Source organism: Agrobacterium sp. YIC 4121 (genome assembly GCF_002008205.1).
Classification (GTDB): Bacteria; Pseudomonadota; Alphaproteobacteria; order Rhizobiales; family Rhizobiaceae; genus Agrobacterium; species Agrobacterium leguminum.
This window is the reverse complement of the sequence record NZ_MRDI01000004.1, coordinates 169,835-285,177: the sequence shown is the minus strand read 5'-3', so window position 1 is coordinate 285,177 and position 115,343 is coordinate 169,835. Positions and strand designations below refer to the sequence as shown.

Below are 115,343 nucleotides of genomic sequence, written 5' to 3'. Positions count from 1 at the left end.
TTGAAACGGCAGGAGATGTTCCGCATCGAGAAGCTTCGCTGAAAGCCAGAGAACCGACATCCACATTTCCGTGCCCTGCAGCCCGGCCGGATGTCCCTCGGCGAAGGCAAATCCCCTGTTTCTTTGCCAGCGTCCCTCATTTTGGCGCAGAATTTCGCGGGCGATTTCCTTCGCCTCGTCCTGCCGGTGATCCGTCTGTTTCAGGCACAGAAGAAGCGGATGGATCGTATCGAGCAGGTTGCAGGCATTAAAATCCTCGCCATGGAAACCGCCATAGGCACGATAATTGGCGATAACGGAGTCAATTGCTGCTTCCGGATGGGGAAGGGGCAGGCCGAACTGTGCGTAAGAGCCGCGGGTAAGCCGGTAAAAGCCGTTGACCGGTTGCAGCAGGCCCTGTGCGGCAGTCGGCTCACCCCAAAGCCCGGTGGTTTTATCCACATTCATCGCCAGCCAGCCGAAGAGAACGGTGAGGTTGTCGCCGGATGTGAAATAGCGCCTGTTGAAATAAAGCGCGGTGGCAATGGCGTCTATGGTGGCGCCGCAATGCCATGCACGGCTTTGCCACGGCAACTCTTCCAGCAGGAGGATGAGTTCGTCGGCGCGCAGACGCTCCACAAAAGCGATCGGCTGTTTTGGCGCAGCACCGAAACATTCAAGCGCATATCCGACAGCCAGAATATTATAGAGGACGGCAGGGTCCTTCTCGGGAGGCGTCGAGGGGCGGTGGTGACGGTTAAGAAACAGCCCCGTTTCCTGGTCCTGCAGGGCCTGAAGACTGGCGACGGTTTTTCCGGCATCGAAAGCGATCTTTTCCTGTCCGAAGGCTGCCGCAATCTCGACGGCATCGCACAGATGCCTGATGCTTTCGACCTCATGTCCGGATGCATCGGCGGAACGATGGATGCCATCCTCGCCATAGGAGCGGATGGCGGCAAGCCAGTCGTCGGCAATCTCCTTGCCGAGTTCTTGCAGCAGGCCATCAGGTTCCGTCAGCTTCGGCGCGGCCGCTTTTTCTCCGCGATATCGCAGAACCCGGGCGGGAACGCCGCCTGCAATGGCCATGGCGGGAATGTCCTTCGCCACCACCGCGCCTGCGGCAATAATTGCGCCGCGCCCTATCTTCACGCCATCCAGCACAACCGCATTGGCGCCGATCCAGACGTCGTCGCCGATCTCTATCCCCAGCGAGGTCAGCGGCTGGCGATAGATCGGAGTTTCAATGTCGTCGAAGCCATGGTTGAAGCCGACGATGCTGACATGTGAGGCGATGCGTACGCCATTGCCGATTGTCACCTTACCGGAAAGACAGGCATAGGGGTTGATCGAGACATTTTCGCCCAGTTCGATATCGCCGCGCACGATTGCGTAACCGGCGATCCACGACTGCGCACCCATTAATAGCCTGTCCGTATGCACCTCGGCCCTAGCGGCGATGTAGACGCCCTGCCCGAAAACGGCGTTTCCAGAGCGCTCAAGGTCATGCAGCCGCGCCTGATGGTCGGGGCTGTTGATATCCTCCCGTCTCCGCTCCCAGGTCAGGATGTTCAGCCGATCCGATCTTTGGGAAACACCCGGTGTGTCGTCGGTCATCTCCGTCAGCCTGCGCGGTTTTCATCGAGAGCATAGGCGGGAACGCGTCGCCCCTCCCGCCTGAACATCTCTTCCAGCCTCGGGAGATCGGGACTTTCGGGGAGGGCAGCCAATGCGGCCTCTGCCTCTTTGCCGGCCGGCAGTGCCAGGGCCGCCGTCACCAGCAGCGTTTCGCCGGAGGCGATGGCGCCGCGCAATTGCGGAACAAGGGTTCTGGCGCGAATGAGGTTGGTATTGGCGATTGCCTGATGGCACACGCCTTCGCGCCTTATATCTCCCGTAAGATCGACGATGAGGCTGGTGTCAGTCTGTCCGTAACAGACGGCGCGACCTTCAATCGCCTCGGTGCGGTCGCGGTTGAAGTCGGCGCGTTCTATGGCAAATCCGCCTTCTGATGTTTGCAAGGGGCGTGGGGTGCGGATGCGGTGCAGCCTTATGTGCCACGGGTTTTGCGGCACGAGCCAGGTCTCGATCTCGACATCTACCCATGGCCGCCAGCGGGAATAGAGGTAATCCTCGGCGATCAACGCCTCTTCCATCGTCTCGCGGGTGCGGAAGTGCACACCGTCGTCGGAAAGGCCGAGCATGCCATCGAAGCTCGCGGCGGCGAAATGCCGGTCATCCGCTTCGATATTGAAGGCATAGCGGGTGGAATAGACGAATTTCGAATATTTTTCCTGCGCGCCACGCATCCTGTCGTGCTGCTGCCCGGAGGACAGGACCACGATATTGCCCGGCGTATGAAAGGCCACCATGCCAGGCTCCGCGAGGGGAACCGGTTCGGCAAATTCCTGCGGTTCGGCCTCTTCCGCAGTCCAGAACGGGTGATCGGCGGGCAGCGCCAGCGGCAGGAAAAATTTGAGCGCCCAATAGGGAGAGCAGGGAGAATTGTAGCTCTCGCTCATCAGAAGGTTTGGATAGGCGTATCCGACCGACAGGACGCCGTCGCGGTCCGCGATCGGCCGCTTCGACCACCAGCGGATATGGCGCATGTAATAGCCCTTGATTTCCGGCCACGGCAGCGCTTCCAGACCGGAAAAGGCAAGAGCGCCCCAGAAACCGCCCGCCGCAAAACGGTAGGTCTGGCTGCGCCCGAAGGCGAGCGACGCCCCGTCAGGCCCGAACCAGTGGCGTATGTCACGCGCGAAAATGCGGGAGCGTTCGAGCAAGCGTGTCTTTCGCGTGTCGTCGCCTTTCGCCAGCACCGTATAGATCAGGCCGTAAAAATGCATGGCGAAGGGAATATAATGGTCGACCCGGCGCACCGGCCCGTCGCGATACCAGCCGTTGCCGATATCGAAAGCCTCGAGTTCATCGAGATAGGTTTGGGTCTTGGTCCGGTCGAATTCCACACCGACCCGCTCCAGCCCGAGATCGATCAGAACGCGGAAGAATTTCCAGTTATTGTCGACGAATTCCCGCTCGCGGGCGGCGAGAAGATAGGCGGCGACAACCTGCCTGTCCGTTTCGGCAAGCGGCTCCCAGATATGTTCGGGAACCATGGCAAGCGCAAATCCTATCGCCGCCAGTTCGACCAGCCGCTGGTGCCGATCAGCCGTATCGCCCCAATATTCGGGATGGGCGGGGTTGGCGCCATTGGCCAGTCCACGCCTGTAGAGATCCCAATGGGGAAAGTCATAACCGCCAGCGGCAAGCGGAACGATGCCCCATAATGGCCGGGCAAAACCCTCCAGCTCCGCCGCAGGAAAATCGAAAATTGCCCCCGTTGCTCCGAGCCGGACGCGCGCGCCGCCCGGTGTAAAACAGGCAAGCAGCGGGTTGAAGAGATCGATCACCGCCTTTGCGAGATCGTCCCTGCCGAGAAGCGGATTGTGAAAGAGCGGATTGGCTGTGGCGGTCTCGTGAGGCACGGTTACGAATGTCCGGATTCATGATCAAAGGAAAGGGCCGCAGGCTCATCGCCCGCGGCCCTGTGGCAATTATTTGATGGCCTTGACGCCGTCATTCATGTCCTTGATGCCGTCATCAATGGAGATATTGTCGGTCATCAGCGCGTCATGCACGCGGTTAAGAACGACTTCGATCTTGGCCGCATTCGGGTTGACCGCCATTTCCAGATAGGCCTTGCCGGCCTGCAGCGCGTCCTTGCTGTTCTGGTCCTGCGGGAAGCCCGGCAGCGCTGCGATCTTCTCGGCCACATCATCGGTTCTGAGTGCAGGGAAAGTGCCGGTGGAGGCGATGATCGCCGCACCTTCAGGTCCGGTAACGAAGTGGATGAAGTCCAGCGCCGCTTCCTTGTGGCCGGAATTGGCATTGACCGACAATCCGGCAATCTGCGCGGCCGTCGCGCCTGCCGCCACACCATCCGGATGGGGGAACTTCACGATGCCCCAGTTGACGCTTTTCGACTCGCCGGATTTCACCTTGGCGATCTGGGTGCCGACAAACCATGTGCCCATGGGCAGCATGCCGATCGTTCCGTTGAAAAACAGAGCGGAATAATGGGTGTTCGATGTTTTCAGCGAGGCATAGGACGGTATCGCGCCGCTTTTCTGCAGGGCAAGCGCACGCTCATACCAGGGTTTCAGGAATTCATAATTACCGTCCACCAGCGTGTGCTTGCCATCCTGAATACCGGGCAGCTGCACGGTCGAACGCCAGGTGTGCAGCAGTGCGCCATAGGTGCGGTTGGCGCCCATGCCGCCCTTCAGCTTGCCGGCGATCTCATCGAACTGCGCCCAGCTCATGTCATTGGTGGGGTAAGGCACGCCCGCCTTGTCGAAAATATCCTTGTTGTAATAGACCACCCAGAAATCCGAGCGGAACGGCAGGGCGTAAATCTTGCCGTCAATGGTCAGCTCCTCGATCAGGCCGCCATAGGGGGCCGTCTCGATCTTCTGGTCCTTGATGAAGCCGCTGAGATCGGTGATGTTGCCGGCGCGCACCAGATTGGCGTAGCCGGGCACATCCTTGATGGTGACGACATCGATATCCTTGGAGCCGCCGGTGAGCTGCGTGGATATCATCTGCGTATAATCCTGCGAGCCGAGGTCGACCACCTCGAACGTCACATTCGGATGCTTCTGCTTGTAGGCCTCCATCAAGGGCTTGAAATATGCGCCCTTGTCCAGATCCCACAGCGCCCATTTCAGCGTAACGGGCGCATCGCCCGCAGCGAACGCCGTTCCTCCCATGCTCATGGCAATGCCGAGACCGGCGGTTGCGAGAGCGAATGCACGTCTGGTTGTCTTAAACTCCATAGCCCGTTTCTCCTTCCCTGACTGATGTCGTTTTGATTCTGGTCTGCTTTAAGTGCCGCTCCCCGCCGGTTCGGGCATCCGCGCGCGTGTTTTTGCGGCGGCGTTTCTCGCTGCGAAACAGAGGGCGAACATGCCGAGCGAAAAATTGATGGTGGCCGGCATGAAAACCGACACCGGATAAAAGAGGATATGGGCGAGCCAGAGCGCTGCGACGAAGCCGAGCGCCGCAAGCATTGGCAATGGCCTGGTGAGCGCCAGAAACGCCGCCTGCCGCAGGGTCTCAGAAAGCGGCAGGTCCCGCTTGGCCAGAACAACACTGGCATAGGCGCTGAGGAGGATGAGAAACATCGTGACCGCCAGGCTGATCGCAAAAGGCAGGCTATAGACGAGCTGAAGCCGGGCGGCACCGGCATAGCTGACAGTCGCATAAGCACCGGCGCTCACCAGCAGCGCGCTTAAAACCACAAGCGCGGTGCTGCGCAGGGCGAATTTCCGCAAGGCCTCGAGAAAGTCGCGCAGCAGATAGGTATTCTCGTCATTTGCGATGGAAACAGAGATGCGGGCCATGGCCAGCATCGCCGCCGGCATCGTCACCACCGGCAGGCTGGCGATGATGAAGAGGAGGTTGAGCTTCACCATCTCCCACCATTCGCGCTTGATGATATCGAGGAAAAGGGCAAGGCCGGTCAGCGGCGGGGCGTTCTTGTCGATCCCGGCCCCTTCCTTCGTCCATAACCCTTCCAGCCATTGCATCGCGTTTCTCCCCGTCGCCTCAATAAAGGATCGATCGCTCGGTGGCGGGATCGAAAAGCTGTGCATTCGTCAGATCGGCCACCAGTTCGACGGGATCGCCGATCTTCGCCCTGAAACGCGGTGAGACGCGCGCAACAAGGTTTCTGCCGCCGGAGACGAGGTTGAGATGCACTTCCGATCCCATCGGCTCCGCCAGTTCCACCGTCGCCCGGAAGGGTGCGATATTGGCGGCATCGATATCCGCCGGGGCGAATTCGTGGAAATTTTCCGGGCGGATGCCGAGAACGATGTCCTTTCCTTCGTGGGGGAGCAGGCGTGTGGTATCGATGCCCGCCGGCAGAGGCAGCGGATTGCCGTCGAACAGGGCGATGAAGCGGTCGCCTTCGCGGCGCAGCGTCACGGGCAGCATGTTCATCTGCGGCGCGCCGATGAAACCCGCAACGAACATGTTTATCGGCCGGTCGTAAAGATTTTGGGGCGTATCCACCTGCTGGATATGGCCGTCCTTCATCACCACGATGCGGTCCGCCATGGTCATGGCTTCCACCTGATCGTGGGTAACGTAAATGAAGGTGGCGTCCAGCCGCTTGTGCAGCTTGGAGATTTCCGAACGCATGGTGCCGCGCAGCTTGGCGTCGAGATTGGAAAGTGGCTCATCGAGCAGGAAGACTTCCGGATTGCGCACCATGGCCCGGCCGAGCGCGACACGCTGGCGCTGGCCGCCGGAGAGCGCTTTCGGCTTGCGGTTCAAGAGATGGGTGATGTCGAGAATTTTCGCCGCATCCTTGACCTTGGTGTCGATGAGATCGCGCGGCGCCTTTCTGAGTTCCAGACCGAAGGCCATGTTCTTGTAGACCGTCATGTGCGGGTAAAGCGCATAGTTCTGGAACACCATGGCGATGTCGCGATCCTTCGAGGGGACATCGTTCATCACGTCCTCGCCGATGCGCAACTCGCCGCCGGAGATTTCCTCCAGCCCGGCGATCATCCTGAGCGTCGTGGATTTTCCGCATCCGGAAGGGCCGACCAGAATGATGAATTCCTTGTCGGCAATATCCAGATCGATATCGTGAACGACCTTGAGCGCGCCGAAGGTCTTGTTGAGTTTTTTCAGGGAAATGCTAGCCATCTGTTCCTCGCGCTCACCAATAGGAAGACCAGTTGCGCGAAAGCCGGATCAGCGCTTCCAGATAATAATAATCGCCCCAGGAGACGCACTCATCGACGCCTTCGCCCCGGCAGGTATTATGGGGCGTCTTCTTGGAATAGGTGCCGTGCAGAAGCTGCCCGTTGGAGATCGCGGGATCGCGAACCGAATAGATATCGGCGAGGCTTTTCACCATGCGCCTTGCCAGATCGCGATATTCCGCCGCCTTCTCCGGCGTCTCCAGTTCCGCCATTTCCAAGAGGCCGCAGGCGACGATGGCCGCTGCCGAGCTGTCGCGCGGTTCGCCATCGCCATCCGCAAAAATCAGATCCCAATAGGGTACGAGATCGTCGGGAAGGCGTTTGAGATAGAAGGCGAGAAGCCGCTCAAAGGTGTCGCGATAGGCGGGCAGGCGTTCATATCGATAGGAAATGGCCATGCCAGCAATGCCCCAGGCCTGTCCGCGGGCCCAGTAGCTCTCATCGCTGTAACCCTGTTTTGTGACGCCGCGCACCGGCGCGCCGGTCTCCGGGTCCATGTAAAATGTATGATAGGTGGAATCGTCCGGCCGGACGGAGTGGGCAAGCGTGGTGCGGGCATGGGCAAGCGCCACGGTGCGGTAGTCTTCCCGGCCTGTTTCGCGGCTCGCCCAATAAAGCAGCGGCAGGTTCAAGAGGCAGTCGATGATGTAGCGATATTCGTTGGGATTATCCCTGCGGCCCCAGGCCTGGATGAATTGCCCGACCGGCTGGAACCGCTCCATCAACTGGTCCGCTGCCATCAGCGCCGCACGTCTTCCATCCTCATCGCCCACCAGTTTCCATGCGGCGATGCAGGAGGGCGAGTAGAGAAAGCCCATATCGTGATGATCGGTCTCGATGCGGTTTTCGATACGATGCAGGAAACTCTGCACCTGAATTTGCGCCGCATGCTGAAAGGTCCTGTCGCCGGTATGTTCGAAGGCGAGCCATATCTGGCCCGGCCAAAAACCGGCGGTCCATTGGTCGTTGGCGACTGCCGGGTAAAAATTCTTCACGCTCGAATGGTTCTGCGCCGCATAGGTAAATTGCGGCAGGTTGCGCCTGACCTGCGCGACGGCCACGGCCAGCGCCGCATCGATTTCGGCGGCGGTGATCGGGGTTGTGAGGGACGTGGTCAAATCGAGCATGAAATCAACCCTTGAGGCCGGTGGAGGCGACGCCTTCGACGAAGAAGCGCTGCAATGCCAGGAAAACGACGAGAACCGGGACAAGCGCCACGACCGAGGCGGCCATGATCAATCCGTATTCCGCCGAATATTGCGAAATGAACATGCGCAGGCCGATCTGGATGGTCTTCAGCTCGGTCTTGGTGAGATAGATCATCGGACCCATGAAGTCGTTCCAGGTTGTGACGAAGGTGAAGATCGTCAAGGTGGAAAGCGCAGGTTTGGAAAGCGGCAGCATGATCTTCGCCCAGATCTGGTATTCGTTCATGCCGTCGATGCGCGCCGCCTCGCAGAGTTCGTTCGGGATCGACATGTAAAACTGCCGCATCAGGAAAACGCCGAAGGCGGTAAAGGCCTGCAGGAAAATCAGGGCGAGATGGGTGTTGTTGAGCCCGAATTCGCGCATCAACAGAAACTGCGGCACCATATAAACCTGCCAGGGCATGGCGATGGTGGCGATATAGCCGAGAAACAGCGTGTTCTTGTAGGGAAAATGCAGCTTGGCGAAGGCGTAGGCTGCAAAGCTTGAGGTCAGCAATTGCAGCAATGTGACGATGATCGTCAGCTTCGACGTGTTGTAGATGAACAGCGCCAGCGGGATTTTCGTCCAGATTTCCACATAGTTTTCCCACCGCGGCTGCGAGGGGATCCATTCGATCGGGAACGCGAAAACATCGCGGCTGAGCTTCAGCGACGCCGACAGCATCCATGCGAAGGGCAGAAGCATGACGATGGTGACGACGATCACCGTCAGATAGATGCCAACCGTGGCGGCGGGGATTTTGCGGCCCATGATGCGCATGGATCAATCCTCCCGCTGCCGTTTGAACTGGACGATGGTGACCATCAGGACGAGGAAGAAAAGGACGAGGGCGATCATGCTGGAATAGCCGAGATCCCAGGAGATGAAGGCTTCATTGTAGATGTGATAGACGAGAACCAGCGTCGAAGTGCCGGGACCGCCCTGCGTGATCATATAGACCTGATCGAAAACCTTGAAGGACTGGATCGTCAGCATGACGGTGACGAAAAAGGTCGTTGGAGCAAGCTGTGGCAGGGTGACGTGGATGAATTTCTGCCAGGCATTGGCGCCATCCAGCCCCGCGGCTTCGTAAAGCTCCGAATTGATGCCCTGCAGCCCGGCGAGATAGATGACCATGTAATAACCCATGCTCTTCCACACGCCGAAGAGAATGACCGTGACCATGGCCCAGTGCCGGTCCGCCGCCCATCCCGGCATGTCGGCGGGATCGAGGCCGAGCGTATAGAGCAGCATGTTGACCGGACCCATCTCCGGATTGAAAATCATATTCCAGACGACGGCCACGGCGACCAGCGATGCGACATAGGGAAAGAACATGGCCGTGCGGAAGAAATCGCGGCCGAGGATTTTCTGGTTGAGCAGGATCGCAAGCCCGAGTGCGCAGGCGAGCGTGGCCGGCACCGACGCGACGGTGTAGATGACCGTGTTCCAGAAGGCCGCGATGAAGGCCCTGTCCTCGAAAAGCCGCCAGAAATTATCGAGACCGGCAAAACGCATGGCATTGGAACCATCCCAATGCATGAAGGCCAGCGCAAAGGCAAAGAGGATCGGTCCGAGCGTGAAAATCGCAAAGCCGAGAAAATTGGGCGCAATGAAGGAATAGGCAACGAGCGCATTTTCTATTCTGCGCCGCCGTTTAGAGACGATGCGGAGTTTTTTCCTGCGATACGGAGTCGCCTGCTTGTCGGACATGGTCGCGGTTGCGATTGCCACAGCATATCTCCCATTGCCGCCGTTTCACTGTTTCATCGTGCCGGCTGCCTGCATTTTCCATTGCGGTCCGGGTCTTCGCCCCGCCGCCTCCCGCGCTCTGGATAACACAATATCAATATTGGTCAAACAACTTTGCATAAAGTCAGACAAATTTTCTGGTTTTTCAAGAATACGTATGATAGGAGGCCCATATCGGATTGCGGAACGCGCGGGAGGTTTGAGGGCGTGTTTGTCGAAATGGGGCGGCTTCTGCCAGAACGGTTCGCCGATTTCGGCGCGGAACTGACGGCGCAGAAAATACGGTCTTCAGCACCGGGCGCGGTTTCCCGTAGTCTCATCGAGGCGGCGGAGCAGACCCTTGACGAGCCCTGGTCCGTCATTCTGGCGGGCGACTACCGGGAATATAGCCGCACCGGCAATCGCGATCGTTTCGAGGCGCTTTATTTTTCCCGACGACTGAAGCTGAACGCGCTGGTTCTGGGAGAATGCGCCGAGGGGCAGGGCCGCTTTCTCCATGCCATCATCGATGGTCTTTGGCTGATATGCGAAGAGAGCGGCTGGCAATTGCCCGCCCATAATTCCCATATTCGCGGCGGCCCGCGAGATCCTCTGCCCGATCCGCAAAACCCGGTGATCGACCTGTTCGCTGCCGAAACGGGCGCCAATCTCGCTTTGTGCCTGCATTTGCTGGCACCGGAACTGGAAAGGGCAAATGCAAACCTCGTTTCCCGCGTCCGCGCCGAGATCGACCGGCGCATTACCACGCCTTATCTCACCCGGCATTTCTGGTGGATGGGGAATGGCGACGAGCGGATGAACAACTGGACGGCCTGGATTACCCAGAATGTCCTTCTCTCGACCCTGCTATTGCCCATAGACCAGTCGACGAGGCGTTCGGTCGTGGAAAAGGCGCTCAAGAGTCTCGATGCGTTTCAGAAGGATTATGCGGAAGACGGCGCCTGCGAAGAGGGCGTTCTTTATTATGGCCATGCGGCACTTTGCCTGTTCGGGGCGATGAGCATTCTCGAAGTCTCTGCGCCCGGCTCCATGGCGCCGCTCTTTCATGCGGCGAAGCTGCGCAGCATGGCCGAATTCATTCTCAACATGCACGTGGCGGAGGACCGGTTCTTCAACTTCGCCGATGCGCCGGCGAAGGTCGAGACATCCGGCGTGCGGGAATATCTTTTCGGCAAGGCCGTTTCTTCGCCACGGCTTCAGGCTTTCGCTGCCGCCTGCTGGAACCGCTCACCGGACCGGCTGATGTGCAAGGAGTGGAACCTCTGGTATCGGGTCCAGGCAGTGCTTGCCGTCCCGGAATTTTCCGCGCTTATTCCAGCGGAACCGGCAAAGACCGATATCGCCTATCCCGGTATCGGTCTTGCGATTGCCCGCGACGGGGTTTTCGATCTTGCCGTGAAGGCGGGCAATAATGGCGAGAGCCACAACCACAACGATGTCGGCAGTTTCACGCTTTATAAGAACGGCCGGCCGTTCATCATCGATGTCGGGGTGGAAACCTACACCGCAAAAACCTTCTCGCCGCAACGCTACGACATCTGGACGATGCAATCGGCCTTTCACAATCTGCCGACTTTCGGCGGCGTCATGCAGGCAGCCGGGGCAGAGTTTGCGGCGAGAGATCTTGTGACCGAATTCTCTGAAGATCAGGCGGAAGTCTCTTTCGATATAGCCGGGGCCTATCCCGCCGTGGCGCGTGTTGAGTACTATCGCCGCCGAGTCCGACTGCTGCGTGGCAGCCACGTGGAAGTCCTGGACGACTATCAGGGCGGGCAGGAGGCGGTTCTGTTGCTGATGGTCGCCGAGAAGCCCGCTGTCATGTCGGGTCGGCTGAACTTTGCGGGGCTGGGAGAGATAGCCTGCGAAGGGGCAGGAGAACCCGCCATCGAAGCCATAACAATCAACGATGCCCGCCTTCGCCAGTCCTGGCCACCCGTGATCTATCGCATTCTCATCCCCATCGCAGCCCAGCGTCTGTGCCTGACGATCAGTTAAGGAAGTGCCGATGAAACTTACACTCAAGGTCGTCAATGCGGCGGGTGATGTTCTGGCGGAGGCCGGAGCGGAGGACGAAGCTTTGCTCGTCTATCGCGCAGAATATTGCGAGGGTGACAGGCTTGTCGTCGAGGTTTCACAGCCCGGTCATATCTGGCTTGCGCTCGATGCTGGCATGCCGCCGACGCTGGTTTTCCTGCACGGAAACCAATTCATCCTGCCCGTTCCTTCTGCGGCAAAACGCAAATCCTATCCGCCGCAGGCTTTCAGCGGTAACCTTCACCGGATCGCCGCGCGCCGCACACTCGCCGGTGAAATTGGGGTTCGCAGGAATCTGGCCCTCAACCCGTTTGACGATCATGAAAACACCTCGCTGTTTCCGCACGTTTATGCGAGCACGGAAACGCGTGGGGAGGCGGCCTTCGCAGCCCGCAATGTCATCGATGGTGAAAAGGCGAGCGCGGGCCACGGCTTCTGGCCCTACACAAGCTGGGGCATCAACCGCGATCCCGAAGCTTCGCTGACCCTCGTATTCGGCCGCGCAGTCCTCATCGACCAGCTGACTTTTTACCTGCGGGCGGACTTTCCCCATGATGCCTGGTGGGAAAAAGCGAGCGTCACTTTTTCCGACGGCGAAAGCGCGAGCTTTTTCCTGCAAAAAACCGGGGCTGCCCAGAGTTTCCCGGTCGCGCCGCGCCAGGTGGAATGGATCCGTCTGCATGATCTTAAAAAAGCCGACGATCCTTCGCCCTTTCCCGCGCTGACGCAGATCGAGGTCTGGGGAGCGGATCTGCGGGAAGCGCCGTAGCGCCTGATCGCGGCTTTCTGAGCACAAAACGACGACCCGGTTTTACTGAAAACCCTTTAGCTGTGCGCGATGCCGCGCATGTCGCGCATCATGTCGCGGTAGCGGTGCTGGCTACCGCGCAGATGCGCCTGCATCGCCAGCTTCGCGGCCTGTTCGTTCCGGTCCGATATGGCGATGACGATGGCTTCATGTTCCTTGTGGATCAATCGCCGGTAAGCTGTCTGGTCGTTCTCGCCGGTTTCGGAAACCACGCGCGATTGTGGAATCACGGCCTGACCGTGCAGCTCCAGGAACTGTGTGAAAAGCGGATTGTTGGTGGCGGCCGCAATGGCAAGATGCAGCGCCAGATCCGCCTCGCGAATGGAGCGGTTCTCTTCGATACATTGCAGAAGCCGGGCGTGACAGTCGAAAATCGCTTCCTCCTGCGAAGGTGAACGGCGGAGGGCGGCGAGCCCTGCCGCTTCGATTTCGAGCGGTGTCCTGATTTCCAGTACCTCCAGATCGGAAGAGAGCCGGGCGCGGTCGATACCGGGTGTGGGTGACGCGTCTTTTTCACGTTTCAGCACGAAAATGCCCGCCCCCTGACGCACCTCCACCAGCCCGTCGCAGCGTAGCGCCGTCACCGCCTCGCGCACCACGGTGCGGCTGACGCCATGGGTTTCCGTCATCTCGATTTCGCTGGGCAGGCGGTCGCCGGGTCCATATTGCCCGGAGGCAATCGCTTTTCTCAGGCTGAGGCTAACTCTGCTGACCAGAGAACCGGAGGATTTGCTGCGCTGTTTTTCCTGTTCAGGCACGTCGGTCACCATGCATTGAAATCGAGGCAGGCGTGAAGCCTGTCAAATATGTATGATGAATTTCAGTAAAACTCAATGATCATACCAATTTTACCCGCTTTCATATAAAGGACGCGCGGAATGGTATTAAAAATCGTCCCGGAGACACTAGACCGGGCCGGCAAACTGTTCCGTGGAAACGGCATATAGCGCCCTGCCGGTCCCGAAAAAGCTCTCGATATTGCCGATCGTGGTGTCCGCAATGTTTCTAAGGGCCTCCTGCGTGAAGAAGCCCTGATGGCCGGTGACCAGAACATTGGGGAAGGTCAGCAGCCGCGCGAAAACATCGTCGCGCAGCACGTCGTTGGAAAGATCCTCGAAAAAGAGATCGGCCTCTTCTTCATAGACATCGATGCCGAGACTGCCGATTGTGCCGTCTTTCAGACCCGCAATTGCCGCCTGCGTGTCGATGATGGCGCCGCGGCTGGTATTGACGAGCATAACGCCCTTTTTCAAAAGCGGCAGCGTCTCCCGGCGAATGAGGTGACGGGTCTCCGGTGTAAGCGGGCACATCAGCGCCAGAATGTCCGATGTTCGAAACAGTTCCTCGCGCGTGACGTAGACCATGCCCAGTGCTTCGCAATCCGGATTTGGCCGTACGTCATGGCCAACGAGACGGCAGCCGAAGCCGGCCGCAATGCGCGCGAAAATCGCTCCGATCTTACCCGTGCCGACAATGCCGACCGTCTTGCCGTGAAGATCAAAGCCGAGAAGGCCATCGAGGGCGAAGTTTCCTTCGCGGACACGGTTATAGGCGCGATGGATCTTGCGGTTGAGCGACAGGATGAGCGCCATGGTGTGTTCGGCGACCGCATAGGGCGAATAGGCCGGCACGCGCGCAACGGTCAGGCCGAGCTTTTCGGCCGTGGCTAGATCGACCTGATTGAAACCGGCGCAGCGCAGGGCGATGAGCCGGATACCCATTTCCGCCAGCTTTTCGAGTACTGGCCGCGACAGGTCGTCATTAACGAAGGCGCAGATGGCCGCCGCTCCCTCCGCCAGCGCCACTGTCTCGAGAGACAGGCGTGCTTCGCAATATTGCATCCGCATGCCAGCGTGGGCGGCAGCGTCAAGGAACTGCCTGTCATAGGGTTTGGCGCTGTAGACCACGATCCGCATCTGTTTCTCCAGTCTCCAAACAAAAGCTGCCGTTACAGGGCGGTGCGTCCGGCAGGTGGCTTAGCTGCGAAGGCCCGGCGCTTCCTGTCCCGTGCTTTCCACATATTCGGTATAGCCGCCGCCATATTGGTGGATGCCATCGGGCGTCAGTTCCAGCACCCGGTTGGAAAGCGCGGCGAGGAAATGGCGGTCGTGCGAAACGAACAGCATCGTGCCCTCATAATCCGACAGGGCCTTGATCAGCATTTCCTTGGTGTCGAGATCGAGATGGTTGGTCGGCTCGTCCAGCACGAGGAAGTTCGGCGGATCGAACAGCATGGCGGCCATGACGAGACGGGCCTTTTCGCCGCCGGAAAGAACACGGCAGCGTTTTTCCACGTCGTCGCCGGAAAAGCCGAAACAGCCGGCAAGGGCGCGCAACGGCGCCTGCCCCGCCTTCGGAAAACGCTCCTCCAGCCATTCGAGAATGGTGCTGTCGCCATCCAGAACATCCATGGCGTGCTGGGCGAAATAGCCGAGCTTGACGCTGGCGCCGAGCGTGACATTGCCGGAATCCGGTTCCGTCGTGCCGGTCACCAGCTTCAGCAGCGTCGATTTTCCAGCGCCGTTGACGCCCATGATGCACCAGCGTTCCTTGCGCCGCACCATGAAATCGAGCTCGCCATAGATCGTGCGGCTGCCATAGGCCTTGTTCACCTTCTTTAGCGCCACGACATCCTCGCCTGACCGGGGCGCCGGCGCGAATTCGAAAGCCACCGTCTGACGCCGTTTTGGCGGCTCGACGCGGTCGATCTTCTCGAGTTTCTTCACGCGGCTCTGCACCTGCGAGGCGTGCGAAGCGCGGGCCTTGAAGCGTTCGATGAACTTGATTTCCTTGGCAAGCATGGCCTGCTGGCGTTCGAACTGCGCCTGCTGCTGCTTTTCGTTCTGCGCGCGCTGCTGTTCGTAAAAGCCGTAATCGCCGGAATAGGTGGTGAGATTGCCGGCATCGATTTCGATGATCTTGGTGACGATGCGGTTCATGAATTCGCGGTCATGCGACGTCATCAGCAAAGCGCCGTCGTAGTTTTTCAGGAAATCCTCGAGCCAGATCAGGCTTTCGAGATCGAGATGGTTCGACGGTTCGTCGAGGAGCATCACGTCCGGGCGCATCAACAGGATACGGGCGAGCGCCACGCGCATCTTCCAGCCGCCGGAAAGCTTGGAAACATCGCCATCCATCATCTCCTGGCTGAAGCTCAACCCGTCCAGCACTTCGCGCGCACGGCCTTCCAGCGCGTAGCCGTCCAGTTCCTCATAACGCGCCTGCACTTCGCCGTAACGTTCAATGATGGTGTCCATCTCGTCCATCCGGTCGGGATCGGACATGGCGGCTTCCAGTTCCCGAAGCTCCGCCGCCACTTCGCTGACGGGGCCTGCGCCTTCCATGACTTCCGCGACGGCCGAGCGGCCGGACATTTCACCGACATCCTGATCGAAATAACCGACCGTCATGCCTTTTTCGACGACGACCTGGCCCTCGTCGGGCTGCTCTTCGCCGGTGATCATCCGGAACAGCGTGGTCTTGCCGGCACCGTTCGGGCCGACAAGGCCGATCTTCTCGCCGCGATTGAGCGCGGCGGAGGCCTCGATATAGAGAATGCGGTGACTGTTCGACTTGCTGATGTTTTCGATGCGGATCATGACAGGGCCTGTGAATGGGAGCGGCCCTCCTATGCCACGGGCCGCCGCCGCTGTCACCTGCCGCGCATGTCTTGTCAGCCATGCAGCCGACAAGACGCTCCAGAAACAGATCAGTTGGTGAGCGTGGCTATGCTGCCGGCAGCCTTGCGGGCGATTTCGCCAAAGGCTGTGACGATCTGCTCCATATTTTCCGGCGCATAATAATTGTCGAGGCTGGATGCGCAATATTGCAACAGCGACTTGCCCTTGTCCGGCGCCATGAAGGCGACGCTGAAAATCTTGATCCCGTCTTTCTTGGCGGTCTCGCAGGTGGTGCGCACGGACTGGTCGATGCTGGAATTCCACGAGGCGCTGTTGCCCGTCATTTCACCGTCGGTCATGAGAACAATGTAGCGCTCGAAGGATTCACTGCCTTTGTCCTTGTGTGCTTTCGCTTCGTCAGTGTTGGATTTTTTAAGGGCGTTATAGGCGGCGGTCAGGCTGCTGCGGGCATCCGTGCCGCCGGAGGGAAATTCCGGGATTTGCTTGTCCACGTAGCTGACAACGCTACCAGTACCCCAGCTGATGGGCTGGGCAGCATATGTCTCGTGCGTATAAACCGAGGCACCCGTGCGGACGAGTTCTGAACCACCGTTAGCCGTATAGGTCGGATCAGCCTTGTTCAATGTTGCGACGAGGAACCCTACGGCAGTTTTGAGAGATATGGCTTTGTTGACATAGCAGGGCGATGTCTTGGCCAGATTGGGATATTTGTTCCAATTATCAGAGGTGTAGTTCTGGCACGATGTCTTTTTTGTATCGACCGTGTCCGTCTTGAATGACATCGAACCGGAGCGATCAAGCGCCAGATACATGGAGATCGGTGCGCCCTTGTTGACGGTGCTCTTTGCGGTGCCGGTTACCGAAAGATCGAGTGTTTTTGCGCCAATGAACCCGAGCAGCGGATTGAGCTGTACGCGGTGGTTGATCGTGGTCTCGACGGTGTAGGTTTTGCCGCGGGCATTTTCCGTCTTTGTGATATTGGTCGGAGAATTCTGCTCCAGTTCCTTTTTCTCTTCCTCGGTCAGGTTCTTTTCCATCTGGGCCGCGATGAAGTTCTTGGCGATTTCCTTGATCTGCTCGTCCGTCAGGTCGCCCATTTTCAAACGGGCTTCGGTGGCCGCCGCAAGGGCTGCCGAATCCGCGGTATTCTGCATATCCGCTTTCACCTGCATCACATTCGCCAACTCCATGCCGGCGCCGGCAAAACCCAGCAACACCGGCAGCAGAATGGCCGTCATCATGCCGAAATTCCCGCTGGTATCGGCAAGAAAACGGCGCTTCGGTTTTTGATGTGCAGAGGCGGTCATGACGGGCTCACGGATTAGAATATTCGACTGAGCACAGAGAAGCCGCAAACGATGTAAAATCCGCTAACGTGATCGGTTCAATTTTACGCAGCGATCAAATTGGAGCAGTTTTCGAAGTATTTTCAAGAATTGTTGGCGCGATGGCCGCAATAATACACATCGTGTCATTATTGGACGGGGATGACATCGACGGCCTGTTTTATCTGCTGGTTGCCATAGCTCTTCAAGACACCGATCACAGGGGCGACATCGGAATAATCCCGGCCGTAACCGACGACGATATGGTCGCTTCCGGCGATGATATCATTGGTGGGATCGAGTTCCAGATAACCGGCGGCTTCTCCGCACCAGACCCGAACCCAGGCATGCATTGCATCGGCGCCTTCAAGCCGTTCCTTGCCCGGTGGCGGAATGGTGCGCAGGAAACCGCTGACATAACCGGCGGGAATGCCGAGGCTGCGCAGCGCCATGATCATGATATGCGAAAAATCCTGGCACACGCCGCGCTTCAGCTTGAAGGCTTCCGATGGCGTCGTGTCGACGGTCGTCGCTTCGCCGTCATAGGTAAAGTCCTTATGGATGCGTTTGCACAGAGAGCGCGCGATTTCGCGAATGGTCATTCCCGGTTTCAGCAATTCCCGGGCATAGGCGGATATCGCCGCATCCATTCCGATCCTGGGGCTCGCGCCGATGAAGTGGTGCGGCGACTGGAAATCGAGCGACCAGACATCGGCCAGGTCCTGCGGCAGGCGGGAAAGCTCGGGGGAAAAATCTGCCGTCAGCGCCGGTGCCTCCACCATCACGCGGGCCTGCATGCGGATATCCAGCTTTTCATGCGGCGCGCGCAGATGCACTGATGTGGCCGATTGATGAAAGAAGTCCTCGAAGGTGGCACGTTCTTCCGGCACCGGCGAAACATCGATGGAGCCGGCGACAAGCCGCTGCCGGCCGGGGATGGAGAGCGGCAGGACACGGATGATGTGGCGCGCGCCGTGGGCCAGCGTGTCGTAGGTGTAACCCATATGCAGGGAAAGATCGTAAAGCATAGGATTATCCGAGATAGGTCCGGGCCAGAACATCGGAGAGATGTTCCATATCGGTTTCGAGCTGGCGATAGATCGCGCCGTTCATGTTTTCCGGCGTCATCACCGCAAGCCCGGAATGCAGGCGCATCGCCTCGCGGTAGAAGGGCGACATCTGGCCGTTCACGAAGGCGTTCGGAAGCTGCTCCACCTCTGTGCGGATTTCGTTCAGCTGAAACAGGATCGAGCGGGGATTGAGCGGGTCGAGCGCCAGAAGATCGGTCACGGTCAGGCCGGCCGTATTGACGTTGTAGCGGCGGCGATGGGTCATGACACTGTCGCCTATTTCGAGCAGCATGTCATAGGAGCCGTCAGGTGCGTCCGGGCCGGTCATATGGCCGAGAAGACGCGTCATATGCAGGCCGCGCTCCAGGTAGCGGCCGATCGACAGGAAACGCCAGCCGGTGAAGCGATACATGTTTTCGTGCACGAGACCGGCAAAGCCCGCAAGCTTGCGCAGCAGGATCGTCATGGCATGGGTAGCGTCGTCGCCGGGGGCCACTTTCGCGTGGAAACGGCGGGCGGTCTTGGCAAGGTCGTTCAGCGCCAGCCACCCGTCAGGCGAAAAGCGGTCGCGGATATTGCTGGCGGAATAAAGCGCGCTGTTGATGTTGTTCAGCAGGCTTTCCGGCACGGCATCGTTCATCTCCACATCGAGCGCTTCGAGATAGCGTGTCACATGCGCGAGCAGAGGCTGGCGCGGATCAGCGGATTCGGCATAACGCCCGTGCCAGGCGCGCAGGATGCGCAGGGCGCCTTCCGAACGCTCGATATAACGGCCGAGCCAGAAGAGATTGTCGGCTGCGCGGCTCGGCAGGCTGCCCGGCATATTGCGGGTAAAGCTTTCTTCCGCCGGCAGTAGCGTGGTGCGTTCCACCGGCTTGTCGCTGACGATCCATACATCCGCAGCGCTTCCGCCCGATTGCATGGCGATGGCGGAGACATCGTTGCTGCTGCCGATACGGGCAAAGCCGCCGGGCATGATCTGCCAGCCATCCTGGGTGCGCGCGGCAAAAACGCGAAGGCTCATCGGGCGCGGCACGAGCTTGTTGTCGATATAGGCCGGGGTTGTCGAAAGCGTCACCACTTCCTGTCCCACCAGCCTGTGGCCGTCGGAGGCAAGCCAGTCGCTGATCGATTCCTTCGCCGTTTCGCGCAGCGACGAGCCGAGCACGGATTGACCGTTATCGTCGAAGAAGGGAAGCCGGGAATAAGCCGGGCCGATGACCATGCCTTCGATATTGCCGGCGACATGGCGGCGTTCCGATTCCTGCCCGCACCACCAGGTGGCAATCGATGGCAGTTTCAGCTCCTCGCCCAGAATGTGGCGGCAGATGCGCGGCATGAAGGCGAGCAGCGCCCGCGTCTCGAGAATGCCGCTGCCGAGCGCATTGACGACGGTGAGCGCCTCATTGCGCAGCGCCTGCACCATGCCCGGCGTGCCGATATGGGATTGCTGGTTCAGTTCCAGCGGATCGGAATAGGAGGCGTCGAGACGCCGCCAGAGAACGCCAACCGGTTTCAGCCCCGCTACGGTTCTGACCATGACGCGGCCGTTGACGACAGTGAGGTCTTCGCCTTCCAGCAGCATGAAGCCGAGATAACGTGCGATATAGGCGTGTTCGAAATAGGTTTCGTTGGCGGGGCCGGGCGTCAACACGGCGATCCGGTCGTCGGGGTGCTTTCTTTGCGCCTGCAGCGTGTCGCGGAAAGCGCCGAAGAACGAGGCCAGACGGTGCACATGGGTTTCGGCATAGATATCGGAAAGTGCACGGGTGGTGGCCACCCGGTTTTCGAGTGCGAAACCCGCACCGGAAGGCGCCTGCGTCCGGTCGGCCAGCACCCACCAGTTGCCGTCAGGTCCGCGCCCGATCTCGAAGGAACAGAAATGCAGATAATGGCCGCTTGCCGGTTTCACGCCGACCATGGGCCGCAGATATTCCGGATTGGAGGCGATCAGGGCCGGGGGTACGAAACCTTCCTTGACCAGCCGGTTTTCGCCGTAAAAATCGGCGACCATGGCTTCCAGAAGATTGGCGCGCTGTTTCAGCCCCTCGGAAAGAACCGCCCACTCCCTGTCGTCGATCAGGACCGGAATATGGGAGATTGGCCAGTTTCTTTCACTGCTGCCCTTGCCGTAATCGCGGTAGAACACGCCGGCATCGCGCAGGTAGCGGTCGGTGCGGGCAAAGCGCTCGTGCAATTCCCGTTCCGACATGCGCGACAGGGCGTCGAGCAGGGTCTTCCAGACCGGCCTGACCTTGCCGTTGGTATCGAGCATTTCGTCGGCAACACCCGGCAAGGGGGAATATTCAAGCCCGCGCGGTTGCGCGCTCGTTTCCGTCTTGCGTTCCGTTGCCGGGGCTTTGGACAATTTACACTCCGTAAGGCCGACGCAGATCGAGCGTCAGCGGAAATTCTGGCGACATGGTTTCCGCCTGTAGCGGATATTGCCCTGCCGTATGTCCCCATGGTTCGAAACGGGCGAGGCGGCGTGCCTCGGCCTCATTGCCGTTGACGGGAAAGGTCTCGTAATTGCGCCCGCCCGGATGAGCAACATGGTAGATGCATCCGCCGATCGATCGCCTCGACCATGTATCATAAATGTCAAAGGTCAAGGGTGAATTGACGGGCAGAACGGGATGCAGGCCGGAAGCGGGCTGCCATGCCTTGAAGCGAACGCCGGCGACTGCGACGCTGCGGTTTTCGGTCGGGGTCAGCGGAACGGCGCGGCCGTTGCATGCCACCGCGTAACGGGCGGGGTTGGAGGTTTCCAGCCGCACCTGCAGGCGCTCGACGGAGCTGTCGACATAACGCACGGTTCCGCCGATGGCGCCCTGTTCGCCCATCACATGCCAGGGCTCCAGCGCCTGGCGCAATTCCAGCTTCGCGCCCTCATATTCCACTTCCCCGAAGAAGGGGAAACGGAATTCCTGCTGGGCGGTGAACCATTCTGGCTTGAGGTCGAAACCGTTTTCCCTGAGGTCGGCAAGCACGTCGAGGAAATCCGCCCAGATATAATGCGGCAGCATGAAGCGGTCGGCGAGCGCCGTACCCCAGCGCACGAATTTGCCGGCGGCCGGATTTTTCCAGAAGCGGGCGATGAGGGCGCGCACCAGCAATTGCTGGGCGAGCGACATGCGCGCATTTGGCGGCATTTCAAAGCCCCGGAACTCCACCAGCCCGAGGCGGCCGGTCGGCCCGTCAGGGGAAAACAGCTTGTCGATGCAGATTTCGGCGCGATGGGTATTGCCCGTCACATCCGTCAGAAGATTGCGGAACAGCCGGTCGACCAGCCATGGCAGGGGCGGCACGCCTTCTCCGGGGGCAGGCACCTGCGCAAGCGCGATCTCCAGCTCGTAGAGACTGTCGTGGCGGGCTTCGTCGATACGCGGCGCCTGGCTCGTCGGGCCGATGAAAAGGCCTGAGAAAAGGTAGGAGAGCGAGGGATGCCGCTGCCAGTGCAGAACGAGGCTTTTGAGAAGATCGGGCCGGCGCAGGAAGGGGCTGTCATTGGGGTTGGCGCCGCCCACGACCACATGGTTTCCGCCGCCGGTGCCGGTGTGGCGGCCGTCGATCATGAACTTGTCGGCGCCGAGACGCGACTGACGCGCTTCCTCATAAACAGCCGTGGTGATGTCGACGCAATCCTTCCAGCCCGCGGCGGGATGGATGTTGACCTCGATGACGCCGGGATCGGGTGCGACGCGGATGACATTGACGCGCTCGTCATGCGGCGGCGCATAACCCTCGATATGGACGGGCAAGCCAAGATCGGCGGCTGCCGCTTCCGCTGCTGCAATCAGTTCGAGATAGTCCTCGATGCGCTCGACCGGCGGCATGAAGACGCAGAGCCTTCCGTCACGCGGTTCTACCGACATGGCGGTGCGCACCGCGCCGCCGATTTCGCTGAGCGTCTGTTCGATGCGCTCCTGCCCTGCGGCCTCGCTGGCGTGGAAGGAGGCTTCGGGCATGGCGCGGCCCGATGGCGTCAGAACATCGGGAAGCGGACCGCGGGGGATCGAAGGATCGGCTTCATGAATATAGGGATAGGCGGATGATGGCACATAGGGAAGGGTGCCGAGCGGCAGGCGGTAACCCACCGGGCTGTCACCCGGAACCAGGAATATTTTACCGCGCCGCGTCTTCCATTTTTCGCTGATCCAGCGTTTGCCGGCGGCGCGCGCATTCCACGCCTGAACGGGAAGAATGTAACCGGTCGGTGTCGTCAGTCCCCGTTCGAAGACGCGGGCCATGCGGTTTCGCTCCTCCGGGTCTTTCAGCTTGGAATTGGACGGGTCGACATTGTCGGGAAGGCTGCCTTCCTTGATGATCCATTCGGCCGGATCCTCATAGGCCGGCAGCACCAGTTCCGGCTCGATGCCGAGATGGGAGGCTATACCGCCCAGCAGCTTTTGCGCATCTTCCGCCTTGACGCTTGTATTTGCGCCCTCGTCGGCGATCAGCGCCGGGTTCTGCCAGATCGGCAGGCCGTCCTTGCGCCAATAGAGCGAGAAGGTCCAGCGCGGCAGGCTTTCGCCCGGATACCATTTTCCCTGCCCGTAATGTAGAAAGCCGCCCGGTGCGAAACGTTCACGCAGGCGGCGGATCAGGGCATCGGCCTTTTCACGCTTTGTCGGTCCGACCGCGCCGGTGTTCCATTCGTCGGATTCGAAATCGTCGATGGAAACGAAGGTCGGTTCTCCGCCCATGGTCAGCCGGACATCATGGCTGTTCAGAACGTCATCGACCTCCTGACCGAGCGCGTTGAGTTCCTCCCAGCTTTCATCCGAAAAGGGTTTGGTGATGCGCGGCGTTTCGGCAACCCGCCGGACCTGCATGTCGAAGGCGAATTCCGTGTTGGCATGGCCGTAATAACCGCCTGAAATCGGCGCCGCATTGCGGTAATGCGGCGTTGCCGCCAGCGGAATATGGCTCTCTCCCGTCAGAAGTCCCGAGGTGGGGTCAAGGCCGATCCAGCCCGCGCCGGGCATATAGACTTCGGCCCAGGCATGCAGATCGGTAAAATCCACTTCGGTGCCGGATGGGCCATCCAGCGCTTTGAGATCGGGGGTGAGCTGAATGAGATATCCCGACACGAAACGGGCGGCGAGGCCAAGATGCCGCAGAACCTGCACGAGCAGCCAGCTGGTATCACGGCAGGACCCCTTGCCGGAAGCAAGCGTCTCCTCCGGCGTCTGGACGCCCGGTTCCATGCGGATGACGTAACCGATCTCCTGTTGCAGGCGGGCATTGAGGCCAACGACCATATCCACCGTCTGCTGCCCCGGCGTGCGGTCGACGGTGGCCATAAAGGCGGCAAGCAGCGGGCCTGTCGGCTCCGGCTTCATGTAGATGGAGAGATCGTCGCGCAATTCCTGCGGATAGTCGAAGGGCCACTTTGTCGCCTCTTCCTCCACAAAGAAATCGAACGGATTGTAAACCGTCATATCGGCGACAAGATCGACCTCGATCTTAAATTCCGTCGCGGGCTCGGGAAAAACGAAGCGGGCGAGGTAATTGCCGTAGGGATCCTGCTGAAGGTTCACGAAGTGATTGGAGGGCGAAACCTTGAGCGAATGGCTGATAACACGGGTTCTGGAGTGCGAGGCGGGCTTTAATCTTATGATCTGTGGTCCAAGGCGAACCGGATTGTCGTATTTATAATGCGTCAGATGATAGATGCTCGCTTTGATCGCCATTAATCTGCCTTGCCCGGTTTTCCGGCTTATGCGGTTTGTCCGCCCCTCTGAAATTATTCGGATTTTGTGCAATGCAGGAAAAGAAAGCAAGGATCATTTCCGGGGGCAACCGCATTGTTGGTCGAGGTCGCGATATTTGCCCGCGGTAAGAATTGTCCGGGCTTTTCAATCATCGCCGCTGAGATTTCGCCGGGATTGTGGACAAGGTCGAACGGCGTGTTATTGCTTGGCAACGAAAGGCGCAGAATCGCGACCCGCTTTCTTTGCCGACTGACGTTTCGGAATGGAATGAATGGCAACAACGGTGACCGACGATCAGCGCAAAAGCGCGGCTAATCTTTCGGGTTTCGATCTCGATTTCCCGGCGCAGCTGCGCATGATGGGGCGTGCCTTCTGGACCTCGCCGGTGCGCACCCGGCTGATCTTGCTGTCGATAGCGCTGCTCACGGTGATATTGCTCACCGCCTATGGGCAGATCAGGCTCAATGAATGGAACGCGCCGTTTTACAACGCGCTGGAGCGGCGCGATCTTGCCGCCTTCATTCACCAGCTGGAGGTCTTCGCCATCATCGCGGGGCTGTTGCTTCTCCTCAACGTCATCCAGACCTGGCTGAACCAGATGACGGCGCTGAACATGCGCGAGGGCCTTGCCAAGGATATGGTGGATCAATGGCTGAAACCGGGACGGGCCGCGCGTCTTGCCGGTTTCGGCACGATTGCGATCAACCCCGACCAGCGCCTGCATGACGATGTCCGCAATCTGGCTGAAAGCAGCACGGCGCTTTCCATCGGTCTCGTCAATGCGACGATCCTGCTCGTCAGCTTTATCGGCGTCCTCTGGTCTCTCTCGGCCGGCTTCGCCATCACCATCAACGGCGATACCTATGCGATCCCCGGCTATATGGTCTGGGCGGCGATCCTTTACGCCGGTTCGGCTTCCCTCCTCAGCAATCTCGTCGGTTATCGGCTTGTCGGGCTGAATGCCGAGCGTTATTCCAAAGAGGCGGAGCTTCGCTTCTCACTGATGCGGGCCAGCGAAAATCTCGCTGCCATTGCCCTTGCACGTGGAGAAAAGAACGAAAGGCGGCGGATAGGCATCGATATTGATGCGGTGCTCGGCGTCATTCGCGGGCTCGCCATGGCGCTGACGCATCTGACATGGGTTTCGGCAGGATATGGCTGGCTCGCGGTGGTGGCGCCGATCCTGATCGCGGCTCCGGTTTATTTCTCCGGCAACCTCACCTTCGGCGGGCTGATGATGGCTGTCGGTGCGTTCAACCAGGTCAATACGGCACTGCGCTGGTACATCGACAATTTCGGGCCAATCGCCAGCTGGAAGGCGACGTTGCAACGCGTTTCGGTGTTCCGTAACGCCCTTATCCAGATGGACAGCGTCGAACAGCACGGCCTGGCGATCGATCTGCAACGCAGTGCGGAGAATGAAAAAATCCGCCTCCAGTCGGTGGTGATCTGCCGCGATGCGGGTGGGCAGGATCTGGATCGCGGCTTCCAGCTGCGCGAGAGCGAAGTAGAGATCGGGCCGGGCGAACGGCTGATGATCAATGGCGAGCAGGGCGTGAACCGAAGGCTGCTGTTTGCGGCCATGGCGGGCCTGTGGCCCTGGGGGCAGGGCAGGATTGAGATGCCCGAGCAGTCCGACACGCTTTTCATCGCTCAGCACGGCTATCTGCCGGCGGGATCGCTGCGTGAAATCCTCGCCTATCCGCGCGCGCCCCAGCGTTTCGCCGATGCGGATTATGTCTCGGCGCTCACAGCCTGCGGGCTTGGCGAGATGGCATCCCGTCTCGAGGAAAACATTCGCTGGGATAAAAAACTGGATTCGGATGAGCAGGCCAGTATCCGGGTGGCCAATGCCCTGCTGCTGAAGCCGAAATTCGTCGTTATCGACGATTTGCTCGAAGGGCTGGAAAAACAGACGCAGGATACGCTGGCGGACGTTCTGAACGGGATCGAGGGTGCGGCGATCGTCTATATCGGCCGGTCGGAAACATTCCTGTCGGTGCTCGCCCCGGCTGTGGCGCATCTCGACCACACCGCGCAGAAGGAAAATATCTCCAGGGCCGGGAGCGCTCCGCAATAGGGCATTGGCTATCGGGCTGATCCGAGCGGACTAGAGCCGCAAATGCCATTTGTCCGAATCGAGCCGCTGCTGTTTGGCAAGGCTTATGGTGGTGTCCGGCTCTACCTGCGAACGCAGGGCAAGGGTGCCGGTCGCCAGGCTGATGGCGACGACGCTGGCGACCGCCAGGACGATACGGTCGTAGCGCTGCTGTATTGTGTTGTTTCCACTCCAGTCATAGGCCATTCGCACGCCCTCGCGTTTTTTGGAATCGTGCCTCATCATGGTTAACCGAAGCTTACGATGGCTCTGTGATTCCTTGCTGTTTTGGAAGGGCTGCCGCGACAAATCGGCTATTGGCGGATGGGGTGCGGTTGTTTAAGTCCGGCAGCGGGAGGCTTGTGAAAGGACTTTGAAATATGGACCAGCAACCGCCCGCCGATATGGAACTCACGCTCAGAACGCTTGCGATGCCCGCCGATGCCAACCCCGCCGGCGATATTTTCGGCGGCTGGGTCATGTCGCAGATGGACCTTGCCGCTTTCGTCCGCGCCAATGATGTAGCCGGCGGCCGCACTGTCACCGTCGCAGTCAATGAGATCGTCTTCAAGAAGCCGGTCAAGATCGGCGATACATTGTGTGTCTACACCAAAATCGAAAAGATCGGCCGCACCTCCGTCACGTTGAAGATCGAGGCCTGGACCCGCAGGCACTATCAGGATTCTCGCGAGAAGGTGACGGAGGCCGTTTTCATCATGGTCGCGGTGGACGACAACGGCGATCCGCGTCCTGTCCGCAAGGAGGCGTGAGGCGGCATCCTCATTTTCTTTTCAAAGCAATTCCGAAGCGCCTGCAAAAGATTAAAAGCATCGGCGTTTCGGATTTTTCGCAATTCGATGTCGGTCCGCTCAATACTTTAGAAATATCCAATTTATTTATCAATTTTTGCGATCAAGATATGGAATAGGACGGGGATCAGGCTTTGACCATTCCAGGTGTTGTTATTGTCGGCGGCGCTCACGGTACGCTCGCCCTTGCCCGAAGCCTCGGCGCCCTGAATGTGCCCGTTTATTACCTCACCCACGATTCTCCTTTGCCGGGTTGGTCGCGTTTCGTGCGGAAAACAATCCGCTGGGCCGGCCCGCATGATGCCGGGGCACTGCCGTTCCTGCGTCAAATGGCCGACAAGCATGGTTTGAAGGGCTGTCTGCTGCTGCCGTCCGGCGACGGAGAGGTCCAGCTCATTGCGCAGCATCGTGAGGAACTGTCCTCGCTCTACAAAATCATCCTGCCGGATTGGACCGCGCTGCAATGGCTCTGCGAAAAGCCGCTGCTTTACCAGCGCGCCGCAGAACTTGGCGTCAGTATTCCGCGAACCTATGCGCTGGCATCGGCCGCTGACATCGATACGCTGGACATATTGTTTCCCGTCATTCTCAAGCCGAATATGGGCGGTGGCGATACCACCATCGCGAGGGCGAAAGTCATTCGCGCCGATGACCGACATGCTCTGAAAACGGCTTTTGCCGATGCGAGTGGAGAGATCGGCGCTGGCAATGTCGTCGTACAGGAACTCATTCCGGGTGGGGGAGAAAGCCAGTTCTCCTACGCCGCGCTCTGGCTGAACGGAGAGCCGGTCGCGGAATTCACTGCCCGGCGCGCTCGGCAATATCCTGTCGATTTCGGCTATACCAGCACCAGCGTCGAGGTCGTCGACAACGGGCAGGCCGTGGATGCGGCCCGAAAAATACTGAAATCGGCCGGCCATAGCGGGCTGGTCGAGGCGGAATTCAAGCTCGACGGCCGGGACGGGAAACTGAAGCTTCTCGATGTCAATCCACGCCCATGGTCATGGTTTGGCCTTTGCTCTGCAGCGGGCATCGACCTTGGCGCCCTGCTATGGCGGGTCGCCAATGGCGAGCCGGTCAGCCGGCCCGGCAATGCGCGGCAGGGCGTTTCCTGGTCCTATCTTGTCCGCGACGCCGTTGCCGCCTTCACATTGGCCCGGAGAGGGCAGGCGAAAATCGGCGACTATTTCGCTTCTCTTCGCAATATCCGCAGTTGGGCCGCCTTTGCGCCGAACGATCCCTTGCCGGGTCTGATCGATCTGCCGTTGACGGTCTCGAGAGTCGTGAGAAAACGCCTTCTTCCCGGCCTGACATCAGGACAATCGGGGAGAATTTTCTTTCAGCCGATAAAACGCCTTGTGAAATATGGAGCCATAAGGGCGGGGCTGGAGGTGAGTTCTCTCCCGGCCGTCCGTTCGGCATTTCCGTCTTTCGCCGGTCGTGGTGTGATCTTCACGCTTCATCATGTGCGCCCCGGAGGGGCTGTTTCGGCTTTCGCACCCAATGTGCAATTGTCCGTCACGCCGCAATTTCTGGAAGAGGCGATACAGGCCGCACTCGAATGCGGTCTCGTTCCAGTCCATCTGCACGATCTGCCGGCTCTGCTTGCCGATAATCACGAGGGCCGGTCGTTCTGCGCCTTCACGCTTGATGACGGCTATCGAAACAATGCCGACTATGCCGCGCCGATCTTCCGTAAATATGCCGTTCCCTACACGATTTTCATCACGCCGGGTTTTGTGGAGCGGACACGCAGCCTCTGGTGGGAAACCGCTGCTGCCCTGACGCAGAAAGTCGCGTCGTTCGAATTCGATTTCGGGGCGGGGCCGGGGCATGTGGCATGCGCCAGCCCTTCGCAGAAAGCGGAGGCATTCACGCGGCTTGAAGATTTCGTCCAGAACTTTTCGGAAGATGAGGCGGTGGAAAGGATCGATCATGCCGCGAGGCAGCATGGCGTCGATCCCATCGCGATCGTGGACGAACTTGTCATGGATGAAGACGAGCTCAGGGCGCTGGCGCAGGACCCTCTGGTGCATTTCGGCGCGCATACCATGACGCATGTGAATATGCGTAAGGTGGATGCGGCACGTCTGGCTTATGAAATCGCGGAATCGACGCGCCGGGTGGAAGCTTATGCCGACCAAATGCCACGGTCCTTTTCCTATCCCTATGGCTGGGTAAAGGCCGTGGGGGAACGGGAAGCAAAAGCGGTTCAGGATGCAGGATTTTCCGCGGCAGTGACCACGCAGGCTGGCGTTATCGGTTCCCACAGCCTTGAAAAGCCGACGCAGTTGCCGCGTGTATCGCTGAATGGACGCTTTCAGAAAAAGCGCTTCGTCAAGGCGCTCATCTCGGGCCTGCCCTTCCGGTTCATCTAGCGACATTGTTCGTTCGCCATCTCTCGGCCGTCTCGCCATATATGGCTGCGGCCCGCGTTTGGCGTTCTCTTTGCCGTTTCCGATTTCCTTTTTCGTTCTTTGAGCCTCTTTGCTGCTGAATTGGCCAATCCGAAAGGCGGCGCCATAATTTTTGTTATTCACATCTATTTATCTATTGATTATAAATAAATTTATCGACGTAAAACATTACAACTTTTATGAAGGCCTCGCCCGTGCTGCTGATTTTTGCCGATGATCTGACCGGAGCGCTGGACGCCGCCGCCCCCTTTGCCGGGCGTGGGCTGGCGACCGAGGTTGCGATCGGGCTTGACGGTGTGCGTACGGCGCTGGCGGATGCGCCCGCCGTCCTTAGCGTCAATCTCGGCTGCCGCGATGGCGAGGCGGATGAAGCCAGGCGTCGCACGCAGGAACTGTTGGGGCTAATTCCGGCCGATACTGTCCTTTTCAAGAAGATCGATTCCCGCCTGAAAGGGCATATTGCGGCGGAAATGGATGCGATTTCCTATCGGCACGCGCTTGTCGCGCCCGCCATTCCGGATTTCGGACGTGTCCTTACTGGCGGAGCCGTTTCCGGCTTTGGCGTCGAAGCTGCCATTCCGGTTCATGAAAGGCTGGGCGGACATGCTGGCCGCTGCACGATACCCGACACGCGATCACAGGGCGATATCAGGGAAGCTCTCACCGCCGCGCAGGCGGAAGGGGCCGATCTTCTGGTTGGCGCGCGTGGGCTTGCCGAGGCGCTGGCTGAAGCGATGACGGCGCAGGCTGTTCCTGAAGCGGCGATCATTCCATCCGGCAGGGGGCTTTTTGTCATCGGGTCTCGCGATCCGATCACTGTGGAGCAGATCGACGTTCTCAAAAGCGTTGGGCCTGTCTCGATCATAGAGGCGCCGAATGGCGTCATGCCCCGCCACACCGATGACGGTGCCGCTCTGACGCTGGTTCAAGCGACGCAGGGTAAGGAAAATCTGTCGCCGCTTGCGGTTTCAGACCGGTTGGCGGAGGGCGTCGTGCCGCATCTTACCGCGAGCGCCGCCAGGCTGCTGTTATCGGGCGGAGCCACGGCAGAGGCCGTGCTGCGGGCCATGGGCGTTTCGCGCCTGCGTCTTGCCGGCGAATGCCTGCCGGGTCTCGGGGTCGGCTGGTCCGGCGATCAATGCATCATTGCGAAGTCCGGCGGTTTTGGGCAAGCTGACACGTTGAAACGGATCGCGAAAATGATGCTTGGCGACAACGATGCTGGAGAGAGCTGACCAGATGGGGCTGATGAAAGAAACGGCGCGCAAGGCACTTCCGGACATTATTTTCGAGAGAATGCACCGAGCGATCAAATCCGGGGCCTATAACCCGGATGAGCGGCTGCCGACAGAGCATGAACTCGCCATGGAATTCGAAGTGTCGCGACCTGTCGTGCGCGAGGCGTTGCGGCGGCTGCGCGAGCAGGGGTTCATTTATTCCCGCAGAGGCTCCGGCAGCTATGTCAGGGCTTTTGGCCTGCGCGAGCCGCTTGGCTTCGGGCAGCTTGAAAACGTTGCGGATCTTCTCAACTGTTACGAATTCAGGCTGACGCTGGAGCCGGCTGCGGCGGCCGCGGCAGCCTTGCGGCACGATGGCGAGAGGCTTGCTGCGATCCGGAAGGCGCTCGAACTGATGCGGGATGCGACCAATCGCCAGTCCCACCGCGAGGATGCCGATTATCAGTTCCACCTCGCCATCGCGCGGGCGGCGCGAAACAGCTATTTCTCCACCGCGATGGAAGCGCTCAAGGACCATATTGCAATGGGAATGAAGTTCCACGGCATGTCGGTGAAGCGGGAGGCATCCGGCCTGACGCGTGTTTTCGCCGAGCATGAGGCAATCGCAAAGGCGATTGCCGATGGGGACGCAGAGGCGGCGCGCCAGTTGATGCTCCAGCATCTGACCGGATCGCGCGACCGCCTATTCGAATCTTCGCACGCGGATTAAGCGGGTGGCCGAAGGCCGATGCGCGTTCGCGCACCGGATTTTTGCTCAGAAGGCGTGGCGGTAAATGCCGAGCACGTCCTCAACGCTCATGTCGACGGGGTTATTGTCCATCAGCCGGCGGATGGCATGCGCATCGTCGGCATATCGGGGAAGATCGGCCTCAGTCGCGCCATGCCGTGCGAGTGACATTTCGATGCCGAGCCCGGCGCAGAAATCCGTTGCCGCCTTGCGTAGATCATCAGGGGAAAGGTGCTCGCGAAGCCCGAGCGCTCCCGCCACTTCCGCCGTCTTCGCCGAAACCGCAGGCTGGTTGAAGGCGAGAACATGCGGAAAGACGATGGCATTTGCCAGCCCGTGCGGCAGGTTGAGAAGCGTGCCAAGCGGATAGGCGATGGCGTGGCCGGCCGCCGTGTTGACGGGGCCGAGGCAGATGCCGCCATAATAGGAGGCGAGCATCATGCCTTCCCGTGCTTCAGTATCCGCACCGTCGCGAACGGCGCGCGCCAGATATTTACCGACCAGTGCAAAGCCCATACGCGCGAAACCGTCGATCATCGGATGGGCCTTGCGGTTGGTGAAGGCTTCGACGCAATGGGCCATGGCATCCACCCCGGTCGCCGCCGTAACGGCTGATGGGACGGAATAGGTGAGTTCCGGATCGAGCACGGCGAAATCCGCGATCAGATGAGGGCTTTCGACCGCGATCTTGTTGCCTTTCACCGGGTCTGTGATGAGCGAACGGATGCCGGCTTCCGAGCCGGTGCCGGCAGTGGTGGCGATCTGCACCAGCCGTGTGTCGCGCCCGGCAACCCTGTTCGGCCCGGCCACGTCTTCAAGCGACTGGTTGGAATTCCAGAGAGCAGCGACCAGCTTCGCCACATCCATTACCGAACCGCCGCCGAGGCCGATGACGAGATCTGGCTTGGCAGCGCGTGCTGCGGCAAGGGCGGCTTCCAGCGTTGTCGTGTCGGGCTCGCCGGGAATGGCGTCGAAGATCGTGAAAGGGCCCTGCAATTGCAGCCGTTCGGCAAATTTCGCCGTCAGCGGTGTGGCGATAATCAGGGTCGATGCGGTTTTTCCCGCCCAGGTGCCGATCTGTGAAATGGTGCCGGCGCCGACGGCGAGCCGTCGTGGCTGGTGGAGGAGAATGGGAGCTGTCGACATGGTGCTCATTCCTTCCGTTCCTTGCCCGCCACCAGCTTGCGCGCATAGGCGATGGCCGCATTCATGTTGCCGTGATTGGCGATGCCCTTGCCGGCGATATCGAAAGCCGTGCCGTGATCGACGGAGGTACGGTCTATCGGCAGATCGACAGAGACATTGACGGCGGTGTCGAAGGCGACAAGCTTGATCGGGATATGGCCTTGATCGTGATATTGCGCGACGACGAGATCGAAAGCGCCGGAATAGGCCCGGTGGAACACGGTATCGGCGGAAATCGGCCCCTGCACCTCGATGCCTTCGGCGCGGGCGGCAGCGACCGCTGGCGCAATCCGGTCGTCATCTTCGGTGCCGAACAGGCCGTTTTCACCGCAATGCGGGTTGATGCCGGCAACCGCGATGCGCGGCCGCTCGTAGCCGATGCGCTTCAGATGCGCGTTGCCGGCTCGGATGGTTGCCAGCACCCGCTCCGTCGTCGCCCGGCGAATGGCCTCCTGCAGGGAAACATGGGTGGAAACGTGAATGACCTTCAACCGTTCGGAGGCGAGCAGCATATAGGCGGCCGAGGAGCCGGTGAGGCTTCGCAACATGCCGGTGTGCCCGTCATAATGATGACCGGCGAGGTTCAAGGCTTCCTTGTTGATCGGCGCGGTGACGATGCAGCCGATTGCGCCCGCTTCGGCATCGCGAACGGCCTTTTCGATGAAACGGAACGCGGAGTCTCCGGCCACTGGCGACAATGTACCCCAGGGCAGCGGCGCGCCTTCCACAGGCAGGTCGACCACATATTGAGTGAGATCGATATCAACACCGAGCGCATCCCGCGCCGCTTCCAGCGTGGCGAGGTTGCCGTAAATCCGCGTCGCCGCACGATCCGGGGCGGACATTTCGGCGAGCGCCCGCACCGTGATCTCGGGGCCGACGCCGCAGGGGTCGCCCATAGTGATGCCAATGATGTTGCTCATTTTTGTCTCCCGTCGTTCTCGTCAGCCCAGCCGGGCGCCAGCCGGACATATTTGATTGCGCGGCGATGATAGGTGTAGCTCGCATGCAGCGTACCGTCCGGCGCTTCCAGAAGCCACGGATAGGACATTTCCAGATTACGCCCATCGGTCGAATCGTTCGAAAGGCAGGTGCCCGGTCCGTCTTCGATCAGGATCCGGGTGGTAAAACTGCGCCCGTCATCGTCGGACAGGCAGATAGAAACCGGCGCGCGCGGCACGCCCCAGACCGGCACACAGCCACCGCTCGGATCGGCATCCGGCCTGTCGTCTTCCTCTCCCAGCTCGTCATAAAGCGAGGCGCGGCGGTCGCTGGACTGCGCGGCGTTGACGGGGTTGCAGATCATAGCCAGCCTGCCATCGTTGAGACTGATCACGGCAATGGAGGAATTATTGTTGGGCACATCGGTCGGCTGTGGCTTTGACCACGAGCGGCCGCCATCGGTGCTTTCGGTGCGATAAACGAAATCGGCCTGACGGCGGCGGAAGAAGGCGGCGTAGCGCCCATTCGTCACCGCGACCGGGCTCATATGCACGCAGCCGGTCGATTCCCCCAGCTCCTGCAATTGCCAAGTCGCGCCATTGTCCGTGGATATGCCGAGCGCTGCCGTATCGTGGCTGCCGTTCCATTTCTGGCCGGGGCGCTGGACGCAGCGGAAGATCGGCAGCAGCCAGGCGCCGTCATCGCGGATGCGCAGCGGTGCGCGGATGAAACAGCCCTGCGGGAGATCGAGAAAACGGCCTTCCTCGGAAATAAGCTTTTCCGGTGCAGTCGCGTCGCGGTGGATTCGCGCCATGCGAATGCGGCATTCATCCTGATTGCCGGAGGGCTGGGCTGTGTGAAACAGCCAGAGAACGCCATCTGGCGCAGTGAAGAGGACCGGGTTCTGTTCGGAATGAGCGGGGTCGTGGCTCAGGCGCTGCGGCGGTCCCCAGCGGGTTGCTCCCGCTGTCAGCACGGATGCGAAAATCGAAATATCCGATTTTCCTTCCAGCGTGCCGCCGAACCATGCGCAGAGCAGGGTGCCGTCATCCAGAAGGTGCAGGAAGCTCGCATGGTTCTGGATCATAGGTGACGGCAGGAACGCTTCCTGCCGGTCTTCCGACACGGCATGGATGGCTCCGGTCATGGCTTGAGCGATGTCATCAGGGGTCATCGTGGTCTCCTCTTGTTCCGATGAAAATGACATATTCAAAAAGTTGTCAAGTTTATTTGATAAAAAAAGAGGATCAATCGTTTTTGGTTTTATGAACTAAATCTTTGTTTTTAAACAAGAAAAATAATGGATTTGGTTTGAATAAAAATTGCCTTCGAAAAATAAATTGACAAAAAATGCGATAACGTCGATGCTCTGTTTACGGGTGGAGGAGACAATCATCCGCATGCCATGCTCCTCAATGCAGGAGACGGGGATTTTCAGATGCCCCTTGCGGCGCGCCGCCATGTTGCTGAATTTCTGAATCTGGGAGGAGAACGGAATGAAGAAGTCATTGATTGCGGGCGCCCTTGTCTTGGGTTCCCTCAGTGCCGCGGTTTCGCCGGCGCTCGCGGCATCGGGGCCGATCAAGATCGTGCTGGCGGAAGAGGCGGACCTGCTGGAGCCCTGCATGGCCACCCGCTCCAATATCGGCCGCATCATCATGGAAAATGTCAGCGAGACGCTGACCGAGCTCGATGTTCGCGGCAATAAGGGCGTTCAGCCGCGCCTCGCCGAGAAGTGGGAGCAGAATGCCGATGGAAGCTGGCGTTTCCACCTGCGTGAAGGCGTGAAGTTTTCCGACGGCACGGCATTCGATGCCAAGGACGTCAAGCACAGCTTCGAACGCATCATGAGCGACAAGAACGCCTGCGAGTCCCGCCGTTATTTCGGCGGCATGACGGTGACCCCGTCTATCGTCGATGACCACACGATAGACTTCAAGACCGAACCGGCGCAGCCCATTCTGCCGCTCCTCATGTCGCTCGTCACCATCGTGCCCGAAGAAACCAAGATGGAATTCATCCGCGAGCCTGTCGGCACCGGGCCTTACAAGCTGACCAACTGGACCCCGGGCCAGCAGATTGTCCTCACCGCACGCGACGACTATTGGGGCGCCAAGCCGCAGGTGACGGAAGCGACCTATCTTTTCCGCGCCGATCCTTCGGTTCGCGCCGCCATGGTGCAGACCGGCGAAGCCGATCTTTCGCCTTCCATTTCGCAGCTCGACGCTACCAATACGAAGACCGACTTTTCCTATCTCGACAGCGAGACGGTCTATATGCGTCTCGATCACAATATTGCGCCGCTGAACGATGTGCGGGTGCGCCGCGCACTCAACCTTGCCATCGACCGGCAGGCCTTCCTCGGCACGCTGGTTCCGGAAGGTGCCGTGCTGGCCACCGCTCTCGTTCCGCCGACCACGCTTGGCTGGAACCCCGACGTCAAGGTCTTCCCCTATGACCCCGAGGGCGCAAAAAAGCTGCTCGAGGAAGCCAAGGCTGCCGGTGTGAAGGTGGATACGCCGATCACCATCATCGCGCGTACCGCGAATTTCCCCAACGTCACCGAGATCATGGAAGCGATCCAGCAGCAATTGCAGGATGTCGGCTTCAAGATCGACCTGAAATTCGTGGAAGTGGCCGAGCACGAAAGCTATTACTCCAAGCCCTTCAAGGAAGGCCGCGGACCGCAGATCGTCGCCGCCATGCACGACAACTCAAAGGGCGACCCGTCCTTCACCATGTTCTTCAAATATGCCACCAAGGGCACGCAGTCCGGCTTCTCGGATAAGAAGGTGGACGATCTGATCGAACGTGCGTCCGCAGCCGTGGGTGACGAACGCGCCAAGCTCTGGTCGGAACTCATCGCTTATCTGCACGACGATGTGGTTGCGGACGTGCTGCTGTTCCACATGGTCGGCTTCTCCCGCGTCTCGGAGCGGCTGGACTTCAAGCCCACCATCGCCACCAACTCGATGCTGCAGCTTTCGGAAATCGGCATCAAATAAGACCCCGCGTCTTGTCAATTGAGAAGCGGCGGCGCGGCGAAAGCTTCGCCGTCGCATTGAAAAACCGGAGGCAACCATGCTGAGCTTCATCCGAAAACGTTCCGTTGCGAGCCTGATCTCCCTGATCGGCCTCATCGTCATGGTTTTCTTCCTGTCGCGCCTGACGGGGGACCCGGCCGCACTGTTTCTGCCGGTCGAGGCTTCGGAAGAGTTGAAGCAGCAGTTCCGGGCGTTGCATGGGCTGAATGATCCGCTGATGGTGCAGTTTTTGCGTTATGCGGGCGATGTAATGACGGGGGATCTCGGAGAATCGCTCAGAAAAGCCCGCCCAGCGCTGGATGTGGTGCTGGAGGCTTTCGTCTGGACGCTGTGGCTTGCGGTCATCACCATGTCGCTCGTTACCACCGCCGCCATCGTCATCGGTTCGCTTGCGGCTTTCCGCTCCGGCGGCTTCTTCGACCGCATGGCCTCGAGCATCTCGCTCATCGGTGCATCCGTGCCGGATTTCTGGCTGGCGATTGTCGCTATCGTCGTATTCTCGGTCAATCTCGCCTGGCTGCCCACGTCGGGAACGGGCTCCGTGCTGCACTGGATATTGCCGATTGCGGTCCTGTTCGTGCGCCCCTTCGGCATTATCGTGCAGGTGGTGCGCGGCTCGATGATCGGCGCTTTGTCCTCGGCCTATGTGAAGACAGCGCGCGCCAAGGGCGTGAAGTCGGGTCCGATCATCTTCATTCACGCTTTGCGAAACGCCATGCTGCCGGTCATCACCGTCATTGGCGACCAGGCAGCAAGCCTTCTCAATGGTGCTGTCATCGTCGAGACCATTTTCGGTTTTCCCGGTGTCGGCAAGCTGATGATCGATTCCATTCTGCAGCGCGATTTCAACGTCGTGCTCGCTGCCATTCTCGTGACCGCGCTGGCGATCTTCCTGATGAATCTTCTGATCGATATCGCCTATGCGCTCCTCGATCCGCGTATCCGGCACTGAGGAGGCCGTTCAGCCATGAGCCTTTCCAATGCCGACACCGAAATCATCGCCGAGCCGTCCTTCGCAACGCGTATGCTGCGCATGTTGTGGGCGGATAAATTCGCGCTCTGCGCCGCGATCTTCCTCATCATCGTTGTTATCCTCGCTTTTATCGGCCCTGCCTGGCTTGGCGATCTTGCGACGAAACAGAACCTGCGCGGGCGCAACCTCGCCCCGTTCGACTGGCAGCGCGAGTGGTATTTCTGGCTGGGAGCGGATGCGCTCGGCCGCTCGCTTCTCGCGCGCATTGTCGCCGCCACGCAAAACACGATGATGATCGCCGCCGGCGCGGTGCTTCTTTCCGCCATCACCGGCACCGTGCTCGGGTTGATCGCCGGTTTTTCCTCCAACCGTGTCGGCCAGATCATCATGCGGCTTGCGGATGTGATCATGTCGTTCCCGTCGCTCTTGATCGCGGTCATCGTGCTTTATCTGCTCGGTTCCTCCATCCTCAACCTGATGCTGGTTCTCGCCATCACCCGCATTCCCGTTTACATCCGCACCACGCGGGCAGAGGTGCTGGAGGTGCGCGAGCGCATGTTCGTGCAGGCGGCAAGGGTCATGGGCGCATCGGGCAAGCGCATCCTGTTCCGCCACATCCTGCCCGTCGTGTTGCCGACGCTGACGACGCTCGCCACGCTCGATTTCGCCTATGTGATGCTGGCGGAAAGCGCGCTGTCTTTCCTCGGCATCGGCATTCAGCCGCCGGAAATCACCTGGGGCCTGATGATTTCGCAGGGGCGGCAATATCTCACCAATGCCTGGTGGCTGTCCTTCTGGCCGGGGCTTGCCATCATCCTTACCACCCTGTCGCTCAACCTGCTTTCCAACTGGCTGCGCATCGCGCTTGATCCCGTGCAGCGCTGGCGGCTGGAAATGAAAGGCAGCAAGCATGGCTGACCATCTTCTCGACGTGCGCAACCTTTCCGTGGAGTTCCACACCGCAAGCGGTGTCGTCCATGCGGTAAAGGATGTCTCCTACCATCTCGACCGTGGCGAAACGCTTGCTATCCTCGGCGAAAGCGGCTCGGGCAAGTCGGTATCGTCCTCGGCCATCATGAACCTCATCGACATGCCGCCCGGACATATCAGCAGCGGCCAGATATTGCTTGACGGTCAGGACCTTCTGACCATGCCGGCCGAAGCGCGCCGCGAGATCAACGGCCGGCGTATCGCCATGATCTTTCAGGACCCGCTCAGCCATCTCAATCCGGTCTATACTGTCGGCTGGCAGATCCGTGAGGCGATGACCACCCACGGCATGGACAAGGCAAAGGCCGAAGCGGAGGCGAGGCGGCTTGTCGCCCGCGTCGGCATTCCCGACCCGGACGGGGCCTTGAAGAAATATCCGCATGAATTTTCCGGTGGCCAGCGCCAGCGCGTCATGATCGCCATGGCGCTTGCTCTTCGGCCTGATCTCCTGATCGCCGATGAGCCGACCACCGCGCTTGACGTGACGGTGCAGGCCGAGGTGCTTTCGCTGCTCAAGGAATTGCAGCGGGAAACCGGCATGGCCGTGCTCATCATCACCCATGATCTCGGCGTCGTCGCCGAAATCGCCGACCGGGTGGTGGTGATGGAAAAGGGTGTTCTGGTCGAGGCCGGCACGGTGCGCGAGGTTTATCGCAATCCGCAGCATCCCTATACCCGCAAGCTCATCAGTGCAGCACCCGGCAGGGGCGACATGCACGAGTCGCAGGCGACGGGCGAAGCGCTGCTCAGCGTGCGTGATGTGCGCAAGCGTTACGGCGCCTTCGAGGCGCTGAAGGGCATTTCCTTCGACCTCATGGAAGGCGAAACCATCGCGGTCGTCGGCGAAAGCGGTTCCGGCAAATCGACGCTGGCGCGTATTCTTTTGCGGCTAGACGAGCCGGATGCGGGCACCGCCTTGTGGAAGGGTCGCGACCTCTTCAAGCTTCCGCCTGCCGAACTCTTCGCGCTCCGGCGCGATTTGCAGATGGTGTTTCAGGATCCCACCCAGTCGCTCAATCCGCGCATGACGGTGTTTCAGCTGATTTCCGAGGCCTGGGGCATCCATCCTGAGATCTTGCCCAGAGCAAGATGGCGTGAGCGGGTTGCCGAATTGCTGCATCAGGTGGGTCTCTCGCCGGAGCATATGCGCCGTTATCCGCATCAGTTCTCCGGCGGTCAACGGCAGAGGATCGCGATTGCCCGCGCATTGGCGCTGGAACCGAAGCTCATCATCTGCGACGAGGCGGTCTCGGCGCTCGATGTTTCGGTTCAGGCGCAGGTTATCGCACTGCTGGACAAGCTGCGCCGCGAAATGGGCCTCTCCTTCATCTTCATCGCGCATGATTTGCCGGTGGTTCGGGATTTTGCCGATCACGTCATGGTCATGCAGCGGGGAGAGGTGGTGGAGTTCGGCACGGTCCGCCAGGTTTTCGAAGCGCCGCGCGAGGCCTATACCCGTGCCCTTTTATCCGCGAGCCTCGATCCCGACCCCGATATGCAATCTCAGCGTCATCCGGCCGGTGCCGGTGACGCCATCGGAAATTCAAGCGGAGTTCTTTCATGAGCAAGCAAGCTTTCGTCGCGCTCGTCACCTGTTTCAACGAGGACGAAACCATCAACTATGAGGCAACCCGTGCGCAGGTGCGCCGCCAGGTGGCGGCCGGCAACAACATCATGTGTGCCGGCACAAATGGCGATTTTACCGCGCTGACGCATGCGGAAAAAATCCGGCTGACGGAAGAGGTGGTGGACGAAGTTGCCGGCCGTGCCAAGGTGATCGTGAATGCGGGTATGCCCGCCACATTCGAAACCCTGCAACTTGCCAAAGCCTTCGACCGCATCGGCGTCGACGGTATCGCCGTCATCACGCCATTCTTCATCGCCTGCACGCAGGATGGCTTGATCCGCCATTTCTCGACGGTGGCTGACGCCGTTGAAACGCCGGTCTATCTCTATGACATTCCCGCCCGCACCCAGAACCACATAGAGCCGGAAACCGCCCGCAAACTCGCCACCCATGGCAATATCGCCGGCATCAAGGATTCCGGCGGCGCTCAGCAGACGCTCGAAGCCTATCTTCAGGTGGCAAAGGAGATGCCCGGCTTCGAGGTCTATTCCGGCCCGGATCACCTCGTTCTCTGGTCGTTGCAGAACGGTGCGGCAGGCTGCATTTCCGGCCTCGGCAACGCGCTGCCGGATGTACTTGCCGGCATTCTCAATGCTTTCAACGCCGGTGATATCACCGAGGCCGTACGCCAGCAGGCAATCTACGCCGACTTCCGCACCGATCTCTACGCCCTCGGCTTCGCACCGGCCATGGTTAAACGCTCACTTTATCTCCAGGACCCATCCGTCGGCGCCAGCCGCCAACCGGCCCTTCTGCCGGATAAAGAGCAGGATGAAAAAATCCTGGAAATCTTGCGGCGTTATCAACGGATCTGACGCTGCTATCGAATGTGACGCGCACCCTGCGGGTCGTGCGCGTTCCTTTAAAAATATCTACGAAAACGGCCAGAAGCCGATGCATTTCCCCAGCCTCACCCATGACGAATAATTTGTGACACAAACACGAAATTCCCCTTGTCAGCCCGGTCATTGATGTTTAAGAGGAGCGCGCAACGCAAGCGTTCGCGCATGCGGAGAGGTGGCAGAGTGGTCGAATGCACCGCACTCGAAATGCGGCATACCTGCAAGGGTATCGTGGGTTCGAATCCCACCCTCTCCGCCATGAAATCCCACTAGCGTGTTGTTTTTACATAACTTTATCGTCTAACGATTTACTTTTGGTACAATTATTGGTACAAAAAGTGGATGAACAAGGCTCGTCTCCCCGGCTTCGAAGCTCGATATTTGTATCTCCGTGGTGACGGCAATTTCGTCTATCGACGTCCTATCCCCGAACAGCTCCGGTTGCTCGCCGGGCGAAAGTCCGAATTCAAGGAATCGCTGAGGACCCGCGATCCGGTCAAGGCGACCGTCCGATACGGTGAGCTTCACAGCAAATACGAAAATATTCTGGAGCAGTTGAGAAACGGCATCCCCTTGTCGAGCCGGAAAATACCGTCGCTGGCCGAGCTGAAGGATAAGGCAAAGGAATTCAACCTCCCTTACAAGTCGGCTGATGACCTGATGGAAAAAGCTGACATGCGATCGATGATGACACGTCTCGCAAAATGGGAAACCCTTGGCCGACCGACAGGCGTGGAAATGAGTGCACTGTTCGGGTCGCTGCCGGATCTTGTGACCATTCAGAACGTCCTCGAATTCTACGAGGAACATACCCGAGTGGACATGATCGGAAAAACCAAGCGGGAGGCCAGCAAAAGCCAAAGCCCGGTCAAGGCTGCCGTCAAGCGGTTCCGGGATTTTGTCGGCTCTGACATCCCCCTTGAGGAAATCAAACGTTCGACCGCAAACGAATACAAGTCGCATCTGATCGGGATTGTTGAAAAAAGTAAGCTCACCGCCGAAAGTGCCAACAAGACGATCATGCACCTTCGCAAAATCATCACCTTTTATATCGAGAACATGGACCTCGAAATGAGCAATCCCTTCACTGGTATTCGGCTGAAGGGAAAGAAGAACTCGCGTCCTGTCTTTTCGCTGGAGTTCATCAAGCAGAACTGGCTGCGAGGTGATCCATTCGCGACGTTGAATGACGAAGCCAGAGGTGCACTCTTCGCCATGATCGATACCGGTTGCGGGCCGAAGGAAATTATCGGTCTGGACGCGACAGAAATCCGGCTAGATGCCGAAATTCCTCATATCGTCGTTCAGGCCAACAAGTACCGACAACTCAAAACCGATCATCGTGGCCGAACTATTCCCCTCATCGGCCACGCCCTCAAAGCGTTTCAGGCGAACCCGGAGGGCTTTCCGGCATATAGGAGACCAACAGGGGCCGACGCCCTGTCAGCCGTGTTGATGAAGCACTTGAAGACGAACAAGCTTCTCGAAACTGAAGATCACTCGGTTTACAGCCTCCGGCACATGTTCAAGGACCGAATGAGAAAGCACAAGATTCCTGAGGAACTGCAAAACTTCCTGATGGGTCACAAGAACCCGATGATCGGTGCGAGTTACGGTGCGGGATACGGGCTCGCCAGCACCCTTGAATACCTCAAAAATCTCGAATCCGACTGGAAATAACGGTTTACTTTTTTCAATAAATACAATATATTCAATCTGATGCTTAGGCATGACTGCCGTTATTTTAGAGAGTCTATACGGCTAGACAAAATCCTTAAAAATGAAATCAGATTTGGATGAGGATGAGCTCGAGTGGCTCACCCAAAGGTTGTGTTCGTTAGGAAATACGGCCCATAAAAATTCAGACCCGAATATTGTTCGTTTGGTCAACTTTTATTGGAAAAAGGCCCAGGAATTAAGGGAAAACACCCGGCCTTTATGGCTTGAGGCGGCCTGATCTCCCCCCTTTAAAATAACACGATAGACGGCACACGTTATGCGTGCAAAGGTAGTGTTTGGGTGACTTTGCCCTCGACTGGCTGTCTTATTGTGGCTATGAGATGGACTCGAGCGATGAGCCGAGCGGGTCCAATTGTTTATTATATTCTAAATATAGAATAACTTATAGGATATATTATAAAATCATATGGATAACTCTTCAAAATATAGTCTAGACTCTTCTTTCTCCCTCTTTATAGAACAAGTATTTAATGAGAAATACATGTTTGACCTTCAGGTCAAACATGTATGCCGTAAGGCATCCTTAAGTCATTTTTATAATCACCTATTCTTTATTACAGTCCATTTTAAACCCGATATCTGCAAGATCGCCAACGAAAAATCTCCTGTTCAAACCAAGGCGATTTTCGATGCCTATAGAAAATGGCACCTGAACGTCAGCAAGAAGCTGCTGGGTCCGAAATTCAACAAGAAACCTCTGCTACAGCCGTTCAGCATGGCCTTCCTTGATGTCGAAGGAAGTCGCTACAAGATGGCTCCAAAGGTGTTTCAGATACCGCATATCCATGCCTTGCTTCTCGTTCATCCTGACACTCAGGCGGAGTTTGAGAAGCTGAGGAAAAGCGGGGTTCTGAAAGAAGCCAACGACAGTCGCATTACCGGCATCGATATAATCAAGTTTGAGCCGCAACTAGGCTCTGTCACGCCGCTGATGACCTACGCTTCAAAATATCCCTGCCAGACGCTCAGAGAGGCGAGGATCGATAAGACGTTTTGGTCGTATCCTGATTTGGATGCGACGTCTTATCCATTCTACGGAGGCGATTGGCTACTCAACCGGTAACCAATCCATTGAGAATGCTTCTGGAAATTTAAAAGTTTATCTAAACCACCTTCTGCAATTCAAATTCTAGTCGATTGCGGATTGCACGTCTTAAGCCGGAAAGTTGGCGCGGAATTGGAGAACCTAGGTTTCCCATAACGCGCGAAGCTCTCTTCGCATACGTTGTGAAAGTCCAAAGACGATAATCCATGGCCTTAGAGCGGAAGTCTTTAACAGGGCCAAATGTTTGGATGAGCTTCTCCATATCTGTTAATTTTAAGATCTCATCAACCGACTTTCCCTTGTAACGTTTGACAAGTCGGATTGCCGTTGCATGGCATACAGACGCGATCTTCCGATGAAGATTGCTCATTGTCTTATCGCGTATGAAGACGCTTTTACCATCGTATCTAAAACCCAGATATTCAAACGGCTTATTTAAAGCAGTTCTTCCATCCTTGTCTGATGCCTTGATAACCGAGGCGACTTGAATTCCTGCGGTGCGCTCGAATTTGTGAATCGCGGATTTCTCTTCTTTGATCAAAAGGCCCCCTCCATATTTGCCGACAGCTGTTCGGATTTCCTGCTCAAGGCTGATAGCGTCGGTCTCAGAGATTGGTGCGACGATGAGTATATCGTCTGAATACCGAAAATACGATCCACCTTTTTCGTTGCAGATATTCTGAACATATTTATCGAATTCAAATAGGTACAGGTTTGCAAGTAGATCTGAGAGCGGCGCACCTTGTGGGACGCCCCTGCCAGTTTTATTTACCTCGATAATCGACGGTAGTGTGCCTTTTCCGGCAATTTTTTCACGAAACGTCTTTCCATCACAAAGCTGAACCGGAATTTCCTTTTTAGGTTTTAGATATCCCAATCGCACTTTACCGTATCGATCCGTTTTCTCACCGTAATAACCGAGCCGTTCATACGCCGATTTCACGTTGACGAAGGCATATTTGGTAATCGCCCGGAAGACAGTGAAATGATCTTGCGGTAAGCGTGATTCACCAATTAGTTCTTTCCAGACCTCCCTCAGTCGGTCGTGATCCAAAGACTCAAAAAAGCTGCTTATGTCCAACGCCACCGTGCAGCAGTTTCCGAACGATCGGATGCTTTGTACCGCGGTCAGAGCAAATTCGATATTACTCTGTCCACCACTCCCGCTGGATTTCAAAATGCGCCTGTATGCAATAACCGAACTGCCTAACCCCTCGGCCGCTAAGCGCTCTTCATAAAGTTTGCTGAGAACGCTTCGGTAATAAGAGAATATACAGCTGTCTAATCGAGCGGCGAATCTAATCGGACGGTCTTTACGTTTTCCGTGTTCACCTTTGCGGGCATAGGCTGTCCAACCCTCGTCATATTTCAAAAAGGGATAAAACTTGTGGGAGCTTACCTGCCTCGGGTCTAATGCTACCGCTTCCGCTTCCGCGGCGGAGATTACCGGATCAAAATGAGGATAACGCCGAATAGAGGCAGTCCACGATTTCACAAAACGACCTTCTGGGCGAGAGGGGGCAAGAGAACCGTGTGCTTCCGGTTAACCTCCTGCCCCCGACTGTTTAATGCGGGTCTATATCACCCTTTGGCACATATAATCGAGATTATGGACTATAGTAGCTGCGTGAAGATATTCTCTTCATGCGCCTTGATTGTCCAGTTTCGTGCGGAGGTCCGAATGGACATCTTTACAATACTGCTGGCAACCTTCGGGCTTGACAGCTTCAAGCTATTCTCCGCACCCCCAAGTTTCCCATCGTGAACGGATGGAAGCAATATCTGTTGCCATCCTCTTTATTTCAAGTGAGCGACTAAAAATTCTTCAGACTGTGGAAAACTTTGATTATACTTGATGTTTAAAGTCAATTTTCGGAAATTTCGGTCGAACCCCAATACGCGCTCTGATTTCGTTTTTCCGATTCGACTGTAAATTACCGCTTTTAAATAGCAAAATTCTACCTATATTTTCATCCTATGACGCACTCAACCTAAGGCGCGTCACTGTGGTCGGTGGCTTTCAAAGGAATGTAAATGTCTCTTGATAGTATTCATCTGCGAAAATTGCTTATGCTGATGTTCCTGTCCGATAAAAAGAGACAGAGCGCGCTTCGTAACGATATTCGCGATGAGATTGCAAAGGAATCAGGACGGGCATCTAATGGAGGTGATTTTTACGCTCCGTTTTGGGCCGATGCACGATCTCACATTTTTGGGTCGAGCGAATTGGATGTAACGGTCAAGGATCGCATAGAAGTCAACAAGCGCCGCCAAAATCTGTATCCGCAGCTAAAAGAGGGTTTTTTGCGCTGGTGGACGGAGAGGAGACGTTGGACAAATGAGCCTTTTCAGCCAGGACGACAACTCCGGGCACATTATGATTTCGTCGAACTGAGATCGACGGTTAAGATCGACAGCATTATTTCAGTTCGTGATGCCCAAGGGGTTGAACACTTTATATATCCATATTTTGCAAAAGACCCAATTCTAGGCAAGGAGGCTGCTCGCCTCGGTTTATGGCTGTTAACAACCGCCTTGAACGAGGTGCCATCCGACGAAATCCGAATTCTCGATGTCATAAGGGGTCAGACGTATTCTATTGACCGAAACCCGCTAATTGGAACCGAGAGACACGAATTTTTAGAACGCTACGGTAGCTTAATAAATGAGCGTGCTGTCCTGAAAGAGGAATACGAATAATCAATAGGAAGCTGCCGGCAATTCACGTTGCCTCAAGTTGAGGATCGCACCATGACTGCTTTTTGCAGCGTAAGGTGTTTTGATAAAGTCGTGAAACACTATAGATAATTCGGTTTCACAATTTAGCCATTTTCATATCCTGCGGCACCAAATAGTCAACCCCTGATTGGGTATTTCGAAACACCTCTTATAAGAAGTGTTTCGATCATCGAAGTGCGGCTTTCGACCTCTTCTTCGACAACTATTTCGGATTTTGCTCGCTCCAAGCATTCCTGAAACAAAATTATCTATTCGGTTTCAAAGGTGATGCTTTGAAGCAGGATTGGATGATGAACGAAAATAATATTGATCGAACAATATCAACAATCCTGCGAGTGCATTTTCCGTTGTCGTTCTTTTCGAGCGTGAAGAGTATCTAATTTAATTAGCGAAATCAGATATTTACACGATATCTCGTCTTGATAAAGTGTTTCAAGACGTAAAGGAATACCTCAGCAATGATCAATGATTGCAATGGAAAACGACTTTATCTCACCTCGTCAGAGCGGCAGGCTTTCTTGAAAGCCGCCATCAAACGACCGGGAGCGATCCGTTCTTTTTGCGAAACACTGCACTTCACTGGATGCCGTATTTCCGAAGCTCTAAACCTGACCGTTGACCGGATCGATCTGGAAAACGAGACGATCATTTTCGAAACCTTGAAAAAACGACGCTCCGGCGTGTTTCGAGCTGTGCCGGTCCCCTCACAACTGCTGAATACACTTGAGCTTGTCCATCAAGTTCGTCGGCCGGGAAAGCTGGACCGTCGCCTGTGGCCGTGGTCGAGAGCGACAGGGTGGAGATACGTCAAATCGGTGATGACAGACGCCGGAATAGCATCTGGCCCGCAATCGTCTCCCAAAGGTCTGAGGCACGGTTATGGCGTGAATGCCATCTCTTCCGGTGTTCCCTTGAACATGCTGTCAAAATGGATGGGCCACTCTGCGATTGAGATCACGTCAATCTATGCCAACGCCGTGGGCAGTGAACAAAAGCAGATCTCGGAAAGAATGTGGATCAACTCCTAGCGATCCTGTCGGTGCGTTCGCGTCGCAAAATTTGAAGCCAGAAACAGCACTTGGAATGAGCAATGCTGAAAAGAACGAAATACATTTACCCCTTTCTCGCCGCAATTGCCTTGTCCGGCTGCGATCAGAACGTAACAGCCACGCTATACACTAGCGACATTCAGGGAATGATTGAGACGCACGGAAAAAGCGTTCCGGTCGATATCACAATCGAAGTCCTCGAGTCCGGGATTGATAAGCAGTGCGCGAAGCCGGAAGGCAAAATGATCGTTGATGCCGTCGCATCGGTATTCGACGGCGCGAGCCTGATCGGATGTGAGGATATTTCCGGAAGCATCAATGACAGGATGCTGATCAAGGCAAGAACGGTCCTTGATGCCCCTGCCTCACCTGAGGTCGAGCCGGGGAAGTTCCTGCTGCATTTCAGTGCATTTAAAGAAGACAAATCAAACTTCATCGTCGCACGCTTCAACGCCGAAGCCTATTCAACGCTTCAGCAGCAGCTTCAAAAAATGAACAGGATGGCGCGGCCTAAATTCGAGGACGCGTCCATGACGATAACAATCGAAAACGATACGCGTGAACCTGTAGCGATTTACACCAGTACAGGTCTGTTCGTTGACGGTGCACCTGCCGATCAAAACGTGGAAGCGAAGCTTGCTCCCCGACAAAAAATGACCGTCAAGCTGGGTGACGTCAAACAATCGTTTCTAGGCAAAAACGGCTGGGCCGGTATCGCCAACATCGGCCATCGCCCTTCTTCAAACTAACTTGTCAGGATTTCAGACAATGCAAAAAGCAGGCGGAATTATCGCACTGATCGCAGGTATTTTCGGCATTCTTGCCGCAGCGATAACATTGTTCGTCGGTGGTATCGGGGCTGGACTGGAAGCCGACGGTGCATCTACCGTCGTCGGCCTCGGATGGGGCGGTATCCTCTTCTCGTTCCTCACGATTATCTTTGGCGCCGTTGCCATGGGAGCGACGAGCAAAACTCCCGGTGCCCTGCTTATCGTCAGTGCAATCCTTGGAGCGGTTCTGGGCGGAACCCTAGTCGCCATTTTCATGGCCCTCGCTTTAATCGGCGGTATCCTTGCTGTCTTTGGTGCAAAGAAAGCCACTGTCGCAGAAGCAAAATGAAGCTCTTCTGGAAATCACTGTTCTGGATTGTGATCGTTGGCCTTGGCTTGCCGGTTTTTGGAAGCCTTTTGGGTCTCATCCTTTCGTCATTCATCGGCGTTCAAGGTTCGGGCAACCCCGGTAAGGAGGTTTTGGATGACGCCCCGGTCAGCACCGCACCGCCTGACGATCTGGTAAATGCACTGTCATTCTTTTCAGGACTTACCGATGTCCAGAAGAGCGAGATCAAAGATTCCTACCGCGGCAAGCTCGTGGAATGGAAGCTGCCGGTCTGGGATGTTTCGCAGAGAAACGATGAATTTGTGATCCAGACTTCTCGTCAGGGCAAGATTGCGACGTTCTGTAAGATTCGACCGTCTGACGACAACGAGGCAAAAAAGATCAGGCAACTTGCCGCCGGCCACTTCGTCACCTGCAAAGGCGTCGTCAGTGGCTACACGTTAGGAAACGTGAATATCTCTCCCGCCAAACTGGCCGATTGATGGGCAGCATCTTCATCCATAATTCCAAAGAAAACGAACCCGTTTAGGAGAGGCATCGATGAAAAAAGCCACCGTTTATGCAGCCATTGTTCTTGGCTCGATAGCCACCTCAGTCAACGCGGCAGCGATTGAGCCTACGGTCTATGTTTGCTCTCCGACCGACGACGGCGAGGCAGAACTGGACAACATCGTTGAAATTGCCACCACGGCCGCACAGCAGAAAAAACTCTATTCGACGGCCAAGAAGGGGGTTCAAGAGGGATTTTACACGGACTGTCATCATGAGGGCGGTGCCAAGGGATATCCGGAGGTCAAGTCCGTTCAGGCCTGTAAGAAGCACGCCGATGAATGGTATGGTCAGACCGGAGGGGCATTGGTGATTATTTCCTGTGTAACAAACTAAACCCAAGTTGCTTTCATTCCTCAAAATAAATGACCGTCGAAATTCATGCAGTGCTCAACTGGCATGAGCTCGCTGTTGTATGCATGGATAATATTGCTGTGGATCGAGCCGAGGTGGTGTTATCAAGCTTGGCGACCTAAGGTAGAAATTTCGCATTTGAGGCGCAGGGGGATTGTTTATGGGTCGCAGGATCAAAGTATCAGTTGGTATCGTAAATATAAGATTGCATCCCCACTCACCCGAAATCTATTCGAACTTCATACATGACATTTACCGGCTGAAGCAGCCCATCAATATTCATGGCGACCGATATGCAATGATTTCAATGCTAGACAGATCAGGAGAGGATAGTAACGAGGTAGCAGGCATTCTAACTACGTTCACTCGAATCGAGACTGACGGCGCTTGGTTTGACGTATCGAACTTGCAAGAAGCTACAGACAATCAGGTATCTGAGATCAATATACCTGATAATTTATATCCCAATGCGGCTTCATTTTACTTTATGTTCGATACAAAAAGTCACAAGATTTACGTCCAGCAATATTCTAAAGGTAAGCAGATAACATCAAACTCTTTGCTAAAATATTTTCGAAATATTTCAGAAAATATCGATATCTTGCAGAAATATAAGTCAGCTAAAATATCTATCGTGCAAAGCACATCAGGTTTGGATGCCCTTTTTAGTTTGAAAAAAATCAACGAAATCAAGATCACTATTCTAAAACCTAACTCGGACATCTTTGCGGACGATTTCGAATCAAGGGTTGAGGCGCATTTAGCGGAGAGCCACGCACAGAAATTAGTTTTGACCTACGACGCCGAGCCGGGACAGTCGATTGTCCCAGGCAAAGATATCAGAGCCGTGAGCAACGCCGCCCTCGACAATGGAAGCGTTCAGGTTAAGGGACGCGACGAAACAGGTGCGGTCACACGCTCAACTGAAGAGTTCCCTAAAATACTCCAAGACACCTACGATCCCGATGAGATATCAGAGAAGGAGGCGTTTCGCCGTATAGTGGCAAACCAAGGGTAGTTAAGTTGGCTACATTCACCCAGTTCATTGCTTTTTGGAAAAGCATCCGTCGCTACTTTAAAGGCTACGGCGGATGGGCTGCGGTAATATGCTCACCAATCTTCATCTTCTCATTGATAGCAACCGGACTGAATTATACGAATTGGATCAACCCAAAATGGGTGGCTCGCTCATTTGACATGATCCCCAGCCTGCTGGGGTTCAGTCTTGGATCGTATACCATTCTTTTCAGTGTTATGACGGGACGCCTCAAGAAGGCCCTAAAAACCGTTAAAAATCCAAGGGGAATAAACTACCTTGAGGAGATAAATGCGACGTTCTTTCATTTTATATTTGTACAAATAGTTTGCCTAATGTGGGCATTTCTCTTTGATGGAACGTTTTTTTATGACTTAGTCAAATACGCTCTGACGGATTACAAGTACACTTCGCAGTTATTTCGTATAGCTATGCTGACAGGATCATTTGTAGGTCATCTTCTATTGATATACTCTTTTTTATTAATACTTGCGGCAGCTATCGCTGTTTACCGCATAGCGTCGATTGTCGATCCGGCCGACGGGTGATTGATTTTACGCGTGAGAATTTTTATTAAAATCAAGTATACTGCGAGGGGATTTTCGCACGGGGCCGGACAGGGACGTCAGAGTGAGTGAAACTCGATATCTTTACGACTATGTAAGCCATGAGCCCAAACTTTATCAACTGGGCTATTACATATATGCTTTGGACGGCCATACGCCTTTGCACTGGGTAGACGGTGCATATGGATACTCGTGCAGCGAGAATAAGCCGTCGCTATGGATTGATGGCAAGTTTCTATACCGCTACAGTGACGGCTTAGAGACCAATCCTCAACCCATGTATTATTACGGAGATTAAAATTTCATCACGATCGACCGCTTGATGAAACTTCCGCCGTGATGGCCGTTATTTGTCATTGGATAAATTTCATGAAATCCGTTTAAATTGGTACATTTATTGGTACATTTCCTTCATGGGAAAATCAAAATAATTGAGTAAAAACAATAAATTATTAAATTATCTCTACATCTATGACTTCCACCCTCTCCGCCATAAATTGCCTTGGGTGACAAGGTTTCTCTCTCAATGTTAGAATAGTTGTATTCACTTAATTTGTGACACGCCTCATTTCGAGCGGTAGGGCCACATTATCGGCACAGCGCCAATGATGCTGTAGGTTGGACTGAACATTGCAGGCCCGGCTAGGCATTCGAGATGAGCGCCCGCCGGTGTGCATTAGCGCTTTTGACTTACAACGGATAGGTTACCCTCTGTGGGCCGCACCAGAGAAGACCCGGTCAGCCCAAAAACAAGCGATTCGATCTCTTCCCATGGTAGATTAAGATCATTCGCAATATCGCGCTTCGTGAGGCCCTTGGACCAAAGCTTAGTGAAAACTTTTGCTATTAGTGTAGAGGTTTCGCGGTCAACTCCAAGCGGCTCAGTACGCGTGATCGACAATCAAAGTTTGAGATCACCATGGCGGCAATCAGAAAACTCAGAGGACGTTGGCAAGCACAGGTTCGTCGGCGCGGCATGAAGCCGTGCTCCGCCGCCATGAACTCGCCTACCGGACGATGATCGGCCTGAGCCAGCGGGACATTGCGTCGTTCCTGACGAGCGGCTTCAGCGTGTAGCTCCATCTAGTGCTGTCCGCGAACTTGCGATCCTTAGCCACGTCCTTAAGGTCGCAATCCGCGATTGGGGGCTGCCGCTTCCTGATCCGAGCCTTTACTCAGCTGCGTCGGTCTTACAAATCTTCCGGCTCTCCCATTCTTGCGGACTCAGCGTCTTGATATCGAACTGGTCGCGGGTGCGGGTATAGGTGTGGCCGCCCATGCGGCCAACGGCGTCCATCATTTGCTGATCGATATGCAGGTTGGATGTGTTGACTGCGTCGCTGCGCACGAAAACGCCGACGACTTCGCCGAGGATGATCTCGCGGGCGGGACCTACCTGCAAGGTGGTGTGGCGACGGCACTCAAGTGCTGCGGGTGCTGCGAGAATGCGTGGGCTGCACACCATCTCGCCCGGCACGGTTTCGAGACCCGCCTCTTCCATCTCGTTGATGCCAGGACCAAATTTGATGGCGCAGATCTCCATCTGGTCCACGAGTGCGTTGTCGCAGATATGGACGGTAAATTCACCGGTCTCGCGGATGTTGCGGGCCGTATCCTTGAAGCGCATGTCGGCGTAATTTTCCACGCCGATCGCAACGATTGCCGGATCATGGGTCAGCACATTGAAGAAGCTGAACGGCCCGGCATTGGGGCGACCGTCTCTGTCGACGGTTGTTACAAGCGCGATCGGGCGCGGGATAACGGTGCCGATCAGGATCTTGTAGCGCTCGCGCTCGGTGAGCCTGGAGAAATCGAAATGGGTGTGAGCTCGGGTCGTATCGGTCATCTCAGGCCTCGGCAGCAATGCGGTGGGTTTCAAGCGGAGTGTGGCGCGACAGGTTTTCGAACCCGTCCTTGGTCACGACATACATGTCACCGACATTGCAGCCGGCAGATAGTGGCTCAAGCCACTGTGTGTGGAGCACGAAGACCATGCCCTCCTCCATCCGATCGTAGTTGTGAGAGGATATGTTGAAGCTGTTCTGGCCGCCGGCCATGCCGACCGAATGGCCGAGATTGGGGTTATGCGGGCCATGTGTCGCCGGATAGACATGCATGAGCGTGCGGCCCTGCGCCTCCCAGTCGATGTTCTTGACATATTGGCGCGGGATAAGCCTCGCGCTGCCGTCATCCATCGGTGCCCAGTTGTAAGGCATGGTCCGGGCTTCCGGCGACGCCAGCATGCCGCGCTCGATCATGGGCTCGAAGGCCGCATTGTTCACGTCGCGCATCAGGGCACCGGGGCGGATCAGCTTTTCCGCCCGCTTGACACCTTCGGTACAGGCGGCGAGCACCTCTTCCTGGCGCTTGGTGATCTCGCCAACGGCGATCATCCTTGCAGTCTGAGCGGTGTAACCCCGATAGGTGACGTTGGAGACATAGAGATTGATCAGGTCTCCCGGTCGCACGACATGGCCATAGGGCTTGCCGCAATGGGTGCCAAATTCGTTGATGCCGATCTGGTAACCGTCACCGGTCTCACCGCCGAAGGAAAGCTGCGCCTGGGTGAAGGCCGCGTAGATCTCGTGGTCGGTCACGCCGGGTTTCGCTACGTGATAGGCCGCCTGAGTGGCGATGCTGACCAATTGGGCGGCCGCCCGAAACATCTCGATCTCGCGTGGCGAGCGGACCTTTTGCATGCGGTCGAGAATGGCATTGTCGGCAACGAATTTCACGCCCGGCATCAATGCGTCGAGGCCTGCCCAGAAGGTGAGCGAGGTGCGGTCGCCAATGCGGCCGATCTGCGCTTTCGATAGCCCCATGCCTGCCAGCAGTTCGGCACATTTTTCGGCGGTCTTGATGACGCTGTCGCCCGGACGGTCAGCATATTCCCGCCCAATCGGGCCAATCTGCCAGATGTCCTCAACAAGAACCGGCTCGCCTCCCGGTGGCAGGAGGACGGACTGGGTAAAGAAGGACAAAAGCACCATCGGTTTGTCGGCATCCGTCGGAATGATCAGCACGCCTTCGCGCATCCAGTCGCAGATATAGCGCAGATAGTGGTTCGACGTGTGAAACCAGCCCACACCACCCGTGTGGACAATCAGGGCGTCATGCCCAGCCTCCACCGCCTGGCGGCGGATACGCCGCAGACGTTCCTCGAATTCCTCGACGGGTAAGGGCAAGGGCGCTGCGAAATCGAAATCCGGCTGAAAGTCGGCGAGCAGCGAGCCGATGCGATAGGCTCCTGTTCTGGTGGCGGTCATGTTCATGGGCTATTCCTTCCAATATTGTTGTTGTTCGTCAGGCCTGTCGCGCAGGCGCCAGCACCCGCCTTGTCACCAGCATCACCACCAGTGTCAGGCCGATCAGCAGGCCGGACATTGCCGCAACGCGCACGTCGAGCGACTCCTCGATCAGCGCAAACATCCTGAGCGGCAGCACTGTCGTCTGTGCATCGGCAAGGAAAAGCGAGACGGAAACATTGTCGAGCGACTGGATGAAGACGAGAAATGCGCCGGCGAGAATGCCGGGTGTCAGCAAGGGCAGAATCACGCGCCTCAGCGTGGTGAACCACGTGGCTCCCATCACTGTCGAAGCTTCCGCCAGCGAGGGATTGATGCCCTGCGCGACGACCGAAGCGGCGCGGTACATCAAAGGCCCGAAGACCACCACATGGCCGACGACCGTCAGCCAGAGCGAAGGCTGCAAGCCAACGAAATTGGCGACGATCAGCGCAGCCAGACCATACACCAGACTCGGCAAGACCAGCGGGGCGAGAAGCAACGGCTCGATCGTGTTGACCGACCGACGCTGCAGCCGAGCCATGCCGATCGTGGCGGGCACGGCGAAGAGAAGCGAGCCGAGAACGGCAAGGCCTGCGATCTTCAGCGAGTTGCCGGCGGCAATATGCTCCGTCCCGGAGCGGATAGGATCGAGCAACGCCTCATACCAGCGCAGCGAGAACCCTTCCGGGGGGTATTTGAGCGTCTGCCCGGACGTGAACGACATGGTGATCGCGATGACGATCGGGGCTACAAGATAGATCAGGCTCAGGCCACCAAAACCGAAGACGAATGCCTTGTAGAGAATGGCGGGGACCGGGTTTTCGGATTTTCTACGCATGGCCGACAAGTCTCCGGTGACGGGAAATCATGGTCATGCCGACGAGAAGAATGCCGGTCGACATGAGGAGCACGACGGCGATCGCAGACGCCATCGGCCAGTCGAACAGCGTGCCGACCTCTCGATAGATCAATTGCGGCACATAGACGTTGCGCGCGCCGCCAATCACCGCCTGGGTGACAAAGGAAGCACTGGTGCTGGCAAAGACGAGAATCCAGCCCGCCAGAAGTCCAGGCAGCATCATCGGCAACAGGACCGTGACCAGGATGCGCCACGGCCCCGCGCCCGACACCTGCGCAGCCTCGGTATAGGTGACTGGGATGCGCGATAGGATCGCCACCAGCGGAAGGATGATCAGTGGCAGGTCGATCTGGCACATGGCCATCACCAAGCCGAGTTCCGTCGACATGAGCGTGAAGGGACGGTCAGTCAGCCCAAGCGCCACGAATGTCTCGCTGATCGGTCCCTGCCGCCCGAGAATGACGATCCAGGCAAAAGTCCGAACAACATTGCTCGTCAACATCGGGATCAGCGTCAGGAAAATGATGATCTGGCGTGCGGTCTTGCCGCTGTGCCAGTAGAATAGCGCGATCGGCACACCGAGCAGCGTCGTGGTGACGATGGTCTGTATCCCGAGCTTGGCGGTGTTGACGAGAACGCGATAGTTGAACGCATCGCCAAGAAAGCGCGCGTAATTGTGCAGGGACAGGCCGTCGGGTCCAATGAAGCTGAACCCGACAAGGACGGCGAGCGGCGTCGCGAAGAACGCCACCGACAGCAGAAGCATCGGGATAACGTAGGGGAAGCCGCTCGCTTTCATGGTGCTACCTCAACCGGCGACGAGGGCGTCGAACTGGCGGATCCATTCCGGCCGGTTCTTGTTGATGGCAGCCCAGTCCGGATAGACGAGAGAGGCAAGCTGCTCGCGCTTCACATAGGCCTCGATGCGCGGCGTCAGCTCGACCTGCCTGTTCGTCGGGAACATTTCCTGCGGCGGCATCTTCAGCTTGTCCTGTGCGGCCTTGGAAATCGCGGCATCCATATAGGCATAGGCCGCGTCGACGTTCTTGGCGCCCTTGGTCAGATGAATGTTGACTGGCGCTGCGGGCGAACCCGTTTCCGGCTGAACGAATTCGGCCTTCAGCCCCATCGCCTTCAACTTCGCGACATTGCCGGTCGAGCACATGAAGACTGCAATCTCACCCTGCTGGAACAGCGTCATCTGGTGGTTTGTGCTGGCCACCACGCCCTTGATATGCTCCGGGTGTTCCTTGAACAGCTTGAAGACGGCATCCATGTCGGTTGGACCCGAGCCGTAAATCTTGGCGATTTCGGTGTAGGCCATCACGCCCGTGTTGGAGGCGAAGCCGGTCCACGATACTAGCCCTTTGTAAGCCGGGTTTTCAAAGAGATCGCGGTAGCCCTTCGGCGCCGGGACAAGATCGGGATTATAGGCAATGCCGTTGACCTCGACCGTGACGGTTGGGCCATATTCGCCCTGGAAGGCCGGATCGAGCATTCCCCAATTTTTGAGCTTCGACGGGTCGATCTTCTGGATGAGGTCGTTCTCGACGGCGATGGCCATCTGACCGGGCGACATCAGAAGCGTGTCGTAAGGCGGGTTGCCGGGGCTTGCCATGACCTTGGCGAGTTGGTCCTGCGCCATTGCCGGGGCGACGGTCAGATCGAAACCGGCCTCCTTCACGAGCGGCGTCAGCACCGTGCGATAGCCGTCTTCCCAGTTGCCTGGGAAGGTCGCGGCAACCGCCGTGCCACCAGCCGCACGGGCGGCGAAAGGAACGGTTGCTGCAACAGCCGCACCGGCGGCAAGCAGTCCGAAACGGCGTCTTGTGATGTTGAAGTCTTGCATCTGTTCACCTCTGTTGTTTTTATTTACGGAATGCTTCCGGTTCGCTCGGAAAGGCGTGACACCTCATGGTGTCTATCTCGGCAAAGAGCTGTGCTCCCGGCTCGGGAATGAAGGTAGAAGGTCCGCGGACCTCCGAGGAACGAAGGTTTGTCCCGTCTTCGAGAAGGAGATCATGGACTAGGGTAGGCCCAAGCGGCACTGACACGGTCAGTCGCGCCGGCAGGGCAGATGCGCTCGGCGTGGCGGAGAGACGCATATCTTCGGGTCGGAAGGTGATCGTGACCTTGGAGCCGGTGGTGAAATTCAGACGACGCGGGAGAACGAGGACCCTGCCGTTCGCCAGCGAGATAGTGGTTGCTTCCGTCTCCACGCGGTCCACCGTTCCATGCAACACATTGGCCTGACCGATGAAGGTATTGACGAAGAGGGTCCTCGGCCGGTCATAAACGGCCATCGGCGTATCAATCTGCTCGACATTGCCTTTGTTCATCAGCACCAGGCGTCCAGCGAGGCTCTGCGCCTCCTCCTGGTCATGCGTGACGATCAGCGTGGTGATGCCAAGCGTTTTCTGCAGATGGAGAAGCTCGACCTGCAGGTCGAAACGCAGAGCGCGATCCAAGGCGCCGAACGGTTCGTCGAGGAGCAGAAGCGAAGGCCGTCCGGCAATGGCACGGGCCACCGCCACGCGTTGCTGCTGACCACCGGAGAGCTCACGCGGCAGCCTATGACCAAACCCTTTCAACTGTACGAGCGAGAGCATCTCCTCGACCCGCTCGCGCCGCTCGGAGCGCCCAATCTTCTGGCAAGCCAGCGGATAGGCGATGTTCTCGGCGACCGTCAGGTGTGGAAACAGCGCATAGTTCTGGAAGACCATGCCGATACCGCGCGCACGCGCCGCAACATTGGCAAGGTCCTCGCCACCGAGCTGGATCACGCCGCTTTTCGGCTGGATCAGACCCGCGATAGCGCGCAACACCGTGGACTTGCCGCAGCCGCTCGGCCCCAGTAGCGCAACGATCTCACCGGCTTCTATCTCGAAAGAGATGTTGCTGATCGCATTCTGTCCGCCGTAGCTATGGGTCAGGCCACGAACGCTAAGCTGCTTGCCTTCTGCTGCATTCGAGGTGTGCGACATGAATGTCCCCTTGGGTTGCGCCTGCATAGCCGAGGGCGTCGCGCTTGTCGGTCTCAGGCGGAGATGTGGTCGATCGGCAATTTTGAGTTCGCTTTGGGTCATGGAAACAGCAGTTGCAATTGGCGTGCCAACTGCGCCTTCCATATTCCGGATAAACTGTCAAAGTACTGATTATATTTATTTATTTTTGATTTATATATTTTCGCAAGTTCATAATCATGTCACAAAGAATTTTAATGTTAATTCATTAATTGTGCATTCGTGATCGGCGACGGTGATTTGTTGTGCAGGTTTCTGGGTTGCAAGCCATTGAGCCGCGTCAGTTTGCGGCCTTTCGCGAGGATGGCAGTAATGGGACACGCCTGATAGGCGATCTTATTATATCACTAGATCAATGATTTAATGATTTTCTTCGTGGACAAAATACTCAGGATTAATCGATGGATGATTTTTTCATCACAAACTTTCGAAACTTTATGCGAAAATAAAGCCGCATCGTTATGCGATATGAGCACTAAAAAAATAATCAATTAAAAACAGTCATATAGGGTCCCATACGTCAAACTGGCATGCTGATTGCTTCGTCCAATCTGAAAATTCACGACAACAGATAATGTGAAGAAGGGGTTCCGCATGCATAGTTTCAAGAAGACTCTCACAGCCGCCCTAGCAGGCGTCGCTCTAGCTCTCCTTGCCTCAACCGCGCAGGCTGCAGAGGGTACGCCCGTGAAGATGGTGCCAGAGGCGGATGTGGCCAAGCTTCCAGGCGTCGCCTTCAATCAGCAATTGGCAGATCGCTTGCCCGCCGCGATCAAGGAAAAGAAGGAGCTGAAGGTTGCGACGGATCTGACGCCGCCGATCAGCTTCCAGGACGAGGCCGGCAAGCTGATTGGCATCGATGCCGACCTCGCGGCAGCGCTCGGCGTCATTCTGGGCGTCGATGTGCAGATGACCAATGTCGGCGCGGGCGCAGCCATCGTTCCCGCTGTGCTCTCCAAGAGGTTCGACATGACGCTTTCCGGTATCAATGACGATGTGGAACTGGAAAAGCAGGTCGACGTGATCGACTACATGTATGACGCAACAACCATCATGACGGTCAAGGGCAATCCGCTCGGCATCAAGAACATGGAAGACCTCTGCGGCAAGAAGGTTGCCGTGCCGGTCGGAACCTTCCAGAACAGGCTCGTCGTTGCTGCCTCGGCAAAATGCAAGACCGCGCCCATCGAGATCATGTCCATCCCGAAAATGCCTGACGTCCTGCAGGCCGTGCGAACGGGCCGCGCCGATGCGACCGTCAATGGTTACGCAACGAGCGTCTACACCACCGAAAAGCAGACCGGCAAAGGCGTCGGCCTACAAGCCTTGCCCGATGTCCGCCTCGCCGTCGGTTATCTTGGCATGCTGGTCTCGAAGGATAATCCAGAGCTCCGGGATGTCGTGATCGCCTCGCTCCAGCACATGGTCGACAGCGGCGCCTATCAGGCCGTCATGGAGAAATGGAGCCTCGGCCCGCTTGCCGTGAAGACCGTCAAGTTCAACGATGCTGCCTCCATGCCGGTGGATTGAGCCATGGCACTCTTTGCTCAACCGATCAGCATGACCATCGTGCCTCCAGTCCGCAAGCCGATACGCTGGGGGCAGGTCGCAACCGGTAGTATTGCGATCCTTGTGCTGGCCCTCATGGTCCTGGCTGTCGGGCGAAATCAGAGCGTCCAATGGAGCGAGATCCCGCGCTACATGATCGACCCCGTCATTCTTGGCGGCGTCGCTCTGACCCTCGAATTGACGGCCGGCGCCATGGTCGCCGGCATCGTCATCGGATGCCTCATAGCCATTATGGCGACGAGCCAGAACATCGTTCTCAAGGTGATCGCCGTCGCCTTTGTCTGGTGGTTTCGCGGCGTACCGCTGATCGTCCAGATCTTCTTCTGGTTCAACATCGCGCTCTTCGTCCCCGAGATTGGATTCGGGTCCTGGTCGGTTTCGGTAAACGACATCGTGACGCCCGCCTTGGCCGGCTTCCTGGCGCTTGGTCTGCACGAGGCGGCGAACATGAGCGAGATCATTCGTAATGGCCTGATTGCCGTGGATCGGGGCCAGCGCGAAGCCGCATCGTCTCTGGGCCTCAGACCATTGCAGACTTTGCGAACGGTGGTCCTCCCTCAAGCAGTAAGGCTGATCGTCCCGCCGACCGGAAACCAGGCGATCGGCATGCTGAAGGCGAGTGCCATCGTTTCAGTCATCGGCATGCAGGATTTGTTGACACAGGCGCAGGCCATCTATGCCCGCAACTTCCTCGTCATCGAGCTCCTGTGCGTTGCCTCGCTCTGGTATCTCGGGATCACCACGATTGCGTCCATCGGCCAGCACTATCTGGAACGGAAGCTCGCGCCAAAAGGCCGCTCGAACAGCGGCAAAAATTAAGCATGGGGGCGCCAGCGCGCAGACAATGACGCCAGAAAATCAACCAACCAAGGGATCGTCACCGCAGCGAATCCCATCAGGAAACACCAAGGAGAGACTATTATGAGACTTGGTATCGATAGCCAGAAGCTTCCCGAGTTCGTGAAACGCGGGCCGCTCGCAAGCCTTGACCTTGTCAAGGAGCTTGGCCTTGCGGGCCTGTTCTTCCCGACAATTCTCGACATGAGCCCGACGCTCGACAAGGGAGCACTTCGCGACATCCGCGAGAAAGCCGATGAACTGGGGCTCTACCTCGAAAGTGGCGTCGGCAAGATCAATCCCTATTGCAGCGCCGAGGCTCCGGAGTTCCGGGCGATCGGCGATGGCGACGTCATTCTGGGCTTTACCCGAATGATCGAGGCAAGTGCTTCCATCGGCTGCCGCGAACTATGGATCTCGCCGGGCAATTTCAAATCGGAGTATCGTGGCAGGCTGGCAAATGACCGCTTCCGCACCGACGTCACCTGGGAAGAGCAGTTGCTGGCAATCGAGAAGGTCTTGCTGAAGCTTGCTCCCGTAGCGCGCGCCAATGGTGTCCATCTCAATATGGAAACCCATGACGAGATTACGTCCTTCGAAATCCTCAGGCTGATCGAAAAGGTCGGTGAGGATTGCATGGGCGTTGTCTTCGACACGGCGAACGGCCTGCAGCGCGGGGAACATCCGGTTTACGCCGCAAAACGCGTCGCGCCATACGTGCGCCAGACCCATATCAAGGACGCCTATGTGGGCCGCGCTCCGGGCGGCCTCGATTTCCAGACCCGCCCCGTCGGTCGCGGGATCGTGGATTTTGCCACGATCGTTCCAATCCTGGCCGCGGCGAACCCGGATCTCAATCTCTCATTGGAAGTTGCCGCCTCGGTCGAAGACAAGCCGCGCAAGGCCAATCCACGTCAGTGCATCGAGATCGACGACCGTGCCTGGCGCGCTGCCCACCCGGACCTCGATGCCGAAGAGCTCGACGCCTATCTTTCCCTCATCAGCGCCTTTGAAAAACGTGTTGCTGCCGGCGAGATCCCGGATTGGGAGACCTATGAGGCGACCAACTACGGCTATCCGTCCTATGAAAAGCAGGCCTATGGCTTCGACGCGGCCATCATCTTCATCCGAAATTCGGCCAGGCATATCGAGACAATCTGCGCCGATAATGGCATCGATCTTTCCCCATCCGTGGCGAAACGGCAGGCAGCCTGATTTCGACTTACGCGATGACGGTGGAGATCTCTGCCGTCATCGTCCAAAACCCAAGATCAAGTGGATTTCCATCGCGTATCAATGTACGCAACAATATGTGTATGGATGTGATCAGATCGAGCGACCGGCCGCTCGAATGCATGCGGAGCAGGACATGAAGAAGACCCGTCGGCAGACCCCAAAATCCGCCCCCAAGGCGCCGAGCGCCGCCGAAGCGGCAGAAAATGCCAATGACGACGTCTCTGAGCGCATTCGCACGACCCTTGCCACTGCCATCGGCGAAGGCGCGCTGAAACCCGGCACCAAAATCCTCGAAGATGCCATTGCCGACCATTTCGGCGTCAGCCGCACCGTTGTCCGTGGCGCTCTCGGCGTGCTGGAAAGCGATCATCTGCTTGAGCGCAAGCGCAACCGCGGCACCTTCGTCGCAGAGCCGGGCATCGAAGAAGCCAAGGCTTTGTTCGAGGCACGCCGCAAGATCGAACATGCGATCCTCGACCTCGTCATGTCCCGTGCCACCACCGAACAACTGGATGCGCTGGAAAAGTTGACCGACGAGGAAGAGCACATCCACCACCACGGCGACGAAAAGTCGAAGACGGTGCTTTCCGGAAAATTCCATATCGTCTTGGCGGAGCTTGGCGGCAATGCCGTCATGACCGAAATGCTATCCAAGATCGTCGCGCGCCTTTCCCTCGTCATGGCGCTCTATGAAGAAGACAAGAAGGACGACTGTGGCGCCGACCACCACCGCCTGATCGTTACGGCGCTGAAGGCGAAAGACCTGGCGAAGGCACAGGAGTTGATGGACCACCATCTCGCCGACATCGAGGGGCGCGTTAGGCTGACTGAAGGACAGGGCGATCGGCACACGTTCCTCGCCGTGTTGGAGAACTTTTCATGATGCGCCCAGATAAGAACAAGCCATAGGTATTTCGTTGCGCCCGCCGTGCGACGCGGCGTCAGAAGAGCGGAAATAATTTCCTGCGTGCAGGTGCAGCTCTCTCCGGAAGAGTGAGACGCTGGCTCTCGGGTAAACAAAAGCGTTTCCTGCCGAGAAGGCGTCATAAAAGCGATTCAGTTGCAAACGTCGTTTGCATAAGTTTGGTAATCAGGCACAGCAGATGACGCCATCTGTTTTAGTGGCACCATCGAGCAACGCCTGACCGACGCGATCACTGGAATTCGAGGCTCATCCGGGCAAGGTCGTCCCACAGGCTTTCGGCAAAGCCCCGCAGCACGATGACTTCGAAGACCTGTCCGTCGACGCGGGTGAGGTGGGCTGCGATGTGGCCGATCAGCGTCGCGGCGGAATGTCCCACCGGGAATGCTGCGAAAGACAGGTCGACCGCCGTGCCTTTGGCCAGAACCCGCTCGGCCATCTTGCCTTCGATGCGGATGCGAACGCGTCCCTGGCTCTGGTCGACACCCGTTGCCAAAGGCTCGAGCGCTGCAAGAAGCGCCTTCATATCAGCGTGAGACAGGGGGTGTTCACCGACGATGAACAATTGGCCCGGTGAGACCGCGCGTATATCGCCTGTGGCAAGGTCGCGAAGGCGGGCTTCCAAATCTGCTGCGCCGGGTGCGGCCAGAACGTGGATGATCGTGCCTTCCGGCAGGGGAGAGAGCTTGATGGCGGTGGAGGCAATCGCTCGCTTTGCGCCCAGCACCGGGCGGAGCGTCGGCCGGAAGTCAGACTGGAGATCAGACTTGAAATCAGACATGGAGTTTCTCGTTTTGAGGATCGACAAAAACCGGGTTGCAAAGGCGGGCTTGGGTAAATTCGTTGCGCAGACCGTTCCAGACCATGATTTCCTCGCCATGCCGCGCAGGGCCATTCTTGACGAGGGCGAGACCGATGGTCGAACCCAGATGCGGTGAGAAGGCGCTGGAGGTCACATAACCCTGATCGTTCTCCAGCGTTGCCGTGGCATTCTTCGCAAGAATATGCGAGCCGGTGCGGAAGGACTGTTTTGGATCAAGCGGCACGACGCCGACGAGGCTCGGGCGGTCGGTGTCGGAAAGCCCCTCGCGCTCCAGCATCCGTCGGCCAATGAAATCGGTCTTCGTGGTGGAGACCATTTTGCCGAAGCCGAGATCGGCGGGCACCACCGTGCCGTTGATTTCATTGTGAGTGACGTGGCCCTTTTCGATGCGCAGCACGCCAAGCGCCTCGACGCCATAGGGCATGATATTCTCCGGCTCGCCGGCTTCCATCAGCGCATCGGCGACGCTTTCACCGTAACCGGCCGGGACGGCAAGCTCGTAGGCCAGTTCGCCGGAGAAGGAAATCCGGAACAGGCGTCCATGCAGTTGCCCGCCAAACAAGGAGACTTCCCGGGCTGCAACGAAGGGAAAGGCCTCGTCGGAAATATCTTCATCGACGATCCTCTGAAGAATGGCGCGCGCCTTCGGCCCGGCAATCGCCATCTGCGCCCATTGATCGGTGACGGAGGCAAGCCGCACGTCGAGATCCGGCCAGAGCGCCTGCGCGCAGAATTCAAGATGGTTCATGACGCCCGCCGCATAGGCGGTGGTGGTCGTCATGAAGAAGCGGTTTTCCTCCAGCCGGCTGGTGGTGCCGTCGTCGTAGATCATGCCGTCCTCACGCAGCATCAGACCATAACGCGCCTTGCCGACCGGCAGTTTGAGGAAAGCGTTGCAATAGACCCGGTTCAGGAATTCCGCGGCGTCACTGCCACAGATTTCGATCTTGCCGAGCATCGATACATCGCAGAGCCCGGCATTCTTGCGCACATTTAGAACCTCACGGTCGATGCTTTCCCGCCAGCCGCTTTCGCCTTTGCGGGGAAACCAGGAGGAGCGATACCAGAGCCCCGTTTCGACGAACACGGCCCCGTTTTTCTCGGCCCAACCATGCAGCGGCGATTTGCGCACCGGTTGGAAATGCTGGCCATGATAGGCCCCAGTCAGTGCGCCGAAGGAGACGGGCGTATAAAACGGCCGGAACGTCGTGGTGCCGACATCCGCCGGGGAGACGCCGCGCGCTTCGGCCAACAGCCCGATGGCGTTGACATTCGAAAGCTTGCCCTGATCCGTCGCCATGCCGTTGGTGGTGTAACGTTTGGCGAGTTCGACATGGCCATAACCTTCACGGATGGCGAGGCCGAGATCCTTGCGGTGAACGTCGTTCTGGTAATCGACAAAGGCTTTCGCCTTGATGCCGGGGATGGACCAGAGCGGCTTTGCAGGCGGGGCTACGATATCGTTTTCCACCGTGCCGAATATCGGTGCGGTCGATGCAAAGCCGAGCTCTTGTGCCAGCGCTGCGCCCTTCCGCGCTCCATCCTCAAGGCAGGCGGCGATACCGTTGATCGCGGAAACCGCGCCGGCGAGTTCCAGCCCCTTGAGATTGCCGGGCGCCAGAAAAGCGGCATCGTCCTCCGACCAGACCGGCTTGCCGCCGCGATGGCAGGCGAGATGGATGATGGGGCTGAAGCCGCCCGACATGGCCAGCGCATCGACATTCAGCTTCTCCGCCCGGCCATTCGCATAAACTTCGATGGCGGAAAGCGCCTTGCCGCCTTTGGCATTAGAGACGACGCCACCCTTGATGACGCGCGCCTTGCCTTCGTAGCCCGGACTACCCTGCTCACGGCTGTCGATGATGGCGGCCAGAGCGACGCCCTGCGCCTCCAGATCGCGGGCAAGGGCATAACCGCTGTCATTGGTGGTGAAAATTGCCGTCGCCCTACCGGGGCTGACGGCATAGTGGTTGAGATAGCTGCGCATGGCGCCGGCCATCATCACGCCGGGAACATCGTTGCCGCCGAAGACCAGCGGCCGTTCTTCCGCACCGGTTGCAAGCAGCGCCCGCTTGGCGACGATGCGCCACAGGCGCTCCACGGGCACATGTGCTTTCGGATCGGGCAGATGTTTCTGCACCCGCTCCACCGCACCGAAGACATTGCCGTCATACCAGCCGAAAGCCGTGGTTCGCGTCAGTATCGTCACATTCGGCAGGGCTTCAAGTTCGGCAACGCATTGCGCCGCGAAATCCGCAGCGCTTTTACCGCCGATGGTGGCGGTTTCGGAAAGAAGCCAGCCGCCTGCCACGGAATGTTCATCGACAATGATGACGCGCGCGCCGGCGCGTCCTGCGGCAAGCGCTGCGGCCAGACCTGCCGCGCCGGCGCCGATCACCAGCAGGTCGCAATGCGCCCAGCATTTGTCATAGGTATCCGGATCCGCCTCGTAGCTCGCCTTGCCGAGGCCGGCGGCTTTGCGGATGAAGGGCTCGTAGACCTTTTCCCAGAAGGCGGCAGGCCACATGAAGGTCTTGTAGTAGAACCCCGCCCCGAGGAAGGGAGACAGAAGGCCGGTCAAGGCGCCGATATCGAAATCGAGAGAGGGCCAGCGGTTCTGGCTGCTGGCTTCCAGCCCGGCATAAAGCTCCTGCATGGTGGCGCGGGTGTTCGGCTCCGTGCGCCCGCCGCGGCCGATGGTCATCAGCGCATTCGGCTCGGCTGCACCCGCCGTCAATATGCCGCGCGGGCGGTGGTATTTGAAACTGCGACCGACGAGTTTCTGGCCGTTGGCGAGCAGGGCGGAGGCGAGGCTGTCGCCCTGAAAGCCTGACATCGGCTTGCCGTCGAAGGTGAAGGAAAGCGGTTTGGAACGGTCGATCAGACCGCCGGTCTTCAGGCGGTTGGCGCTCATGCGTTTGTCACTTTCGTCTCGTCGGCGGCGTCGCGGCAGGCGGATATCTCATGGGTGGCGGTATCGCGGGCGACGACCAGCCAGCGGCGGCAGCCGGATGTGTGGTGCCAATACTCCTCATAGGCGCCGCGCGGATTGTCGCGCAGATAGACATAATCGAACCATTCCTCCGCGCCGGCATCGGCGGCGGGCCTTTGAAGGGCTGCGCCCTTGATGGTGAATTCTTCCCTGGGTCTTGGCCCGCAATGCGGGCAGGGCACGAGACTTGCCATTTCAGATGTCCTTGATCCGCCAGATAGCGGGATGGCGAAAACTGTGAGCGATTTCCGCCTGAAATCCCGCTACAGATTTAGTGAAGGTTAGGCTGGGCGCCCTGGCCCTTTTCATCGATGAGATAACCGCGCCGGAAGCGATCCAGCCGGAAGGCCGTTGCCGTTTCCTGCGGTGCACCCCGCGCCAGAAGATGGGCGAAGCAGAAACCGGAAGCGGGCGTCGCCTTGAAGCCGCCATAACACCAGCCGGCATTGAGATAGAGATTGTCGATAGGGGTCTGGTCGATGATCGGCGAACCATCCATCGACATATCCATGATGCCGCCCCAGGAGCGCAGCACCCGGACGCGCGAGAGCGCCGGTATCATCGCCTTGCCTGCCTCCGCGACATGTTCGACCGTCGCCAGATTGCCGCGCTGGGCATAGGAATTGTAGCCGTCTATATCGCCGCCGAAGACGAGGCCGCCCTTGTCCGATTGCGAGACGTAAAAATGGCCGGCCCCGAAGGTGACCACGCCATCGATGAAGGGCTTCAGCCCCTCAGACACGAAAGCCTGCAGCACATGGCTTTCGATCGGCAGTTTCAGCCCGGCCATGGCGGCCACCTGCGAGGAATTGCCGGCTGCCGCGAGCGCCAGCTTGCCGCAGCCGATGAAGCCCTTGGCGGTTTCCACACCCACGACACTGCCGTTTTCGCGGCGAATGCCGGTTACCTCGCAGCCCTGAATGATATCGACGCCGCGGCTGTCCGCGCCGCGCGCATAACCCCAGGCGACGGCATCGTGACGCACGGTGCCGCCGCGTCTTTGCAGCAGGCCGCCCTGCACCGGAAAGCGGGCATTGTCGAAATCGAGGAACGGCAGCATGGCCTTGACTGCGGCGCGGTCCAGCAATTCGGCGTCGACGCCGTGCAGCCGCATGGCGTTGCCACGCCTTGTATAGGCGTCGCGCTGGGCATCCGAATGATAGAGGTTCAGCACGCCGCGCTGGGAAACCATGGCGTTGAAGTTGAAATCCTGCTCCAGCCCTTCCCACAGCTTCATCGAAAGCTCGTAGAAGGGATTGTTACCCGGCAGCAGATAATTGGAGCGAATGATCGTGGTGTTACGGCCGACATTACCGGAGCCGATGTAGTTTTTTTCCAGCACCGCGACATTGGTGACGCCGAATTCTTTCGCAAGATAATAGGCCGTCGCCAACCCGTGTCCGCCGCCGCCAACGATGATGACGTCATAATGCGGTTTCGGAGACACCTCCCGCCAGGCGGGTTTCCACGCCTTGTTGCCGAAAAGGCCGTTCTTGAAAATGGAAAAGGCGGAATAGCGCATCTGCGTACCTCGAACGATATCGCGCAAGCTTACCGGCGTCGTTCGAAAGGGAATTGCAAATAAGGGACATAATGATTTAAAAAAGAGACATGACGACCATCGAGCAGAAGAATGTCCAGCGCATTGGTTTCATCCTGGTTCCGAATTTCGCGCTGATGTCTTACGCCTCGGCGGCGGAGCCATTGCGCGCCGCCAATCTGATCGCCGGAACCGATCTTTACGATGTGGTTCCGCTTTCTTTCGATGGCGAGGCTGTCAGAAGTTCTTCCGGCATCATTGTCGGCTGCGAGGCACTCGCCACCGCAGGCGAGAGATGCCACACGATCTTCGTCTGCGCAGGGGGCGGGCCGCAGGACTGGACCGTTGCGGAAAATTCCTACGGCACGTTAAGGCGGCTGGCGCGGCAGGGTGTCCGGATCGGGGGCATTTCCAGCGGCGCTTATGTGCTGGCGGCGGCGGGATTGCTGGAAAACCGCGATTTCACCATTCACTGGGAGCATGCGCCGGTGCTGAAAGAGGCCTTCGACCATCTCACGCCCCGGCAGGCGCGGTTTGTTTTCGACGGGGATCGCATCACCTGCGCCGGCGGCGTCGCGCCACTCGACATGATGCATGCGATGATTTCGCAGAGAATGGGCGCTCATTTTGCGCGGCGTGTCAGCGACTGGTATCTGCATACGGCCGTGGCCGAACCCGGCGCGCCGCAACGGGGTTCCGCCGCCGAGCGCCATGGCACCAACCATCCGGCCCTGCTGGCCGTGCTGGAAAAAATGGAAACGACCATTGAAAGCCCGCTCGACCGGCAGACCATGGCGAAACTGGCGGGAACCAGCGCGCGCCACCTCGACCGGCTTTTCGCAACCCATCTGAAAACGACATTTCTGGAAACATACCGCGCGATCCGTCTCGATCACGCCCGGCGGCTGCTGGAGCAAAGCCCGCTCTCCATTGCCGAAGTGGCCTTCGCCACCGGCTTCTCAAGCGCCGGGCATTTTTCGGGAAGCTTCAAGGCCCGGTTCGGCCATACCCCAAATACAATGCGGCAAAGATTTCCTCCGAATTAAAATAGTTTTCCTGTAAGGAAGGGAAAACACGATAATGCCGGAGGATATCATGGTGAAGGATACCACCAAAACCGAAACTGCGCAGTTCCTGTCGCAGGATCCGCATGCCATCCGCGAGCCAAGGGTCAACAATCTGGAAATGGCGATTGGCCATGAGGTGCGCGCCTATCGCAAGAAACTCGGCATCACGGTCACCGATCTTGCATCGGCCACCGGCGTTTCCGTGGGCATGCTTTCCAAGATCGAAAACGGCAATATCTCGCCATCGCTCACGACGCTGCAGACGCTTTCAAAGGCGCTGGGCGTGCCGATCACGGCCTTCTTTCGCGGTTTCGAGGAGCCGCGCAGCGCCACCTTCGTCAAGGCGGGGCAGGGCGTGAATATCGAGCGCAGGGGCACTCGCGCCGGTCATCAATACAGCCTGCTCGGCCATATCGACAACAATACCAGCGGCGTCACCGTCGAGCCCTATCTCATCACGCTGACCAAGGATTCGGACGTGTTCCCGACCTTCCAGCATGAGGGAATGGAGTTTCTCTACATGCTGGAAGGCGAGGTGGTTTACCGCCACGGCGAGCAGCTTTTCACCATGCAGGCCGGCGACAGCCTGTTTTTCGACGCCGATGCGCCGCATGGGCCGGAGGAATTGGTGAAGCTTCCCGCCCGTTATCTGTCGATCATTTCCTATCCGCAAAGGCGGCTGGGCAATGATTGATAATTTGCCTTAGAAGAAAAAAATATTCCTGATAGTTGACGGAATGGAATTCCATATGTTAGCCCTTCATTCAGAAACGAATGGAGGTGCCTGTCGATGTGCGGCATTGTTGGACTATTCCTGAAAGACAAAAGCCTTGAACCGCAGCTGGGCGCGCTGCTTTCGGACATGCTCGTCACCATGACCGATCGCGGCCCGGATTCGGCCGGCATCGCGATCTACGGAAGCGCTGCCAATGGCCGGGCGAAAGTGACGATCCAGTCGGCCGATCCGACCGCCGATTTTTCCGGCCTCGCCGAAGCGCTGAAGGAAAGCGGCGTCGATGCCGTGGTCACGGTGAAAAGCACTCATGCTGTTCTCGATATTCCCGCCGAAAAACTGGATGGTATCCGTCCGGTTCTTTCCGCAATCCGCCCGAATGTGCGTGTGATGGGTTCCGGCGACAGCGTCGAAATCTACAAGGAAACCGGTCTTCCGAAGGATGTCGTCACCCGTTTTGACGTGCGCTCCATGGCGGGCACCCATGGCATCGGCCACACCCGCATGGCGACGGAATCGGCGGTGACGACGCTTGGCGCGCATCCCTTCTCCACCGGCGCAGACCAGTGCCTGGTGCATAATGGCTCGCTTTCCAACCATAATAATCTGCGCCGCGAACTGGTGAGCGAGGGCATGGTCTTCGAGACCCAGAACGACTCGGAAGTCGCCGCCGCCTATCTCACCGCGGAAATGGCCAAGGGCAAGGATCTGGGCGAGGCGCTGACCGGCGCGCTCGATGATCTCGATGGTTTCTTCACTTTCGTCGTCGGCACCAAATCCGGTTTCGGGGTGGTGCGTGATCCTATCGCCTGCAAGCCTGCTGTCATGGCCGAGACCGACCAATATGTCGCTTTCGGCTCTGAGTATCGCGCTCTGGTCAATCTGCCCGGCATTGAAAATGCCCGCGTCTGGGAGCCGGAACCGGCGACCGTCTATTTCTGGGACCATGAAAAGGCCGCCTGAGACCCGTCATCGGCGCCTGTTTTGAAAGTCATAATCCATGCCAGTTTTCGATCTCTCCCACACGCCGCTGCGTGAACTCAACAAGGCGCTCCACGGTCTTTCCTCGGGCGCAAACGACACCGAATTCGAGGTCGTCAATCCGCGCGGCCACCATGCCGTGGCGGTTGGCATCGACAGCCCCGTCACCGTCGATGTGCATGGTTCGGTCGGTTATTATTGCGCCGGCATGAATGATGGCGGCACCGTCACCGTGCACGGCTCGGCCGGGCCGGGTGTTGCTGAGAACATGATGTCCGGCACGGTCGTCATCGAGGGCGACGCCTCGCAATATGCCGGCGCCACCGGCCGCGGCGGGCTTCTGGTCATCAAGGGCAATGCCGCCTCCCGCTGCGGCATTTCCATGAAGGGCATCGATATCGTCGTGAAGGGCAATATCGGCCACATGTCGGCCTTCATGGGCCAGTCCGGCCACCTCGTCGTGTGCGGCGATGCGGGCGATGCGCTTGGCGATTCCCTTTATGAGGCGAAGCTTTTCGTGCGCGGTTCGGTGAAGAGCCTGGGTGCCGATTGCATCGAGAAGGAGATGCGGCCCGAACATCTCGAAAAGCTCGCTGAACTTCTCGACAAAGCCGGCGTCACGGATGTCAGCCCTGGCGAGTTCAAGCGCTACGGCTCGGCACGCACGCTCTACAATTTCAACATCGACAACGCCGACGCGTATTGAGGCGAGGGATATTCCGATGAGCTATCACAACCCCTTCACCCCGCCGCGCAAATCCGCAACTTTCGATGACCATACACTGGCGGAAATCCGCCGCGCGGCTGCGACCGGCATCTATGATATTCGCGGCGCGGGCACTAAGCGCAAGGTGCCGCATTTCGACGATCTCCTGTTTCTCGGCGCGTCCATCTCGCGTTATCCGCTCGAGGGTTATCGCGAGAAATGCGATACGACAGTTACACTCGGCACGCGCTTCGCGAAGAAGCCGATCACGTTGAAAACGCCGATCACCATTGCCGGCATGAGCTTCGGCGCTCTGTCAGGCAACGCCAAGGAAGCGCTCGGCCGGGGCGCGACAATCGCCGGCACCTCCACCACGACCGGCGATGGCGGCATGACGGATGAGGAGCGTGGCCACAGCCAGACGCTGGTTTATCAGTACCTGCCCTCCCGTTACGGCATGAACCCGAAGGATCTGCGCCGTGCGGACGCCATCGAGGTCGTCGTCGGTCAGGGCGCGAAACCGGGCGGCGGCGGCATGTTGCTCGGTCAGAAGATTTCCGATCGCGTCGCCAATATGCGCAACCTGCCGAAGGGCATCGATCAGCGTTCCGCCTGCCGTCACCCTGATTGGACCGGCCCGGATGATCTGGAAATCAAGATCCTCGAACTGCGCGAAATTACCGACTGGGAAAAGCCGATCTATATCAAGGTCGGCGGCGCGCGGCCCTATTACGACACGGCGCTGGCGGTGAAGGCCGGTGCGGATGTGGTGGTGCTGGATGGCATGCAGGGTGGCACGGCGGCCACGCAGGATGTCTTCATCGAAAATGTCGGCATGCCCACGCTTGCCTGCATTCGCCCCGCCGTGCAGGCGCTTCAGGATCTCGGCATGCACCGCAAGGTGCAGCTCATCGTCTCCGGCGGTATCCGTTCGGGTGCGGATGTCGCCAAGGCGCTGGCGCTGGGTGCCGATGCGGTCGCTATAGGCACTGCGGCGCTGGTGGCGCTGGGCGACAATGATCCGAAATGGGAAGACGAATACCAGAAACTCGGCACCACGGCCGGCGCTTACGATGACTGGCACGAGGGCAAAGACCCCGCCGGCATCACCACGCAGGATCCGGAGCTTGCCGCTCGCCTCGATCCCGTGGCCGCCGGCCGCCGTCTTGCCAATTACCTGAAGGTCATGACGCTCGAGGCGCAGACCATCGCGCGTGCCTGCGGGAAGAACCATCTCCACAATCTGGAGCCGGAAGATCTGGTGGCGCTGACGATGGAGGCTGCCGCCATGGCGCAGGTTCCGCTGGCGGGAACCAACTGGTTCCCGGGCAAAGGCAGCTTTTAAGCCATAAGAACGGACGGGCGCATTTGGGAGGATGTGCCCGTCTTTTTTCGATGAAGTGTCTGATATTCAAAAAAAGGGGAATGACGTGACACTGGACCTCTCCAAATTTGCTGCCGAAAAGGGCATCAAATATTTCATGATCAGTTATACCGATCTCTTCGGCGGCCAGCGCGCCAAGCTGGTTCCCGCAGAAGCGATTGCCGATATGCAGAAGGATGGCGCGGGTTTTGCGGGCTTTGCCACCTGGTTCGATCTGACGCCCGCCCATCCCGATCTTTTTGCCGTGCCCGACGCCTCCTCGGTCATCCAGCTTCCGTGGAAAAAGGATGTCGCCTGGGTCGCCGCCGATTGCGTGATGGAAGGCCAGCCGGTGGAGCAGGCGCCGCGCGTGGTGCTGAAAAAGCTCATCGCTGAGGCGGCGAGCGAAGGGCTCAGGGTCAAGACGGGCGTGGAGCCGGAATTTTTCCTGATTTCGCCGGATGGTGCGAAAATCTCCGACGAATACGACACGGCGGAAAAGCCCTGCTACGACCAGCAGGCGGTGATGCGCCGTTATGATGTCATTGCCGAGATTTGCGATTACATGCTGGAGCTGGGCTGGAAGCCCTACCAGAATGACCATGAGGACGCGAACGGCCAGTTCGAGATGAACTGGGAATATGACGACGCGCTGCAGACCGCAGACAAACATTCCTTCTTCAAATTCATGGTCAAATCCGTCGCCGAAAAGCACGGGCTGCGCGCCACCTTCATGCCGAAGCCGTTCAAGGGCCTGACCGGCAATGGCTGCCATGCCCATATTTCGGTCTGGGACCTCGACGGCAAGGTCAATGCCTTTGCCGACAGGGAAATGCCGTTCGGTCTGTCGGCCAAGGGCAAGACGTTTCTCGGCGGCATCATGAAACATGCGTCGGCGCTTGCGGCCGTCACCAATCCGACGGTCAATTCCTATAAACGTATCAACGCGCCGCGCACCATTTCCGGCGCGACCTGGGCGCCGAATACGGTGACCTGGACCGGCAATAACCGCACCCATATGGTGCGCGTGCCCGGGCCGGGGCGGTTCGAACTGCGCCTGCCGGATGGCGCCGTGAACCCCTATCTGCTGCAGGCCATCATCATCGCCGCCGGCCTTTCCGGTGTCCGCTCCAAGGCCGATCCCGGTCCGCACTACGATATCGATATGTATCGCGAGGGCCACAAGGTCACGGACGCACCGAAGCTGCCGCTCAACCTTCTCGATGCGCTGCGCGAATATGAGAAGGATGCGGAATTGCAGCAGGCGCTCGGTACTGAATTCTCGAAGGCCTATCTGAAGCTCAAGCAGGGCGAGTGGAACAGCTATTGCTCGCAATTCACCGCCTGGGAGCATCAGACCACCCTCGACGTCTGAGCCCGATTTTCCCCGCCGCCCTTGCGGCTTTTCCCCGCGCTGATCAAGAGCGCGGGGTTTTTCACTAAAGCGCGTCGCGTCCAATCTGGTTCATGCCCCGTGCTTTAGATCTTTGTTTTTAAGCATGTCCTGGTTCCAAAACCGCTGCACACTTTTGGGAGACATGCTTTATCGATGACAGAAAGAGTGCCAGATGACGAACTTCGTCCTGACCGTGACATGCAAATCCACCCGCGGCATTGTCGCCGCCCTTTCAGGCTTTCTCGCCGAGAAGGGATGCAACATCGTCGACAGTTCGCAATTCGACGATCTCGGCACCGGCCGTTTTTTCATACGCGTGGGTTTCATTTCCGAGGAGGGTGCGACACGCGACGCGTTGATGGCCGGGCTGGCGCCGATCTCGGAAAAATTCGGCATGGAGGTAGCGCTGCACGACCAGGCAGAGCGGATGAAGGTTCTTTTGATGGTGTCGCGCTTCGGCCATTGCCTCAATGACCTGCTCTACCGCTGGCGCATCGGGGCGCTGCCGATCGATATTGTCGGTGTGGTTTCCAACCATTTCGATTATCAGAAGGTCGTCGTCAATCACGACATTCCGTTCCACCACATTCCGGTGACGAAAGAGAACAAACCGCAGGCCGAAGCCCGGATCATGGAGATCGTGGAAAGCTCGGGTACGGAACTCATCGTGCTGGCGCGTTACATGCAAGTGCTTTCCGACAGGATGTGCGAGGCGATGTCGGGCAGGATCATCAATATCCACCACTCCTTCCTGCCCTCCTTCAAGGGGGCGAACCCTTACAAGCAGGCCTATCAGCGCGGTGTGAAGCTGATTGGCGCGACGGCGCATTATGTCACCGCCGATCTGGATGAGGGACCGATCATCGAGCAGGATACCGTGCGCATCACCCATGCCCAGTCGGCCGAGGATTACGTGTCGCTCGGCCGCGACGTGGAGGCGCAGGTGCTGGCGCGTGCCATACACGCCCATATTCACCGTCGTGTATTCCTGAACGGCAGCCGAACGGTGGTGTTTCCCCCCGGTCCCGGCTCTTACGCTTCGGAAAGAATGGGATGAGCATTCTGCGTGAGCCGTGCTGATGTTGCGTTAAGCAGAGCACGGCGCTAAATAAGCTGGTACGCCATAATACAAAAGCCATTTCCCGCTTTGTTCGTAACTGTGTTGCAACGAAACGGGAGGTGTCAAACGAGGTGATACCATGACAGATGCTTCGCACGGAACTGCCATTCGCGTTGAGCGCCCGACAAAGACGCTGAGGGAGCTCGCGCTCGACAAGGTCCGTGACGCCATCGTGAACGGTTATTTCCGCCCGGGCGACCGTCTGGTCGAGCGCGATCTCTGCGCCCAGCTCGGCGTTTCCCGCACCATCGTTCGTGAGGTCCTGCGGCATCTGGAATCCGAGGGGCTGGTGGCGAATTTGCCGAACAAGGGCCCGATGGTCGCGATGCTCGATCTCGATGAGGCGAAGCAGATTTATGAAATTCGCGGTGCGCTGGAAGGAATGGCGGCGCGCCTTTGTGCGGAGCGCCGCGATCCTGCCATCGTGGAAGCGCTTGAAGCGTCGCTCAGTCATATCCGCGAAAGCTATGTCGAAAGGGATATGCCGGGCGTTCTGGCGCATACCTCGTCCTTTTATCAGACGCTGTTTAGCAAGATCGACCGTCATGTCGCCTGGGGCGTCGTCAACCTGCTGACGGTGCGGATCAACCATCTTCGTTCGATGACGATCAAGACGAAAAGCCGCGATACCGAAGGTCCGGCGCAAATGGAAAAGATCGTCGAAGCCATCCGGCAGGGGGACGGAGACGCCGCTTACAAGGCGGCTCTGGACCATGTCGCGAGCGCAAGCGCGATTGCGGAAGCCGTTCTCATCGCCCAGAAGACCGGCAAAGAGTGACCTCTTCCACCTCGTGTGCGGCTAAAATTTCCGACGCAGTATCTAGCCTGCGTCGGCACCTATCCCCGCAAGCGTGGTTTGCAGCATTTCCCGAACGGCAGCTACCAAATCGTTGAGCGGCTGGTCGTCGCGGTAAAATGGCACCGCCATCCGGACACGCCGGTATAGCGTATCGGTGCCGGGCGCACGGCCGCCTTCGTCTGGCTGCATGTCGTAAGCCTGCACGGCGCTCATGATCTCGATTGCGAGAATGGTTTCCAGATTGCCGATAATCGAAAGCGTCTTGTCGGCGGCGGCGGTAGCATGTGTCAGTATATCCTCCTGCAAGGCGGAGGTGATGCCGCCATCGAGGCTGGCGGGGGCGGCGAGGCGGCGGTTTTCCGCGGCAAGCGCTGCGGCCGTGTACTGGATGATCATGAAACCGGAACAGACACCATCGCTTTCCGCCAGAAAGGCGGGCAGCCCGCTGACAAGCGGGTTGACGAGCCGGTCGATACGTCGTTCGGAAATCGCTGCGAGTTCGGCTGCGGCCGTCGCCAGCCCATCCATGGCAAGCCCGAGCGCCGCACCGACGGCATGGGCCTGGGAATGGACCTCCGGCGCCTGCGGCGTGCCGCCGACGACCGGGTTGTCCGTGACACTCGCGAGCTCGCGGTCTACGACGTCGGCGATCTGCGCGACGCTGTCGCGAACGGCGCCATGCACCTGCGGCACGGCGCGCAGGCTGAGCGGATCCTGTGTGCGCGATCCGGCCGACCGGGCAAGAAGCGGGCTTCCCGCCAGAAGCTGGCGCAGGTTTGCGCCGACGGTCTGGATGCTGGGCGAGCTGCGCAGTGCCAGCGGCCCTGCCGCGAAGGGATCGGCCTGCGCACCAAGGTTTTCATAGCTCATTGCCGCTGCCGCATCGGCCCAGTCAAGGAGCGAAGTCGTGCGTGCGAGCGCGAGGCTGGCGAGGCCGGTGGCGCAGGGGGTGCCGTTGACGAGGCTCAGCCCTTCTTTTGCCCGCAGAACCATGGGTTCGAGGCCGAGCTTTTCGAGCCCCCGCCTGCCGCTGATGAGTTCGCCGCCGTGGCGGGCCCGGCCTTCGCCGATCAGCACCAGCCCTATGGCCGCGGCATGGGTGAGGTAACCCACCGAGCCCTTTGACGGAATGACGGGAAGAATATCGCCATTCAGCAGGGCGAGCAGCGCTTCGACCGTTTTGACCTGCACGCCGGAATAACCATGCGCGAAGTTGTTGATCTGGGCGGCCATGATGGCGCGCGTTTCTTCGCGTCCGAGCGGTTCTCCGACGCCGCAGGAATGGCTGAGCAGGATGTTGCGGGAGAGGGCCTGCTGCTGCGGGATGTCGACGATCACATCGCAGAGTGCGCCGACACCTGTGTTGATGCCGTAACCGCGCACCCGTTTTTCGACGAGTGCATCGACGATGGCGCGTGCTTCGGCAATGCGCCGCCACGCTTTATCCGACAGGGAAAGCGTCGCATCTTTTGCAACAGCGGCGATCTCCTGCCAGGTGAGGGGACGATCGATGGTGATCGTATCAGCCATGCTGGCCTTCTCCCGCACCCGTGCGGCGCTCCACGAAACGGGCGACATAGTCGTTTGCGGGGCTGTTGAGGATCTGGTCCGGCGTTCCCACCTGCACCAGCTTGCCATCCTTCAGGATCGCGATCTGCGCGCCGATGCGGAGCGCCTCGTCGAGATCGTGGGTGATGAAAACGATGGTCTTATGTAGGTTCTTTTCGAGCTGCAGCAACTGATCCTGCATGTCGGCGCGGATCAGCGGGTCGAGCGCCGAAAAGGCCTCGTCCATCAGGATGACGTCAGTATCGGCGGCGAGCGCGCGGGCGAGGCCGACGCGCTGCTTCATGCCGCCGGAAAGCTGGTGCGGAAACTTGTCCTCATAGCCAGAAAGGCCGACGGTCTCGATCCACTTCATGCCGATGGGCCGCGCGTCGGCCTTGGTCAGCCCGCGCACGCGCTGGCCATAAACGACGTTCTGCAACACGGTGCGGTGCGGCATCAGGCCGAAATTCTGGAACACCATGCTGACGCGCCGGTTGCGGAAGTCGCGCAGATCTTTCGGTTTCAGCGCGAGAACATTGTCGTCGCCGACGAGAATCTCGCCGCTTGTCGGTTCGATAAGGCGGTTGATGTGGCGCACGAGCGTCGACTTGCCGGAACCGGAGAGGCCCATGATCACGAAAATGCGCCCGCCCGCTATATCGAGGCTGACATTGTCGAGACCGACGCTGCATCCCGTCTTTGCCAGGATGTCGCTCTTTTCCGCGCCCTGCTGCGCCATGGCGAGCGCAGCCTTCCAGTTGCCGCCGAAGATCTTGGACACGTTGCGGATATGGATATCAGTCATTGCCCATTTCCTTCCGGCTGGATCGGCCAAAACCCTGGGTGATACGATCGAGCACGATTGCGAGAATAACGATGCCGAGGCCCGCTTCGAGGCCCTTGCCGACATCGAGTGTCTGGATGCCGTTCAGCACCTGCTCACCGAGGCCGCGCGCGCCGATCATCGAGGCGACGACGACCATGGAGAGCGCCATCATGATCGTCTGGTTGAGGCCGGCCATGATCGTGGGCGTTGCGAGCGGCAATTCGACGCCGAAGAGGATTTGTCGCGGGCTGCCGCCAAAGGCGGTCGCCGCCTCCACCACTTCCCGGTCCACCTGCCGGATGCCGAGATCGGTCAGGCGGATCAGCGGCGGCACGGCATAAACGATGGTGGCCAGTACGGCCGGGACCTTGCCGAGGCCGAAAAGCATGATGGCGGGAATGAGATAGACGAAGCTCGGCATGGTCTGCATGACGTCGAGCACCGGCAGCGTGATGCGCCGCGCCCATTCGCTTTTGGCAAGCAGGATGCCCATGGGCACACCGATGACGATGGAGATGAGGCTGGCAATCAGCATCAGCGCCAGCGTCTGCATCGTCAGGTCCCAGAGACCGAGCGCGCCGACGATGAAAAGCATCACCGCCACCATGATGACGAGCGAAATCTTCTTCGCCGCGAACCAGGCAAGCACCAGGAAGACCAGAAAAATGACCCACCACGGCAGACCGCGCAGCACCCATTCCACGAAGAGGATCGCCTGCAGGATCGTCTGCGAGATCGCCTTGAAAACGGAGCCGTAATTCACCACCAGCGAACGCACGATCTCATTGATCGGGCCTCGGATGGAAATATGAAAAACTTCAGGAAACATTGGTGTCGTCCTCGCGCCTGCCGACCCCACGTCCGGGAGCCGGCCCCTGTCCTGACGGGAAAATGCGCGCCGGAAGCCCGGCGCGCCTGCGATGTTTACTTGACGGCGGCTTCGATACGCGCCTTGGCCTCCGCAGAAACCCAGCTGCCCCAGATATCGGCCTTGGTCTGAAGGAAGGTTTTGGCGGCTGCTGTCGCATCGACCTGCTTGTCAGTCATATAGGCGAGGCTGGAGTTGATCTCGGTCAGCGGGAATGTCGCCTTTTCAAGGATCGCGATGATGTCCGGCGCTTCCTTCGCAAAGGTGCTGTTCACGCCATAGGCCACCTCGACGGAGGGGAAGGCGCAACCGGCGTCGCGCTTTCCATCGGCGCTCGTCAGTTCCTTCCAGCAGGCGTCGCTATAGGCCGGCTCCTGCAACTGGATGAGCTTGTATTTGCCCATGATTGCCGTCGGGCTCCAGTAATAGAACAGCATCGGCTCGCCCTGGAGGTAGGCGGCGGCGATGGCCGCATCGAGAGCGGTGCCGGTGCCGGGGCGGAAGTTCACATAGTTTGCTTCCAGCTTGTAGGCTTGCAGCTTGGCGGTGTTGACGCCTTCGCAGGTCCAGCCCGAGGGGCAATTGAGGAAGCGGCCCTTGGTCGGCTCTTCCGGATCTTTGAACAGTTCGACGATCTTCGGGTCGGAAAGCTGGTCGACGCTCTTCAGGTCCGGAGCCTTGGCTTCGATGCCTTTTGCCGGGTCGCCCTTGACCAGATATTCCGGCACGAACCAGCCTTCGGCGGCACCGACGAAGGTCTTGCCGACCGATGTTACCTGACCGGCTTCCGCAGCCTTGTTCCAGACGTCGGAGCGGCCGATCCATTCTTCAGCGAAGATCTGCACGTCGTTATTGGCGGTCGCCTGTTCCAGCGTCACGGAGTTGCCGGGAATGGAATCGACCTTGCAATCATAGCCCTTGGAGAGGATTTCCTTCATGACTTCGGTGATGAAAGCGCCGCTTTCCCAGTCGATGCCGGCGAAGGTGATGGTCTTTCCAGCGGCGCAATAGCCTTCCGCTCTCGCGGACCCGGCATAGGCTCCCATGATGAGCGCGGTGGTGGCCAGCGCGATTTTCAGCTTTGAATTCAGCATTGCATTCCCCTTTTGGTTTGATGATTGGCAAGTTGCTGGCATGCGTTTTGTGGTTTCGTCCGGGCGTGCCCTGGGCAGATGTCTACCCCTGAGCCCGGCGGTCATTTGTGCATTTCATGTCCCGTCGAAATCGGCGGCCGGGCACTCGTCGAATCAATATGGAATTCGATGTTTACCCTGGAGCGGCGTGTCGGAAGTTCACTATACAACTTTGAGAAATTCATATGCTTCACGCGCATTGGCCATGTCGGGTCGAAGGCGCATGCGGTTGGCGGGTTCTGGCAAGGGCGGTCTTTCAGCGCATATTGCCCGGCCAAGCCACCAAACATGGCTTCGGCATCGGTATGGCAGCTCCTGCCGTTGCGCTGGGTGGGCATTCGAATATCGCCCCGACTATCGGCGGGAGACTTGCGGCCGCTGGAGATCGAGTCTTCGCTTGCCATTATTTTCCCCTCAAGTTGTATATGTAACTTCACACATTTGCGAAAGACAAGCAAGATAGGATGTGATAATTTTGTGCTTGCGCGGATTCTGGCTGCGTTTTGTGCAGTCGCCCGATTTTTAGGAGTTTCAATGCTGCCCGTCACCGAAAACGAGTTTCCTGTCTCGGGCGATCGCTCCTCCCTGCCGCTGTATGAGCGGGTGAAAGAACAGATCAAGGAAAAGATCGCCAGCGGCGAGTGGTTGACCAACCACAGGATACCCTCCGAAAACGAGATCGTCGACATGCTGGGTGTCAGTCGGATGACGGCAAACCGCGCCCTGCGGGAGCTGGCAACCGAGGGGGTGATCGTTCGCGTGCAGGGGCGCGGGTCTTTTGTCGCCCCGAAAAAGCGAAGCGCCGGCATGATGGGCGTGCGCAACATCGCCGACGAGATCAAGGAGCGCGGTTCGACGCATCGACCGAGCCTGATCCTCGCCCAGACGGAAGTTTGCGGTCCCGATCTTGCAACGGCGCTGGAGATCGCCGTGGGAGCGAAGGTTTTTCACTCCATCATCGTGCACCATGAAGACGATGTGCCGATCCAGCTTGAAGATCGCTTCGTCAATGCGGAGATCGCTCCGGATTATCTAATGCAGGATTTCAATACGCTCACCCCGAATGCCTATCTGACGGCGGCCGCACCCATTTCCCGGACCGAGCAATTCATCGAGGCGGCATCGCCCCAGCCCTGGGAATGCAAACTGATGGCCATCAGCCGAAACGAGCCCTGCCTTCTCGTGCGCCGCAGAACCTGGTCGTCGAGCCGCGCCGTCACGTCCGTACGGCTGCTCTATCCCGGTTCCCGATATCGGCTTGAAAGTCAGGAATAGAGGCCGCCGGCCTCAGTTGCCCTGATCTTCCGAAACATTATCGCCGTATAAGGCGGCCACTTGCGCATCCAGCCCGGCTGATGACGCCCCGGTCAAATCTGCCTCATTCTCCTGCCTCCAATCGTTGCTTGCCAACTGCAATCGGTTGCCCATAGCGCTCGACTTGTCGGCGACGACAATCCTCAAAATTCAACTGCTCGCCCTTGCGGGATTACGGTACTTGACAGTCATATATTATGGCATACCATAAGCCATCATATTTATGGAGAGAGCGCTGATGTCCATCCAGATCCGCAAGACCCTGCTGCAGGTCGAAACGACGTTGATTGAGGGGGGCAAGGCTGCCGCAGCGCCGTTGAAGCTGTTCGCCGCCATTGCGGTCGTTAAAAATCCGTGGGCGGGCAAAGGTTTCGTGGCTGATCTGAAGCCGGAAATTCACGCAGGCGCGCCGGTGCTTGGCGAGTTGCTGACGAAGATGATCCTTGACGCTGTCGGTTCCGGCGAGACGGTGGAGGCCTATGGCAAGGCGGCCGTCGTGGGGCTGGATGGTGAGATCGAACATGCCTCCGCGCTCATCCATACGCTGCGCTTCGGCAATCACTATCGTCAGGCGGTCGGCGCCAAATCCTATCTTGCCTTCTGCAACACGCGCGGCCCCGGCAATGCGCCGATCATGATCCCGCTGATGGACAAGAATGATGAAGGCCGCCGTTCGCATTATCTGACGATCCAGACTGCCATTCCCGATGCCCCGGCTGCGGACGAGATCGTGGTCGCGCTCGGTGCTTCCGTTGGCGGCCGGCCGCATCATCGCATCGGCGACCGTTATCAGGATCTGAAGGATCTCGGCCAGGATGTCGCCAATCCGGCCGGCGTTTGAGGCGAACGCCAATGCAAAGGGTCGCCGACACGTCACGGGTCAACGGTGCAAAGACAGGCGCCGCCACGCTCCCCCGGAAAACGACCGGAGGCGGGGCCGCCTATTTCGAAGCCGGCGCGGGCGAGAATCTGATCCTCATCCACGGTGTTGGAATGCGGCTCGAAGCCTGGACGCCGCAGATCGAGGTGTTTTCGAGGACGCACCGCGTCATCGCGGTCGACATGCCCGGCCACGGCGGCAGCGAACGTCTTGCGGCCGGCAGCACTCTCGAGGATTTCGTCGGCTGGTTCGGCCGGTTTCTCGACGACATGCGGATAGAGCGCGCCAATGTCGCCGGCCATTCCATGGGTGCGCTGATTTCCGGCGGGGCAGCCGCGACGCTTGGAGATCGCATAGCGCGTGTCGGGTATCTGAACGGCGTTTATCGCCGCGACCCCGTTGCGAAGGCGGCGGTGCTTGCGCGCGCGGCGGCGATCCGCACCACGGGCGTGGACAAGGAAGGCCCCTTGCTGCGCTGGTTTGGCGATGATCTGAAAAGCCGGCACGCCCGGGAATTGACGCGAGGCTGGCTGGAAATGGTCGATCCGGAAGGTTACGCAGTCGCCTATACCGCCTTTGCGGGCGGGGACGAGACCTATGCCGACCGCTGGCCCTCGGTCACCTGCCCGACGCTTTTTCTGACCGGTTCGGACGATCCGAACTCCACGCCCCTGATGGCGGAACAGATGGCGGCGATCACGCCGCGCGGTTATGCCCGCATCGTCGAGGCGCACCGGCATATGGTCAATCTGACCGCACCCGAAACCGTCAATGCACTGATGGCCGAATGGCTGGCTTTAGAGGAGGAGCCGCAATGACCGTTGCAACCCTTGACCCGCGCGCCCTGCGCGACGCATTCGGCGCCTTCGTGACGGGGGTGACGATCGTTACCACCCGCGACGAAGCCGGAAAGCCGGTGGGTTTCACCGCAAATTCCTTCACCTCGGTCTCGCTCGATCCGCCGCTGCTGTTGATCTGCCTTGCCCGCACCTCGCGCAATTTCGCGACGATGACCGGTGCGAAAAATTTCGCCGTCAATATTCTGTCGGAAGGCCAGAAGGATCTGTCCAATACGTTCGCCCGGCCGGTGGAAGATCGTTTTGCCGCCGCCATCTGGTCGGATGCGCCGGCGGGCTCACCGGTCTTTGCCGATGTTGCAGCCTGGTTCGAATGTTCGATGCAGGAGGTTATCGAGGCCGGAGACCACGTCATTCTGCTCGGTCGTATCGACGCTTTCGAAAATAGCGGCCTGAACGGCCTCGGTTATGCGCGCGGCGGTTACTTCACGCCGATGCTGGCCGCCAAGGCGCTTTCGGCTGCGGCAGAGGGTGAAATCGCTGTCGGCGCGGTTCTTGAGCGGCGCGGCGAGATTTACCTCGTCGGGGAGGATGTGCTGTCGCTGCCCGGCTGCGTCGTGGCGGGCGGCGATCCGGTCGCGGCGCTGACGGCGCGGCTTGAAGAGCTGACCGGACTGACGGTCAGAACGGGCTTTCTATACTCGGTTTATGAAAACAAGGCGGATGGGCGTCAGCACATCGTCTACCACGCGCTGGCAGATGGGGACGATGCGCCGCACCATGGCCGTTTTCTGTTGCCCGGCGCGCTGGCTTCGGCAAAGTTCGACTCCGGCGCGACGGCGGACATTGTCAACCGGTTCGCGCTGGAAAGTTCAATCGGCAATTTCGGTGTCTATGTCGGTAACGAGACTGCCGGCAGGGTCCATCCCATCTCGATGAAGGCGGCAAACCCATGAAATTCTCCCTCTTCGTCCATATGGAGCGGCTGGACGCCTCGCAGGATCACAAGACGCTCTACGAGGAGTTCGTGACGCTTTGTGAAATCGCCGATCGCGGCGGCATGCATGCCATCTGGACCGGCGAACATCACGGCATGGATTTCACCATTGCCCCGAACCCCTTCGTGACGATCGCCGATCTGGCGCGGCGCACCAGGACGGCGCGTCTCGGCACGGGCACGGTAATCGCGCCCTTCTGGCACCCGATCAAGCTTGCCGGCGAAGCCGCGATGACCGACCTTATCTGCGATGGCCGTCTCGATATCGGCATCGCCCGCGGTGCTTACTCGTTTGAATATGAGCGGCTGCTTCCGGGCCTCGATGCCTGGGGCGCCGGCCAGCGCATGCGCGAGCTGATCCCGGCCGTCAAAGGTGTATGGGCGGGCGACTATGCCCATGACGGCGAGTTCTACAAATTTCCGGCCACCACCTCTGCTCCCAAGCCATTGCAGCAGCCCTTCCCGCCGATCTGGGTGGCGGCGCGCGATCCGAATTCGCATGAATTCGCCGTCGCCAATGATTGCAACGTGCAGGTGACGCCACTCTGGCAGGGCGATGACGAGGTGGAAACCCTGATGGGCCGCTTCAACGATGCCTGCGCCAAGAACCCGGAAAAACAGCGGCCGAAAATCATGTTGCTTCGCCACACCTATGTCGGTTCCGATGAAGCCGATATCGCCCAGGCGGCGCATGAGATGAGCGTCTATTACAATTATTTCTTCGCCTGGTTCAAAAACGAAAAATCGATCCATCAGGGTCTGATCGAGCGTATTGCGCCCGAAGACATCGCCGCCAACGCGATGCTTTCCACCGATGTCATGCGAAAGAACAATGTCGTCGGCAATGCCGATGAGGTGATTAGCCGGCTTAAGGCCTACGAGGCCATGGGCTATAACGAATATTCCTTCTGGATCGATACGGGCATGAGCTTCGAGCGTAAGAAGGCCTCGCTGGAGCGCTTCCTTTCCGATGTCATGCCGGCTTTCGGGGAGTAACGCGATGCGCAGTTTCCAGTGCTATATCGACGGACGTTTCGAAGATGGCGAGGCGCGTTTTGCAAGTCTCGATCCCGCGAGCGGCACTGCATGGGCCGAAATGCCGGAAAGCCGCGAGGCGGATGTCGGCCGTGCGGTCGAGGCCGCGCATCGGGCGCTTTACGAAGATGCAGGCTGGCCGAAACTGACGGCGACACAGCGCGGCAAGCTGCTCTACCGGCTCGCCGATCTGGTCACTGAGAATGCGAAGACGCTCGCCGAACTCGAAACCCGCGATACCGGCAAGATCATCCGGGAAACCTCCGCGCAGATTGCCTATGTCGCGGATTATTATCGTTATTATGCGGGTCTGGCCGACAAGATCGAGGGCGCCTATCTGCCGATCGACAAGCCGGATATGGATGTCTGGCTGCGGCGCGAACCCGTGGGCGTCGTGGCGGCCATCGTGCCGTGGAACAGCCAGCTGTTTCTCGCCGCCGTCAAGATCGGCCCGGCACTCGCGGCCGGCTGCACCCTTGTCGTCAAGGCCTCGGAAGATGGGCCGGCACCTCTTCTGGAATTTGCCCGGCTGGTGCATGAGGCCGGTTTTCCCGCCGGTGTGGTCAATATCGTCTCCGGCTTCGGCGCATCCTGCGGCACGGCGCTCACCACCCATCCGAAGGTGGCCCATATCGCCTTTACCGGCGGTCCGGAAACGGCGCGTCATATTGTGCGCAATTCGGCTGAAAACCTTGCCTCCACCTCGCTGGAACTCGGCGGCAAATCGCCGATCCTCGTTTTTGCCGATGCCGATCTCGAGAGCGCCGCCAATGCGCAGGTGGCGGGCATTTTCGCCGCGACCGGCCAGAGCTGCGTCGCCGGCTCGCGGCTGATCATCGAAAGAAGCGTCAAGGATCGGTTCCTCGAGATTCTGAAGGCGAAAGCTGAGGCGATCCGCATCGGCTCACCGCTGGATATGGCGACGGAAGTAGGCCCGCTGGCGACGGAGCGTCAAAGGAAGCATATCGTTTCTCTGGTTTCCGCCTCCGTGGACGCGGGCGCCAAGGTTGTCACAGGCGGTGCGGTTGTAGACGGCGACGGTTATTTCTATCCGCCAACCATTCTCGATTGCGACGGCATTCGTTCGCCATCGATGGAGAAAGAGTTCTTCGGTCCCGTTCTCTCGGTCGTTTCGTTTGAAACCGAAGCGGAAGCCATCGCGCTGGCCAATGACACGGTCTATGGGCTTGCCTCCGGTGTCTTCACGCAGAATCTGACCCGCGCTCACCGCCTGATGAAGGCGATCCGTGCCGGCATCGTCTGGGTGAATACCTACCGTGCGGTCTCGCCGATTGCGCCTTTCGGCGGATTCGGCCTGTCGGGCGACGGACGCGAGGGCGGGCTTGCGGCGGCGCTCGATTACACGCGCACCAAGACCATATGGTTGCGCACCTCCGATGACCCGATCCCCGATCCCTTCGTGATGCGGTGAGCCCATGTTTTACGAAATCCGCACTTACCGGCTGAAGAACGGCGCCATCCCCGCCTACCTCAAGGTGGTCGAGGAAGAGGGCATCGAAATCCAGAAGAGCCATCTCGGCGAGCTGGTGGGTTACTTCTTCTCCGAGATCGGCCCGATCAATGAGATCGTCCATATCTGGGCCTTTTCGAGCCTGGATGACCGCGAGGAAAGGCGCGCACGGCTGATGGCCGATCCGCGCTGGTTGTCCTTCCTTCCGAAAATCCGCGACCTCATCGAAGTCGCCGAAAACAAGATCATGAAACCGGCGCGGTTTTCACCGCTCAGGTGAAATGCGCCGGTCGCGACGTGCATACCAACAAGAAGCTCTAAAACGGAGTAAGGGAACATGAAATTGAAACTGGTATTGACGACATGCGCCGCTCTTTTTGCCCTTGGTGCATCCGCTGAGGCGAATGATCTGGTTTTCTCCAGCTGGGGAGGAACCACGCAGGACGCCCAGAAGGCGGCCTGGGCTGAAAAATTCATGGTGTCGACCGGCATTAACGTGGTGCAGGACGGCCCGACGGACTACGGCAAATTGAAAGCCATGGTCGAGGCGAACGGCGTGACCTGGGATGTGGTCGATGTCGAGGGCGATTATGCCGCGCAGGCCGGCCCGAAAGGCCTGTTGGAGAAGCTCGATTTTACCGTCATCGACAAGACCAAGCTCGATCCGCGCTTCGTGACGGACTACTCCGTCGGCAGCTTTTATTATTCCTTCGTCATCGGCTGCAATGTCGATGCCGTGGCCGCCTGCCCGAAGAGCTGGGCGGATCTGTTCGACACTGCGAAATTTCCCGGTAAACGAACCTTCTATAAATGGTCGGCACCGGGCGTGATCGAAGCCGCCCTTCTGGCCGATGGTGTGGCCGCCGACAAGCTTTATCCGCTCGATCTCGACCGCGCTTTCAAGAAGCTCGATACGATCAAATCCGATATCATCTGGTGGTCCGGCGGTGCGCAGTCGCAGCAGTTGATTGCATCTGCGGAAGCGCCCTTCGGCAGCGTCTGGAACGGCCGCATGACGGCGCTTGAAAAAAGCGGCGTGAAGGTGGAAACCTCCTGGGAGCAGAACATCACCGCGGCGGATTCCCTCGTCGTTCCCAAGGGAACGAAAAACAGGGATGCGGCGATGAAGTTCATCGCGCTCGCCACTTCTGCGCAGGCGCAGGCGGATATGGCGACCGCGACGGGTTATGCGCCGGTCAATATCGAATCCGCCAAGCTGATGGATCCGGAAACCGCCAAGACCCTGCCGGACCAGCAGACGGCAAGCCAGGTCAACGCCGATATGAACTACTGGGCGCAGCATCGCGACGAGATCGGCGAGCGCTGGTACGCCTGGCAGGCGAAGTAAGATAACGGCGCGGGCCGCGACAGGCGCCCGCGCGATTTTCCACGTCCGGGAGGTTTGGGCATGGTCTCGCTTACCGATGAAACAGTCAGCCCGAAAGCGAAGGTGCGGATGCCTTTCCGGCCCGGCAACTTTACGGCCACCCTGCCGGCGCTTGTCCTGCTTGTCCTGTTCTTCGTCGTTCCGGTTCTGATCCTGCTGTCGCGCAGCGTCACCGAACCCGTCCTCGGATTCGGCAACTATGCCGCCCTGCTGGGAAGCTCCACCTATCTGAAGATATTCTTCAATACCTTCGCGGTGTCGGCGCTGGTAACGGTCGTGTCGCTGGCGATCGGCTTTCCCGTCGCCTGGGCGCTCGCCATCATGCCGGCGCGGCTCGCTTCCATCGTCTTTGCCATATTGCTCCTGTCGATGTGGACCAATCTTCTGGCGCGCACCTATGCGTGGATGGTGCTGTTGCAGCGCACGGGCGTGGTGAACAAGACGCTGATGGGGCTGGGCATCATCGATCAGCCTCTGGCGCTGGTCAACAATCTTACCGGGGTTACGATAGGCATGACCTATATCATGCTGCCCTTCATCATCATTCCGCTCTATGGCGTCATCCGCAAGATCGATCCGGCCATTCTTCAGGCGGCGGCCTTGTGCGGGGCGACACGCTTTCAGGCGCTGACCCGCATCCTCATTCCGCTGGCAGCGCCCGGCATGATTTCCGGCGCGCTGATGGTCTTCGTCATGTCGCTTGGGTATTTCGTCACCCCGGCGCTGCTCGGCGGTACGGCGAACATGATGCTGGCCGAACTCATTGCGCAATTCGTCCAGTCGCTCGTCAACTGGGGCATGGGCGGGGCGGCCGCACTGGTGCTGCTGGTGGTGACGCTGACGCTTTACGCCATCCAGCTCAAATTTTTCGGTGCGGCCGGGGCAGGGGGGCGCTGACATGCTTTTGAACTATAACAGCCTCGGCCTCTGGAAATGGCTGCTCCTCCTGATCACGGTGCTGACGACGGCATTTCTCGTTCTGCCCATCGTTTTCATCGCAGCGCTGTCCTTCGGCTCGTCGCAATGGCTGATCTTTCCGCCGCCCGGCTGGACATTGAAATGGTATGCGGATTTCTTCGCCGATCCGCGATGGCTGGAGGCCGCCTGGACGAGCCTGCGCATCGCCCTCATGGTCACGGTGCTGTCCGTGCTGATCGGTCTTGTCGCTTCCTTCGGGCTGGTGCGCGGCCGTTTCATTGGGCGTAACACGCTTCGCGCGCTGTTCATGACGCCGATGATCCTGCCTGTCGTGGTGCTGGCGGTGGCGCTTTACGCCTTTTTCCTGAAACTGGGCCTTGCCGGCACCACCACCGGTTTCGTTATCGCCCATCTCGTCGTGGCGCTGCCCTTTTCCATTCTGGCGTTGACCGGCGCGCTCGAGGGTTTTGACAAATCGATTGAGGATGCGGCGGTGCTGTGCGGCGCAAGCCCGTTGCAGGCGAAAATCCGCATCACGCTTCCCGCCATCAGCCACGGCCTTTTTTCGGCGGCGATCTTCTCCTTCCTTACCTCCTGGGATGAGGTGGTGCTGGCGATCTTCATGGCAAGCCCGACATTGCAGACGCTGCCGGTGAAGATTTGGGCGACGCTGCGTCAGGATCTGACGCCGGTGATTGCGGCCGCCTCCACGCTTCTCATCGCGGTGACCATCATTCTCATGCTGCTTGTCGCGGCTGTGCGAAAAGGACTGAAAACATGACCAAACCGCTCCTGCAGATTCGCGGCATCCGCAAGCAATACGGACCGGTCGTCGCCGTTCAGGACGTCAATCTCGACGTGCAGCCGGGTGAGTTCATGACATTTCTCGGGCCGTCCGGTTCGGGCAAGAGCACGACGCTTTATATCCTTGCCGGTTTCGAGCAGCCGACATCGGGCGATATTCTGCTGAACGGCGAAAGCCTGCTGTCGACGCCGTCGCACAAGCGCAATATCGGCATGGTCTTCCAGCGCTACACCCTGTTTCCGCATCTGTCGGTTGGCGAGAACATCGCCTTTCCGCTGAAGGTCCGCCGCAAGAGCAAGGCGGAAATCGATGCGAAGGTGAAGGAAATGCTGCGGCTTGTCCGTCTCGAAGGTTTCGAAGACAGAAAACCGGCGCAAATGTCGGGCGGCCAGCAGCAACGTGTGGCGTTGGCGAGGGCGCTTGCCTATGACCCGCCGGTTCTGCTGATGGATGAGCCGCTGTCGGCGCTCGACAAGAAGCTGCGCGAAGAAATCCAGTTCGAAATCCGCCGTATTCACCAGCAGACGGAAGTGACGATCCTCTACGTTACCCACGATCAGGAAGAAGCCTTGCGTCTTTCCGACCGGATCGCCGTGTTTTCCAAGGGGGTAATCGACCAGATCGGCACGGGACCAGAGCTTTACGCTCACCCGGCTACCCGTTTCGTGGCTGAATTCATCGGCGACAGCGACTTCATCGCCTGCGATCTCCTCGCCGCCTCGGGCGGCAGGGCGACGGTGTCGCTCGGTCGGGATATCGTTTTCGATCACATTCCGGTGCATGGCGAAGCCGCGCCGGGAAAGAAAGCGGCGCTGATGCTGCGCCCGGAGCGGCTGCAGCTCAGCCGTAACCGGCCGGTCGCCGCTGCCGGTTTCCAGGCCACGGTCAGCGACATCACTTTCCTCGGCAACAATGTCCATGTGGTGGCTCATACCGGCTCGGGTGAGCCGCTTGCGGTGCGCCTGCCTTTCGGCCATGAGGCGATTTCCGGCCTCAGCCGTGGCGACCTCGTGCATCTCGCCTTCGATCCGGCCTCGGCGCAGGTCTTCTGTTGAGGGGTGGGCCATGAATCTGAATGATCCCACACTCTTCGGCGAGAAAGTGCCGGTGGCTGGCCGCTGGGTTGGTTGCGATGGCCGTGAAACGGCGGCGATCCGCAATCCCGCGACCGGTGAGATCGTCGGACGGGTTCCAGAACTCGGTGCGAAGGAAACGAGAGAAGCAATCGCTTCCGCCGTGATCGCCCAGAAGGAATGGGCCCGCCGCACCGCCGGCGAGCGTGCGAATATCCTGAAGGAATGGTTCCGGCTCGTCATGGAAAACCGTGACGATCTCGGCATGATATTGACGCTGGAACAGGGTAAGCCGCTGGCGGAAGCCAAAGGTGAGATCGCCTATGGTGCGAGCTTCATCGAATGGTTTGCCGAGGAGGCGCGGCGAATCCATGGTGAGACAGTGCCCGGCCACCAGCCGGATAAACGCATTCTGGTTCTTCGCCAGCCCGTGGGCGTGGTTGCGGCCATCACGCCATGGAATTTCCCCAATGCCATGATCACTCGCAAGGTCGGCCCGGCGCTGGCCGCCGGCTGTGCAGTGGTGCTGAAACCGGCGCCGCAAACGCCGTTTTCTGCCATTGCCCTTGCCATCCTTGCAGAGCGCGCCGACCTGCCGCTTGCGCTTTTCAGCATTTTGACGGGGCCAGCCGCAGAGATAGGCGGGGAGATGACGGCAAGCCCGGATATCCGCCTTCTGACCTTTACCGGCTCGACGCGTACGGGCGAACATCTTTACCGGCAATGTGCGCCGACGATCAAGAAGCTGGGGCTGGAACTCGGCGGCAATGCGCCCTTCATCGTCTTCGATGACGCCGATCTCGATGCAGCTGTCGAGGGCGCGATCCTCGCCAAATTCCGCAACAATGGTCAGACCTGCGTTTGCGCCAACCGTTTTTATGTGCAGAGCGGCGTCTATGATGCTTTCGCTGAAAATTTCGCAGGGGCCGTCGCGCAATTGAAGGTCGGTAACGGGTTGGAGGAGGCAAGCATTCTTGGGCCTCTCATCGACGCAAACGCCGTTGCCAAAGTGGAAGCCCATATTGCCGATGCGCTTTCGAAAGGCGCCGAGATCGCCACGGGCGGCAGGAGACACGCGTTGGGCGGCAATTTCTTCGAGCCGACGATCCTGCGCAATGTCGATGCCGGCATGCAGGTGGCGTGTGAGGAAACCTTCGGTCCGCTTGCGCCGCTCTTCCGCTTCGAGGATGAGGCGGATGTGATCGCGCAGGCGAACAATACCGATTTCGGTCTCGCCTCCTATTTTTATGCGCGCGATCTGTCTCGGGTCTTCCGGGTTGCCGAGGCGCTCGAATATGGCATGGTCGGCGTCAATACGGGGGCTATTTCCACCGCCGAGGCGCCTTTCGGTGGTGTCAAGATGTCTGGTCTCGGCCGGGAAGGGTCACGTCACGGCATCGAGGAATATACCGAGCTCAAATATGTCTGCATCGGTGGCGTCGGCTGAGGCCGGGCCGCGAAGAATGATGCCTATGCCAGCAGCCCACGCATGATCAGATCGAGATGAATTTTCAGGACAGCCTGTCTGTCCAGAATGCGCCGGTCGTTGAAAATCAGCCGAAACACCAATGTTCCGACCATGGGTGACATCACCACTTTGGCGAGTTCGGGAGGATTGGCCCTGAACCTTTTTTTCGCCACGCCCTCCTCGAGGACCGTATCGATGCGCGTAAAGACCGGTGCCATCAACGTGTCATGGTGCTGGTCGATGAGATCGGGAAATTTTGCGCCTTCCGCAAGGATCAGGCGGAACAGTTCCCGCATCTTCTTGTTGTCGACGAGGGAATCGAACAGGAACTCCAGCAGCAGACGAAGCTCCTCGACCGGGTCGTCGGATGTATGCGTATAGGCATTGAATGCCTCCTGGAACGGCAGGGAGGCGTGCTTGACCATCGCTTCGAAGAGCGCCTCCTTGGTTTCGAAATAGACGTAGACCGTTCCTTTCGTCACCCCCACTCGTTCCGCGATGTCTTCCACCCGCGTCGCGGTAAATCCCCTTTTGGTGAATTCCTCGAATGCGGCATCGAGAATTTGCAACGGACGTTGTATCTTCTGTTCAGCACGTGTCAGTTTTGCTTTCGCCATGGCCCCGGATCCTTCTTTATTTTCGACGCGTGCCCTTCTGTCCGTCGCGATTGGCGGAAATGAGAGATGGGTTTGCCTATAGCACCGGCGCAAAAACCGGAACGATTTTTGTGAAGGCGCGCGCATGCTTCACTATGCCGGAACATTGCCAATGCGCCCGCAGGTATGTGCCGGACGAGAAGGGAATGATCATTCGGGAACCCGTGCCGATACTCCGGACAGCTCCCCGATCAGCGGCATAAAAATTTCATTGACTATTCAGTCAGTCAAATATTATAGGATGAGGCGAAGATCAAGAGGTCACCATGAGAACCATTCTTATCGCGGCGGCGCTTGGCGGTATTTTCGCCCTGTCGTCCTGCAGCAATGAAGAGCCGCCCGCCGAAAAGCCGCTCCGCACCGTCGATGTGGTCGTGGCTGAGAAAAAACCCGTTGATCGCGGCAGCGTCATCACGGGCGAAGTAAAGGCGCGGGTCCAGACGGACCTGTCCTTCCGGGTCAGCGGCAAAATCACCGAGCGGCTGGTGGATGTGGGCGCACGGGTGAAGACCGGGCAATTGCTTGCCCGCATGGATCCCGAAGAGCAGAAGGCCGATCTCGATGTCGCCCTGGCCAACCTGCAATCAGCGGAAGCGCAGCAGACGCAGGCGCAATTGACGTTCGACCGTCAGCAAAGTCTTTTCAAGACGCAGGTGACCTCGCGTTCGGCGGTAGACAAGGCTCAGGAAACCCTTCTCACGACGCAAGGGGCGGTGAGATCGGCGCAGGCGCAGCTCGATACGGCGCGCGATGCCCTGTCCTATACGGAACTCAGGGCGGATGCGGATGGCGTTATCACCGCGCGCAATGTCGAAGTCGGCCAGGTGGCGCAGGCCGCCCAGCTCGTCTTCACGCTGGCGCATGACGGGCCGCGCGATGCGGTTTTCGATGTTTATGAATCCCTGTTCCTCGAGCGTGATATCGACAATCTTGTCAATGTCAACCTCCTGTCGGACCCCGCCCGCAGCGTTGCGGCGCCGGTGCGGGAGATTTCTCCGACGATCGACCCGGACAATGGAACGATCAGGGTCAAGGTCGGCCTGAACGGCGATATGACCATGCCGCTCGGCGCGCCTGTATCCGGCCATTTCCGCTTCAAACAGGTCGATGCGATTGAGCTTCCGTGGTCGGCGATGACGTCGCAGGACGGCTTCCCCGCCGTCTGGGTGGTCGATCCGCAATCCTCGGAAATCGCCATGCGGCGTGTTGAGGTCGCCGATTACGAGACCGGTCAATTCGTCATCACGCAGGGGCTTAATCCCGGCGATCTCGTCGTCACCGTCGGCACCAAATTTCTCCGCGCCGGTGAAAAGGTCGCCTATGAAAAGGGGCAGGCACAATAATGTCCAGTATATACAAAAGCTTGTTTTTGGTGGCTGTGGCGATTGCGGTTTCCTCCTGCGAGGACAAGCAGGAAGCCGCCGCCGAGGCGCCGCGCCCGGTGCTTTCCGTCGTCGTGGAAGAGAAGCCGGCCGATGCCCTGCGGCTGACCGGCACGGTGGAATCGCGCATTCAGACCGATCTCGGCTTTCGCGTGCTCGGGCGCATTATCGCCCGCAATGTCGATGTGGCCGATCTGGTCAAGAAGGGCGACGTGGTTGCATCAATCGATCCGCTCGCGCTCGAGCTTGCGGTTAAGAGCGCGCAATCCGACCTCTCCAATGCGGAAGCGCAGCTGGCCAATGCAGTGACGACCGAGCAGCGCCAGCGCGTGCTGGCCGAAGCCCGCAGCGGCACGGAAGCGGCACTGGAAGAGGCCGAGCAGGCCACCCGCACGGCCAATGCGTCCGTCGCCAAGGCCCGCGCCAACCTAGACAAGGCCGAGGAGCAGCTGGGTTATGCGCAGTTGCATGCGGAATTTGACGGTGTGGTGACGGCAACTTCGGGCGAAATCGGTCAGGTCGTCTCGGCCGGGCAAACGGTCGTGACCATTGCCCGCCCGGAAGTGCGCGACGTGGTGGTCGACGTTCCGCAATTTGCGGCGCAGCGTCTGGAGATCGGCTCCGCCTTCGAGATCGCCCTGCAGCTCGATCCGAAAATTCGCACCACCGGCGTGGTCCGCGAGATTGCTCCGGAAGCCGAAACGGCGACGCGCACGCGCCGCACGAAGATCAGCCTGCAGGATGCGCCGCCGGCATTCCGGCTCGGTTCCGTCGTCACGGCCTCGGTGCTTGCCGCATCCGAACCGCAGATCATGCTTCCTTCATCTGCCCTGCTGAAAACCGACAATGGATGGGGTGTCTGGATCGTCAATGCCGATACGGCAACGGTAACGCTCCGCCCGGTCACGATAGAGGGCGAGCCTGCCGAAGGCGGCAGCGTGCGCATCACCGGCGGCGTTAAGCCCGGCGAGCGTGTTGCCAGCGCCGGCGTTCACAAGCTCAAGGATGGACAAGCCATCAGGATCGATCAGGAGGTCCGTCAGTGAAGAAATTCAATCTCTCCGACTGGGCGCTCGAACACCGTTCGCTCGTCTGGTACTTCATGCTGGTTTTCGTTCTTGCCGGCGTTTTCTCCTATCTCAACCTCGGCCGCGAGGAAGATCCGAACTTCACCATCAAGACGATGGTGATCAGCGCGCAATGGCCCGGCGCTTCCGCCGAAGAAGTGGCGCGGCAGGTGACCGACAGGATCGAGAAGAAGCTCGAGGAACTCGATAATCTCGACCATCTGCGCAGCCAGACGGTGGCCGGCCGTACGACGATCTTCGTGGAACTGGTGCCGGAAACCAAGGCACGCAACGTCGAGCCGACCTGGGTGCGGGTGCGCAACATGATCGGCGACATCAAGGGCGATTTCCCCTCGGGCGTTGTCGGTCCCTTCTTCAACGACCGCTTCGGCGATGTCTATGGCAATATCTACGCCTTCACCAGCGACGGTCTCAGCCAGCGGCAATTGCGCGATCTGGTGGAGGATGCGCGTGCGAAGGTGCTGACCGTCGACAATATCGGCAAGGTCGATGTCATCGGCGCACAGGATGAGACGATCTATCTGGAGTTCTCCACGCGGCAGATCGCGGCGCTCGGCATCGACCAGCAATCGATCATCAAGACGCTGCAAGCCCAGAACGCCGTCACGCAATCCGGCTTCGTCAATGCCGGGCCTGAGCGCGTGGCGCTGCGCGTCAGCGGCCAGTTCACCTCCGAAGACAGCCTGCGGTCCATCAATCTGCGGGTCAACAACCGGTTCTTCCCTCTGACGGAAGTGGCGACGATCCGGCGCGGTTATGTCGATCCGCCGTCCTCGCTGTTCCGCTTTAACGGCCAGCCGGCCATCGGCCTTGCGATCGGCATGAAAACCGGCGCGAACCTGCTGCACTTCGGCGAGGCGCTGGATGCGCAGATGAAGCGGGTGGTTGCGGATCTGCCTGTTGGCGTCGATGTGCATCGCGTGTCCGATCAGCCGGCCGTGGTCGATGAGGCAGTCTCGGGCTTCACCTCGGCGCTGTTCGAGGCCATCGCCATCGTTCTCGTCATCAGCTTCATCAGCCTTGGCCTCAGGGCCGGCATGGTGGTTGCCGTTTCCATTCCGCTCGTGCTGGCGATCACCTTCGTCTACATGGAATATACCGGCATTTCCTTGCAGCGTATCTCTCTGGGCGCCCTCATCATCGCGCTCGGGCTTCTCGTCGACGATGCGATGATCGCCGTCGAGATGATGGTCGCGCGGCTTGAGGTCGGAGACGATCTCAGGAAAGCGGCGACCTATGTTTACACCTCTACCGCTTTCCCGATGCTGACCGGTACGCTGGTCACCGTTGCCGGCTTCATTCCGGTCGGTCTCAACAACAGCGCGGCGGGTGAATTCACCTTCACGCTTTTTGTGGTGATCGCCGTTTCACTGATCGTGTCATGGATCGTCGCGGTCCTGTTCACGCCGCTGCTCGGCGTGACGATCCTGCCGAAGACGATGAAATCGCATCATGAGAAAAAGGGCCGCTTTGCCTCAGCCTTTTCGTGGCTTCTCGGCCGGGCGTTGCGCTGGCGCTGGGTGACGATCATCCTTACCATCGCGCTGTTCGGCCTTTCCGTCGGCGGCATGGGCCTTGTGCAGCAGCAGTTCTTCCCGTCATCCGACCGCGTGGAACTGATCGTTGACTGGAACCTGCCGCAGAACAGTTCGATTGCCGAGACCAACCGCCAGATGGCGCAGTTCGAGCAGGACATGCTGGCCAAGAATCCGGATATCGACCATTGGACAACCTATGTCGGCGAAGGCGCGCCGCGTTTCATCCTGTCCTTCGACGTGCAGACGCCTGATGTCACCTTCGGCCAGACGGTCATCGTCACCAAGGGGCTGGATGTGCGCGACAAGGTGCGTGCCGAGTTGCAGGACTATCTGAACAAGACTTTTATCGGCACCGACGCCTTCGTGAAACTGCTCGATATCGGTCCTCCGGTCGGAAAACCGGTACAATATCGCCTCAGCGGTCCTGATATCCAGAAGGTCCGCGAGCTCGGGCAGCAATTGTCGGGCATCGTCGGCGAACACCGGCTGCTGTCCAACATGGTCATGGACTGGAACGAGCCGACGCGCGTGGTGAAAGTGGATGTTCTGCAGGACAAGGCCCGCCAGCTCGGCGTCTCGTCGGAAGATATCGCCAATGCCATGAACAGCATTGTCGAAGGCTCCACAGTCACGCAGGTGAGGGACGATATCTATCTCGTCAACGTGGTGGCGCGGGCGCAGCTTTCGGAGCGCGGCTCCATCGAGACCTTGCAAAACCTGCAATTGCCGGCAACCAACGGCAAGGCCGTGCCGCTCTCGGCAATCGCCAATTTCCGTTATGAGCTGGAGCAGCCGACCATCTGGCGTCGTGACAGGATCCCGACTGTCACCGTCAAGGCTGCCATTATCGGCCCGACGCAGCCAGCGACGATTGTGGAGCAGCTGAAGCCGAAAATCGAGGCGTTCCAGAAAACGCTTCCCGTCGGCTACACACTGGAGACGGGCGGTTCGGTGGAATCCAGTGCGGATTCGCAAGCGCCGATCGTCGCTGTCGTGCCCATGATGCTGTTTGCGATGGCGACGATCCTGATGATCCAGTTGCAGAGCTTCAGCCGGCTGTTCCTGGTCTTCGCCGTGGCGCCGACTGCCCTGATCGGCGTCGTGGTGGCGCTGCTCTTCTCCAATGCACCGATGGGCTTCGTCGCCATTCTCGGCGTGCTAGCGCTGATTGGCATCCTGATCCGCAACTCGGTAATTCTCGTCGTGCAGATCGAGCATTTGAGAAGCGAAGGGGTTTCGGCATGGCGTGCCGTCATCGAGGCGACCGAGCACCGCATGCGGCCGATCATGCTGACGGCGGCGGCGGCCACGCTTGCCCTCATCCCCATATCGCGGGAAATCTTCTGGGGGCCGATGGCCTATGCGATGATGGGCGGCATTGTGGTTGGCACGGCGCTCACGTTGCTTTTCCTGCCGGCGCTCTATGTCGCGTGGTTCCGCATTCCGCGTGAGGATGACAAGCCGGAGGCAGCCGAAATCAAGGCGTAATATCTGACGCGGAGGGAGGGTGCGGCGGTGCCGCACCCTCCCTCCAACAAAAATATCCGCCGTCGTTGTTCCGGCGGGCAGGATAATGTTAGGAAGGTCGGCTTGGCCGCGAGAGCGGCGGCCGTCCTTTGCGTTTGGGCGGTTGTCTGGTTTTGCGTTGATATTGCGAACATATTGAGAGTGCGGAGGGTTTGAAGATGGGCGGGTTGTCGGATTGGCTGTCGGATGCGCAGCCGATCAATCGCAAGAATGCCGCAGAAGCTGTGTTCGATGATATCCGTTCCGCCATCACCTCGGGGCAGCTTGCGGTCGGCACCCGGCTGCCTTCCGAAGCCCATCTGGCCGCCCGATATGGCGTCAGCCGGCCGATCATTCGCGAGGCTTTGCGGTCGCTCCAGACCCTGGGGCTGACACAGACCCGCACCGGAAGCGGCACCTATGTGATGACGCCGACCCCGCCTTCCGAATTGAATTACGGCGCCTATTCCGCCCGCGATTTGATCGAGGCCCGCCCCTTCATCGAAGTTCCTGCGGCCGGTTGGGCGGCGTTGAGGCGCACGAATGCTCAGCTGGAAGTCCTGCTTGACCTCTGTGATCGAATGGAAGCCGAAGAAAGGCCGCATCCCTGGGTGCTGCTGGATGGGCAATTCCATTGCGCCATTGCGGAAGCTTCGGCCAACAGGCTGTTCGCCAAGGTGGTGGCCGATGCCCGCGAGGCGCTGTCCCAACAGTCAGAGATGGTCAACCTGATGGCCGGTCGACGCGTCGCCTCGAATTTCGAGCACCGCCGGATCGTCGAGGCGATCCGGCGGTGTTCAGCGCCCGAGGCGCGGGAGGCGATGGAGCTTCACCTTGGGCAGGTGAAGCAGGTGGTGACGACGATTATTGGCGAAGATCGGCTTCGCCAGCCGTGACGGCGGGCAGGTTGGCAAGGTGCCGCGGGCTCAGCGCCTGCTGCAATTGCGCATCGGTGAGATAACCGCGTTCCAGAACCACCTGCGGCACCGTGCGGCCACTGGCAAGCGCCTCCTTCGCCACCTCTGTCGCCGCATAATAACCGATCAACGGGTTGAGCGCGGTGGCGAGACCGATGGATTCTTCCACGCGCTGCGCCATGATCGCCGGATTGGCGACGATGCCGTCGACGCAGCGTTCCGCCAGCGTGCGGCAGGCGGCGCTGAGCTGGCTGATGCTCTGCGACAAGGCTCGCACGATGATTGGCTCGAAAGCGTTCAACTGCAATTGCCCGGCTTCAGCGGCCATGGTGATGGTGATGTCATTGCCGATCACCGCATAGGCCACCTGATTGACCACTTCGGGAATGACCGGATTGATCTTGCCTGGCATGATGCTGGAACCCGCCTGAACCGATGGCAGGGTGATTTCGCCAATCCCGGCGCGCGGGCCGGAAGAGAGCAGGCGAAGGTCGTTGCAGGTTTTCGACAGCTTTACGGCAACGCGTTTCAGCACGCCGGAGAGATGCACGAAGGCGCCGGGGTCCTGTGTGGCTTCGATGAGGTCTGCCGCCGTCACCAGCGGTCGTCCGGTCAGTTCCGCCAGATGCTGGCAGGCAAGCTCGGCATAACCACGCGGTGCATTCAGCCCGGTACCGATGGCGGTGGCGCCGAGATTGATCTCGTGCAGAAGTGCTGCGGATTCGATGAGGCGCGCCTGATCTTCTCCCAGCATCACCACGAAGGTGCGGAATTCCTGGCCGAGCGTCATCGGCACGGCGTCCTGCAATTGCGTGCGGCCGATCTTGATGAAGCCGGCGAATTCCTGCGCCTTGCGGTCGAAGGCATCCTTCAGCACACCCATGGAAGCGGCCAGATCGTCGATGGCCTCGATCAGGCCGACATTGATCGCGGTCGGATAGGCGTCGTTGGTCGACTGGCTGAGATTGACATGGTCATTGGGGTGAAGGCGGGCATAATCGCCTTTTTCGTGTCCGAGCAGTTCGAGCGCACGGTTGGCGATGACCTCATTGGCGTTCATGTTCGTGGAAGTGCCGGCGCCGCCCTGAATTTCATCCACCACGAACTGCTCATGCAGCGCGCCGGCGCGGATTTCGCGGCAGGCCTCGGCGATGGCTTCCATGCGTTCTGTGTCCAGAAGGCCGAGCTCGTGGTTTGCGCGTGCCGCCGCCTCCTTCACATAGGCCAGTCCCCGGACGAGATAGGGGTTGTGGCCGATGGTCACCCCGGTGATCTTGAAGTTCTCCACAGCGCGTGCCGTGTGCACGCCCCAATAGACATCCGCCGGAATTTCCTTGGTCCCGAGCAAATCATGCTCCTTGCGCGTCACGCTCACTTTTTCCTCCACTGGCTTTTAAGCGTTGCTATATCTGTAAAGCTGTCTTACAGATTTTTGACCTTAATTGGGGTGGAGGAGAAGGTCAATCATATCGAATACGCTTGACGAACGGCATTATCTGCCATTATGAGGGGCGAAAATCTGTCATGCAGCTTTACAGCGCGCATGAGCATGCATGCTGGCCATATTCCAGCGCGGACTGTGCCAGTTTCATTTTCATTTCCGGCTTATCGCCGACTGCAAGCACTTTATCGGGAGGATAAATATCCATGCATTCTGGGAAAACGGCGTCTGCCGATCGTGAGGTCTTCGTCGAAGAAGACCTCGGTTACCACAAGGCCCTCAAACCGCGTCAGATTCAGATGATCGCCATTGGCGGCGCCATCGGCACCGGGCTTTTCCTCGGTGCGGGCGGACGTCTGGCACAGGCAGGCCCGGCGCTGGTATTTGTTTATGCGCTTTGTGGCTTCTTCGCTTTTCTGGTGCTGCGCGCGCTCGGCGAGTTGATCATGCATCGTCCGAGCTCCGGTTCCTTCGTGTCCTATGCCCGTGAGTTCTACGGCGAGAAGATGGCCTTCGCGGCCGGCTGGATGTACTGGCTGAACTGGGCCATGACCTCGGTGGCGGATGTGACCGCCGTTGCTCTCTACATGAATTTCTTCAAGCAATATGTTCCGTGGCTTGCGGGTATCGATCAGTGGGTCTTCGCGATGACGGCGCTTCTGGTCGTGCTGGCCATGAACATGCTGTCGGTGAAGGTCTTTGGTGAGCTCGAATTCTGGTTCAGCCTCATCAAGGTGCTGGCGCTTGCGATCTTCCTCGTGGTCGGCATTTATTTCGTCATTTTCGGCACCCCCATCGAAGGCCATGTCACCGGCTTTAGCATCATCACCGATAATGGCGGTTTCTTCCCGAACGGTATTTTGCCAGCCTTCGTCATCATACAGGGCGTCGTCTTCGCTTATGCCTCCATCGAACTGATCGGCACGGCGGCAGGCGAGACGGAAGACCCGCGCAAGGTCATGCCCCGCGCCATCCGGGCCGTGGTCCTGCGTCTCGTGGTCTTTTATGTCGGTTCGGTGCTGCTGTTCGCGCTGCTTCTGCCCTATACCGCCTACAAGGCCGGCGAGAGCCCCTTCGTCACCTTCTTCGGTTCCATCGGCGTGCAGGGCGCTGACGTGATCATGAACCTCGTGGTTCTGACCGCCGTGCTGTCCTCGCTCAATGCCGGGCTTTATTCCACCGGCCGCATCCTGCACTCGATGGCGGTTTCCGGCTCGGCGCCGGCAGCACTTGCGAAGATGAACAAGAACGGCGTGCCCTATGGCGGCATCGCGGTGACCGCCGTCGTCACCGTTCTCGGTGTGGCGCTGAACGCCGTCGTTCCCGCTTCGGCCTTCGAGATCGCGCTCAACCTCTCAGCGCTCGGCATCATCTGCGCATGGGCCGTCATCGTGCTCTGCCAGTTGAAGCTCTGGCAGCTTTCCAAGCGTGGTGAACTCGTGCGTCCGGATTTCCGCATGTTCGGCGCGCCGTACACCGGCATTCTCACGCTCATCTTCCTGTTCGGCGTGCTGGTGCTGATGGCCTTCGATTATCCCGTCGGCTCCTGGACCATCGCCTCGCTGCTGGTCATCATCCCGGCGCTCGTCATCGGCTGGTATCTCTTGCGTGACCGCATCTACCGCCTTGCGGACGAGCGTGCGGGAGCATCGCAGTGAGCGGGCAGGACGCAACGCCTCTGGTGGCGGTCATCGCCACCGGCGGCACCATCGCCAGCCGGCGTGGTGCCGATGGCGTAAGCACGCCCAGCCTTTCGGGTGAGGATCTGCTGGCGCTGGTTCCGCAGATCAACGCCCGGCTGAAGCCGGTCGACCTGATGGCGAAGGATTCCTCCAGCCTGACACTGGCAGACATGCAGCGCATCAGCGATGCTGTGGGCGCCGAGCTCGATGATCCCGGCGTTGCCGGCATCGTGGTTCTGCATGGCACCGACGCCATGGAAGAATCCTCGCTGCTCGTGCATTTGCAGCGGGCCATCACAAAGCCGGTGGTCTTCACCGGCGCGCAGTTTACGGCAGACCATAAGGACGCGGATGGGCCGGCCAATCTGGCCCGGGCCATAGAAACAGCGCTCGATCAGGCGAATGCCGCAAAAGGCGTGCTCCTCTCCTTCGGCGGCCGCTGTCTGCCGGCCTGGGGGCTTTATAAGCTGAGCGCGGACGAGGCGGACGCCTTCCGCTCCGCCCGGCCGCTGGCTGCTGCCGCAACGCTGCGGCTTCCCGCCCCGGTAACCGATCAGCGCGTCGATATCGTCGCCATTCATCCCGGCTGTGACGCGACCCATATCGATGCAAGCCTGCAGGCGGGCGCGAAAGGCATCGTTCTTGCCGCACTCGGTTCCGGCAACGCCAATCCACGTATCGCCGAGGCTGTGAAGCGCTGCGCCGAACGCGGCGTTCCCGTCATCGTTTCCAGCCGCGTGCCGGAAGGGCAGCTGGTGGCGACTTATGGCGGCGGCGGCGGCGGGCATGATCTTGTCGCGGCGGGCGCCGTGCATTCATCCACGCTTCGCCCGGGCCAGGCCCGCATTTTGCTGGCCACGCTGCTGGCCGGTAAAAGCCCGGCGGAAACCATCGTTTCCGCTTTCGGTGACAGCCCGCTCTCTTAGAGCATTTCCAGGAAAAGTGGACCCCGGTTTTCCGCCCGGAAATGCGTCAAACTCTAATTAGCGGCAGCGATGCCCGCGACCGGCGGGCATCGAAATTCCTATAGGATTCCTATTTTATTGCCTCTGTGGCCGTCTCGAACCTTTATGCGGTTCGGGTGCATTCTTCTGTGCGTGAAGGGATGGTGTTCCCTTCTCAGCCAGAAAGAGTGAAAAGCGACGTCCCACATGACGGCGCTTTTCTTCCTGTCCGGCTCCTCGAATAAAAAGGAGTCCCATCGATGATGGATGTTGTTCTGATCGGCGCAGCCACGGTGTTTTTCGCCCTCTGCTTTGCCTATACGCGCGCCTGCGACCGGCTTTAGACGGAGGCTGCGATGACATTCGACTATATCTTGAGCGGCGCCGTCACGGTCTTTATCGCCGCCTATCTCACCTATGCTCTCATTCGCCCCGAACGTTTCTGATCGGGAAGCGGCGGTTCGCGCGGCGGAGAGAAAAATGGAATCGAATCCGCCGCTCTCTCTTTCTGTCCGAGCATCGGATTTTCCGAAAACCGCATGACACTTTTCGGTCCGATGCTTTATTGAAAGTTCAATACCATGACCCTCAATGGATGGTTTCAGATTCTGCTGTTTTGCGGGATCATTTTTGCGCTGGTGAAGCCGCTCGGCTTCTATATGGCGCGTGTCTTTAATGGCGAGCGCACCCTGCTGTCGCCGGTTCTCGCACCCGTCGAGCGCGGCCTTTATGCCCTTGCCGGGACAAGCGAGCGTGAGGAGCAGCACTGGACGACCTATGCTTTCTCCATGCTTCTCTTCAACCTGCTCGGTTTTGCCCTGCTTTATGCCCTGATGCGCTTTCAGGCAGTGCTGCCCTATAATCCGCAGGGAATGGCGGCCGTGGGGCCGGAATTGTCCTTCAATACGGCGGTCAGCTTCGTCACCAACACCAACTGGCAGAATTATGGCGGCGAAAGCACCCTGTCCTATCTGACCCAGATGGCGGGTCTCACCGTCCAGAACTTCGTTTCCGCCGCAACAGGCATGGCAATCGCCATCGGCCTGATCCGCGCATTCTCGCGCGCTTCCGGCAAGGCGATCGGCAATTTCTGGGTGGATATGGTTCGCTCGACCCTCTACGTGCTTTTACCCCTCTGCATCGTGCTGACTCTCGTTTACGTCTGGCTCGGCGTGCCGCAGACGCTGGGCGCCTATGTGAACGCACAGACGCTGGAAGGCGCGCAGCAGACGATTGCCGTCGGCCCCGTCGCGTCACAGCTGGCGATCAAGATGCTGGGCACCAATGGCGGCGGTTTCTTCAACGCCAATTCGGCGCACCCCTTCGAGAACCCGGATGCCATTTCCAACATGATCCAGATGGTGTCGATCTTCGCCATTGGTGCAGCCTTTACCAACGTCTTCGGCCGCATGGTCGGTAACCAGCGCCAGGGTTGGGCGATCCTCGCCGCCATGGGCGTGCTGTTCATCGCCGGCGCCGCCGTCACCTATTGGGCGGAAGCGGCCGGAAACCCGCTGATGCACAGCTTCGGTCTTGCCGGCGGCAATATGGAGGGCAAGGAGGTCCGTTTCGGCGTGGCGCTCTCGTCGCTCTTTGCGGTCATCACCACCGCCGCCTCCTGCGGCGCGGTCAACGCCATGCATGGCAGCTTCACGGCGCTAGGCGGTCTTATCCCGCTGATCAACATGCAGTTGGGCGAGGTGATCGTCGGCGGTGTCGGCGCGGGTTTTTACGGCATTCTGCTCTTCATCGTCATCGCCATCTTCGTGGCGGGGCTGATGGTCGGGCGCACACCGGAATATCTCGGCAAGAAGATCGAGGCCAAGGAAATGAAGATGGCGGTTCTGGCCATTCTCTGCCTCCCGCTCGCCATGCTCGTCTTCACGGCAACGGCCACCGTGCTGCCCTCGGCGGTCGCATCGATCGGCACCGCGGGGCCGCATGGCTTCTCCGAAATCCTCTATGCCTATACCTCGGCGGCCGCCAATAACGGCTCCGCCTTCGGCGGCCTCACAGGCAACACCACCTGGTACAACATCACGCTTGGCTTTGGCATGCTGATGGGCCGTTTTCTGGTCATCATTCCGGCACTCGCCATTGCCGGTTCGCTGGTCACCAAGAAGACCGTTCCGGCCTCGGCTGGCACCTTCCCGACGGATGGCCCGCTTTTCGTCGGCCTGCTTGTCGGCACGATCGTGATTGTCGGCGGCCTTACCTTCCTGCCTGCACTGGCGCTCGGCCCCGTTGCCGAACATCTGGTGATGGCGGCAGGCCAGCTCTTCTGAGGTGACGCCATGAACGACAAATCCCGAAGTAACCGCATCGTCTCCGCCCGCAAAGGCGCTCCCGTCAAAGGCAGCGCCACGCCCGGCGGCTGGTGCGCTTCCAATGTCATTCTCGCGATGATGGCGGCTCTCGTCGCCGCCGTTGTCGCTCTCGAAGTTATCACGGGCTGATCGACCTTTATCGGTCGCCCCGTTTCAAACGTTGGAGCCTCTTCATGAGCCAGTCCAAACAAGCGAGCATCCTCGATTCTCGCATTCTCGTGCCGGCCATTGCCGCCGCATTCAAAAAGCTCAACCCACGCACGCTGGCGCGCAACCCGGTCATGTTCGTGGTCGCGACGGTGTCGGTGCTGACAACAGTGCTGTTCATCCGCGACCTCATCACCGGCGGCGCCAATCTCGGTTTTTCCTTCCAGATCAATCTCTGGCTCTGGTTTACCGTATTGTTCGCCAATTTCGCGGAAGCCGTCGCCGAAGGGCGCGGCAAGGCGCAGGCGGATTCGCTGCGCCGGACCCGCACCGAAACCCAGGCGAAACTGCTCACCGGCGATGATCGCAGCCAGTATAAGATGGTGGCGGGCACCAGCCTGAAGGTGAACGATGTCGTTCTCGTCGAGGCGGGCGATATCATTCCCTCCGACGGCGAAGTCATCGAAGGTGTCGCCTCCGTCAACGAGGCGGCAATCACCGGCGAATCCGCCCCCGTCATCCGCGAATCCGGCGGTGATCGCTCGGCCGTTACCGGCGGCACGCAGGTGCTGTCGGACTGGATCAGGGTTCGCATCACCGCCGCCGCCGGTTCCACCTTCCTCGACCGGATGATTTCGCTGGTCGAAGGCGCTGACCGCCAAAAGACGCCGAACGAGATCGCGCTCAACATTCTGCTCGCGGGCATGACGCTGATCTTCGTGCTGGCCACCGCTACTATTCCGAGCTTCGCGGCCTATGCCGGCGGTTCGATCCCGATCATCGTGCTGGTGGCTCTGTTCGTAACGCTCATCCCGACTACCATCGGCGCGCTTCTGTCCGCCATCGGCATTGCCGGCATGGACAGGCTGGTGCGTTTCAACGTGCTGGCCATGTCCGGCCGCGCCGTCGAGGCCGCCGGCGATGTGGATACGCTGCTGCTCGACAAGACCGGCACCATCACCCTGGGTAACCGGCAGGCGACCGAGTTTCGTCCCGTTGCCGGCGTTTCCGAGCAGGAACTGGCCGATGCGGCGCAGCTTGCCTCCCTTGCTGACGAAACGCCGGAAGGCCGTTCCATCGTGGTTCTCGCCAAGGAAAAATACGGCATCCGCGCCCGTGACATGCAGAAGCTGCATGCGAATTTCGTACCCTTCACCGCCCAGACCCGCATGAGCGGTGTCGATTTCGAAGGCTCCTCCATTCGCAAGGGCGCAGTCGACGCCGTTCTAGCCTATGTTAACGGCGGCGCTCCGCAACAGGGCAATGTGGCGCTTGCCGTCAAAACCGAAACGGACGCCGCACGCGGCATCCGGACAATTGCCGAAGAGATCGCCAAGACCGGCGGCACGCCGCTCGCCGTCGTGCGCGATGGCAAGCTGCTCGGCGTCGTTCAGCTGAAGGACATCGTCAAGGGCGGCATTCGCGAGCGTTTCGCAGAGCTTCGCCGCATGGGCATCCGCACGGTGATGATCACCGGCGACAATCCCATGACGGCAGCAGCGATTGCGGCCGAAGCTGGCGTCGATGATTTCCTCGCCCAGGCGACACCGGAAAACAAGCTGGAGCTTATCCGCGAGGAACAGGCCAAGGGCAAGCTCGTCGCTATGTGCGGCGATGGCACCAACGACGCGCCGGCGCTGGCGCAGGCCGATGTCGGCGTTGCCATGAATACGGGTACGGTTGCGGCACGCGAGGCGGGCAATATGGTCGATCTCGACAGCGATCCGACCAAGCTCATAGAGATCGTGGAAATCGGCAAGCAATTGCTGATGACGCGCGGCGCGCTGACGACGTTCTCCATCGCCAACGATATCGCCAAATATTTCGCCATCATCCCGGCAATGTTCCTGGTGCTCTATCCGCAGCTTGGCGTTCTGAATGTGATGGGGCTTTCGACACCGCAGAGCGCCATCCTGTCGGCCATCATCTTCAACGCGCTCATCATCATCGCGCTCATCCCGCTCTCGCTGAAGGGCGTCAAATATCGGCCGATCGGCGCGGGTGCGCTGCTGTCGCGCAATCTGGTCATCTATGGCCTCGGCGGCATCATCGTTCCCTTCATCGGCATCAAGGTCATCGACCTCGCCGTCACGGCGCTCGGTCTCGCCTGAGGAGTAAAGACAATGTTCAAACAGCTTCGTCCCGCACTGGTGCTCATCCTCGCCACCACCGCTATCACCGGCCTTGCCTATCCTCTGGGCATGACGGGTCTCGCGCAGGCGATCTTCCCTTTTCAGGCCAATGGCAGCCTCATCGAAAAGAATGGTGCTGTTGCAGGTTCGCAATTGATCGGGCAGGCCTTTGCCAGTGAGAAATATTTCCATGGCAGGCCATCGGCTGCCGGCGATGGTTACAATGCCGCTTCGTCGTCCGGATCCAATCTCGGTCCGACGAGCGCCAAGCTCATCGACCGGGTGAAACAGGATTACGAGACCGCAAAAGCCGAAAATCCGACGGCCGAGGTTCCGGCCGATCTGGTGACGGCCTCGGGCAGCGGCCTTGATCCGCATGTCTCGCCGGAGGCTGCTTATTTTCAGGTTCCCCGTGTCGCCAAAGCAAGGGGCATGGATGAGGCATCCCTGCGTGCCATCGTCGAGCGCCATGTCGAAGGACCGGAACTCGGATTCATGGGAGAGCCGGTCGTGAATGTGCTGGCGCTCAACATGGCTCTTGACGCAGCCGGCTCATGAACTGAAATGGCTATGGCTTGTTCGCAAGCCATAGCCTCGACCACTGGTGGGTTAAATGCCTGACGACAATCGCGATATGCCGAGCCGACCGTCGCCCGATGCGCTGCTGGAAAACGCCCGGCGCGAGACGCGTGGCCGGCTGAAGATATTTTTAGGGGCGGCACCGGGCGTCGGCAAGACCTATGAAATGCTGATGTCCGGCCGAGCGAAGCTGGCGGATGGGGTGGATGCCGTCATCGGCGTCGTGGAAACCCATGGCCGCCGGGAAACCGAAACGCTGGTGCAGGGTTTCGAGATCATCGCGCGCCGGCGTATCGATTATCGCGGCCAGGTGCTGGAAGAGATGGATCTCGATGCCATTCTCGCCCGCCGTCCCGCTCTGGTTCTGGTCGATGAACTGGCCCACACCAATGCCGCCGGCAGTCGCCACCCCAAGCGCTACATGGACGTTCAGGAAATTCTGGCGCAGGGTATCGACGTCTATACGACGCTGAACATCCAGCATGTCGAAAGCCTGAACGACGTCGTTGCGCAGATCACCCGCATCCGTGTCCGCGAAACGGTGCCCGACAGCATTATCGACCGGGCCGACGATGTCGAAATCATCGATATTACGCCAGACGATCTGATCAAGCGGCTGCAGGATGGCAAGGTTTACCTGCCCCGCACCGCCCGGCGCGCCATCGAGAATTATTTCTCGCGCGGCAATCTGACGGCGTTGCGAGAGCTTGCGCTGCGGCGCACCGCGCAACGGGTGGATGAGCAATTGCTCAACCACATGCAGTCCCATGCCATTTCCGGCCCATGGGCGGCTGGAGACAGGGTTCTGGTCTGTCTCGATCATGGCGGCAACGGTCCGGGTCTGGTGCGTTATGCCCGCCGGCAGGCGGATCGTCTGCGTGCGCCCTGGACGGCGCTGCATCTCGATACGCCGCGTTCGCAGCAATTGTCGGAGGCGGAGAAGGACCGGCTGGCCGGCACGATGCGGCTTGCCCAGCAGCTTGGCGGCGAGACCGTGACCCTGCCGGCGCTCGATCTGACGCGGGAGATCATCTCCTACGCCAACGCCAATAATTTCACCCACATCATCATCGGCCGCCCGCGAAAATCCTGGTGGCAGCGGATTTTTCAGCGCTCGCTGACGCATGATCTGATCGACCATGCGGGCGATATCAGCGTTCACGTCATTTCCGGCGACAAAAAAGAAGAGAAGCTGGGCCAGACCGCAAAGCCAGCCTCGGCGCAATCGCATGGTTCCATACGGCCTTATCTTAACAGCACCCTTTTCGTCGGCCTCGCGATCGTGGCCGGCATCGTGCTCGACCAGACGCTCGATGTTCGAAATCTAGCGCTGGTGTTCCTGATGGCGGTTCTGGCCGCCGCCGTGCGCGGCGGGCTGGGACCAGCGCTTTATGCTTCCCTGCTCGGCGCTTTTGCATTCAATTTTTTCTTCCTTGAGCCGCGTTACACCCTGACAGTTCGCGATCCGGAAAGTGTCGTGGCGCTGCTGTTTTATCTCGGCGTGGCGCTTGTCGCCTCCAATCTTACCGCAGCCGTGCAACGGCAGGCCGCCGCCGCGCGGGCAAGGGCGCGAACGACGGAAGATTTATATCTGTTCTCGAAGAAGCTTTCGGTGACGGGAACGCTGGACGATGTCCTATGGGCGGCCGCTTTCCAGATGGCCTCGATGCTGAAGGTTCGTATCGTTCTGCTTTTACCTGAAAATAATACGATCACGGTCAAGGCGGGATATCCGCCGGACGATACGCTGGTGGATGCCGATATTGCCGCCGCGCAATGGGCCTGGGAACATAACAAGGCGGCGGGCAGGGGCGCGGATACGCTGCCCGGCGCCAAACGGCTTTATCTGCCCCTGCGCACCGGCAGCGGCGCCGTCGGCGTGGTGGGGTTGGACGATGACCGGCTCGGCCCGCTTCTGACGCCGGAACAGCAGCGCCTGTTCGATGCCCTGGCCGATCAGGCGGCACTTGCCATCGAGCGAATCCAGCTCGTCTCGGATGTCGACCGGGCGAGGCTTGCGGCGGAAACCGACCGGCTGCGCACCGCGCTGCTGACATCCATTTCCCATGATCTCAAGACGCCGCTTGCGGCCATTCTGGGCTCGGCGGGAACGTTGAAGGATTTCGCCGAGGACATCCCGCCGGATGCCCGCGCCGAACTGCTTTCGACGATCATCGAGGAATCCGAGCGGCTGAACCGCTTCATCTCCAATCTTCTTGATATGACGCGGATCGGGTCGGGAGCGATGGAGCCGAATTACGGTCTGCATTTCGTGGGCGATATGGTCGGAACCGCACTTTCGCGCGCAGCGAAAATCGTCGTCAGGCATGAGATCGTTCTGGATATTCCCTCCGACCTGCCGATGCTGAAGGTCGACCCCGTGCTTTTCGAACAGGTTCTGTTCAATCTCATCGACAATGCCGCCAAATACGCTCCCGAACATACCGCTATCGAGATTCGCGGCTGGCGGCAGGGCAAAAATATCTTCCTCTCCGTGGCCGATGCGGGGCCGGGTATTCCGCCCGACGATACGGAGAGAGTGTTTGACAGTTTCTACCGGGTGCGCAAGGCGGATCATGTGCAGGCCGGAACGGGCCTGGGGCTATCCATCTGCAAGGGGTTTATCGAGGCTATGGGCGGTTCGATCCGCGCGGAAAACAGGTCGGGCCGCACCGGTGCACAGTTTACCGTCAGTCTGCCGGTTCCCGCCGATGCGCCGATGATAGACCATGATTAAGGCGCGATTGCCGGCGACAAGCAGCTATGCCGCTGAGGGAGATCGAGAATGACCAATTCCGCCGTTCGTATTCTGATCGTCGACGACGAACCGCCGATCCGCAAGCTTTTGCGCGTAGGGCTGTCGACCCAGGAATATGCGGTGAGCGAGGCGATGAATGCGAAGGTCGCCATGCAGCTGGTCAGTGAGGACAAGCCCGATCTCGTCGTTCTCGATCTCGGCCTGCCGGATATGTCGGGTCATGATCTTCTGGCGAAATGGCGCGGCGAAGGGCTGGCGCTGCCGGTCATCATTCTCTCCAGCCGCACGGATGAGGCGGGTATCGTCAGGGCGCTGGAACTGGGGGCGGATGACTATATCACCAAGCCTTTCGGCATGAACGAACTCGTCGCCCGCATCCGCGTCGCCCTGCGCCATCGTCTGCAAAGCCAGGGGGAGAGGCCGGTGTTCCAGACCGGCGATCTTTCCGTCGATCTGGTCCGGCGCATCGTCAAGGTGGAGGACCGGGAAGTGAAGCTCTCGCCCAAGGAGTATGACATTCTGCGGGTTCTGGTGCAGCATGCCGGCAAGGTGCTGACGCACCGTTTTCTGCTGGAGCATGTATGGGACGAACTGACCGATGTGCAATATTTGCGGGTCTATGTGCGCCAGCTTCGCCAGAAGATCGAAAAAATCCCGGATCAGCCGCGCTATATTCTGACGGAAACCGGGGTCGGTTACCGGCTGCAGGAGGTATGAGGGCGCCGCAAGGCGACGCCCTCCGATAGTTTAAACGGCAGCGCAGATCGACAGGAATTCGTCGACATCGGCCTCGGTTGTCGCAAAGCTGGTGACCATACGGATCAGCACTTCGTCCTTGCCGACCTTTTCCGGCATGTCGCGCGGCTCCAGCCAGTCATAGAACTTCGCACCCTTTGCCGTGGCGGCTTCTGCGGCAGCCTTCGGCAGAATGGCGAAAACTTCATTGGCCTGGGTCGGCCAAGCGAGGCGGGCGCTGTTCAGCGAGCCGAAGCCGGCGCGCAGCCGGTTGGCCATGGCATTGGCATGGCTTGCGAGACCGAGCCACAGGTCGTCCTGCAGATAGGCTTCGAATTGCGCGGCGATGAAACGCGATTTCGAGAAAAGTTGAGCGGTGCGCTTGCGCAGAAAGGAGAAATCCCGGGCGAGCGAAGGATCGAAAAACACGATTGCTTCCGCACACCAGCAGCCATTTTTCGTGCCGCCGAAAGACAGCACGTCGACGCCGCGTTTCCAGGTCATTTCGGCGGGCGTGGTGCCGAGGGCGGCCAGCGCATTGGCGAAACGCGCGCCGTCCATATGCAGCGGCAGGCCGTTGTCTTTTGCTATTTTGGCGATGGCGTCGATTTCATCGAGGGTGTAGACGGTGCCGGCCTCGGTCGCCTGCGTCACGGTGATGGCTGCGGCCCGGCCGTGATGCACGGCATCCTGCGGATAACGCGCAATGCGCTCGATGAGGTTCTCCGGCAACATCTTGCCGTTCGGTCCCTCGACGGCGACCATGCGCATGCCGGAAAAGAAATCCGGCGCGCCGCACTCGTCCTCGATCACATGCGCTTCGGAGTGACAGAAGGTCAGGCCGCCGGCGCGGGCGATGCTGGCCAGCGAAAGCGAATTGGCAGCCGTGCCGGTGGCGACGAAAAACACCGCGACCTCGCGCTCGAAAATCTCGTTGAAGCGCTTTTCGATGGAGAGATCGAGTTCGCTGGTGCCGTAGGCGGCGGCAAAGCGCGTGGATTCCCGCGAAAGCCGTTCGTTGACGGCAGGGTGGGCGCCGGCCCAATTGTCTGAAGCAAAAAACATCTCTGAAGGCTTTCCGATGGCTGGGGTTCTGGTTTGGGAATGCGTGGCGCGATGAACGGCAAAGTTCTATGGCCTAAGATTGCGATTGGCAAATCCGGCAATGAAAGCAATGGCTCTGCGGGTGTTGCGATAAGAAAGTTTCGCGCAATAGGTCAGTATCGAAACTTCGCTGCAAAAAGGGGCTTTCACTAATTGGATTCGCACCCTTGCTAAATTCGCCTGTTTCTGCCAAAATCCTCGTGAATTGAGACAGCTTTGCTGTCCTAAATTTGGTGGAGCCGGATTGAATGCGGATTTTGCGGGAAGCGAAAATTCGCGTCGAGCCGGATCTTCGCATGAAACCATGCAAGTAATTTTGCAGGAGGGACAAAAATGACGAACAAGCCGCAGGCGGAAATCGCCGCCGCCACCCTGACCACAGACTGTCCCACCGCGGCTGCGGCCGCACCCGTTTCTGCGAAAGCGCGTTTCGCGGGCGGTTTGCCGGAAAGGCAGGGTCTTTACGATCCGGCCAATGAACATGATGCCTGCGGCGTCGGCTTCGTTGCCCATATGAAGGGCGCCAAGTCGCACCAGATCGTCAAGGACGGCCTGTTCATTCTCGAGAACCTGACGCATCGCGGCGCCGTCGGCGCCGATCCGCTGATGGGCGATGGCGCGGGCATTCTCGTGCAAATCCCCGACCGCTTCTTCCGCGAGGAAATGGCCGCGCAGGGCGTTACCCTGCCGAAGGCCGGCGAATATGCCGTCGGCCACATCTTTATGCCGCGCGATCCTTCCCGCATCGAGCATTACAAGAAGGTCATCGTCGACGTCATCGGCGAAGAGGGGCAGCAGTTCCTCGGCTTCCGCGATGTGCCGGTCGACAATTCCTCGCTCTCCAAGGCGCCGGATATCGCAGCGACCGAACCGCACCACGTGCAGGTCTTCATCGGCGCCGGCCGCGATGCCGCGAGCAATGCCGATTTCGAGCGCAAGCTGTTCCTGATCCGCAAGGTACTGTCCAACCGCATCTATGACGAGGGCGGCGGCAAGGAAACGCAGGATTTCTATCCCGTTTCCCTCTCCTCCTCGACCATCGTTTACAAGGGCATGTTCCTCGCCTATCAGGTGGGTGCCTATTACAAGGATCTGGCCGATCCGCGCTTCGAATCCGCCGTCGCCCTCGTGCATCAGCGTTTTTCGACCAACACTTTCCCGTCCTGGAAGCTGGCGCACCCCTACCGCATGGTCGCCCATAACGGCGAAATCAATACGCTGCGCGGCAACGTCAACTGGATGGCGGCGCGTCAGG

At 58.9% G+C, this 115,343-nt stretch carries 96 protein-coding genes, 1 tRNA gene and 3 pseudogenes (2 of these 100 running past the window's edge); 62 read left to right on the top strand and 38 right to left on the bottom strand.

Features of this window, described 5'->3' with window-relative positions:
• The 8 genes from BTE54_RS08620 to BTE54_RS08585 form a co-directional block, all read right to left on the bottom strand.
• A protein-coding gene (locus BTE54_RS08620) for an acyltransferase (RefSeq protein WP_078052141.1) crosses the window boundary here: on the bottom strand, nucleotides 1-1,593 show its 5' portion. Its footprint begins 75 nt before the window's first position; only the first 1,593 of its 1,668 coding nucleotides appear in the window; the start codon lies at nucleotides 1,591-1,593; its stop codon lies off the left edge, out of view.
• Between the two features lie 5 nt (nucleotides 1,594-1,598).
• A complete protein-coding gene (locus BTE54_RS08615; RefSeq protein WP_078052140.1) occupies nucleotides 1,599-3,464 on the bottom strand; it encodes a DUF2264 domain-containing protein in 1,866 nt (621 codons plus the stop codon).
• A 69-nt stretch (nucleotides 3,465-3,533) separates the two neighbouring features.
• Nucleotides 3,534-4,814, bottom strand: a complete 1,281-nt coding sequence (locus tag BTE54_RS08610; protein ID WP_065656606.1) for a sugar ABC transporter substrate-binding protein — start codon at nucleotides 4,812-4,814, stop codon at nucleotides 3,534-3,536.
• Nucleotides 4,815-4,862: 48 nt separating this feature from the next.
• Nucleotides 4,863-5,567 carry a DUF624 domain-containing protein gene (locus BTE54_RS08605; protein WP_078052139.1) on the bottom strand — a complete coding sequence of 235 codons (705 nt, stop codon included), beginning with the start codon at nucleotides 5,565-5,567 and terminating at the stop codon, nucleotides 4,863-4,865.
• A gap of 19 nt (nucleotides 5,568-5,586) precedes the next feature.
• The gene (locus BTE54_RS08600; protein ID WP_078052138.1) at nucleotides 5,587-6,696 is read right to left on the bottom strand and encodes an ABC transporter ATP-binding protein; all 1,110 of its coding nucleotides are present in this window, start codon (nucleotides 6,694-6,696) and stop codon (nucleotides 5,587-5,589) included.
• Between the two features lie 13 nt (nucleotides 6,697-6,709).
• Entirely contained in the window at nucleotides 6,710-7,882 is a 1,173-nt protein-coding gene (locus tag BTE54_RS08595; RefSeq protein WP_078052137.1) for a glycoside hydrolase family 88 protein, read from the bottom strand.
• Nucleotides 7,883-7,886: 4 nt separating this feature from the next.
• Nucleotides 7,887-8,723, bottom strand: a complete 837-nt coding sequence (locus tag BTE54_RS08590; protein WP_078052136.1) for a carbohydrate ABC transporter permease — start codon at nucleotides 8,721-8,723, stop codon at nucleotides 7,887-7,889.
• 3 nt (nucleotides 8,724-8,726) lie between these two features.
• Nucleotides 8,727-9,677 carry a sugar ABC transporter permease gene (locus tag BTE54_RS08585; protein WP_078052135.1) on the bottom strand — a complete coding sequence of 317 codons (951 nt, stop codon included), beginning with the start codon at nucleotides 9,675-9,677 and terminating at the stop codon, nucleotides 8,727-8,729.
• A gap of 225 nt (nucleotides 9,678-9,902) precedes the next feature.
• Here BTE54_RS08585 and BTE54_RS08580 point away from each other — a divergent pair, with 225 nt between their 5' ends.
• Nucleotides 9,903-11,690 (top strand): heparinase II/III family protein, encoded by a 1,788-nt coding sequence (locus BTE54_RS08580; protein WP_078052134.1) that lies wholly within the window; start codon nucleotides 9,903-9,905, stop codon nucleotides 11,688-11,690.
• A 10-nt stretch (nucleotides 11,691-11,700) separates the two neighbouring features.
• The gene (locus tag BTE54_RS08575; RefSeq protein WP_065656599.1) at nucleotides 11,701-12,498 is read left to right on the top strand and encodes a carbohydrate-binding protein; all 798 of its coding nucleotides are present in this window, start codon (nucleotides 11,701-11,703) and stop codon (nucleotides 12,496-12,498) included.
• 56 nt (nucleotides 12,499-12,554) lie between these two features.
• On the opposite strand, the gene BTE54_RS08570 is transcribed toward BTE54_RS08575, so the two are convergent.
• From BTE54_RS08570 to BTE54_RS08540, 7 genes and pseudogenes are all read right to left on the bottom strand, one after another.
• The gene (locus tag BTE54_RS08570) at nucleotides 12,555-13,307 is read right to left on the bottom strand and encodes a FadR/GntR family transcriptional regulator (RefSeq protein WP_078052133.1); all 753 of its coding nucleotides are present in this window, start codon (nucleotides 13,305-13,307) and stop codon (nucleotides 12,555-12,557) included.
• Between the two features lie 135 nt (nucleotides 13,308-13,442).
• A complete protein-coding gene (locus BTE54_RS08565; protein ID WP_078052132.1) occupies nucleotides 13,443-14,453 on the bottom strand; it encodes a 2-hydroxyacid dehydrogenase in 1,011 nt (336 codons plus the stop codon).
• Nucleotides 14,454-14,513: 60 nt separating this feature from the next.
• Entirely contained in the window at nucleotides 14,514-16,136 is a 1,623-nt protein-coding gene (locus BTE54_RS08560) for an ABC-F family ATP-binding cassette domain-containing protein (protein WP_078052130.1), read from the bottom strand.
• Between the two features lie 110 nt (nucleotides 16,137-16,246).
• Nucleotides 16,247-17,485 carry a TadE/TadG family type IV pilus assembly protein gene (locus tag BTE54_RS08555; RefSeq protein ID WP_078052129.1) on the bottom strand — a complete coding sequence of 413 codons (1,239 nt, stop codon included), beginning with the start codon at nucleotides 17,483-17,485 and terminating at the stop codon, nucleotides 16,247-16,249.
• A gap of 167 nt (nucleotides 17,486-17,652) precedes the next feature.
• Nucleotides 17,653-18,531, bottom strand: coding sequence for a transglutaminase family protein (locus BTE54_RS08550; protein ID WP_078052128.1), 879 nt, complete (start codon nucleotides 18,529-18,531; stop codon nucleotides 17,653-17,655).
• Between the two features lie 4 nt (nucleotides 18,532-18,535).
• Nucleotides 18,536-20,878 (bottom strand): annotated as a pseudogene (locus BTE54_RS08545) (circularly permuted type 2 ATP-grasp protein); the annotation flags it as partial.
• A gap of 64 nt (nucleotides 20,879-20,942) precedes the next feature.
• Nucleotides 20,943-24,269, bottom strand: a complete 3,327-nt coding sequence (locus BTE54_RS08540) for a transglutaminase family protein (protein WP_078052124.1) — start codon at nucleotides 24,267-24,269, stop codon at nucleotides 20,943-20,945.
• Nucleotides 24,270-24,561: 292 nt separating this feature from the next.
• On the opposite strand from BTE54_RS08540, the gene BTE54_RS08530 reads away from it, so the two are divergent.
• Nucleotides 24,562-26,370 (top strand): ABC transporter ATP-binding protein/permease, encoded by a 1,809-nt coding sequence (locus tag BTE54_RS08530; protein WP_078052122.1) that lies wholly within the window; start codon nucleotides 24,562-24,564, stop codon nucleotides 26,368-26,370.
• 30 nt (nucleotides 26,371-26,400) lie between these two features.
• Here BTE54_RS08530 and BTE54_RS08525 read toward each other — a convergent pair whose 3' ends face one another.
• On the bottom strand, nucleotides 26,401-26,634 hold the full coding sequence (locus BTE54_RS08525) for a hypothetical protein (protein ID WP_078052121.1): 234 nt from the start codon (nucleotides 26,632-26,634) through the stop codon (nucleotides 26,401-26,403).
• Between the two features lie 134 nt (nucleotides 26,635-26,768).
• Here BTE54_RS08525 and BTE54_RS08520 point away from each other — a divergent pair, with 134 nt between their 5' ends.
• From BTE54_RS08520 to BTE54_RS08505, 4 genes are all read left to right on the top strand, one after another.
• The gene (locus tag BTE54_RS08520) at nucleotides 26,769-27,158 is read left to right on the top strand and encodes an acyl-CoA thioesterase (RefSeq protein WP_035260778.1); all 390 of its coding nucleotides are present in this window, start codon (nucleotides 26,769-26,771) and stop codon (nucleotides 27,156-27,158) included.
• Between the two features lie 173 nt (nucleotides 27,159-27,331).
• Nucleotides 27,332-29,575 (top strand): polysaccharide deacetylase family protein, encoded by a 2,244-nt coding sequence (locus BTE54_RS08515; RefSeq protein ID WP_078052120.1) that lies wholly within the window; start codon nucleotides 27,332-27,334, stop codon nucleotides 29,573-29,575.
• A gap of 233 nt (nucleotides 29,576-29,808) precedes the next feature.
• Nucleotides 29,809-30,849 (top strand): four-carbon acid sugar kinase family protein, encoded by a 1,041-nt coding sequence (locus tag BTE54_RS08510; protein ID WP_078052228.1) that lies wholly within the window; start codon nucleotides 29,809-29,811, stop codon nucleotides 30,847-30,849.
• 4 nt (nucleotides 30,850-30,853) lie between these two features.
• A complete protein-coding gene (locus BTE54_RS08505) occupies nucleotides 30,854-31,561 on the top strand; it encodes a FadR/GntR family transcriptional regulator (RefSeq protein ID WP_078052119.1) in 708 nt (235 codons plus the stop codon).
• Nucleotides 31,562-31,606: 45 nt separating this feature from the next.
• On the opposite strand, the gene BTE54_RS08500 is transcribed toward BTE54_RS08505, so the two are convergent.
• From BTE54_RS08500 to BTE54_RS08490, 3 genes are read right to left on the bottom strand one after another with little or no spacing between them, the layout of a single operon-like run.
• Entirely contained in the window at nucleotides 31,607-32,734 is a 1,128-nt protein-coding gene (locus BTE54_RS08500; RefSeq protein ID WP_078052118.1) for an iron-containing alcohol dehydrogenase, read from the bottom strand.
• The gene (gene pdxA / locus BTE54_RS08495; RefSeq protein WP_078052116.1) at nucleotides 32,731-33,687 is read right to left on the bottom strand and encodes a 4-hydroxythreonine-4-phosphate dehydrogenase PdxA; all 957 of its coding nucleotides are present in this window, start codon (nucleotides 33,685-33,687) and stop codon (nucleotides 32,731-32,733) included. The genes BTE54_RS08500 and pdxA overlap by 4 nt, the downstream gene beginning before the upstream one ends.
• Complete coding sequence (locus BTE54_RS08490) at nucleotides 33,684-34,880, bottom strand: exo-alpha-sialidase (RefSeq protein WP_078052115.1); 1,197 nt, start codon at nucleotides 34,878-34,880, stop codon at nucleotides 33,684-33,686. Before BTE54_RS08490 ends, pdxA begins: the two co-directional genes overlap by 4 nt.
• Before the next feature lie 322 nt (nucleotides 34,881-35,202).
• Between BTE54_RS08490 and BTE54_RS08480 the strand changes: the two genes are divergently transcribed.
• From BTE54_RS08480 to BTE54_RS08445, 8 genes are all read left to right on the top strand, one after another.
• Nucleotides 35,203-36,711, top strand: coding sequence for an ABC transporter substrate-binding protein (locus BTE54_RS08480; protein WP_078052113.1), 1,509 nt, complete (start codon nucleotides 35,203-35,205; stop codon nucleotides 36,709-36,711).
• 76 nt (nucleotides 36,712-36,787) lie between these two features.
• Nucleotides 36,788-37,702: an ABC transporter permease gene (locus BTE54_RS08475; RefSeq protein WP_035262398.1), complete on the top strand. Its 915-nt coding sequence runs from the start codon at nucleotides 36,788-36,790 to the stop codon at nucleotides 37,700-37,702.
• 15 nt (nucleotides 37,703-37,717) lie between these two features.
• Complete coding sequence (locus tag BTE54_RS08470) at nucleotides 37,718-38,641, top strand: ABC transporter permease (protein WP_078052112.1); 924 nt, start codon at nucleotides 37,718-37,720, stop codon at nucleotides 38,639-38,641.
• Complete coding sequence (locus tag BTE54_RS08465) at nucleotides 38,634-40,277, top strand: ABC transporter ATP-binding protein (protein ID WP_078052111.1); 1,644 nt, start codon at nucleotides 38,634-38,636, stop codon at nucleotides 40,275-40,277. The genes BTE54_RS08470 and BTE54_RS08465 overlap by 8 nt, the downstream gene beginning before the upstream one ends.
• The gene (locus tag BTE54_RS08460; protein WP_078052110.1) at nucleotides 40,274-41,155 is read left to right on the top strand and encodes a dihydrodipicolinate synthase family protein; all 882 of its coding nucleotides are present in this window, start codon (nucleotides 40,274-40,276) and stop codon (nucleotides 41,153-41,155) included. Before BTE54_RS08465 ends, BTE54_RS08460 begins: the two co-directional genes overlap by 4 nt.
• 196 nt (nucleotides 41,156-41,351) lie before the next feature.
• Nucleotides 41,352-41,441 (top strand) — tRNA-Ser (locus BTE54_RS08455).
• Between the two features lie 83 nt (nucleotides 41,442-41,524).
• Nucleotides 41,525-42,862, top strand: coding sequence for a DUF6538 domain-containing protein (locus tag BTE54_RS08450; RefSeq protein ID WP_143240705.1), 1,338 nt, complete (start codon nucleotides 41,525-41,527; stop codon nucleotides 42,860-42,862).
• Between the two features lie 541 nt (nucleotides 42,863-43,403).
• Nucleotides 43,404-43,985, top strand: coding sequence for a hypothetical protein (locus tag BTE54_RS08445; protein WP_078052108.1), 582 nt, complete (start codon nucleotides 43,404-43,406; stop codon nucleotides 43,983-43,985).
• A gap of 40 nt (nucleotides 43,986-44,025) precedes the next feature.
• Here the strand turns inward: BTE54_RS08445 and BTE54_RS08440 are convergent, their stop codons facing one another.
• A complete protein-coding gene (locus BTE54_RS08440; protein WP_078052107.1) occupies nucleotides 44,026-45,462 on the bottom strand; it encodes a reverse transcriptase domain-containing protein in 1,437 nt (478 codons plus the stop codon).
• A gap of 539 nt (nucleotides 45,463-46,001) precedes the next feature.
• Here BTE54_RS08440 and BTE54_RS08430 point away from each other — a divergent pair.
• The 9 genes and pseudogenes from BTE54_RS08430 to BTE54_RS25240 all read left to right on the top strand — a co-directional run.
• Entirely contained in the window at nucleotides 46,002-46,667 is a 666-nt protein-coding gene (locus BTE54_RS08430; protein ID WP_078052105.1) for a hypothetical protein, read from the top strand.
• A gap of 497 nt (nucleotides 46,668-47,164) precedes the next feature.
• Nucleotides 47,165-47,734: a site-specific integrase gene (locus BTE54_RS08425; protein WP_078052104.1), complete on the top strand. Its 570-nt coding sequence runs from the start codon at nucleotides 47,165-47,167 to the stop codon at nucleotides 47,732-47,734.
• A gap of 62 nt (nucleotides 47,735-47,796) precedes the next feature.
• Nucleotides 47,797-48,504, top strand: coding sequence for a hypothetical protein (locus BTE54_RS08420; protein WP_078052103.1), 708 nt, complete (start codon nucleotides 47,797-47,799; stop codon nucleotides 48,502-48,504).
• 19 nt (nucleotides 48,505-48,523) lie between these two features.
• Nucleotides 48,524-48,874, top strand: coding sequence for a hypothetical protein (locus tag BTE54_RS08415; protein WP_078052102.1), 351 nt, complete (start codon nucleotides 48,524-48,526; stop codon nucleotides 48,872-48,874).
• Nucleotides 48,871-49,356: a hypothetical protein gene (locus BTE54_RS08410; RefSeq protein ID WP_078052101.1), complete on the top strand. Its 486-nt coding sequence runs from the start codon at nucleotides 48,871-48,873 to the stop codon at nucleotides 49,354-49,356. Before BTE54_RS08415 ends, BTE54_RS08410 begins: the two co-directional genes overlap by 4 nt.
• Nucleotides 49,357-49,414: 58 nt before the next feature.
• Nucleotides 49,415-49,759 (top strand): hypothetical protein, encoded by a 345-nt coding sequence (locus tag BTE54_RS08405; RefSeq protein WP_078052100.1) that lies wholly within the window; start codon nucleotides 49,415-49,417, stop codon nucleotides 49,757-49,759.
• A gap of 178 nt (nucleotides 49,760-49,937) precedes the next feature.
• Complete coding sequence (locus BTE54_RS08400) at nucleotides 49,938-50,795, top strand: DUF4747 family protein (RefSeq protein ID WP_078052099.1); 858 nt, start codon at nucleotides 49,938-49,940, stop codon at nucleotides 50,793-50,795.
• 5 nt (nucleotides 50,796-50,800) lie between these two features.
• Complete coding sequence (locus tag BTE54_RS08395; protein ID WP_078052098.1) at nucleotides 50,801-51,361, top strand: hypothetical protein; 561 nt, start codon at nucleotides 50,801-50,803, stop codon at nucleotides 51,359-51,361.
• Between the two features lie 937 nt (nucleotides 51,362-52,298).
• A pseudogene (locus BTE54_RS25240) lies at nucleotides 52,299-52,536 on the top strand (site-specific integrase); the annotation flags it as partial.
• Nucleotides 52,537-52,550: 14 nt separating this feature from the next.
• Here BTE54_RS25240 and BTE54_RS08385 read toward each other — a convergent pair.
• Genes BTE54_RS08385 through BTE54_RS08360 form a run of 6 tightly spaced genes read right to left on the bottom strand, consistent with a single transcriptional unit; the run spans nucleotide 52,551 to nucleotide 58,509 of the window.
• On the bottom strand, nucleotides 52,551-53,225 hold the full coding sequence (locus tag BTE54_RS08385; protein ID WP_161987915.1) for a flavin reductase family protein: 675 nt from the start codon (nucleotides 53,223-53,225) through the stop codon (nucleotides 52,551-52,553).
• Between the two features lies 1 nt (nucleotide 53,226).
• Nucleotides 53,227-54,651 carry a Xaa-Pro peptidase family protein gene (locus BTE54_RS08380; RefSeq protein WP_078052096.1) on the bottom strand — a complete coding sequence of 475 codons (1,425 nt, stop codon included), beginning with the start codon at nucleotides 54,649-54,651 and terminating at the stop codon, nucleotides 53,227-53,229.
• A gap of 31 nt (nucleotides 54,652-54,682) precedes the next feature.
• Nucleotides 54,683-55,504: an ABC transporter permease gene (locus BTE54_RS08375; protein ID WP_078052095.1), complete on the bottom strand. Its 822-nt coding sequence runs from the start codon at nucleotides 55,502-55,504 to the stop codon at nucleotides 54,683-54,685.
• Entirely contained in the window at nucleotides 55,497-56,324 is an 828-nt protein-coding gene (locus BTE54_RS08370) for an ABC transporter permease (protein ID WP_078052094.1), read from the bottom strand. The genes BTE54_RS08375 and BTE54_RS08370 overlap by 8 nt, the downstream gene beginning before the upstream one ends.
• Before the next feature lie 9 nt (nucleotides 56,325-56,333).
• Nucleotides 56,334-57,374 carry an extracellular solute-binding protein gene (locus tag BTE54_RS08365; RefSeq protein ID WP_078052093.1) on the bottom strand — a complete coding sequence of 347 codons (1,041 nt, stop codon included), beginning with the start codon at nucleotides 57,372-57,374 and terminating at the stop codon, nucleotides 56,334-56,336.
• A gap of 19 nt (nucleotides 57,375-57,393) precedes the next feature.
• Nucleotides 57,394-58,509 (bottom strand): ABC transporter ATP-binding protein, encoded by a 1,116-nt coding sequence (locus tag BTE54_RS08360; RefSeq protein ID WP_078052227.1) that lies wholly within the window; start codon nucleotides 58,507-58,509, stop codon nucleotides 57,394-57,396.
• Nucleotides 58,510-59,142: 633 nt separating this feature from the next.
• On the opposite strand from BTE54_RS08360, the gene BTE54_RS08355 reads away from it, so the two are divergent.
• The 4 genes from BTE54_RS08355 to BTE54_RS08340 all read left to right on the top strand — a co-directional run bounded on the left by BTE54_RS08355 (nucleotide 59,143) and on the right by BTE54_RS08340 (nucleotide 63,073).
• Nucleotides 59,143-60,078 carry an ABC transporter substrate-binding protein gene (locus BTE54_RS08355; protein ID WP_078052226.1) on the top strand — a complete coding sequence of 312 codons (936 nt, stop codon included), beginning with the start codon at nucleotides 59,143-59,145 and terminating at the stop codon, nucleotides 60,076-60,078.
• Between the two features lie 3 nt (nucleotides 60,079-60,081).
• Nucleotides 60,082-60,936, top strand: a complete 855-nt coding sequence (locus tag BTE54_RS08350; protein ID WP_078052092.1) for an amino acid ABC transporter permease — start codon at nucleotides 60,082-60,084, stop codon at nucleotides 60,934-60,936.
• 102 nt (nucleotides 60,937-61,038) lie between these two features.
• Nucleotides 61,039-62,169 carry a sugar phosphate isomerase/epimerase family protein gene (locus tag BTE54_RS08345; protein WP_078052091.1) on the top strand — a complete coding sequence of 377 codons (1,131 nt, stop codon included), beginning with the start codon at nucleotides 61,039-61,041 and terminating at the stop codon, nucleotides 62,167-62,169.
• Between the two features lie 154 nt (nucleotides 62,170-62,323).
• Nucleotides 62,324-63,073, top strand: a complete 750-nt coding sequence (locus tag BTE54_RS08340; RefSeq protein ID WP_065656697.1) for a GntR family transcriptional regulator — start codon at nucleotides 62,324-62,326, stop codon at nucleotides 63,071-63,073.
• Between the two features lie 271 nt (nucleotides 63,074-63,344).
• Here BTE54_RS08340 and BTE54_RS08335 read toward each other — a convergent pair whose 3' ends face one another.
• From BTE54_RS08335 to BTE54_RS08320, 4 genes are all read right to left on the bottom strand, one after another.
• Entirely contained in the window at nucleotides 63,345-63,893 is a 549-nt protein-coding gene (locus BTE54_RS08335) for a sarcosine oxidase subunit gamma (protein WP_078052090.1), read from the bottom strand.
• Nucleotides 63,886-66,849 (bottom strand): sarcosine oxidase subunit alpha, encoded by a 2,964-nt coding sequence (locus tag BTE54_RS08330; protein WP_078052089.1) that lies wholly within the window; start codon nucleotides 66,847-66,849, stop codon nucleotides 63,886-63,888. Before BTE54_RS08330 ends, BTE54_RS08335 begins: the two co-directional genes overlap by 8 nt.
• Nucleotides 66,846-67,121 carry a sarcosine oxidase subunit delta gene (locus BTE54_RS08325; RefSeq protein WP_078052088.1) on the bottom strand — a complete coding sequence of 92 codons (276 nt, stop codon included), beginning with the start codon at nucleotides 67,119-67,121 and terminating at the stop codon, nucleotides 66,846-66,848. The genes BTE54_RS08330 and BTE54_RS08325 overlap by 4 nt, the downstream gene beginning before the upstream one ends.
• 77 nt (nucleotides 67,122-67,198) lie before the next feature.
• Nucleotides 67,199-68,449, bottom strand: coding sequence for a sarcosine oxidase subunit beta family protein (locus BTE54_RS08320; protein ID WP_078052087.1), 1,251 nt, complete (start codon nucleotides 68,447-68,449; stop codon nucleotides 67,199-67,201).
• An 89-nt stretch (nucleotides 68,450-68,538) separates the two neighbouring features.
• Between BTE54_RS08320 and BTE54_RS08315 the strand changes: the two genes are divergently transcribed.
• From BTE54_RS08315 to BTE54_RS08280, 8 genes are all read left to right on the top strand, one after another.
• On the top strand, nucleotides 68,539-69,513 hold the full coding sequence (locus BTE54_RS08315; RefSeq protein WP_078052086.1) for a GlxA family transcriptional regulator: 975 nt from the start codon (nucleotides 68,539-68,541) through the stop codon (nucleotides 69,511-69,513).
• Nucleotides 69,514-69,547: 34 nt separating this feature from the next.
• Nucleotides 69,548-70,228 carry an XRE family transcriptional regulator gene (locus tag BTE54_RS08310; protein WP_168208191.1) on the top strand — a complete coding sequence of 227 codons (681 nt, stop codon included), beginning with the start codon at nucleotides 69,548-69,550 and terminating at the stop codon, nucleotides 70,226-70,228.
• A gap of 96 nt (nucleotides 70,229-70,324) precedes the next feature.
• Entirely contained in the window at nucleotides 70,325-71,230 is a 906-nt protein-coding gene (locus tag BTE54_RS08305) for a glutamine amidotransferase family protein (RefSeq protein WP_078052085.1), read from the top strand.
• 37 nt (nucleotides 71,231-71,267) lie between these two features.
• Nucleotides 71,268-71,954, top strand: coding sequence for a GXGXG domain-containing protein (locus tag BTE54_RS08300; protein ID WP_078052084.1), 687 nt, complete (start codon nucleotides 71,268-71,270; stop codon nucleotides 71,952-71,954).
• A gap of 16 nt (nucleotides 71,955-71,970) precedes the next feature.
• Nucleotides 71,971-73,299, top strand: a complete 1,329-nt coding sequence (locus BTE54_RS08295; protein ID WP_078052083.1) for an FMN-binding glutamate synthase family protein — start codon at nucleotides 71,971-71,973, stop codon at nucleotides 73,297-73,299.
• 85 nt (nucleotides 73,300-73,384) lie between these two features.
• Nucleotides 73,385-74,692 (top strand): type III glutamate--ammonia ligase, encoded by a 1,308-nt coding sequence (gene glnT / locus BTE54_RS08290; RefSeq protein WP_078052224.1) that lies wholly within the window; start codon nucleotides 73,385-73,387, stop codon nucleotides 74,690-74,692.
• A 193-nt stretch (nucleotides 74,693-74,885) separates the two neighbouring features.
• Nucleotides 74,886-75,770, top strand: coding sequence for a formyltetrahydrofolate deformylase (purU, locus tag BTE54_RS08285; RefSeq protein ID WP_078052082.1), 885 nt, complete (start codon nucleotides 74,886-74,888; stop codon nucleotides 75,768-75,770).
• 142 nt (nucleotides 75,771-75,912) lie between these two features.
• Entirely contained in the window at nucleotides 75,913-76,611 is a 699-nt protein-coding gene (locus BTE54_RS08280) for a GntR family transcriptional regulator (RefSeq protein WP_059757796.1), read from the top strand.
• Between the two features lie 42 nt (nucleotides 76,612-76,653).
• On the opposite strand, the gene hutH is transcribed toward BTE54_RS08280, so the two are convergent.
• The 5 genes from hutH to BTE54_RS24635 all read right to left on the bottom strand — a co-directional run bounded on the left by hutH (nucleotide 76,654) and on the right by BTE54_RS24635 (nucleotide 81,411).
• Entirely contained in the window at nucleotides 76,654-78,162 is a 1,509-nt protein-coding gene (hutH, locus tag BTE54_RS08275) for a histidine ammonia-lyase (protein WP_078052081.1), read from the bottom strand.
• Nucleotides 78,155-78,985, bottom strand: a complete 831-nt coding sequence (locus tag BTE54_RS08270) for a glycine betaine/L-proline ABC transporter ATP-binding protein (protein ID WP_003519594.1) — start codon at nucleotides 78,983-78,985, stop codon at nucleotides 78,155-78,157. The genes hutH and BTE54_RS08270 overlap by 8 nt, the downstream gene beginning before the upstream one ends.
• The gene (locus tag BTE54_RS08265; protein WP_003519593.1) at nucleotides 78,978-79,835 is read right to left on the bottom strand and encodes a proline/glycine betaine ABC transporter permease; all 858 of its coding nucleotides are present in this window, start codon (nucleotides 79,833-79,835) and stop codon (nucleotides 78,978-78,980) included. The genes BTE54_RS08270 and BTE54_RS08265 overlap by 8 nt, the downstream gene beginning before the upstream one ends.
• Before the next feature lie 95 nt (nucleotides 79,836-79,930).
• On the bottom strand, nucleotides 79,931-80,968 hold the full coding sequence (locus tag BTE54_RS08260) for an ABC transporter substrate-binding protein (protein ID WP_078052080.1): 1,038 nt from the start codon (nucleotides 80,966-80,968) through the stop codon (nucleotides 79,931-79,933).
• A gap of 101 nt (nucleotides 80,969-81,069) precedes the next feature.
• Nucleotides 81,070-81,411 carry a hypothetical protein gene (locus BTE54_RS24635; RefSeq protein WP_143240704.1) on the bottom strand — a complete coding sequence of 114 codons (342 nt, stop codon included), beginning with the start codon at nucleotides 81,409-81,411 and terminating at the stop codon, nucleotides 81,070-81,072.
• 130 nt (nucleotides 81,412-81,541) lie between these two features.
• On the opposite strand from BTE54_RS24635, the gene hutC reads away from it, so the two are divergent.
• From hutC to BTE54_RS08200, 12 genes are all read left to right on the top strand, one after another.
• Entirely contained in the window at nucleotides 81,542-82,282 is a 741-nt protein-coding gene (gene hutC, locus BTE54_RS08255) for a histidine utilization repressor (protein ID WP_003519590.1), read from the top strand.
• A 277-nt stretch (nucleotides 82,283-82,559) separates the two neighbouring features.
• Nucleotides 82,560-83,162 carry an amino acid synthesis family protein gene (locus BTE54_RS08250; protein ID WP_078052078.1) on the top strand — a complete coding sequence of 201 codons (603 nt, stop codon included), beginning with the start codon at nucleotides 82,560-82,562 and terminating at the stop codon, nucleotides 83,160-83,162.
• A gap of 11 nt (nucleotides 83,163-83,173) precedes the next feature.
• On the top strand, nucleotides 83,174-84,019 hold the full coding sequence (locus BTE54_RS08245; protein WP_078052077.1) for an alpha/beta hydrolase: 846 nt from the start codon (nucleotides 83,174-83,176) through the stop codon (nucleotides 84,017-84,019).
• Nucleotides 84,016-84,954, top strand: coding sequence for a flavin reductase family protein (locus BTE54_RS08240; RefSeq protein ID WP_078052076.1), 939 nt, complete (start codon nucleotides 84,016-84,018; stop codon nucleotides 84,952-84,954). Before BTE54_RS08245 ends, BTE54_RS08240 begins: the two co-directional genes overlap by 4 nt.
• Nucleotides 84,951-85,991 carry an LLM class flavin-dependent oxidoreductase gene (locus BTE54_RS08235; RefSeq protein WP_078052075.1) on the top strand — a complete coding sequence of 347 codons (1,041 nt, stop codon included), beginning with the start codon at nucleotides 84,951-84,953 and terminating at the stop codon, nucleotides 85,989-85,991. The genes BTE54_RS08240 and BTE54_RS08235 overlap by 4 nt, the downstream gene beginning before the upstream one ends.
• 4 nt (nucleotides 85,992-85,995) lie before the next feature.
• Entirely contained in the window at nucleotides 85,996-87,462 is a 1,467-nt protein-coding gene (locus tag BTE54_RS08230; protein ID WP_078052074.1) for an aldehyde dehydrogenase, read from the top strand.
• Between the two features lie 4 nt (nucleotides 87,463-87,466).
• Nucleotides 87,467-87,781 (top strand): NIPSNAP family protein, encoded by a 315-nt coding sequence (locus BTE54_RS08225; protein ID WP_065656547.1) that lies wholly within the window; start codon nucleotides 87,467-87,469, stop codon nucleotides 87,779-87,781.
• Between the two features lie 57 nt (nucleotides 87,782-87,838).
• Nucleotides 87,839-88,849 (top strand): ABC transporter substrate-binding protein, encoded by a 1,011-nt coding sequence (locus BTE54_RS08220; RefSeq protein ID WP_078052073.1) that lies wholly within the window; start codon nucleotides 87,839-87,841, stop codon nucleotides 88,847-88,849.
• 60 nt (nucleotides 88,850-88,909) lie between these two features.
• The gene (locus tag BTE54_RS08215) at nucleotides 88,910-89,785 is read left to right on the top strand and encodes an ABC transporter permease (protein ID WP_078052072.1); all 876 of its coding nucleotides are present in this window, start codon (nucleotides 88,910-88,912) and stop codon (nucleotides 89,783-89,785) included.
• Between the two features lies 1 nt (nucleotide 89,786).
• A complete protein-coding gene (locus BTE54_RS08210) occupies nucleotides 89,787-90,587 on the top strand; it encodes an ABC transporter permease (protein WP_078052071.1) in 801 nt (266 codons plus the stop codon).
• Nucleotides 90,584-91,666 (top strand): ABC transporter ATP-binding protein, encoded by a 1,083-nt coding sequence (locus tag BTE54_RS08205; protein ID WP_078052070.1) that lies wholly within the window; start codon nucleotides 90,584-90,586, stop codon nucleotides 91,664-91,666. The genes BTE54_RS08210 and BTE54_RS08205 overlap by 4 nt, the downstream gene beginning before the upstream one ends.
• A gap of 10 nt (nucleotides 91,667-91,676) precedes the next feature.
• Nucleotides 91,677-93,131 carry an NAD-dependent succinate-semialdehyde dehydrogenase gene (locus BTE54_RS08200; protein WP_078052069.1) on the top strand — a complete coding sequence of 485 codons (1,455 nt, stop codon included), beginning with the start codon at nucleotides 91,677-91,679 and terminating at the stop codon, nucleotides 93,129-93,131.
• 23 nt (nucleotides 93,132-93,154) lie between these two features.
• Here BTE54_RS08200 and BTE54_RS08195 read toward each other — a convergent pair whose 3' ends face one another.
• Complete coding sequence (locus tag BTE54_RS08195; protein ID WP_078052068.1) at nucleotides 93,155-93,769, bottom strand: TetR/AcrR family transcriptional regulator; 615 nt, start codon at nucleotides 93,767-93,769, stop codon at nucleotides 93,155-93,157.
• 305 nt (nucleotides 93,770-94,074) lie between these two features.
• On the opposite strand from BTE54_RS08195, the gene BTE54_RS08190 reads away from it, so the two are divergent.
• From BTE54_RS08190 to BTE54_RS08175, 4 genes are all read left to right on the top strand, one after another.
• Entirely contained in the window at nucleotides 94,075-95,151 is a 1,077-nt protein-coding gene (locus BTE54_RS08190) for an efflux RND transporter periplasmic adaptor subunit (protein ID WP_078052067.1), read from the top strand.
• On the top strand, nucleotides 95,151-96,236 hold the full coding sequence (locus BTE54_RS08185) for an efflux RND transporter periplasmic adaptor subunit (RefSeq protein WP_059757757.1): 1,086 nt from the start codon (nucleotides 95,151-95,153) through the stop codon (nucleotides 96,234-96,236). Before BTE54_RS08190 ends, BTE54_RS08185 begins: the two co-directional genes overlap by 1 nt.
• Complete coding sequence (locus tag BTE54_RS08180) at nucleotides 96,233-99,304, top strand: efflux RND transporter permease subunit (protein ID WP_078052066.1); 3,072 nt, start codon at nucleotides 96,233-96,235, stop codon at nucleotides 99,302-99,304. The genes BTE54_RS08185 and BTE54_RS08180 overlap by 4 nt, the downstream gene beginning before the upstream one ends.
• Nucleotides 99,305-99,501: 197 nt before the next feature.
• Nucleotides 99,502-100,218, top strand: coding sequence for a FadR/GntR family transcriptional regulator (locus tag BTE54_RS08175; RefSeq protein ID WP_078052065.1), 717 nt, complete (start codon nucleotides 99,502-99,504; stop codon nucleotides 100,216-100,218).
• On the opposite strand, the gene BTE54_RS08170 is transcribed toward BTE54_RS08175, so the two are convergent.
• A complete protein-coding gene (locus tag BTE54_RS08170) occupies nucleotides 100,187-101,614 on the bottom strand; it encodes an aspartate ammonia-lyase (protein WP_233282686.1) in 1,428 nt (475 codons plus the stop codon). The two genes, BTE54_RS08175 and BTE54_RS08170, sit on opposite strands and share 32 nt — an antisense overlap.
• Before the next feature lie 272 nt (nucleotides 101,615-101,886).
• Here BTE54_RS08170 and BTE54_RS08165 point away from each other — a divergent pair, with 272 nt between their 5' ends.
• From BTE54_RS08165 to BTE54_RS08130, 9 genes are all read left to right on the top strand, one after another.
• Nucleotides 101,887-103,338, top strand: coding sequence for an amino acid permease (locus BTE54_RS08165; protein ID WP_078052064.1), 1,452 nt, complete (start codon nucleotides 101,887-101,889; stop codon nucleotides 103,336-103,338).
• The gene (locus BTE54_RS08160; RefSeq protein ID WP_078052063.1) at nucleotides 103,335-104,288 is read left to right on the top strand and encodes an asparaginase; all 954 of its coding nucleotides are present in this window, start codon (nucleotides 103,335-103,337) and stop codon (nucleotides 104,286-104,288) included. The genes BTE54_RS08165 and BTE54_RS08160 overlap by 4 nt, the downstream gene beginning before the upstream one ends.
• Before the next feature lie 374 nt (nucleotides 104,289-104,662).
• Nucleotides 104,663-104,752 (top strand): K(+)-transporting ATPase subunit F, encoded by a 90-nt coding sequence (gene kdpF / locus BTE54_RS08155; RefSeq protein ID WP_003506089.1) that lies wholly within the window; start codon nucleotides 104,663-104,665, stop codon nucleotides 104,750-104,752.
• A 135-nt stretch (nucleotides 104,753-104,887) separates the two neighbouring features.
• Complete coding sequence (kdpA, locus tag BTE54_RS08150; protein WP_078052062.1) at nucleotides 104,888-106,591, top strand: potassium-transporting ATPase subunit KdpA; 1,704 nt, start codon at nucleotides 104,888-104,890, stop codon at nucleotides 106,589-106,591.
• Nucleotides 106,592-106,600: 9 nt separating this feature from the next.
• Nucleotides 106,601-106,762: a hypothetical protein gene (locus BTE54_RS25060; RefSeq protein ID WP_162934196.1), complete on the top strand. Its 162-nt coding sequence runs from the start codon at nucleotides 106,601-106,603 to the stop codon at nucleotides 106,760-106,762.
• 44 nt (nucleotides 106,763-106,806) lie between these two features.
• Entirely contained in the window at nucleotides 106,807-108,891 is a 2,085-nt protein-coding gene (kdpB, locus tag BTE54_RS08145) for a potassium-transporting ATPase subunit KdpB (protein ID WP_065656534.1), read from the top strand.
• A gap of 12 nt (nucleotides 108,892-108,903) precedes the next feature.
• Nucleotides 108,904-109,470: a potassium-transporting ATPase subunit KdpC gene (gene kdpC / locus BTE54_RS08140; protein WP_078052061.1), complete on the top strand. Its 567-nt coding sequence runs from the start codon at nucleotides 108,904-108,906 to the stop codon at nucleotides 109,468-109,470.
• A gap of 55 nt (nucleotides 109,471-109,525) precedes the next feature.
• Entirely contained in the window at nucleotides 109,526-112,228 is a 2,703-nt protein-coding gene (locus BTE54_RS08135) for a sensor histidine kinase KdpD (protein ID WP_078052060.1), read from the top strand.
• Between the two features lie 48 nt (nucleotides 112,229-112,276).
• Nucleotides 112,277-112,966: a response regulator transcription factor gene (locus tag BTE54_RS08130; protein ID WP_078052059.1), complete on the top strand. Its 690-nt coding sequence runs from the start codon at nucleotides 112,277-112,279 to the stop codon at nucleotides 112,964-112,966.
• 30 nt (nucleotides 112,967-112,996) lie between these two features.
• Here BTE54_RS08130 and BTE54_RS08125 read toward each other — a convergent pair whose 3' ends face one another.
• Nucleotides 112,997-114,049 carry a low specificity L-threonine aldolase gene (locus BTE54_RS08125; RefSeq protein ID WP_078052058.1) on the bottom strand — a complete coding sequence of 351 codons (1,053 nt, stop codon included), beginning with the start codon at nucleotides 114,047-114,049 and terminating at the stop codon, nucleotides 112,997-112,999.
• A 462-nt stretch (nucleotides 114,050-114,511) separates the two neighbouring features.
• Here BTE54_RS08125 and gltB point away from each other — a divergent pair.
• Nucleotides 114,512-115,343 (top strand): annotated as a pseudogene (gltB, locus tag BTE54_RS08120) (glutamate synthase large subunit) (its annotated part continues 3,824 nt past the right edge of the window); the annotation flags it as partial.

Excerpts from the sequence above, each read along its gene's own strand:
- BTE54_RS08260 (WP_078052080.1), bottom strand. The coding sequence starts at position 80,968 with ATGCTGAATTCAAAGCTGAAAATCGCGCTGGCCACCACCGCGCTCATC.
- kdpC (WP_078052061.1), top strand. The coding sequence starts at position 108,904 with ATGTTCAAACAGCTTCGTCCCGCACTGGTGCTCATCCTCGCCACCACC.
- BTE54_RS08130 (WP_078052059.1), top strand. The coding sequence starts at position 112,277 with ATGACCAATTCCGCCGTTCGTATTCTGATCGTCGACGACGAACCGCCG.
- BTE54_RS08575 (WP_065656599.1), top strand. The coding sequence starts at position 11,701 with ATGAAACTTACACTCAAGGTCGTCAATGCGGCGGGTGATGTTCTGGCG.
- BTE54_RS08445 (WP_078052108.1), top strand. The coding sequence starts at position 43,404 with ATGTTTGACCTTCAGGTCAAACATGTATGCCGTAAGGCATCCTTAAGT.
- BTE54_RS25060 (WP_162934196.1), top strand. The coding sequence starts at position 106,601 with ATGAACGACAAATCCCGAAGTAACCGCATCGTCTCCGCCCGCAAAGGC.
- BTE54_RS08185 (WP_059757757.1), top strand. The coding sequence starts at position 95,151 with ATGTCCAGTATATACAAAAGCTTGTTTTTGGTGGCTGTGGCGATTGCG.
- BTE54_RS08310 (WP_168208191.1), top strand. The coding sequence starts at position 69,548 with ATGCCGGAGGATATCATGGTGAAGGATACCACCAAAACCGAAACTGCG.
- BTE54_RS08565 (WP_078052132.1), bottom strand. The coding sequence starts at position 14,453 with ATGCGGATCGTGGTCTACAGCGCCAAACCCTATGACAGGCAGTTCCTT.
- BTE54_RS24635 (WP_143240704.1), bottom strand. The coding sequence starts at position 81,411 with ATGGCAAGCGAAGACTCGATCTCCAGCGGCCGCAAGTCTCCCGCCGAT.
- BTE54_RS08595 (WP_078052137.1), bottom strand. The coding sequence starts at position 7,882 with ATGCTCGATTTGACCACGTCCCTCACAACCCCGATCACCGCCGCCGAA.
- BTE54_RS08280 (WP_059757796.1), top strand. The coding sequence starts at position 75,913 with ATGACAGATGCTTCGCACGGAACTGCCATTCGCGTTGAGCGCCCGACA.
- BTE54_RS08605 (WP_078052139.1), bottom strand. The coding sequence starts at position 5,567 with ATGCAATGGCTGGAAGGGTTATGGACGAAGGAAGGGGCCGGGATCGAC.
- BTE54_RS08385 (WP_161987915.1), bottom strand. The coding sequence starts at position 53,225 with ATGACCGATACGACCCGAGCTCACACCCATTTCGATTTCTCCAGGCTC.
- BTE54_RS08265 (WP_003519593.1), bottom strand. The coding sequence starts at position 79,835 with ATGTTTCCTGAAGTTTTTCATATTTCCATCCGAGGCCCGATCAATGAG.
- BTE54_RS08125 (WP_078052058.1), bottom strand. The coding sequence starts at position 114,049 with ATGTTTTTTGCTTCAGACAATTGGGCCGGCGCCCACCCTGCCGTCAAC.
- BTE54_RS08365 (WP_078052093.1), bottom strand. The coding sequence starts at position 57,374 with ATGCAAGACTTCAACATCACAAGACGCCGTTTCGGACTGCTTGCCGCC.
- hutC (WP_003519590.1), top strand. The coding sequence starts at position 81,542 with ATGCTGCCCGTCACCGAAAACGAGTTTCCTGTCTCGGGCGATCGCTCC.
- BTE54_RS08220 (WP_078052073.1), top strand. The coding sequence starts at position 87,839 with ATGAAATTGAAACTGGTATTGACGACATGCGCCGCTCTTTTTGCCCTT.
- BTE54_RS08460 (WP_078052110.1), top strand. The coding sequence starts at position 40,274 with ATGAGCAAGCAAGCTTTCGTCGCGCTCGTCACCTGTTTCAACGAGGAC.
- BTE54_RS08450 (WP_143240705.1), top strand. The coding sequence starts at position 41,525 with ATGAACAAGGCTCGTCTCCCCGGCTTCGAAGCTCGATATTTGTATCTC.
- BTE54_RS08225 (WP_065656547.1), top strand. The coding sequence starts at position 87,467 with ATGTTTTACGAAATCCGCACTTACCGGCTGAAGAACGGCGCCATCCCC.
- BTE54_RS08295 (WP_078052083.1), top strand. The coding sequence starts at position 71,971 with ATGAGCTATCACAACCCCTTCACCCCGCCGCGCAAATCCGCAACTTTC.
- BTE54_RS08235 (WP_078052075.1), top strand. The coding sequence starts at position 84,951 with ATGAAATTCTCCCTCTTCGTCCATATGGAGCGGCTGGACGCCTCGCAG.
- BTE54_RS08175 (WP_078052065.1), top strand. The coding sequence starts at position 99,502 with ATGGGCGGGTTGTCGGATTGGCTGTCGGATGCGCAGCCGATCAATCGC.
- BTE54_RS08490 (WP_078052115.1), bottom strand. The coding sequence starts at position 34,880 with ATGACCCCTGATGACATCGCTCAAGCCATGACCGGAGCCATCCATGCC.
- BTE54_RS08345 (WP_078052091.1), top strand. The coding sequence starts at position 61,039 with ATGAGACTTGGTATCGATAGCCAGAAGCTTCCCGAGTTCGTGAAACGC.
- BTE54_RS08425 (WP_078052104.1), top strand. The coding sequence starts at position 47,165 with ATGATCAATGATTGCAATGGAAAACGACTTTATCTCACCTCGTCAGAG.
- BTE54_RS08300 (WP_078052084.1), top strand. The coding sequence starts at position 71,268 with ATGCCAGTTTTCGATCTCTCCCACACGCCGCTGCGTGAACTCAACAAG.
- BTE54_RS08610 (WP_065656606.1), bottom strand. The coding sequence starts at position 4,814 with ATGGAGTTTAAGACAACCAGACGTGCATTCGCTCTCGCAACCGCCGGT.
- BTE54_RS08480 (WP_078052113.1), top strand. The coding sequence starts at position 35,203 with ATGAAGAAGTCATTGATTGCGGGCGCCCTTGTCTTGGGTTCCCTCAGT.
- BTE54_RS08200 (WP_078052069.1), top strand. The coding sequence starts at position 91,677 with ATGAATCTGAATGATCCCACACTCTTCGGCGAGAAAGTGCCGGTGGCT.
- BTE54_RS08415 (WP_078052102.1), top strand. The coding sequence starts at position 48,524 with ATGCAAAAAGCAGGCGGAATTATCGCACTGATCGCAGGTATTTTCGGC.
- BTE54_RS08340 (WP_065656697.1), top strand. The coding sequence starts at position 62,324 with ATGAAGAAGACCCGTCGGCAGACCCCAAAATCCGCCCCCAAGGCGCCG.
- BTE54_RS08360 (WP_078052227.1), bottom strand. The coding sequence starts at position 58,509 with ATGTCGCACACCTCGAATGCAGCAGAAGGCAAGCAGCTTAGCGTTCGT.
- purU (WP_078052082.1), top strand. The coding sequence starts at position 74,886 with ATGACGAACTTCGTCCTGACCGTGACATGCAAATCCACCCGCGGCATT.
- BTE54_RS08325 (WP_078052088.1), bottom strand. The coding sequence starts at position 67,121 with ATGGCAAGTCTCGTGCCCTGCCCGCATTGCGGGCCAAGACCCAGGGAA.
- BTE54_RS08355 (WP_078052226.1), top strand. The coding sequence starts at position 59,143 with ATGCATAGTTTCAAGAAGACTCTCACAGCCGCCCTAGCAGGCGTCGCT.
- BTE54_RS08165 (WP_078052064.1), top strand. The coding sequence starts at position 101,887 with ATGCATTCTGGGAAAACGGCGTCTGCCGATCGTGAGGTCTTCGTCGAA.
- BTE54_RS08380 (WP_078052096.1), bottom strand. The coding sequence starts at position 54,651 with ATGAACATGACCGCCACCAGAACAGGAGCCTATCGCATCGGCTCGCTG.
- BTE54_RS08320 (WP_078052087.1), bottom strand. The coding sequence starts at position 68,449 with ATGCGCTATTCCGCCTTTTCCATTTTCAAGAACGGCCTTTTCGGCAAC.
- BTE54_RS08550 (WP_078052128.1), bottom strand. The coding sequence starts at position 18,531 with ATGCTTTACGATCTTTCCCTGCATATGGGTTACACCTACGACACGCTG.
- BTE54_RS08560 (WP_078052130.1), bottom strand. The coding sequence starts at position 16,136 with ATGATCCGCATCGAAAACATCAGCAAGTCGAACAGTCACCGCATTCTC.
- BTE54_RS08375 (WP_078052095.1), bottom strand. The coding sequence starts at position 55,504 with ATGCGTAGAAAATCCGAAAACCCGGTCCCCGCCATTCTCTACAAGGCA.
- hutH (WP_078052081.1), bottom strand. The coding sequence starts at position 78,162 with ATGGCTGATACGATCACCATCGATCGTCCCCTCACCTGGCAGGAGATC.
- BTE54_RS08540 (WP_078052124.1), bottom strand. The coding sequence starts at position 24,269 with ATGGCGATCAAAGCGAGCATCTATCATCTGACGCATTATAAATACGAC.
- BTE54_RS08470 (WP_078052112.1), top strand. The coding sequence starts at position 37,718 with ATGAGCCTTTCCAATGCCGACACCGAAATCATCGCCGAGCCGTCCTTC.
- BTE54_RS08210 (WP_078052071.1), top strand. The coding sequence starts at position 89,787 with ATGCTTTTGAACTATAACAGCCTCGGCCTCTGGAAATGGCTGCTCCTC.
- BTE54_RS08370 (WP_078052094.1), bottom strand. The coding sequence starts at position 56,324 with ATGAAAGCGAGCGGCTTCCCCTACGTTATCCCGATGCTTCTGCTGTCG.
- BTE54_RS08590 (WP_078052136.1), bottom strand. The coding sequence starts at position 8,723 with ATGCGCATCATGGGCCGCAAAATCCCCGCCGCCACGGTTGGCATCTAT.
- BTE54_RS08400 (WP_078052099.1), top strand. The coding sequence starts at position 49,938 with ATGGGTCGCAGGATCAAAGTATCAGTTGGTATCGTAAATATAAGATTG.
- kdpB (WP_065656534.1), top strand. The coding sequence starts at position 106,807 with ATGAGCCAGTCCAAACAAGCGAGCATCCTCGATTCTCGCATTCTCGTG.
- BTE54_RS08245 (WP_078052077.1), top strand. The coding sequence starts at position 83,174 with ATGCAAAGGGTCGCCGACACGTCACGGGTCAACGGTGCAAAGACAGGC.
- BTE54_RS08335 (WP_078052090.1), bottom strand. The coding sequence starts at position 63,893 with ATGTCTGATTTCAAGTCTGATCTCCAGTCTGACTTCCGGCCGACGCTC.
- BTE54_RS08135 (WP_078052060.1), top strand. The coding sequence starts at position 109,526 with ATGCCTGACGACAATCGCGATATGCCGAGCCGACCGTCGCCCGATGCG.
- BTE54_RS08270 (WP_003519594.1), bottom strand. The coding sequence starts at position 78,985 with ATGACTGATATCCATATCCGCAACGTGTCCAAGATCTTCGGCGGCAAC.
- BTE54_RS08570 (WP_078052133.1), bottom strand. The coding sequence starts at position 13,307 with ATGGTGACCGACGTGCCTGAACAGGAAAAACAGCGCAGCAAATCCTCC.
- BTE54_RS08465 (WP_078052111.1), top strand. The coding sequence starts at position 38,634 with ATGGCTGACCATCTTCTCGACGTGCGCAACCTTTCCGTGGAGTTCCAC.
- BTE54_RS08525 (WP_078052121.1), bottom strand. The coding sequence starts at position 26,634 with ATGATGAGGCACGATTCCAAAAAACGCGAGGGCGTGCGAATGGCCTAT.
- BTE54_RS08475 (WP_035262398.1), top strand. The coding sequence starts at position 36,788 with ATGCTGAGCTTCATCCGAAAACGTTCCGTTGCGAGCCTGATCTCCCTG.
- BTE54_RS08215 (WP_078052072.1), top strand. The coding sequence starts at position 88,910 with ATGGTCTCGCTTACCGATGAAACAGTCAGCCCGAAAGCGAAGGTGCGG.
- BTE54_RS08305 (WP_078052085.1), top strand. The coding sequence starts at position 70,325 with ATGTGCGGCATTGTTGGACTATTCCTGAAAGACAAAAGCCTTGAACCG.
- BTE54_RS08555 (WP_078052129.1), bottom strand. The coding sequence starts at position 17,485 with ATGACCGCCTCTGCACATCAAAAACCGAAGCGCCGTTTTCTTGCCGAT.
- kdpA (WP_078052062.1), top strand. The coding sequence starts at position 104,888 with ATGACCCTCAATGGATGGTTTCAGATTCTGCTGTTTTGCGGGATCATT.
- BTE54_RS08330 (WP_078052089.1), bottom strand. The coding sequence starts at position 66,849 with ATGAGCGCCAACCGCCTGAAGACCGGCGGTCTGATCGACCGTTCCAAA.
- BTE54_RS08600 (WP_078052138.1), bottom strand. The coding sequence starts at position 6,696 with ATGGCTAGCATTTCCCTGAAAAAACTCAACAAGACCTTCGGCGCGCTC.
- BTE54_RS08520 (WP_035260778.1), top strand. The coding sequence starts at position 26,769 with ATGGACCAGCAACCGCCCGCCGATATGGAACTCACGCTCAGAACGCTT.
- BTE54_RS08420 (WP_078052103.1), top strand. The coding sequence starts at position 47,797 with ATGCTGAAAAGAACGAAATACATTTACCCCTTTCTCGCCGCAATTGCC.
- BTE54_RS08250 (WP_078052078.1), top strand. The coding sequence starts at position 82,560 with ATGTCCATCCAGATCCGCAAGACCCTGCTGCAGGTCGAAACGACGTTG.
- BTE54_RS08505 (WP_078052119.1), top strand. The coding sequence starts at position 30,854 with ATGGGGCTGATGAAAGAAACGGCGCGCAAGGCACTTCCGGACATTATT.
- pdxA (WP_078052116.1), bottom strand. The coding sequence starts at position 33,687 with ATGAGCAACATCATTGGCATCACTATGGGCGACCCCTGCGGCGTCGGC.
- BTE54_RS08410 (WP_078052101.1), top strand. The coding sequence starts at position 48,871 with ATGAAGCTCTTCTGGAAATCACTGTTCTGGATTGTGATCGTTGGCCTT.
- BTE54_RS08350 (WP_078052092.1), top strand. The coding sequence starts at position 60,082 with ATGGCACTCTTTGCTCAACCGATCAGCATGACCATCGTGCCTCCAGTC.
- BTE54_RS08430 (WP_078052105.1), top strand. The coding sequence starts at position 46,002 with ATGTCTCTTGATAGTATTCATCTGCGAAAATTGCTTATGCTGATGTTC.
- BTE54_RS08240 (WP_078052076.1), top strand. The coding sequence starts at position 84,016 with ATGACCGTTGCAACCCTTGACCCGCGCGCCCTGCGCGACGCATTCGGC.
- BTE54_RS08500 (WP_078052118.1), bottom strand. The coding sequence starts at position 32,734 with ATGAGCACCATGTCGACAGCTCCCATTCTCCTCCACCAGCCACGACGG.
- BTE54_RS08315 (WP_078052086.1), top strand. The coding sequence starts at position 68,539 with ATGACGACCATCGAGCAGAAGAATGTCCAGCGCATTGGTTTCATCCTG.
- BTE54_RS08405 (WP_078052100.1), top strand. The coding sequence starts at position 49,415 with ATGAAAAAAGCCACCGTTTATGCAGCCATTGTTCTTGGCTCGATAGCC.
- BTE54_RS08190 (WP_078052067.1), top strand. The coding sequence starts at position 94,075 with ATGAGAACCATTCTTATCGCGGCGGCGCTTGGCGGTATTTTCGCCCTG.
- BTE54_RS08530 (WP_078052122.1), top strand. The coding sequence starts at position 24,562 with ATGGCAACAACGGTGACCGACGATCAGCGCAAAAGCGCGGCTAATCTT.
- BTE54_RS08230 (WP_078052074.1), top strand. The coding sequence starts at position 85,996 with ATGCGCAGTTTCCAGTGCTATATCGACGGACGTTTCGAAGATGGCGAG.
- kdpF (WP_003506089.1), top strand. The coding sequence starts at position 104,663 with ATGACATTCGACTATATCTTGAGCGGCGCCGTCACGGTCTTTATCGCC.
- BTE54_RS08195 (WP_078052068.1), bottom strand. The coding sequence starts at position 93,769 with ATGGCGAAAGCAAAACTGACACGTGCTGAACAGAAGATACAACGTCCG.
- BTE54_RS08205 (WP_078052070.1), top strand. The coding sequence starts at position 90,584 with ATGACCAAACCGCTCCTGCAGATTCGCGGCATCCGCAAGCAATACGGA.